This is a genomic window from Streptomyces wuyuanensis (assembly GCF_900103455.1).
In the GTDB taxonomy this organism is placed as follows: Bacteria; Actinomycetota; Actinomycetes; order Streptomycetales; family Streptomycetaceae; genus Streptomyces; species Streptomyces wuyuanensis.
In genome coordinates, this window is the sequence record NZ_FNHI01000008.1 from 166,595 (window position 1) to 279,850 (window position 113,256).

Sequence of the window (113,256 nt, forward strand, 5' to 3'; positions counted from 1 at the left end):
GCCGGCACCACGACCCCGAGGTACGGGGCTTCGCCAGCGACAACTACGCGGGCGCGCACCCGGAGGTCATGGCCGCGCTCGCCCTGGCCAACGGCGGCCACCAGGTCGCCTACGGCGAGGACGACTACACCGACCACCTTCAGCGGATCATGCACAGCCACTTCGGTTCCGGTGCCGAGGCGTTCCCCGTCTTCAACGGCACCGGCGCCAACGTCACCGCGCTGCAGGCGCTCACCGACCGGTGGGGCGCCGTCGTGTGCGCCGAGACCGCCCACATCAACGTGGACGAGGGCGGCGCTCCGGAGCGGATGGGCGGCCTGAAGCTGCTGACGGTGCCGACTCCGGACGGCAAGCTCACCCCGGAGCTGATCGACCGGCAGGCGTGGGGGTGGGAGGACGAGCACCGCGCCATGCCGCAGGTCGTCTCGATCACCCAGAACACCGAGCTGGGCACGGTCTACACGGTGGACGAGATCCGGGCGATCGTCGAGCACGCCCACGGGCTCGGCATGAAGGTCCATCTCGACGGGGCGCGGATAGCCAACGCCGCGGCGTCGCTGGACGTGCCGATGCGCGCGTTCACCAACGCCGTCGGCGTGGACGTCATCTCGTACGGCGGCACCAAGAACGGCATGCTCTTCGGCGAGGCGGTCGTCGTGCTCAACCCCGACGCCGTCAGCCATATGAAGCATCTGCGCAAGATGTCGATGCAGCTCGCCTCCAAGATGCGGTTCGTCTCCGTGCAGTTGGAGGCCCTGCTCGCCAAGGACCTGTGGCTGCGCAACGCCCGGCATTCCAACGCCATGGCGCAGCGGCTCGCCGAGGGCGTCCGGGCCGTGGACGGGGTCGAGATCCTCTACCCGGTGCAGGCGAACGCGGTGTTCGCCAGGCTGCCGCATGAGGTGAGCCGCCGGCTCCAGAAGCGCTTCCGCTTCTACTTCTGGGACGAGGCGGCCGGGGACGTCCGCTGGATGTGCTCGTTCGACACCACCGAGGACGACGTGGACGCCTTCGTCCTGGCGCTGAAGGACGAAATGGCGCACTGACGCCACTGCGGGTGCACCGGCCCCGTCGCCGCATCGCACTCGCTCGCCGCATGGATATGCGACCGGTCGAAAGTTCATTGACTCTCGACCGGTCGCATTCCTATGCTCGCGCGCCATGGAGCTGATCCAGCAGGTCCCCGAGATCTCGGCCTACCTTGCCGCCGACGACGTCGTCGACCATGAGCATCCGGTGGTCCGTGAGGCGTCCGCCCGTCTTCGTGCCGATACCTCAGGCGCACATGAACACGCCAGGGCGGCCTTCGAGTTCGTCCGTGACGCCATCCCGCACTCGTACGACGCGAATGATCCGAGGGTCACCTGGCGGGCGTCCGACGTCATCGAGCAACGCACGGGCGTCTGCTACGCGAAGGCCCACGCCCTGGTCGCGCTGCTGCGGGCCGGATCCGTTCCCGCCGCCCTCTGCTACCAGAAGCTCGACGTCGTCCACGGGCTCGTCGCGGTCCGGATGCCCGACGGGCGGACCTGGCATCGCCAGGACCCCCGCGGCAACAAGCCCGGTGTGGACGCCCGGTTCTCGCTGGGTGCGGAGCGGCTGGCCTTCAGTCCCGACCCGAAGTCCAATGAGATGGACTATCCGGTCCTGTATGCTGAACCGCACCCCAAGGTTCTGAGGGCGCTCCGGTCCGCGCGGGACCGGCTCTCCCTCTGGGAGCACCTCCCCGCATCACTCTGAGGGGCCCCGCACACCACGCCGCAGTACACCCAGGCAAGGACGCCCATGCCTCTATCGCTCACCGTGTCCGACGAGGTCCACGCCCTCGTCCCCGGATTCACCCCGCTCGTCGTCGAGGCCCGCGGCCTGGCCAACGGCCCGAGCAGCGAAGCGAGTTCGGCACTGCTCGACGATGCGGCACGCCGCCTGGCGCAGCGCCTCGGCGGGCGCGCTCCGCACGAGGACCCGCACATGGCGGCCTGGCGTGACGCCTACAGCGCCTTCGGGGCCAAGCCGTCCCGTACCCGCAACTCCGCCGAGGCGCTCGCCAGGCGCGCGCTGACCGGCGCCGGGCTGCCCCGGATCAATCTGCTCGTCGACGCGTACAACGCGCTCAGCGTGGCGCGTCTGATCCCGGTGGGCGGCGAGGACGCGGACCGCATCCGGGGAGGAATGCGTCTCGTGCGTGCCACCGGCCTGGAGCCGTTCGTCACCGCCGCGGCGGGTGAGGAGACCGTCGAGCACCCCGAGCCTGGCGAGATCGTCTGGTGCGACGAGGAAGGCGTCACCTGCCGCCGCTGGAACTGGCGCCAGGGCCCGCGCACCCGGCTCACCGAGGAGTCCGTCAACGCCCTCTTCCTGCTGGAGTCGCTCGCCCCGATGGACGCCGCGGAACTCGAGACGGCGGGGGCGGAGCTCGCCGAGTCGCTGGAGAAGCTCAGCCCAGGAGCCCGGATCACGATCCGCACGACCGGGTGACGCCCACGGGCCGCGGCTTCGCGGCCCCGCGGGACGGGGCAAGCCGGCACGGCCGCCGACGGCAAGCTGACCGTGGAGGAGGGGAGTTGCGGGGAACGCTCAGCGTGCTTCGCGGACTTCCGCGGGCGTCGGGGCCGTACCCCCGAGGTGTGCGGGCACCCACCAGGTGTCGGAGGCGTCCTTGGGGCGCACCGGATAGGCGCGCTGCGCCGACTCCAGCAACTCCTGCACACGCTCCCGCAGCCGGCGGGTGATCGCCCCGGCGTACTGGTCCGTCGGCGCCTCCATGGGCTCCCCGACCCGGATCGTCACCGGGATGTGACTGCGCCGGAGGTTCTTGGGGCGGCCCTTGGTCCACAGCCGCTGCGTGCCCCACAGGGCCATCGGGACGAGCGGCACGCCGGCCTCCTGCGCGAGGCGCGCCGCGCCGGACTTGAAGCCCTTCAGCGTGAACGACTGGGAGATCGTGGCCTCGGGGAAGACGCCGATCACCTCGCCCGCGCGCAGCGACTCCAGCGCGTGGGTGTACGCGGCCTCGCCCTGCTTGCGGTCCACCGGGATGTGCTTCATGCCCCGCATCAGCGGGCCCGAGACCCGGTGCCGGAACACCGAGTCCTTCGCCATGAAGCGCACCAGGCGCTTCTGCGGCAGCGCGGCCAGACCGGAGAAGATGAAGTCCAGGTAGCTGATGTGATTGCTCACCAGCACCGCGCCGCCGGAGCGCGGGATGTTCTCCGAACCCTGGCTGTCGATCTTCAGGTCGAGCGCCTTGAACATCGCGAGTGCGGCGCCGATGACCGGCCGGTAGACGAGCTCTGCCATGTCGGGAGAGGCCCTTCCTTCTGTGTCCCGGGGAGGGTTCTCCCAGCGGAAGTTACGCAGCCGTAGGTTTTCGGCATTGGGCAGATCGTGCCGCATGAGCGGCGCAACGGCCAGTCCTCGGCGCGTCGCACGGCGAGATTCTCGTCACGTCGTGTCACCTGTCACGCCGCCACGGTGTTCGTCCCGCCCTCTCCGGGCGTCCCCCGCTCAGCCGCGGACCGGGACGGAGCGGCGTGCCAGCAGGTACATCTCGCACCCCAGGCAGTACGAGAAGGCCGCATTGAGGAACGCCGCCGCCAGCGCGCAGCCGGTGGCCGCCATGCCCAGCCACTCCGGGCCCCACAGATACCCGGCGAGTCCGACCAGGGCGAAGACGAGCCCCACCCCCTGCGCGAACCGCGGAGGCGCGGGGGACTCGGTCTCCGTGGCCGGGCCGAGCCGGGGCCGTACGAGGGTGCGGAAGACCCAGCCGTACGGTGAGTGCTGGACGCCGGCAGCGGCGCCGACGGCGAAGCACAGTGCCTGCCAGGCCAATAGTGCCCAGCCGGAGGTGACGAGCACGGCGGCGAGTACGGCGGCGGTGACGGCGGCGCCGAAGCGCGGCCCCCTGACGTCGATGGTGTCCATGCCGCCCAGGATCCCCCGGGGAACGCGGAGGCCGGGGGCGGGAATCATTGCGGTCCTGTGAACGCTGGAGGTAGTCGATGACCGGACTCGTGGTGTGCGTGGTCGTCCTCGCGGTGGCGGGGGCGTTCGGGCTGCTGCACCGGCGGACGAGCGGGAGGCTGAAGGTGCGCGGGCGGGACGAGGAGCGCCGGCTCGGCGCGGCCGAACTGGGCGCGGAGCTGGGGGAGAGGGCGACGCTCGTGCAGTTCTCCAGCGCCTTCTGCCAGCCCTGCCGGGCGACGCGGCGCACGCTCGCGGAGGTAGCGGACATGGTCGACGGGGTCGTCCACGTCGAGATCGACGCCGAGGACCGGCTCCCGCTCGTGCGCGACCTGGACATCCTGCGGACGCCCACGGTGCTGGTGCTCGACGCGCGGGGCCGGATCGTGCGGAGGGCGTCGGGGCAGCCGCGCAAGGCGGATGTCATCGCGGCCCTCGGCGAGGCCGTCTGACGGCGCACCCGTCGAGGGCGGTGGCCGGGTCGCGGCCCCGACGGACGGTGACGGCCGTGACACACCTCCCATCTGTCCGGGCCCACTTGACTGCACGCACCGGCAATCGTCAGTCTGACGATGTGCCAACAGAACTCCTTCCCATCGGCCGGAAGCAACACCGGAACGATCCGGCCCACGACGCGAGCGCTCGCTGTCCGGGTGTCTGAGCCGCGACGCCCCCGACCGATCCCCTCGCAGAAGGAACCCTCCATGGCGGCCACACCCGGCCTCGGCACAGCTCGACTGGCCTCCCCCGACCTGCTGCGCTCGGTCTTCCGCCGCCACGCCGCCGGAGTCGCGGTCGTCACCGCGCACGGTGACCGACCCGTCGGGTTCACCGCCACCTCGCTCAGCTCCGTCGCGGCCGAGCCCCCGCTGCTGTCGTTCGGGATCGGGACCGCGTCCTCCAGCTGGCAGGTCATCGCCGAGGCGGGGCACGTCGGGGTGCACATACTCTCCGAGGACCAGCGCGATCTGGCAGCCACCTTCGCCCGCAGGGGCGCCGACAGGTTCGCCCCGCCCACTCGATGGCGTACCGGACCCGAGGGCGTTCCGCTCCTGGACGGCGTGCTGGCGTGGCTGGTCTGCCGGGTGGTGGCCCGAGTTCCCGCGGGGGACCACCGAGTCGTGATCGCCGAGGCGGTCGCGGGCGACCCGGAGGGGAGCGGGCGCCCCTTGCTGTACCACCAAGGCCGCTTCAACGCGTTGAGGGACTGAGAGATCCCGGTTACACAGCGTTGGCAAGGTCACAGTTCCAAGCGCTTGCTCATGGGGTAAGCAGTGGGTGTACTGGCGAGTAATATTTCGTTCGGAGCGCCGGTCGCCCCGACCGGAAACCCCGCCTTCAGGCGCCTATGCTGCCTGCACAAGGCAGCTCAGTAATGACGATGCAGTAGGAGAGCCGGCGTGAGCTTGAGGATCGTTGTCTGTGTGAAGTACGTGCCCGACGCCACCGGCGACCGGCACTTCGCCGATGACCTGACCGTCGACCGCGACGATGTCGACGGCCTGCTGTCGGAGCTCGACGAGTACGCGGTCGAGCAGGCGCTGCAGATCGCCGAAGAGGCGGACGACGCCGAGATCACCGTGCTGACCGTCGGCCCGGAGGACGCCAAGGACGCGCTGCGCAAGGCGCTGTCCATGGGTGCGGACAAGGCCGTCCACGTCGAGGACGACGATCTGCACGGCACCGACGTGATGGGCACGTCGCTGGTCCTGGCCAAGGCGATCGAGAAGACCGGTTACGACCTGGTCGTCTGCGGCATGGCCTCGACGGACGGCACCATGGGTGTGCTCCCGGCCGTCCTGGCCGAGCGGCTCGGCGTTCCGCAGGTGACCCTGCTGTCGGAGGTCTCCGTCGAGGACGGCACCGTCAAGGGCCGCCGTGACGGCGACACCGCTTCGGAGCAGCTGGAGGCGTCCCTGCCGGCGGTCGTGTCCGTGACCGACCAGTCGGGCGAGGCCCGCTACCCGTCCTTCAAGGGCATCATGGCCGCGAAGAAGAAGCCGGTGGAGTCGCTGGACCTGTCCGACCTCGACATCGAGGCGGAGGAGGTCGGCCTGGAGGGTTCCTGGACCGCGGTGGACTCCGCGGCCGAGCGTCCGGCCCGCACCGCGGGCACGATCGTCAAGGACGAGGGCGAGGGCGGCAAGCAGCTCGCGGAGTACCTCGCGAGCCAGAAGTTCATCTGAGCTTCGGTCATCACCCCAACCGCCCCGCACACTTCGCAAGCAGGAGAGAAGAAGTCCCATGGCTGAAGTTCTCGTCTACGTCGACCACGTGGACGGCGCCGTCCGCAAGCCCACCCTGGAGCTGCTGACGCTGGCCCGCCGCATCGGCGAGCCGGTCGCCGTCGCGCTCGGCTCCGGCGCCGAGGCCACCGCCGCCACCCTCGCCGAGCACGGCGCGGTGAAGGTCCTCACCGCCGACGCGCCCGAGTTCGCCGACTACCTGGTCGTACCGAAGGTGGACGCGCTGCAGGCCGCGTACGAGGCCGTATCCGCCGGCGGCTCCCTGGCCGCGGTGCTGGTGCCGTCCTCCGCCGAGGGCAAGGAGATCGCGGCCCGTCTCGCGGTCCGCATCGGCTCCGGCATCATCACCGACGCCGTCGACCTGGAGGCGGGCGACGAGGGCCCGGTGGCAACGCAGTCCGCGTTCGCCGCCGCCTTCACCACCAAGTCCCGTGTCTCCAAGGGCACCCCGGTCATCACGGTGAAGCCGAACTCGGCGCCCGTGGAGGCCGCCCCGGCCGCCGGCGCCGTCGAGGCGCTGAACGTCACCTTCGGTGACAAGGCGACCGGCACCAAGGTCGTCTCCCGCACCCCGCGCGAGTCGACCGGCCGCCCCGAGCTGACCGAGGCCGCGATCGTGGTCTCCGGCGGCCGCGGCGTCAACGGCGCCGAGAACTTCTCGGTGATCGAGGCGCTCGCCGACTCGCTCGGCGCGGCCGTCGGCGCCTCCCGCGCCGCCGTGGACGCCGGCTGGTACCCGCACTCCAACCAGGTCGGCCAGACCGGCAAGAGCGTCTCCCCGCAGCTGTACATCGCCTCCGGCATCTCGGGCGCGATCCAGCACCGAGCCGGTATGCAGACGTCGAAGACGATCGTGGCGGTCAACAAGGACCCCGAGGCCCCGATCTTCGACCTGGTCGACTACGGCGTGGTCGGCGACCTGTTCGAGGTCGTCCCCCAGTTGACCGAGGAGGTCAAGGCCCGCAAGGGCTGAGTCCGGCAGGACACCCGTCCGGGGCCGCGCGGTGAACCCACCGCGCGGCCCCGCGGCGTTCCGGGAGACCATTGACGCAGGTCAGTCACCCGGATAGCTTCACCATACGGATTGTTGATTCCGTCAGACGGAATCATGGGAGTGTGGAGGGTGCCGAGATGGGTCAGCAGGAGAAGGTGTCGACGAGCCTCGCCGGCGCGGTCGCCGAGGACATCAGCGCCTCCCTCGCGCCGGTGGACGCCGAGCTCGCCCGCCGCTATCCGGGAGACCCCGGCACCCGCCAGCCCGTCCACACCGTCTACGTGCCCGGCGACGCCTTCGACGCCGGAACCATCCGCTCCTGGGGAGACCAGGCCCTCGCCGCGCTGGACGAACACGCACCGGACGCCGCGACCCTCGCCCGGGTGCTCGGACTTCCCGGCGACCTCGCGGAGCCCGTGTACACCCGTGTACGGGCGAAGCTGGAACGCGAGCCCGTCGAGGACCTCCGCGTCGACTTCGAGGACGGCTACCACGGCCGCGACGAGGACGCGGACGCGGCCCGCGCGGCCCGGCTGGTCTCCGAGGCGTACGCGGGGGGAACTGCCGCGCCGTACACGGGCATCCGCATGAAGTGCATGGAGGCTGCCGTCCGCGACCGCGGCATCCGCACCACCGACATCTTCCTGACCGGCCTGATGGAACACGGCGGCCTGCCCGGCGGCCTCGTCCTCACGCTGCCGAAGGTCACCTACCCCGAGCAGGTCACGGCCTTCGTCCGGCTCCTCGAAGCCTTCGAGAGGACCCATGGACTCGACGCGGGCCGGATCGGGTTCGAGATCCAGATCGAGACCAGCCAGGCCATTCTCGCGGCGGACGGCACCGCGACCGTCGCCCGCATGATCGACGCCGCCGAGGGCCGCGCCACCGGCCTCCACTACGGCACCTTCGACTACAGCGCCTGCCTCGGAGTCAGCGCCGCCCACCAGGCCAGCGACCATCCGGCCGCCGACCACGCCAAGGCGATCATGCAGGTCGCCGCCGCCGGCACCGGTGTCCGCGTCTCGGACGGCTCCACCAACGTGCTGCCGGTCGGCGGCACCGAACGCGTGCACGAAGCCTGGCGGCTGCACTACGGGCTGACACGACGCGCCCTGGCCCGCGCGTACTACCAGGGCTGGGACATGCACCCCGGCCACCTGCCGACCCGTTACGCCGCCGTGTTCGCGTTCTACCGCGAGGGCGTGGAGGCCGCGGCCGCGCGCCTTGCCGCGTACGTCGCCCGGACCGAGGGCGACATCATGGACGAGCCCGCCACCGCCAAGGCGCTCAGCGGCTATCTGCTGCGCGGACTGGACTGCGGCGCGCTCGACGACGCCGAGGTCGCGGGTCTCGCCGGCCTCACCAGGGCCGAACTCGACGCCTTCGCCCGGCCGCGGCGCGGCGACCTGACGGCCACGGCGCAGTAGCCGCCGAACCCGATCCGATTCACCGCCGCCCGCGGGCGGTTCGCGGCGCACGGCCGGCGGCCGTCCCGGCGGTGGGCTTCCGCCTTCCGGGGCGCCTCGGTCCCGGCCTGCGGGGTCGTCGGGGCCTCGGGCCGCCGCAGGCGTGACGGGTGACGTGGCGGGTGACGCGTGGCGGGCCCGCTGCCGGTGCGGGCCGGTCGGGGACTCTCTCGCCGGTGCCGGTGCCGGTGCCGGGTGCCGGGTGCCGGGGCCGAACGTGCCGGCCGCGTGTTCGTCCCGGCGACGACCGCGGGGCGGCTCTCCGGTACGACTCTTCCCGAGCGGGCGCGGCCGTCCCGGTCGAGGGCGTGGAGCCACGGCGGACCCACCGGGCGCGCCCGGGCCGGGCCGGCGGTCAGGCGCCGGGCGGAGGCACCTCTCCCGAGCCGCGGGCGAGCAGCTTCGTCGTCAGTTCCACCTGCGCCGGCGCCTCGGAGACCCCGTCCAGCCGGCGGAACAGCCGCTCGGCGGCCGTACGGCCGAGCGCGGCGGCGTCCTGTGCGATCACCGTGATGCCCAGCAGGTCGGCGAGCTCGATGTCGTCGAACCCGACGAGGGCGACCGGGACGTCCCGTCCCGCCAGCAGCCGCACCGCCGTCACCGTCACCCGGTTGTTGCCGGCGAACACGGCGGTGACCGGCTCGGGACCGGAGAGCATCTCCTCCGCGGCCGCCGTGACCCGCGCGGGGTCAGTCGAGCCCAGGGACACCCAGCGCTCGTCAACCGGCAGTCCGGCGTCCTCCATCGCAGCCCGGTAGCCCCGCAGCCGCTCCACGGCGGTGTGGATACGCGGCTGGTCGCCGATGAACCCGATCCTCCGGTGCCCGTGCGCGATCAGATGCGCGACGCCCTCCCGCGCGCCGCCGAAGCTGTCGGAGAGCACGACGTCCGCGTCGATCCGGCCCGCCGGACGGTCCACGAACACCGTCGCGACGCCCGCCTTGATCTCGGGCTCCAGATAGCGGTGGTCGTGACCGGCGGGGATCACGATCAGGCCGTCCACCCGTCGGGCGCACAGCGCGAGCACCAGCTCCTGCTCGCGGTCGGGGTCCTCCGCGCTGGAGCCGTTGATCAGCAGGGCGCCGTGCGCCCGGGCGACCTCCTCCACGGCGCGGCTCAGCGGCCCGTAGAACGGGTCGGCCAGATCCTCCAGGACCAGTCCGATCGAGGCGGTACGGCCCTTGCGCAGGACGCGCGCGCTGTCGTTGCGGCGGAACCCCAGCGCCTCGATGGCCTCCTGCACCCGGCGTTCGGTGTCCGGGGTGACCCCGGGCTCGCCGTTCACCACCCGCGAGACCGTCTTCAGCCCGACTCCGGCGCGCGCGGCCACGTCCTTCATGGTGGGCCGGTTGCCGTAGCGGGTGTCGGTGCGGCGGGCGAACTCGGCCACGATGCGCTGTCCTGTCGTCGTCGGGAGTGCCCGTCCGGGCACCTGGCGGATGTTGCGTGCGCACGCTTTGGGGCTGTGCGAGGCTGTGGCGTCGAGCATAGGCCCTGGACAACGTTGTCAGGGGAATGGAGACTGGTGGGAGAAGCCGCTGCTCCAGTCCCCCGGGAGATCGCACACCGATGCATAACGACCTCGTCGCCGCGCTCGACATCGGCGGCACCAAGATCGCCGGTGCGCTGGTGGACGGCAGCGGCAGGATCCTCGTACGCGCGCAGCGGCCGACCCCGGCGCGCGAGGACGGCGAGACGGTGATGCGCGCGGTCGCGTCGGTCCTCGGGGAGCTCTGCGCCTCGCCGTCCTGGCTGCACGTCACCGCGGTGGGCATCGGCAGCGCGGGGCCGGTGGACGCGCACGCCGGTACCGTCAGCCCGGTCAACGTCCCCGGCTGGCGGGGCTATCCGCTGGTGGACCGGGTGCGGGCGGCGACCGGCGGGCTGCCGGTGGAACTGGTCGGCGACGGAGTGGCCATGACCGCGGCCGAGCACTGGCAGGGGGCCGCCCGCGGATACGACGACGCCCTGTGCATGGTCGTGTCCACGGGAGTCGGCGGCGGGCTCGTGCTCGGCGGCAGGCTGCATCCGGGCCCGACCGGGAACGCGGGCCACATCGGCCACATCAGCGTGGACCTCGACGGCGACCTGTGCCCGTGCGGGGCGCGCGGCTGTGTGGAGCGGATCGCGAGCGGCCCGAACATCGCCCGCCGTGCCATCGAAGGGGGCTGGCGCCCCGGCCCCGACGGCGACGGCTCGGCGGCCGCCGTCGCCGCGGCCGCCGCGGCGGGTGATCGGGTCGCCATCGCCTCCTTCGAACGCGCCGCGCAGGCCCTTGCCGCCGGAATCGCCGCCACCGCCACGCTCGTCGAGATCCGCATCGCCGTGATCGGCGGGGGAGTGGCCGGTGCGGGCGAGGTCCTCTTCGCTCCCCTGCGCCGCGCGCTGCGCGACTACGCAACCCTGTCCTTCGTCCGGGACCTCGTCGTGGCGCCGGCGATGACGGGCACCGACGCGGGTCTCCTCGGCGCGGCCGCCGCGGTGTCACGCGGCCCGCGGGGCGAGGCCGCGGCGACGGCCGCGGGCTGAGAACCGGGCGCGCGCCGCCGGTGACGCCGCCGAACGGCGGCCCGCGGCCGGGCAGTTCGCCGCGCCCGCAGGCGACCCCCTCCGCCGGAGGCGAACCGCCGTGCCTCGACGGTGGGGTGACGTTCCCGGGCCGGGCGGGTGTGCGCGGGCCCGGCGGGCACACGGCGGTGCTGTGCCGGAGGAACGCTCCGGCACAGCACCTGCGTCACGCACCCGGGACCGGTCGGATCAGTTTCCGTTGCCGTTCCCCGGCTTGCCGTTGCCGGGACCGTCACCGTTGCCGGGACCGTCGTTGTCGTCGTCATCCTGCCCCTGGACCAGCGGCACCGCGATGTCGACCACCTGGACCGGGAACGCCTGGCCGACCCTCGTGGCCTCACCGGTCAGCAGGTTGACGCGGTAGAAGCCCGTGGTGCCGCCGATGGTCTGGAGCGACGCGAAGCCCTGGTTGGTGGCCTTGGCCGAGGAGTAGATGTCGAAACCGGCCGGAAGCGCGGCGTTAAGCCCCAGGTCGCCCGTGGGCTCGAGGACGCCGGTGTTCGGCGGGGACACGACACCGACCTGGTCGCCGTTCGTGTCGATGACGAACAGCGTGGTGTCCGTGGTCGGGTCCGCGTCGTTGTTGGTGTAGGCCGCGCCGGTCACCCCGAGGATCGTGAGGTCCGTGTCCGTCTCCGTGTCCCCGGTCTCGACGTTGTGGCGGAGGTTCTGCCCCGTGTTGCTGATGATCCGCAGCCGGTTGGCGGAAGCACTGAAGTCCACACCGAACTGGGTGCCTTCCAGAGCGACCTCCAGCCGGTGGAGGAGGGTGGCCGCCGCCGTCTCCGCATTGATGGTGTACACGCCACCGGCGTTGCCGATGCCGTACAGACGGCCGTCCTGCGCCCGGTAGTCGATGCCGACCAGCGTCGTGTCCTCCTGCAGTCCGGTGACCGCGCCGATCTCCTTGACGTCCTGCGGACGGTTGGCGCGGAACTGCACGAGCCTCTGGTCACTGGTCAGACCCGTAACGGTCAGACTGTTGCTGCCGCCGCCGTTCTCGTTGCCTCCATCGTCCATGGCGACGGCGGTTGCCGGCGCGGCCGTGGCGATCGAGGCCGCGAGGGCAAGGGCGATTACTGCTGCACGCATAAGGTCTCCGAGATCTCTTCGGACGCCCCCATCCGATGAGGCGTCAACACGCCGACGATAAGCATGTAAATCACCGGATAGCTCTCTGAATAGACCCATAAGGCGTCGTCCACTGCTCCGACCGAGGGAACGTGATCGTCGGCGTGTCGTGCCGGCGCCGGGCGTGTCGTGCTGCCGCCGGGCGCCGGCGAGGGCCGGGTCGGCGTGACTCCCCACGTCGGGGTCGGCCTGTGTGACGGTCGCGTGTGGCACCGAACGCCCGTGCGGTACTCGATGCTCCGACGGCGTGCGCCGCGAGTCCCCGGCTCGAACACCTGGTCGCGTGCTTGCGGCAGACGCCGTTCCCGGACGCCCGGCGGACCCGGGCATCGGGGCACCCACCTGTGACCGCACGGCCCGGCAGCGATCACCCCGTCAGGAAGCGGATTCCCGCGGGAGATGAGCGGCCGAGCCCCTTGCTATGGTGCGCCGATGCCATCGATCAAGCAGTTCCAAGTCACCTTCGACTGCGCGGAGCCCGAGCGGGTCGCTCGCTTCTGGTGCGAGGTGCTGGGGTACGTCGTGTCGCCGCCGAAGGGGTTCGCCACGTGGGACGAATTCGACCGCACGCGGCCTCCTGAGGACCAGGGGTCGTGGTTCGCCTGCAACGATCCTTCGGGCGTGGGCCCGCGCCTCTTCTTCCAGCGCGTCCCCGAAGGCAAGGTCGTCAAGAACCGGGTGCATCTCGACGTGCGGGTCGGCACCGGGCTCGTGGGAGCAGAGCGCCTGGCCGTGCTCGAGGCCGAATGCACGCGACTGGTCGCGCTCGGCGCGGTGCGCGTGGAGCTCCTGGCGGACGACTACGACGCCTGCATCGTGATGCAGGACATCGAGGGCAACGAGTTCTGTCTCGACTGAGCACTTTCCGAGACGGCGAGGCCGGGGGTCTCCACGCGGACCCGGACCCTGCGGGACAGGCGCTGTTCTCGGCTTCTCAAGCACGTGGCCGGCGGTGCGGCGATCGCCGCACCGAGTCGATTCCGCCGTGCCGGCCGCCGCCCCGTTCGGCGCTTCCCGCGCTCCGGCCGCTTCCCCGTTCCGCATCGAACGAACGTGACGCATCGTGGCACCCCTCCGTGCTCACACGGGGGCGGCGTCACCGGCGTACGCCCTGCCCGGTTGGCGCGCGTTTACGGTAGGGCTTGTTGGAGTCTGTTGGAAGAGAAGCCGTAACGGTTGACCGTTTGTGTGTCAAAACCCTTGACGGGGCCTTGCCTTGAGGGTGGGATCCAATCCTCGCGTTCGTTTGTGTTTGATATCGAGGTTGCGCCCTGGAAGGAGAACGACATGGCACCGTCATCGTTCGCAGGACCGTCCGAGCCGGGGAGCGTGGCGGGTCATCGGATCTCCCGCCGGAACGTGCTGCGGGGCGCGGCCGCCGGTGCGGGCGCGGTCACGCTGCCCGCTCTGCTCGCCGCCTGCGGCGGCGGACCCGGCGGCGACGGGAAGACCGTCACGATGGGCTCCAACGCCTCCGACCCGGTGCCGCGCAAGGCGTTCGCCGAAGCGTTCGGGGCGTACGGCAAGCAGTCCGCCGAAGGCCGCAAGGTCAAGGTCAACACCGTGGACCACAACACGTTCCAGGAGAACATCAACCGCTATCTGCAGGGTCAGCCGGACGACGTGTTCATGTGGTTCGCCGGCTACCGCATGCAGTTCTTCGCCAAGAAGGGCCTGCTGCACGACATATCCGACCTGTGGGCGGGCTACAAGGGCTTCTCGCAGGCCCTCGAGGACCAGTCGACGGGGGAGGACGGCAAGCAGTACCTCACGCCGTACTACTACTACCCGTGGGCGGTCTTCCACCGGAAGAGCCTCTTCCGGGAGCGCGGCTACCAGGCGCCCGGGACCCTCGACGAGTACGTCGCACTGGCCAAACGCATGCAGAAGGACAAGCTCGTCCCGATCGCCTTCTGCGACAAGGACGGCTGGCCGGCCATGGGCACCTTCGACTACATCAACATGCGGACCAACGGCTACGAGTTCCACAAGAACCTGATGGCCGGCGAGGAGGCCTGGAACAGCCGGCAGGTCAAGGAGGTCTTCGACACCTGGCGGCGGCTGCTCCCGTACTGCCAGCCCGACGCCAACGGCCGCACCTGGCAGGAGGCCGCGACCAGCCTCCAGAAGCGCCAGACCGGTATGGCCGTCTTCGGACTCCCGCACCCCGGCCAGCAGTTTCCCGAGAGCGAGCAGCAGGACCTCGACTTCTTCCCGTTCCCCGTCATCAACCCGGAACACGGGCAGGACGCGGTCGAGGCTCCCATCGACGGCTATCTGCTCGCGAAGAAGTCCCGGAACCTCAAGAACGACAAGACCATGGAGAGCGCCAAGGACCTGCTGAAGTGGCTCGCCACGGGTGAGGCAGAGGACATCTACCTGCGGCACGACCCCAACAACATCGCCGTCAGCAGCGAGGCGGACACCTCCGGGTACACGCCGCTGCAGCGCAAGGCCGTCGAACTCGTCTCCGGAGCGAAGCAGATCTCGCAGTTCCTGGACCGCGACACCCGCCCCGACTTCTCGTCCACCGTGATGATCCCGGCCATCCAGCGCTTCATCGGCGACCCGAAGGACGTGGACGGACTCGTCAACGACATCGAACGGCAGAAGAAGACGGTCTTCGCCTCCGGCTGACCGCGACACCCCCCACCGCACGCCCTGGGAGAACCGATTCGTGGCGCTCAACACCGCGCGGCGCACCGGACGGCGAGGCCCGCGGAGATTCACCCCGCGTGACCTCGCCGTCCTCGGCACGCTGCTGGGAATACCCCTCCTGCTCGACATCGTCGTCATCTGGGGGCCGACGCTCGCCTCCGTGGCGCTCTCGTTCACCAGCTGGGACGGCATCGGGGAAATCCGATGGGTCGGAACGGACAACTACGCCAACCTCTTCACCGGCTATCCGCCGTTCTGGCCGGCGGCCCGGCACAATCTGCTGTGGCTGGCGTTCCTCGGCCTGGTGGCCACGCCCTTCGGGCTGCTGCTGGCCGTCCTCGTCGACCGGGGCGTCCGATTCAGCCGCTTCTACCAGTCGACGTTCTACATGCCCGTCGTCCTGTCCCTGGCGGTCGTCGGCTTCATCGCCCAACTGGTCTTCTCCCGCGACCAGGGCGCCCTCAACGCCGTCCTCGGCGACACCGGCGACCCCACCGACTGGCTGGGCGACCCCGATCTGAACATCTGGATGGTCCTGCTGGCCGCTGCCTGGCGCCACACCGGCTACGTGATGATCCTCTACCTGGCGGGGCTGAAGGCCGTCGACCCGTCACTCAAGGAGGCCGCGGCCATCGACGGGGCCGGTGAGACCCAGACCTTCTTCCGGGTCGTCCTCCCGACCCTCCGGCCCGTCAACGTCATCGTCGGCGTCATCACCGTCATCGAGGCCCTGCGCGCCTTCGACATCGTGTACGCCGTCAACAAGGGCCGCAACGGACTGGAACTGCTCTCGGTGCTCGTCACCGACAACATCATCGGCGAGGCCGCGCGGATCGGCTTCGGCTCCGCGATCGCCGTCGTGCTGCTGACCGTCTCCCTGGGATTCGTCGTGACGTATCTCGTCCAGGAGATCCGAGGGGAGAAGACCCGTTGACCAAGCTGCGCCCGACGACCGCCGAAACCACGACCCCGGCCGTCGCGTCGGCCCTGCCCGCCGTTCCCACCGCCCCCGGCGGAGCGCGGCCGGCCGGGCGCCGCCCTCTCCGCCCGGGCCGGCTCGGCGTCCACGCCTTCCTGACCACCGTCTCCCTGGCCTTCCTGGCGCCACTCGCCCTCGCGGTGTACGCGTCGCTCCGGCCTTACGACGAGACGTCCGAGCACGGCTACTTCTCCTTGCCGCGGACGCTGTCCCTCGACTACTACCGGCAGGCCTTCACCGACTCCGGCATGACGAAGTACTTCGTCAACACGCTGATCATCGCCGTGCCGGGAGTCCTGGTGACGCTGTTCCTCGCGTCCTTCGTCGCCTTCGCCGTCGCCCGGCTGAAGCTGCGCGGCTCGATCCTGCTGCTGATGCTCTTCACCGCCGGCAACCTGCTCCCGCAACAGGTCATCGTCACCCCGCTGTACGTACTCTTCAACCGGATCCCGCTGCCCTACAGGATGTCCGAATCGATGACGATGTACGACTCCCACTGGGCCGTCGTCGTCGTCCAGGTCGGCTTCCAGATCGGCTTCTGCGTCTTCGTGCTCGCCAACTTCATGCGCACGCTGCCGCAGGAGATCCTGGAGGCCGCCGTCGTCGACGGCGCGGGCGTGTGGACCCGGTACTGGCGCATCACGCTGCCCCTGTGCCGTCCGGCGCTCGCGGCCCTCGGCACGCTCCAGTTCACCTGGATGTACAACGACTTCCTCTGGGCCCTCGTGTTCATCTCCGACGGCGACAAGCTGCCCGTCACCTCGGCCCTCAACAACCTCAGGGGCCAGTTCTTCACCGATTACAACCTGCTGGCCGCGGGTTCGGTGATCGTGGCCCTCCCGACGATCCTGGTCTTCCTGCTGCTGCAGCGCCACTTCATCGCCGGACTGACGCTCGGTTCGAGCAAGGGGTGAGGCCCCGGCCGCGGGTGAGCGCCCCGGGCCGGTGGGGCCATCGGCCCCGGATCGGCCCAGGGCCGCGGCCGGCGCGGGCGAAAGCCGGGGCCCTGGGGGCCACATGGGCACGGATGCTCCCCCTGCCACGCCGAAAAGCCGCCGCACGTGGTTTCCCGGGGCCCGGCCTGCGGCATCAGGATCATGGGCACGACAGAAGGGGGTGCGCGCATGGCCTGGTACCCGGGTGCCACCAAGTACGAGTTACAGCCCGAGTCGGACGGTCAGCCGGCCATCCGGCCGACCCAGTTCATCATGCACAGCATCGCGGCGCCGTGGACGGCACGGCGGATCTACGAGTACTGGCGGGACAGCTCGAGCTTGGAGTCGCACTTCGGTCTCGGTTACGAGGGAGACCTCGGTCAGTACATCGGCACCGAGACCCGGGCCGACGCCAACTACAAGGCGAACCTGCGCCCGGACGGCACCGGCGCGGTCAGCATCGAGACGGCGTCGAACCTGCAGCACACCGACCCTTGGACGGCGAAGCAGGTCGAGAGGCTGATCGCGCTCGGCGCCTGGCTGCACCAACGGCACGGCATACCGCTGCGGGTCTGCCGCTCGGCCTCCGACCCCGGCTACGGCTACCACCGTCTGCACGCCGACTGGGCGGTGTCCGGCACCGCATGCCCGGGCGACGCCCGGGTGCGCCAGTTCAGGAACGCGGTCTTTCCCGGAATCGTCGCCCGGGCCACCGGACAGAGCCCGCCCCAGGAGGAACCCGACATGCCGTCCATGCTCAATGAATCCAACACCGTCGACGTCGTGCTGCGGTCCGGCGTCTGGACGGGCCTGGCCTTCACGGACGCCGTCCTGCACTCGGGGCCCCGGCGCCATGCGACCGTGGTCCACCTGCTGTTCGCCGACAACACCCACAAGGAGGCGCGCATCGAGGGCCGGTTCTATCTGACCGACACCGCCGGCGGAAACCCCTCCGCGTATCTGACCGTCACCGGGAAGGGGCCCGGCGGCCACCAGTTCCAGTGCGCCGCGGACGTCCCCAAGGGCCGTCATCTGCGGTTCGAGGTCCGTGCGACCACACCGGACGGATCGTCGGTGCGGCTGCTCCACCGTGTCGTCTCGGGACCGTACTGGGCCCTGTGACCGCGGGCGGCGGGTTCAGCGGGACTCGGACCCCTGCCTCGGGATGACGACGAGGAACGCGTCCGTGTCCAGATCCATGACGACCTCCGCGGGGACGCCCTCGTCCCGCCGGGCCCGCGCGAACTCCTCGGCCGGCCAGCTCCCTCGCGGGCCACCTGCGGGAAACCTCTCCAGCACCGTTCGGAACACCTCGCACCCCCTCGCTCACTCCTGATCCCCAACGAAGCTCCGTCCGGATGTGTTACGCCCCGGTCCGCACGGGGGGCGCCACACATCCGGAGTGACGTTTCCGTGGCAGGGTGTTGCGGGCAGCCCACAGGGGGCTACGGAGGAGGGGGAACCGTGATCGTCTGGATCAACGGTGCGTTCAGCGCGGGCAAGACGACCACTGCGCGCGAGCTGATCGATCTGATCCCGAACAGCACGTTGTACGACCCCGAGGTGATCGGCGGAGCGATACGGGCCCTGTTGCCCCAGAAGCGTCTCGCCGAAGTGACGGACCACCAGGACCTGCCGATCTGGCGCCGGCTGGTCGTGGACACCGCGGCCGCGCTGCTGGCCGAGGTCGGCGGGGTGCTGGTGGTCCCGATGACCCTGCTGAGGCAGGAGTACCGCGACGAGATCTTCGGTGGTCTCGCAGCGCGCCGGATCCCGGTCCGGCATGTGCTCCTCCGCCCGGACGAAACGATCCTGCGGATGCGGATCGCCGCCCGCGAGGATCCGGGCGACCCGGGCGGACGCCCCGGGGAGGGCGACGCGTACGACCACATCGAGCGCTACCGCAGCGCCCTCGGCTGGCTGGGCACCGACGCCCATGTCGTCGACAACTCCGCCCTCACTCCGAGGGAGACCGCGGAGACGGTGGCCGGGGCCGTACGCTCCGGCGCGGCCGCGGTCAGCGACATCGTGCAGACGGCGGAACCGACGGCCGAGACGCTCGCCGCCGGGGTGCTGCTGTTCGACGAACGGGATCGGGTACTCCTCGTCGACCCCACCTACAAACCGGGCTGGGAGTTCCCCGGGGGTGTCGTGGAGGCGGGCGAGGCCCCGGCACGCGCGGGGATCCGGGAGGTCGCCGAGGAGATCGGCATCGAACTCGACGCCGTACCGCGGCTGCTCGTCGTCGACTGGGAGCCACCTCGCCCGCCCGGGTACGGGGGTCTCCGGCTGCTCTTCGACGGCGGTCGGCTCACCGGTGACGACGCCGCCGCGCGGGTGAGCCTGCCCGGTGCCGAGCTGCGGGGCTGGCGCTTCGCGTCGGAGGAGGAGGCCGCCGGGATGCTGCCCCCGGTGCGCTACGAGCGGCTGCGCTGGGCCCTGCGGGCCCGGGAACGCGGAACGGTGCTCAATCTCGAAGCCGGTGTGCCCGTCGGCTGAGGGAGCGGCGCGAGCGTCCGGCGTCGCGCCGGGCCGGCGGTCGGTCGGCGTACGCCCCCGGCGGCCGGCTCACCGCAGGCGTGCGCCCGCGGCCGGGCCCCGTGGCTCGTCCCGTGCCCCGCCTCGGTCCGGCTCGCGCCGGGGCCGTCCGCCGCGCCCGGCTCGTGGCGGGCCGCTCGCCGCAACGCGCCGGCCCGCCCTCGCCGCCCGGGGCACGCGGTGCGTGCCGCGCCGGCGTGCCGGCACGCCGCGTCGCTTCAGGGCGTCGCCCCGGCCGCGGCGCGCAGCGCGGCGGCCGCGTCCGCCGTGAGTGGATCGCCGTGCCCGAAGCACACCGTGGACGGCTCCAGGGACGCCGGCCGGCGCACCGACTCCAGCGTCCGCCTCCGGTCCACGTCGAAGACTCCCGGCATCACCCGGCCGACCCCCGCGACCGCGTCCCCGGTGAACAGCACGCCGTGGCGCGGCAGATGGACCGCGATCGAACCTTCGGTGTGGCCGGGGACGTGCACCACCCGGGCCCCGCCGCCGAACCCGAGCTCGTCGCCGTCCTCCAACTCGCGGTCGACGCGCACCGGCGGGGCCTCCGGGACCGTGAGGGCGTGCTCGTACAGGGGGAGTTCCCAGTCCAGCAGCACCGGTTCGGGCACGGGCGCCCGGCCGCCGATGATCGGTGCGTCCAGCCGGTGCGCCAGCACACGGGCGCCGAACCGGCCGGCGAGTTCCCCCGCCGCGCCGGTGTGGTCGCGGTGGCAGTGCGTGAGCACGATCCGGCGCAGCCGGTCCGGATCGGCACCCAGCGAGTGGACCGCCCGCTCGATGTCCGGGCCGGCGTGCGCGTCCCCGGCGTCGATCAGGGTGAGTTCGCCGCCGTCGCGCCAGAGGTGGGCCTGGCCGATACGGAAGCGGAACATGTGCAGCCGCGGCAGTACCTCGATGACGTCCATGCGGCGAACGTATGCGGCCGCCGCCGTCCGCCGCCCGCATCTGCGCTCTCCGCGAGCTTCGCCGAACGCGTGGGGCAGCGGGCGGCGCCCGGAGCAGCGGGGAGCGCCGGACCGGGGCGGCGGCCGGTCTCCGTCAGACCTGCCGGGAGCGCGCGTAGTTGACCAGGAAGTGCGCCTCGGCGACGGAGAGCCGTTCCAGTTCCTCGGGCGAGACGCTCTCGTTGACGGCGTGGATCTGGGCGTCCGGCTCGCTCAGCCCGATCAGCAGGATCTCCGCCGACGGGTAGAGCTCGGCGAGCGTGTTGCACAGCGGGATCGAACCGCCCATGCCGGCGGCCTGCATCTCCTGACCGGGGTAGGCGATCCGCATGGCGTCGGCCATCGCCGTGTACGCCGGGCTGTGCACATCGGCGAGGAACGGCTGGCCCTGGCCGACCTGTTCGATGCGCACCCGCGCGTTCCACGGCGTGTGCTTCTCGATGTGTGCGAACAGCAGCTTCGTCGCCTCGGCGGCGTCCGCGCCGGGCGGCACGCGCAGGCTGATCTGCGCGCGGGCGCTCGCCGGCACGGACGGGGTGGCACCGGCGACGGGGGAGCAGTCGATGCCGATCACCGTGACGGCCGGGCGTGCCCAGATCCGGTCGGCGACCGTGCCGTTGCCGATCAGGTCCACACCGTCCAGGACCTTCGCGTCCCTGCGGAAGTCGGCGTCCGGGTACTGCAGCCCCTCCCAGGCGGTGTCGGCGTCGAGCCCCTCGATCACCGTCGAGCCGTCCTCGGCGCGCAGCGAGTCCAGGACGCGGATCAGCGCCGCCAGTGCGTCGGGGGCGGCGCCACCGAACTGCCCGGAGTGCAGATTGCCCTCCAGGGTGTCGATCGTGACCCGGATCATCGTCATGCCGCGCAGCGTCGCGGTGACGGTGGGCAGGCCCACCCGGAAGTTGCCGGCGTCACCGATGACGATCGTGTCCGCGGCGAGCAGGTCCGGATGCGCCTCGGCGTACCGCTCGAGGCCGCCGGTTCCCTGCTCCTCGGAGCCCTCGACGATCACCTTGACCGAGACGGGCACGCCGCCGTTCGCCTTGAGGGCGCGCAGCGCGAGCAGGTGCAGGATGAAGCCGCCCTTGCAGTCGGCGGCGCCCCGTCCGTACCAGCGGCCGTCGCGCTCCGTCAGCTCGAACGGGGGCGACACCCACGCCGCCTCGTCGAGCTTCGGCTGCACGTCGTAGTGCGCGTACAGCAGCACCGTCGGTGCGCCCTCGGGGCCGGGCAGGAAGCCGTACACCGACTGCGAGCCGTCGGGGGTGTCGAGCAGGGCCACGTCCTGGAAACCCTCGGAGCGCAGCGCGTCCGCGACCCAGTTCGCGGCCGCCTCGCACTCGCTCCTGGGCGCGACCGCCGGGTCCGCCACCGATTCGAACGCCACCAGTTCCGCGAGCTCCGCCTTCGCGCGGGGCATCAGGGACGCGACGGTCTCGGCGATCGGATTCGCGGTCATGGGCACGCTCCTTGTGGGTGCGACGTTGTGTGTAGTGCGAAGGTACGGCGATCCTCCCACAGCGGGACGGGCGGGGGTCGCGCCGTAGGATGCCGTGGAGACCTTGGGCCGAGCGTCGGATCAGGAGCAGAAGCACATCGTGAGCAGCGAGAACGCAGATGCCGTCAACGGGCGGGACGAGCCGGTGTGGGATGTCGTCGTGGTCGGCGCGGGGCCCGCGGGAGCGTCGGCGGCCTACGCGGCCGCGGTGACCGGCCGCCGGGTGCTCCTCCTGGAGAAGGCCGAGCTGCCTCGTTACAAGACCTGCGGCGGCGGGATTATCGGTCCCTCGCGGGACGCGCTGCCGCCCGGTTTCGAACTTCCCCTGAAGGACCGGGTGCACGCGGTCACGTTCTCGATGAACGGGAGACTGGCCCGGACCCGGCGCTCGCGGCGGATGCTGTTCGGGCTCATCAACCGGCCGGAGTTCGACGCGGCGCTGGTGCAGCACGCGGAGAAGGCCGGTGCCGTGCTGCGCACCGGGGTCACCGTGTCCCGGGTCGAGCAGCACGGATCCGCCGTGCCCGACCGCCGCACGGTAGCGGTCGTGCTCGCCGACGGGGAGACCGTGCTCGCCCGCGCCGTGGTCGGGGCCGACGGCAGCGCCGGCCGCATAGGAGCCCACGTCGGCGTGAAGACGGACCAGGTGGACCTGGGCCTGGAGGCCGAGATCCCGGTGCCCGCGACGGTCGCGGAGGACTGGGCGGGCCGGGTCCTCATCGACTGGGGCCCGATGCCGGGGAGTTACGGCTGGGTGTTCCCCAAGGGCGACGTGCTCACCGTCGGGGTGATCTCCGCCCGCGGTGAGGGTGCCGCCACCAAGCGCTATCTCGAGGACTTCATCGCCCGGCTGGGACTGGCCGGATTCGAACCGGCCGTCTCGTCCGGGCATCTGACCCGCTGCCGCAGCGACGACTCGCCGCTGTCGCGTGGACGGGTGCTGGTCTGCGGCGACGCGGCGGGCCTGCTGGAGCCGTGGACCCGGGAGGGCATCTCCTTCGCGCTGCGCTCGGGCCGGCTGGCCGGGGAGTGGGCGGTGCGGATCGCGGAGGCGAACGACGCCGTCGACGCCCGCCGCCAGGCGCTCAACTACGCCTTCGCCATCAAGGCGGGGCTCGGCGTGGAGATGGGGGTCGGTCGGCGGATGCTCTCGGTGTTCGAGCGGCGCCCGGGCCTCCTGCATGCCGTGATCACGGGATTCCGTCCGGCCTGGAAGGCGTTCTCCGACATCACGCGCGGGGCCACGACGCTGGCGGGCATCGTGCGCTCGCACGGGATGGCCCGGCGCGCCCTCGAGGCGATGGACCGCACCCGCCCCGCCCCGGCGGCGCGGGGCGACGCCGCGGATGCCGCGAGCGGACAGGACGGGACGGGCGGACCGGACGGGGCGAGCGGGCAAGACGGGACGGACGGCGCGCGCGCCACGTCCTGATCACCGCCGGTGGGCCGATCGCCGTGCGGTGGTGATCATCGTGCGGTGGTGGTCCTCGTACGTCCCCGCTCGATCACCTCTCGCCCCGGCTCACCCCACCACCGTGATCACTGCACCATCGCGATCCGGAACACCGGATGGTCGGCGGCGGCCGCCAGGATCTCCTCGTCGGAGGACTTGGCGGTCACGCCCTTGAAGTACTGGTTGACCTCCCAGCCCCAGCGCTTCAGATAAGCGCGCAGGATCGGGAGCTTCTCGGCGTCGCCCATGACCTCGGTGGCGGTGAACGTGCGGATCCTGCGGCCGACGCGGAGCTCCCCGCCGCCCGCCGCGCGCATGTTGCGGACCCATTGGGAGTGGCCGCGGGCCGAGACCAGGTACTGCTCGCCGCCGTGGCTGTGCGGATTGACCGGGATGCGCTGCATCCGGCCGCTCTTGCGCCCCCGAACGGACAGTTCGGCGGACCCCAGCAGGCTCACGCCGTGACGTGCCAGCCGGCCGACGAGGTCGTTGAAGCGCCGGGCAACCGGTCCGGCCTTGATGTAGTGCGGCGACGACGACATGACGGCGACCTCCATCGACGGGATCCCGGACCGCCACCGGGCCGGGGAGAGCACTGCTCTCTCTTGTGAGCAGTGTGCACCACGCGGATGTCCGGTGCAAGAGCAGTGCTCTCGTTGTTGGTCGGTGCTCCGAAACATGGAACACTGCTCCGCATGAACAGCGAGCACCGCACCGCCCGGTCCGCCGACAGCACCGGTCCCGCCGTCCGCGGGGCCCGGGAGCGGGCGCGCAGCGAGATCACCGCGGCCATCAAGGACGAGGCGCGCAGACAGCTCGCCGCCGCCGGCGCCGCCAAACTCTCCCTGCGAGCCGTCGCCCGGGAACTCGGCATGGTCTCCTCGGCGCTGTACCGCTACTTCCCCAGCCGGGACGAACTGCTCACCGCGCTGATCGTGGACGCGTACGACTCCGTGGGCGCCGCTGCGGAGACGGCCGCCCGCACCGGCGGGGATCCGCTCGCCCGCTGGGGGGCGGTCTGCGCCGCCGTTCGCGCCTGGGCCCTCGAGCACCCCCATGAGTACGCCCTGATCTACGGCTCGCCCGTGCCCGGTTACGCCGCCCCCCAGGTCACCGTCGAGCCGGCCTCCCGGGTCGGCCTCGCCCTCGTCGGCGTCGCTCGCGACGCTCTCGACGGACCGGGCGCCGCACCGCCCGGACTCCCCGACGGGCTGCGCCCCGAGGCCGAGCGGATGGCAGCGGACCTCGCCCCCGGGCTGCCGCCGGAGCTCGTCGCCTCGCTGGTCGCCGCCTGGTCGCAGCTCTTCGGGCTGATCTCCTTCGAGGTGTTCGGGCAGTTCCACCGGGTCGTCGAGGACAGGGATGCGTTCTTCGCGCACGCCGCGGATCGGCTCGGCCGGGAGGCGGGGATCCTCCCGTCCGCGGTCGGCTCCGGCTCCGTCGCGGGTTCCGGCCGGCCCGTCACCGGTTCCGGCCGGCCCGTCGCGGGCTCCGGCTGACCCGCGGCCGGGACCGGCCGCTCCGTGCGGCCCCGCGGAGTACTCCGCCGGGAGTACGCGTGATCACCGCCCACGGCTGACGCCCCCGCGCGGCGGCCGGGTCTAGCGTGACGGGTATGGACGAGCAGCGCTCCCGCCCCGACGGCGGCCCGCCCTGGAGACACGGCCCGCCGTGGGCGCACGGGGGCGCGCCGTGGTGGCGCCGTCGGCCAGGCTCCCGGGACGGGACGGGGCTGCCGTGGCGGTCCAGCCTGGTCCTGGCCGTGATCGTGTCGGCCGGGACGGGTTTCGCGGCCCGGAACCAGCCCGACCGCGAGTCCCTCGACGTCCTCGGCCGGCTGCTCCTGCTCGCGGGGCCCGCGGTCCTGCTCGTCCGCCGCAGGCACCCGGTCGCCGCCCTCTACGCGGTCGTCGTCGTCACCCTGGTCTATCTGGGCGCCGGATACCCGTACGGACCGGTCTTCCTCACCGTCGCCGTGGCCGTGTTCTCGGCCGTCGTCGCGGGACACCGCCGCCCGGCATGGGGAGCCGTCGGGCTCCTCTGGGCGGGTCATCTCCTCATCGCGCACTGGCTGTTCGCGTATCTGCCGCCGGCCGGCGACCGGGCGGCGGCCTGGGGCCAGGAGCTGGTGGGGGCCGCCTGGATCGCGGCGGTCCTCGCGGCCGCCGAGGCGGTACGCGTACGCCGGGAGCAGTGGGCACGCGAACACGCCGAACGGCAGGCCGCGGAGAAGCGCCGGGTGGACGAGGAACGGCTGCGCATCGCCCGCGAACTCCACGACGTCCTCGCCCACTCCATCTCCGTCATCAACGTCCAGGCTGGGGTCGGGCTCGCTCTGCTCGACTCCGACCCGGAACAGGCCCGTACTGCCCTCACCACCATCAAGGCGGCCAGCAAGGAGGCGCTCGGCGAGGTGAGGCAGGTCCTCGACACGCTCCGGGCGCCGGGCGAGGCACCCCGCGCACCCGCCCCCGGACTCGGCCGGCTGCCCGAACTCGTCGAGCAGGCCGCAGGGGCGGGGCTCAGGGTGGAGGTCGTGACGGAGGGCAAGGAGACCGCCCTCGTGCCCGGCGCCGACCTCGCGGCCTTCCGCATCGTGCAGGAGGCGCTCACGAACGTCGTACGGCACTCCGGCTCCCGCACGGCCCGGGTCGGGATCGCGTACGCGCCCGGCCGTCTCGCCCTCACCGTCGAGGACGAGGGTCCCGCCACGGGAGGAGACCACGGGGGAAGCGGGCGGGGGCTCGTCGGGATGCGGGAACGGGCCGCGGCACTGGGTGGCACGATCGAGGCGGGTCCCCGTGCGGGCGGAGGCTTCCGCGTGCACGCCGAGCTGCCGATCGAGCCGAAGGAGACGCCGTGATCCGGGTGGTGCTCGCCGACGACCAGGCGCTCGTACGCGCCGGCTTCCGGGCGCTGCTCGACGCCCAGCCGGACATCGAGGTCGCCGGGGAGGCGGCGGACGGCGAGGAGGCTCTGGAGAGGGTCGCCGCGCTCCGTCCCGACGTGGTCCTGATGGACATCCGCATGCCGCTGCTCGACGGGCTCGCAGCCACCCGCCGCATCACCGGCGACGCGGGGCTCGACGGGGTCAGGGTGGTCATGCTGACCACCTTCGAGCTGGACGAGTACGTCTTCGAGGCGATCCGCTCCGGCGCCTCCGGGTTCCTCGTGAAGGACACCGAGCCGGAGGAACTGCTGCGCGCGGTGCGGGCGGTGGTGGAAGGAGACGCGCTGCTGTCGCCGGGCGTCACGCGGCGGCTCATCGCCGAGTTCGCCGCCCGCTCCAAGGAACCCGCAGGAGCCGAAGCCCTCGCGGACCTCACCGAACGGGAACGGGAGGTGATGGCCCTCGTCGGCATCGGGCTGTCCAACGAGGAGATCGCCCGCCGGCTCGTCGTCAGCCCGCTCACGGCCAAGACACACGTCAGCCGGACGATGGTCAAACTGGGTGCCCGGGATCGCGCCCAACTCGTCGTCCTCGCCTACGAGTCGGGGCTCGTCCGGCCCGGCTGGCTTGGCTGATCGGGCGGCACGGGCCGACCGGGGGTCACTGTTCGGACCGGCCGGGCCGATCCGGGCGGTCGCGCCGGTCCGCCTCGCGCGAGAACCGCCGCAGCACCGTGACCACGCGCAGCGGGAAGACCAGTGCCGCCACGGACGTGGCGGCGAGCAGCAGCCCGCGCTCGACGGCGTACGGCATGGCGAACATCAGCTTCGGTCCCGCGATCGCCCCGAAGACCACCGCCGCCGCGAAGGCCGCGCTGAAGAGCGCGTAACCGATCTCGACGGTCATCTCGTCCCGCTCCGCCTGTGTACGTTCCCCCATGCCGCGAGTGTCACAGGGCGGCGGTGCGCGGGCAATCCCCCGCACCCGCCGCCCTGTTCGTGTCGCTCCGCGGTCGTCGACGGGCCTGGTGTCAGTCCCGGGCGCCTACGGGTTCCGTCGCGGCCGGGAGGGTCGCGTCCCGCAGGTCCGGGTCCTCGCCGGACCGCGCGACCACGACGGTCCGCCGCTCGGCGCGCCGGCGGCGCAGCCCGGTGAGCGTGACCAGCAGACCCGCCGCCGCGATCACGGTGACCACCACGAGGCCGGGCCGGAAGCTGTCCAGTACGTCCTGCGGAGTGCCGCCCGTCCCGCCGCCGGCGGTGATCACCGCCGTGACGACGGCGAGGAAGACCGCCCCGCCGACCTGGATCGAGGTGTTCAGCAGCCCCGAGACCATGCCCTGCTCGTGGTCCTCGACGCCGTTGGTGGCCTGGATGTTGAGCGAGGGGAAGACCAGGGCGCACGCCGCGCCCAGCAGCAGCATCGAGGGGAGGACCACCGCGGCGTAGCGTGGCACGAGGTCGATCCGGAGGAACAGCGCGTAGCCGAGCACCAGGAGCGTGAACCCGGTCGCGATCACCCGGGGTGTGCCGAAGCGGTCGACGAGCCCGCCGATCTTCGTGGAGGAGAGCGCCACCAGCGCGCCGGCGGGCAGGAAGGCCAGTGCCGTCTGCAGCGCCGACCAGCCGAGCAGCGACTGCATGTACTGGGTGACGAGGAACTGGAAGCCGACGTAGGAGCCGAAGAAGAACGCGGCGCCGAGATTGGCCCGGATCTGACTGCCCGAACGCAGCACGCCCAGCCGGATCAGCGGGTGGGGGCTCCGCCGTTCGATCCCGGCGAAGAGCGTGAGCAGCCCCGCCGCGGCCAGGAAGGACAGCAGCGTACGGGCCGAGGTCCAGCCCGCCTCGGGTGCCTGGACGACGGTGAAGACCAGCAGCAGCATCGCGGCGGTCCCGGTGACGGCGCCCGGTACGTCGTAGCCCTTGCCGGAGTCCTCCCTGCGGCTGTGCGGGATCAGCCGCATGCCCGCGAGCAGCGCCATCAGGGCGATCGGAGCGGGCAGCAGCATCGTCAGCCGCCAACTCACCTCGGTCAGCAGGCCGGACAGCACCAGGCCCATGGAGAAGCCGGTGGCCGCGCAGGTGGTGTAGATGGCGAGGGCCCGGTTGCGCTGCGGGCCCTCCTTGAAGGTCGTGGTGATGATGGACAGTCCGGCGGGCGCGGTGAACGCGGCGCTCAGGCCCTTGACGAACCGGCTGGCGATGAGCAGCGGTCCGGAGTCCACCAGCCCGCCGAGCAGCGAGGCCAGCGCGAACACGGCGAGCGCGATCAGGAATACCCTGCGCCGGCCCAGCAGGTCGGCCGCGCGGCCGCCGAGCAGCAGCAGTCCGCCGTAGCCGAGGATGTAGCCGCTGACGATCCATTGGAGCGTCGCGGTGGACAGGCCCAGGTCGGTGGCGATGGACGGCAGGGCGACGCCCACCATCGAGACGTCGAGGGCGTCGAGGAACATCGCGGCGCAGAGCACGAGGAGAGTGCCCCACAGCCGGGGGGTCCAGCGCTCCCGTGACGTGGGGACGTCGGTCTGAGAGGTCATGGAAGGCGACACTACATGCACGTGCATTGAATGCAAGCGCATTTAATTCCGTTGCAATGAAGTGGCCGGCTTCTGCTAACGTGCGGGCCATGGCCGCGAAGAAGTCCGAGCGTGCGCTCGTGAACGAATGGCGTGATGTACTCGCGCTGCACGCGCGGACGATGTGCGAGCTCGACCGTGAACTCCACCGGCACGGACTCGGCGCCAGCGACTTCGAGGTCCTGGACGTGCTCGCCGAAGGGGCCGCCGAGGACGGGGGCTGTTCGTACCGGGTGCAGGAGCTCGCCTCCCGCGTGCATCTCAGCCAGAGCGCGCTGTCCCGGCTGATCGCCCGGCTGGAGAAGGAAGGCCTGGTGTCCCGCGGGATGTGCAGCGAGGACCGGCGCGGAGTTCGGGTGGTGCTCACCGACAAGGGCCGCGAGCGCCATGCCGAGGTGCAGCCGCTCCAGCGGGCCGTGCTGTCCCGGATGCTGACGGACCGGGCGGCCCACTGAGGGCGACCACCCGGGGGCCGAGGATCCCGCGGTCCGGTGCCCAGGGGCCGCAGGGCCTCAGCTCCAGGTGATCGCGGAATTCTCCCGCCAGAGCCGTGCGAGTTCCCCGTCGCCGTCCAGCGTCACGTCCGTGACCGGAAGCCGGTTCCACAGCACGAGGTGGAGCCTCCCCGCGGGACCGCTCAGCTCGCAGTCCGCCGGTCCCTCCGCCGAGCGGTAGGTGCGCGGCGCTTCGGCCGACAGCCTTACCGTCCAGACGTCGCCCGTGTCCGTGGTCCGTACCCGCAGGACTCTCGGCACCCCGGTCCTCACCCGGCTCCGGCGGCGGCCGTGGAACGCGCGGAGCAACTCGTCGATGCCGTCGGCGGCCGGCCGCTGCGGTACCGGACCCGGCTCGCCGAGCGCCGACTCGGCGTCCGCACGGTGCACGGCCGTCTCATGGGCCTGGCGGCGCGCCCAGAAGGCGAGTGGTGAAGGCGCCGGCAGAAAGGTCCAGCAGTCCAGATCGGCCGGGGCCTCGGAGAGCGCCCGCACAAGCAGACCGTGTCCCTCGCGGAACCACTCCAGCAGCGCCTTTCCGTCCAGGTCCGGCTCACCGGCGTCCGGGCGGTACTCCGTGTACCCCTCGGTCACGAACGCCGTCGCCCAGCGGTGCACCGTGCCGGTGTGCCTCAGCAGGTCCCTGATCCGCCACCCGGGACAGGTCGGCACGGCCGCGTCCGGCCCCGCCGCCTCGGCGGCACCGGCGAGCGAGCGGCCCTCCGCACGCAGGTGCTCGATCAGCTCGCCCGTCTCCATGGTGGCCATTGTGCCCGCGGCACCGGACCGGCGGGATGCGTTGGGGAGTTCGGCCTGGTTACGGCGGTCCGGGACGCGGGAGTCCGGGACAGGGCGGGAGTCGGGGAGAGCGGGACGTGTACCTCAGGCGCCGTGGGGCCGGGGCGAGTGGCGCTCGGCCCGCAGCAGGCGCACGAACAGACCGAGCGCGACCGCCTGCACGAGTACCGAGACCACCAGCGAGGGGTAGAGGAACCAGGCGGAGCCGGCCGTGGCGTCGCCCAGCAGCGAGCCCGCGATCATGAAGACGAAGATGGCCGGTGCGGCGAGCAGGAACAGCCAGACCCCGGCGAGCGAGGCGTCCGCCTGGTGCACGAACAGGCTGTCGACGGCGACGAAGAGGGCCGTGGCGGCGACGACGCCGAGATAGGCGAGCGATGCGGGACTGACGACGGCCGACCGGACGAGGCCCGGCAGGCGCCGTGCGTTGCTGAACCGGATTGTCATGGCGGATGCCCCCTGAGGTCGATGCGTCCATGGTGCGCGCGACAGGCGGCGCTGTGCCTGAGTACGGGTACTCAGGGAGTCCGTACTCAACCCGAGCCGCTACTCAGCCCTCAGCGCGGCGGGGTTGGGCCGGGGCCTGACGGGAGACGGGCGTACGGGATCCCCGCGAACGCGGCGTGGTCCGGCTGCACCGGCGGGCATCCCCCCTCCAGGGGCCGGCGCGTCGGTGTCAGGGGGTACGGGTCAGGGGCGGCGTCGGCGCGGGGCCGCGGCGCAGCGAACGCAGGTGGTCGCCGCCGGACGTGCTTCCAGCCGCTCGGCCGGTATCGGCTCGCCGCACTTCTCGCACCGTCCGTACGCGCCCCGCTCCAGGCGTTCCAGCGCCCGATCCAGATCGGCCATGTGGTCGCGCGCCTGGGCGAGCAGCGCGGCGACGTGCGCACGCTCGAAGGCCGTGCTCGATCCCTCGGGGTCGTGTTCGTCGTCCACCGCCACCAGGGCGTTCGCCTCGACGATTCCCTCGTACTCGCGGCTCAGGGCCGCGATCAGCTCGCGCGTGCCCGTACGGTCGGCCGCGAGCCGCTCGCGGGCGGCCTGCCGCTCGGCCGAGAGGGGCGATTCCTCGGGAGAGAGCTGACTCATCGCCTTCTCAACGCCCCCACGCCGTGTGCCATTCCGGACGAGCGGGTCGGTGCGGCGGTCGTGCGCGCTCGGCGTCGCGGCCGACGCACGCCGCGAGTGCACGCGCCGGCGTGTTCGGAGCGCGAGCCTTCCGAGCCGCCGGGGCGCATGCCCGGTGGCGTCGTGATCGCCTGGGCGCGCGCTGGGCCGGGTCGGGCCGGGGCGGTTCGCCCCGGCCCGCGCACGGACGCGTCAGCGAGGCTGGGCCCGTCCCGCCATCGGCTGCCGTCAGCGGGCCGGCCCGTCCCGCCACCCGCTGCCGTCAGCGAGGTCCGGTCGGGCATGCCTCCCGGCGGGCAGGCGCAGTGGCGGCCGGCGATCTCCGGTCCTCGCCCCGCGCCTCCGGGGCCGGCCCGGCCGGGGCCCGGCGGGCGGCGTAGCCGATCACCGCGGCCACGGCGGCGAGCGCGGCCACCGTCGTCAGGGCCACCGGCAGCGAGAACCAGTCGGCGAGGAAGCCGATGGCCGGGGGGCCGAGCAGCATGCCGCCGTAGCCCAGCGTGGAGGCCGTGGCCACACCGCTGGGTCCGGCGAGTGCCCCCGCACGCGCCACCGCCACGGGGAAGATGTTCGCCAGTCCGAGCCCGGTCACGGCGAAGCCCAGCAGGGCGAGCCAGACCGTCGGCGCCAGGGAACCGAGCAGCATGCCGACGGCGGCGGTCGCCCCGCCCGCGACCAGCGTCCGGGTCTGGCCGAGCCGTTCCAGGAGCGTCGTGCCGGTGAGCCGTCCCGCGGTCATCGCCAGGGCGAACAGCGAGTACCCGGCGGCCGCGATGCCCGCGTGGGCGCCGAGGTCCTGCTCCAGATGGAGCGCTCCCCAGTCGGCCAGGGCTCCTTCGCCGTACGCGGTGCACAGGGCGATGACGCCGAACACGGCGACGAGCCGGCGCGTACGGCGGTCGGGGCGCGGGGCCCGTTCGTCCCGTGCGCCGGAGGAGGCGGCCCGGACCCTGCTCGAGGGCACCGAGGGCGAGGGGTACCGCAGCAGTACCGGTCCGGCCACGGCGGTGACGGCGAGGCCGGTCACGGTGAGGACGAGCAGGTGTGCGGCGGGGGAGAGGCCCGCGGCCACCAGCCCGCCGAGGCCGGCGCCGATCATGCCGCCCAGGCTGAAGGCCGCGTGGAAGCTGGGCATGACGGGCCGTCGCAGCGCGGCGACCAGGTCGACGGCGGCGCTGTTCATGGCCACGTTGATCCCGCCGTAGGCGGCGCCGAACACCAGCAGCACCAGGCCCAGGGCGAGTGTGGAGTGCGTCTGCGCGGGCAGCGCGATGCCGAGGGAGAGCAGGACCGCGGCCGCGACGGTCATCGGATGGCTTCCGAAGCGCCTGCACAGGCGCCCGGTGAGCGTCATCGTCACCACGGCCCCGGCGGAGACGCCGAGGAGGGCGAGGCCCAGATCGCTCGCCGAGGCTCCGGTCTGCTCCTTGATGGCGGGGATGCGGACGACCCAGCCCGCGAAGAGGAAGCCGTCGAGGCCGAAGAAGACGGTGAGGGCGGTCCGGAGCCGGGTGAGGGAATGGGTGGAGGAGGGTTTGTTTAGTAGCGGCACAAAATCAGCATAGGGGCCGTCGCCGCTCCCGCACAACACGGCCGACCGCCCGCGCCCGCCGTCCGAAGCGGCGTTCCCGGGCCGGGCCGTGCGCGGGGCCCGGGTGCACGCAGCCCGCGCCCGGCCGTACCGGGAACAGCCCCGCACCGCCGTCCCGCCGCCCCCGTGCGGGCGCCCCCCGAAGCGTCCCCCGGCCTGCGGGATCATGGGAGACTTCGCCCATGAACGGCAAGGCGACGAGCACCCGGACGCGGCTGGAGAGAGGCCGCAGCGCCCTGGGCCCCGCACTGGAACTGGTCCACACGGGCCGTGCCCCCACCCGGGCCGTGCTGACCGCCGAGTTGGGCGTGACCAGGGCCACGGCCGGTGCGGTCGCCGCCGAACTCGAGGCGCTCGGCCTGATCCGGGTGGACTCCCGTCCCGGGGCGGCCGCCGGCTCCCAGGGCCGTCCGTCCCACCGCCTCGCCGTGGACGAGAGCGGCCCCGTCGCCCTCGCGGCCCAGGTGCACGCCGACGGGTTCCGAGCCGCACTGGTCGGACTCGGCGGCACGATCGTGGCGACCGCGCCCGGCTGCGTCACGGTTTCCGCCGACCCGGCGCAGGTGCTCGGCGAAGTCGTGGAGGCGGGCGCCGAACTGCTGGAGGAGTCCGGCCGCCGCTGCGTCGGCGCCGGGCTCGCCGTGCCCTCCGCCGTCGCCGAGCCGGAGGGCACCGCCCTCAATCCGCTGCACCTCGCCTGGCCGGCGGGCGCTCCCGTCCGCGACATCTTCGCCGATCGCGTACGAGCGGCCGGCATCACGGGACCCGCCTTCACCGGCAACGACGTGAACCTCGCGGCCCTCGCCGAGCACCGGCACGGTGCGGGCCGCGGAGCCCAGCACCTCCTCTGTGTCGCCACCGGCCACCGTGGCGTCGGCGGCGCGCTCGTCCTCGACGGCAGACTGCACACCGGAAGTTCCGGTCTCGCCCTGGAGGTGGGCCACCTCACCGTCAACCCCGAAGGACGCGCCTGCCACTGCGGCAGCCGCGGCTGCCTCGACGTGGAGGCCGACCCGCTCGCGTTCCTCACGGCGGCCGGCCGTGACCCGGGCCCCGAGGTCTCCCTGCTCCAGCAGGCCAGGGACCTGCTGCGCAAGGAGTACGACGACCCGACGGTGCGGGCGGCGGGCGAGGAGATCGTCGACCGACTGGGCCTCGGGCTCGCGGGGCTCGTCAACATCCTCAACCCGGACCGCATCATCCTCGGCGGTCTCCACCGGGAACTGCTCGACGCCGATCCCGAGCGGCTGCGGGCCGTGGTCGCCGACCGCAGCCTGTGGGGCCGCAGCGGCAGTGTGCCCATCCTGCCGTGCACCCTCGACCACAACAGCCTGGTGGGCGCGGCGGAACTGGCCTGGCAGCCGGTGCTCGACGATCCGCTGAGCGTGCTGGCGCAGCGCGTCTCCTGAGCCCCCAGCGACGACCGGCCGCCTCCGCCGATGCGCTGCCGGAGCGCGGGAATTCGGATGCGTCCGAGGGGCGGTGGCCGTACGGTCCACGGCATGGCCGACACCGATCTCCCGCCCCGCCTGACCCGACTCACCTTCCACGGGCCGCTCTCCGAGGAGCGCGCAGCCCGGCTCGTCGCACGTCTCGCCGGCCGGGAGCCGGCCACCGTGCTCGACATCGGCTGCGGCTGGGGCGAGTTGATGCTGCGGCTGCTGGAGGCGTCGCCCGGTGCCAAGGGCGTGGGCATCGACCTGAACGGGGAGGATCTGGCCCGCGGACGCCGCAACGCGGTCGGGCGAGGGCTCCTGGAACGCGTCCGGTTCCTCGAGGAGTCGGCCACCGGCACTCCGCACGGGCCGGCCGACGTCGTGCTGTGCGTGGGCTCCGGCCAGGCGCTGCTCGACCCCGATGGCACCGCCGCGGGCGGCGGTGCCGAGGACCGCGGCCCGGCCGCCGGTGGCGAGGCCGGTACGTCCGGGACGCTTTCGGCGACCACCGAGGCGCTCCGCGCGCTGCGTTCACTCGTCACCCCCGGCGGGCGCGTGCTCTTCGGCGAGGGCTTCTGGCAGCGCGTTCCCACGCCGGAGGAACTGGCCGCGATGTGGCCGGACGCGCGAGCCGACGACCACCTTCTGCTGGCCGACGTCGCCGAGGCCGCCACCGCGGCCGGGTTCCGTGTCGAGGCGATCGAGACCGCGAGTGAATCGGAGTGGGAGGACTTCGAGTCGGGCTATCTGGCCGACGTCGAGGAATGGCTCGCCACCCATGAGGGGCACCCCCTCGCCGACAGCACCCGCGAGCGGGTGGACCGTCACCGGGCGAGCTGGCTGCGCGGCTACCGGAGCGTGCTCGGACTCGCCTACCTCACACTGATCCCGGTCGTCTGATCCGCCGGCTCGATCACGGCCGCCTGATTCGAGGCTCGGCCGTACGGCCGGTCCCGGTCGCCCCGCCCTTGGGCCGGCCTCGGTCACCTGTTCCCGGTCGACCGGTCCTTCCCCCGGTTCGCTTCGCCCTCGGCCCGGTGCTCCCCGGGCCGTCGGACGCCTCCGTCCGTTCGCTCCCGCGGCCGGCCTCGGAGTCGCAGCCGTTCGGTCGGGCCGAGCGCGGAGTTCATCCGCGACCGCACGTACTCGTACTCCCGGCGCGGTACCCGCACTGCCGCCGGCCGTACGACGACCCGGACGCCCTTGCGGGGTGACGCTCGTATGGCACGGGACATCACCACCGGAACACGAGGAGCCGACCGGAAATGAACTCGCTCACCCACGACGGGCCCGGCCCGTGGATCCTGCTCTTCCCGCTCGTCTGGGCGGCCGTGATCCTGGGCGGCATCACGCTGCTGAGGCGCACCGCCCGGCGCGGCCGTTCCGGGCCGTGGGGCCGGCCGCACGCGACGGACGGGGAGCCGTCGCCGATCGCGCTGCTCGGGCGGCGGTTCGCCGCCGGTGAGATCGACGAGGACGAGTACTGGCGCCGGCTGTCGGTGCTGGACGAGCAGTTCGGGCCGCATGCGAAGGGCGGCCCGGCCTGACGCCCGCACCGCGAGCGGCCGTCCCGGAGTCCGGGACGGCCGCTCGGGGCCTGGCCGATGACGTGTTGTTCAGGTCGCCACGGCCGCCCGCACCGGGGCACGCTCCCGCGGCTCGGCCTCGACGACGGGGAAGGGGGTGGCGGCCGTACCGAAGACCGCGGTGACCGCGTACGGCGACGGTGCCGCCGGGGCCGGGAGGGTCGTGGGGAGCGTGAACCAGACGACCTTTCCCGCGTCGCCCTTGGGCAGCACTCCCCAGCTCTCGCTCACGGCCTCGATCAGCGCGAGACCACGGCCGGTGGTCTCGAGCGGTCCCGCGGATCCGAGCGTCGGTATCCGGGGGTCGTGGTCGTGCACCCGTACGGTGAGCCGGTCGAAGAGCAGCTCCATCTCCACGGTGCACAGCTTGTCGGGCTGTGCGTGCCGGTGGACGTTGGTCAGGAGCTCGGTGACGCCGAGAGCCGCCTGGTCGATCAAGCGATCGAGCTGCCAGTAGCGCAATTGCGCCGACACGATTCTGCGGACCTGACCGATCCGCGACGGGAGAGCCTGGAGCTCCACCGTGCAATGCCTGCTTGCCTCGCTGATCACGGCTGCGACTCCCCGAAATAGGTCCGGAAGAAGACGAAGGATCGGATCCAGCAGTTGGCTGCTGCCTGCTGTTTGTGCCGGCGGGGGCTGGGTCACAGTGTCACCGCCGGTGAACCCTGAGTGATGAATCAAGAGTGAACCCGGCGTGACGCCTCCGCAACTCCGCGCACATGCGGCCAGGTGGGGGACGGTTCGCCGGATCAGCCGGGACCGCCCCCGGCCTTGCGGAGCACCTCCAGGAGGCGGCCGGTCAGCGCCCCGTCGCCGAGGTCCTGGCGGGCGCCGCTGAGTGTCAGCCGGTAGCGGGTGCCGTTGACGGTCGCGACGGCGCTGTCGCCGCCCGCGAACCAGGGCTTGCCCACCCGGACCGCCTGCACGGGCGCGCTGTCGATGACCCGTCCGTAACTGGTCAGCAGGGCGAGCCTGCCGCCCTCGACCAGGACCTGACCGGCCGTCGTGAGCGAGCGGGGCCACCGCTCGATCCGCACGCCCGTGGCGCTGAACTCCGGTTCCGGCATGGCTGCCGTGAACTCCGCCTCCGACATGGCCGCCCCCTTCGCGCCCGCTCCTGCACCTCAGTCTGCACAGGCATCCGCACGGGCACCAGAGCGCGTCCCCGCCGCTTCCACAAGCAACCCCTATGGAACCCCAAAGTCAACGTTTGTGCAGGTGAGGGGCTTATTGTGGGCAGTGGGGAGCGTCGGCCTGAGAGAGAGGAGCGGGGCGCATGACCACCTATGAGGCAATGGCCACCGTCGATGTGGACCGCAGCGACACCGAGTACCGGGCATGGCTCAAAGAAGCCGTGCGGAAAGTCCAGGCCGACGCCAACCGCTCGGCCGACACCCATCTGCTGCGGTTCCCGCTGCCCGAGTCGTGGGGTATCGACCTCTACCTCAAGGACGAGTCCACCCACCCGACGGGCAGCCTCAAGCACCGGCTGGCGCGTTCGCTGTTCCTGTACGGGCTGTGCAACGGCTGGATCCGGCCCGGCAAGCCGGTCATCGAGGCCTCCAGCGGCTCGACCGCCGTCTCCGAGGCGTACTTCGCCAAGCTCATCGGCGTGCCGTTCATCGCCGTGATGCCGCGCACCACCAGCGGGGAGAAGTGCCGCCTCATCGAATTCCACGGCGGCCGGTGCCACTTCGTGGACGACTCGCGGAAGATGTACGAGGAGTCCGCGACGCTCGCCGCCCGGACCGGCGGGCACTACATGGACCAGTTCACCTACGCCGAGCGGGCCACCGACTGGCGCGGCAACAACAACATCGCCGAATCGATCTACCAGCAGCTGAAGTTGGAGCGCTACCCCGAGCCCGCCTGGATCGTGGCCACCGCCGGTACGGGCGGCACCTCGGCGACCATCGCCCGCTACGTCCACTACATGCAGTACGACACCAGGGTCTGCGTCCCTGACCCCGAGAACTCCTGCTTCTTCGAGGGCTGGACCCGGGGCGACGCGCTGGCCACGAGCGACTGCGGCTCCCGCATCGAGGGCATCGGACGGCCGCGCATGGAGCCGAGCTTCGTGCCCGGAGCCATCGACCGGATGATGAAGGTGCCCGACGCGGCGACCGTCGCGGCCGTACGTGCCCTGGAGAAGGCGATCGGCCGCAAGGCCGGCGGCTCCACCGGCACGGGTCTGTGGAGCGCGCTGAAGATCGTCGCCGAGATGGTGGCGGCGGGGGAGCAGGGCAGTGTCGTGACCCTGATCTGCGACCCGGGCGACCGTTACCTGGACAAGTACTACTCCGACGACTGGCTGGCGGGACAGGGGCTCGACATCGCCCCGTACACCGCCGCCGTCGAGGAGTTCCTGGACACCGGGGTCTGGCCCGGCTGACCGGGGTCGTCCGCCGAACCGGACCGGCGGCCGGCCAGCGGTCCGCCCACGGCCGGTGGCGGATCCGGCGCCGCTCCCACGCGGTCCGCTCGCCGCACGGCCGGGGAGCCGGCTGCGGCAACCGGCTACGCCGCCGCGGAGGTGAGCCGGCGGTCCAGATTGCGCACCGCGTCGCGGAAGGCCCGGCCCATCGCGGGCTTGGCGAGACCCATGAGGAGGCGCAACGGAGCCGAGCCGTCGACCGCCATAGTCCACCGCACCCGGGTGCCTGAGCCCGCGGCCGTCAGCCGCCACTCCTCCAGCATCGCCCGCATGCCCGGGGCGTTGGTCTCGTCGATGCGGTATGCGTAGCGTTCGCCGGGCTCCGTGCTCATGATCGTCTCCTGGAAGCGCGTGCCGCCGCGCAGCCGGACCTCCCGGCCCGCGCCGTTCCGGGTCGGCCGCGCGGACGTGATGGCCGTGAACCAGCCGGGCCAGCCCTCGACGTCCTCCGCGAGCGCGCGGTACACGGCCGCGGGGTCGGCCCGCACCTCCGCCGTGAACACGAGCCGGACCGGCGCGGACAGGGTGAAGTCCAGTTCCACGGGCCTGAGTCGGTGAGCCATGAACCGTACCTCCGGGGCAGTCGGACAAGCGGCGGATGACGAGCGGGTGATGGCGGAAAGGGGGCGGACGACGAGCGGGTGGCGGGTGGCCGAGGCTCCGGCGAAGGCCGGGCGGGGAGTTGGATCGAACCGGGTTGCGGACGAAGGACGGGCACGGGTCGGGCGAGGGCCCGCACACCATAGCTGACAAGCCGTCAGGAGGTCATCACGCCGCCGGTCCCGGGGTGCGGCCCAGCAGACCGTCCACCGCGCGGCCGAAGACCCTCCGGCCCGCCCGCGCCAGCACCGGCCCCGCCGCGTCCGGCAGACCCCGCACACGAAGGTCCTCCGTCCAGGTGACCACCGTCCCGGCCGGCGACTCCCGCACCTCGATCTCGGCCCAGCCCAGCACGACCCGGCCGCGCTTCTCCAGCCGGCAGTGCCCGGGGCGCCCGGCCGCGGGCGGCTCCCAGCGCACGATCTCCATCGGATCGTCGAAGTGTGCCGGCCCGACGCCCGTACGGGCGACGAACAGGGTGCCCTCGCCGCCGGGGCCGTCCGTCACCACCGAGATCCGGGTCAGGGGCACCTGCGCGGCATGGGCGGGCCAGTCGGTGAGCCGTCGCCAGGCCTCCCCGGCGGGCAGCGGTGTCGTCCGTACGACCCGGAAGACGGTCATGACGTCGGCTCCGCCGGTTCCGGGGACGGCTCGGCGGCCTCACCGGCGACCACCAGGTTGGGCAGATGCTCCGCGATCTCCACACGTGCCCGGTCCGGCAGCCCCGAGTCCGTCACCAGCGTGTCCACCTCGTCCAGCCGGGCGAACGAACTCAGCCCGACCGTGCCCCACTTGGTGTGGTCCGCCACGACGACCACCCTGCGCGCCGAGCGGACCAGCCGCCGGTTGGTCTCGGCCTCCGCGAGATTGGGCGTCGACAGACCCGCCTCCACGGAGACGCCGTGGACCCCCAGGAACAGCACGTCGAAGTGGAGGGAGCGGATCGCCTGATCGGCGACCGGGCCCACGAGCGAGTCCGAGGGAGTGCGTACTCCGCCGGTGAGGACCACCGTCGGGGCGCCCGGTCGCCGCCCGCCCGTTCCGCCGGCCCGTTGCGCCGTGTGGAACACGTCGGCGACCCGCACCGAATTGGTCACCACCGTCAGATCGGCCACGTCGAGGAGATGGTGGGCCAGCGCGTACGTCGTCGTGCCGCCCGACAGGGCGATGGCGCTGCCCGGGACGACCATCGTGGCCGCAGCCCGGGCGATGTCCTCCTTGGCGCTCAGCTCCAGCGACGACTTGGCCTCGAAACCGGGCTCGTGCGTGCTCGCCTCGGCCACCGGAACCGCGCCGCCGTGCACCTTCTCCAGGACGCCCTGCCGGGCGAGGGCGTCCAGGTCGCGGCGCACGGTCATGTCGGAGACGTTCAGCCGGCGGGTGAGTTCGTTGACCCGCACACCGCCGCGCCGCCGCACCTCGTCGAGGATCAGAGCACGCCGCTGCTCCGCGAGGAGGTTCTGATTGTCGCTCACCGCCGGGGCCGGTCCTTCCGTTTCGCTGTCGGGTTCGCTGCCGGGCTCGGTGGTGGGTCACCGCTGCTCACCGAGGACTCCCATCCTCCCACGGTGGCTTCGCCCCGGTGGCGGGGAGATTCCGTGGAGGGGCATGCGGCGGCGCGCCGTGTTCCGGGATCCTGGTCGTGCCGCAGATCCTCCCACCGCCGTGATCCCGCCGGCAGAGAGCGAGCCGCAGAAGTGTCCCCTCCCACACCGGACGCCGTGCCGCAGCCCGGCGGAGCGGCACTGGAGCTGCTGGTCCACGGCGTCGGCGGAGCCACCCCGCAGGACATGCTCGGCGATCCCCGTACGGTCCGGATCACCGGCGACGCGACCGCCGCCGTGTACCGGCGCACCGACGACGCCGACGCCGAGCACCGCCCCTACTGCGACGGCGACCGGGAAGGGCCGATCCCCGAGGCGTACTGCTGGTCCAACCTCACCTCCGGCAACGGTGCCAGGGCGCTGTGGCTGCTCCTCCTGCCGTTCATGGTCGTCAACCTGGCCCACTGGATGCGGCCCGCCACCACGGGCAGGCCCCGGACCTTACGGTTGTACGGGACGCTCGTCCGGCTCGTCGCCCTCAGCCTGACGGTGCTGTTCACGGCAGCCGCCTGCGAGGTCGCCCTCGACCTGACGGCCTGGCAGTGCGCGGGGTCCGCCCGCTGCTCCCGGGACAGCTCCTGGATCGGCTTCCTCTCCGCCGCGAACGGCGGCTGGTGGTCCCAGCCCGGTCGCCGGCTCTCCCTGGCCGCCCTGCTGCCCGCCGCGCTGGTGGGCCTGCTCTGGTACCTGTCCAACCGCACCTGGAGCGCGTACGAGGCCCAGCGCCCGCCGAGCGTCACGACCATGCCACCCGGGCGCCCCGGCCTCGCGCAGAGCGAGGACCCCGAAGGCGGGGGGAACGGCGACGGCTACCTCACCGCCGGGAACGGGGAAGGCCCCGCCGCCACCGGGAACACCGTCCGGCCCGCGCTCGGGCGGCCCGGGTTCTGGTACGGCCGCCGGCTGGTCGCGCGGCTGCGCGCGGCCCACACCGCAGCGGGGTTCCTGGTCATCGCCGCCGCCGTGACCGGCGCCGCCGCGCGCCACGACCGGAGCGCCGGCGTGCGCGGGCTCGAAGCCGCGGGCTGGGCCATGGAGGCGGTACTGGTCCTCGCGGGCGTCTTCGTCGTCGCCGTCGTCTTCCGCCGCGGGCGCAGCGAGAACGTCCTCGACAACCGGATCGACCGCGCCGTGGTGCGCTGGCTGCCCTGCGCCTCCCTCGTCCTGCTCGCCGTCGCGATGGTGTACGCGTCCTGGTCCCGCCCCGGCTGGGCTTCCCAGGGAACGCTCCCCGGCGAGGTCGCCTTCCGTGTCATCGCCCTCGCCCAGGGGGCCCTCGTCGTCGTCCTCGCCGTCGCCGCGCAACTGCTGCACCTCCGCGTCCGGCACGGCCGTACCGCCATGCGGGGTCTGGGCGGTCCCGCGGTCGCCCTGCTCGCGTGCGCGCTCGGAGGGGTCATGACCGGCGGCGTCGCACAGCGGGTTGCCGACTGGCTCGACGGGTCGGGCACCCCCGGGGAGGGGGAGGGAGCGATCCCCGGTCCGCCGGTGCTGCTCAGCTGGCAGGCGTCCGTCATCCCCGTCCTCCTGCTCCTGCTCCTGGTGCCCCTCTGCGTCCTCGGCGTACGGACCTGGCGCACCGCGCGGGCCCTCGGCGACCGGGTCGAGCAGGACTATCCGGGGGAGCGGCCCGACGAGGTGCGCACCCGCCGGATCGCGGGCACCCGCGCCCGGGCGGATCTCACCGACGCCGCACCCGCCCTGCTCGGCATCCTGTGCTTCGCCACGCTGCTGCTCGGCGCGGGCGCGGTCGCCGGGGCGTGGGTGAGCGCGGAGGTGCCCGGTGAGGCCTTCGACAGGGCCCACCCGGTCGTCGAGGCCGCCGCCGACGTGGCGCAGGCCCTCGGCTCCTGGCTGATCGGACTGGGCTTCGTCCTCTTCGTCACCTGGGGCCGGCGCGCCTATCGGGACGCCTCGGCCCGCCGCACCATCGGCATCCTCTGGGACGTCGGCACGTTCTGGCCGCGCGCCGCCCACCCCTTCGCGCCTCCCTGCTACGCCGAACGCGCCGTCCCCGACCTCACCTGGCGCATGGCGTCCTGGACGTCTGCCACCGGCGGACGGCTCGTGATCTCCGGTCACTCGCAGGGCAGTGTGCTGGCCGCCGCCGCGGTCTGGCAGCTCCCCTCGGCCACCCGCCGGCGCGTCGCCCTGCTCACCTACGGCTCACCGCTGGAGCGGCTCTACGCCCGCTGGTTCCCCGCCTACTTCGGAGCGGCGCAGTTGCGCGGCCTGCACCGGGACCTGCACTGCTGGCGCAACCTGTGGCGGCACACCGATCCGATCGGCGGGCCGGTCCGGCTCCCGGCCGAGGACGGCAAGCCCGAAGTCGACCGGGAAGCACTCAAGGACCCCGTGGTGTACGGACGCACGGACACCCATCCCCTGCCGGAGCCCGTCCTCGGGCACTCCGACTACCAGGCCGACCCCGCGTTCGCCGAGGAGCGCCGGGCACTCCTGGAACGGCTGCCGCCCGCGCTGCCCCGCCAGCGCGACGACACCGCGCCGGTTCAGGGCAGTTCGGGAAGGTCCTCCGGGTAGAGCAGCGAAAGATCGTCCGTGCTCGGCTCGGCGAGCTCGGCGACCCGGCCCGCGTGCCGCTCGACCATCGACTCGAAGGTCTGGCGCGCGGTCCGGCCGTTGCCGAACGCAGGGCCCTTCGGCAGTGCCGTGAAGTACTTCCCCAGTGCCTCGGCCGTGCCGTCGGCCAGCCGGTACTCGTGCTCCTCCGCCTGCTGCTCGACGATGTGCAGCAACTCCTCGGGGACGTAGTCGCTGAAGGTGATGGTCCGTGAGAAGCGGGACGCGACACCGGGGTTGACCGAGAGGAAGCGCTCCATCTCGGCGGTGTATCCGGCGACGATCACGACCACGGCGTCCCGGTGGTCCTCCATCAGCTTGACCAGCGTGTCGATGGCCTCCCGGCCGAAGTCCCGACCGGAGTCCTCCGGTGAGAGGGCGTAGGCCTCGTCGATGAACAGCACGCCGCCGCGGGCCCGTTCGAACGCCTCCTGGGTGCGGATCGCGGTCGATCCGATGTGCTCGCCGACCAGGTCGACCCGGGACACCTCGACCAGATGGCCGCGCTCCAGCACCCCCAGGGACGCCAGGATCTCGCCGTACAGCCGGGCCACCGTCGTCTTGCCGGTGCCGGGCGAGCCGGTGAAGACCAGATGGCGACGGACCGACGCGGCCTTCAGGCCGGCCTCCTGCCGGCGCCTTCCCACCTCGATCATGTTCGTGAGCGTGCGGACCTCGCGCTTGACGCTCTCCAGGCCCACCAGCGCGTCCAGTTCACCGAGGACCGCGTCGGACGTCCTGGCCGCGGGCCCCGGCCCGGGCGCGGACGCCGGCGCGGCGGCGGGCTCGGGCCCGGCGGTGCGCTGGCCGGGGATCATCGACAGCAGCCCGGGGGACTGGGTGGCGGTGGCCACCACCGGAGCCGTCACGGGCGGCGTCGCGCGCACACCGCTCTCGTCGCTGGTGCAGTCCTCGACGGCCGTCCCCTCCTCGGGGTACTCGTAGCCGCCGCGTGCGCACCGCTCCGTGCGGCAGCGCGTCAGCGTCGTACGGCAGCCGTCCATCACATGGAAGCCGTAGCCTCCGCTGCCCGAGACCCGGCAGCCGTGGAAGGTGCCGCGGCCCTCGGCGGAGACGTAGAACCCGGCCTCGGCCGGGTTGGTCACCGTGCACCGCTCGATCGACGGATCCGCGCCCTTGGTGACGATGACGCCCGTCTGGGCACCGTCGATGGTGCAGTTGCTCAGCGTGCCGCCGCTGCCGTGGTCGCGGAACCAGGCGCCGGTGGAGGCCTCCCGGATGCGGCAGTCGTCGAGTTGGGCGGTGGCCCCGTCGCTGACGGACACGGCCGTGTTCCGCACCTGGGTGAGATCGCTGTCGACCACGTCGGCACGCGAACCGCGGTCCAGGACGAACAGGGCGTCCGGGACGTCGTGCACCCGGCAGGAGTCGAGCACCGCGGTCGCGCCGTCGCTGACCCAGACCGCCGGGTAGTCGCCCGTGCTGTCGTGGATCTCGCACTGGTTGGCGTCCACCCGTGTCCCGGGGTCCCACACGGAGAGACCGTTGCGGCCGAACCGCCGCACTGTGGAGCGGGTGAGCGTCAGTACCGAACGCGACCGGAGGTCCACCGCGTTCTCCGGGACGTCGTGGATGTCGCAGTCGGCGAGGGTGAGCACCGCGTCCGTGTCGAGCGTGATGCCGTCGGACGAGGTGCGGTGCACCCGCGAGTCCGTCAGATGGGCCGTCGCCCGCGAGGCGACCTGCATGCCCGCGCCCTTGATCTCGTACACCTCGCAGCCGAGCGCCTCCAGGGAGCTGCCCTCGCCCGTGACGCTCAGCCCGGAACCGGAGGCGTGGTGCACCCGGCAGCGCTCCAGCCTCGGGTGGGCGCCGCCGCGGACCGACACCCCGGACTGTCCGGCGGCGACGACCTCGCACTCCTCGAACACCCCGCCGGCGCCGTCCAGTACGCCGATCCCGACGCCGGCCGGATTGTCCACCGTGCAGCGGCGCACCGTCGGACGGGCCTCACCGCGGACCTCGATGCCCGCCGCCGAGCGCGTCACGATCCGCAGATCCGTCAGCTCAGGCGCGCCGTCCTCGACGAGCAGCGCCGGCGCCGTGGCGTCCTGCCCCTCGACGTGGAGGTCCTGCACGGTCGCCGACGCGCGGACCGTCAGCGGAACCCCGTCGGCGGGGGCGATGCGCACGGAGCCGGCCGAGCCTTCCGCCCCGCGCAGGGTGACGGCACGCCGCAGTACGAGGTTCTCCCGGTAGGTCCCGGGCGAGACGGTGAGGATGTCGCCGTCGGCCGCCGCCTCCAGGGCCGCGGCGAGGGAGGCGTACTCACCCGTGCGGCGCCGCCACCGCGATGTGCCGGTGTGCGTCACCTGGACCGTGCCCTGTGCCATGGTGCTGATCTGCCCCCACCTCGTGCGTCGGTCGCGACCGTGCCGCGCGTCGCACCACCGTAGCGTGCGTGGGAAGCGGGGGTTGACCGGTCAGCTGCCCGTGCCCGTGCGGCCCCAGTCGGGACCGGCTTTCGCCCACTCGCGGTCGAGTTCCTCGTACCGCCGCTGCATCAGGCGCCGTACGACCGTCCGCCGGGCGGCCTCCACGAGTCCCGCCGCCGCGCTCGCCGCGCCGGCGCCCGCGAGCACGGCGTGGGCGCGTGCGGTGTCCGGGTCCATCGGGCGGGCCACCGGGTCGCCCGACCCGTCCGTCCAGATCCGGAACGTGTCGCCGGGACCGGCCGTGGGGACCGCGGTGGTCACCGTGCCGCTGCGCCGGGTGCCGTCCGGTGCCGTCCACTCGGCCACGACCGGCCTGCGTATCCGTTGGTCCACCGCCGAGTCGGGATCGGACGCCGTGCGCCCGGGCGATGGCGCGGCGCGCAGCACGCGGGCCACCGCGGGACGGCGCTCCGCGGACTGCTCCCGCACCGACTCCGCCATCGCCTCGTCGGCGAGCCCGCCGAGCCCCCATCCGGCCGCGGGCACCGCGAGGACGAGCAACAGGGCGGCGGCACACGCCACCCATGCCTCCACGAGATCGGTCGTGCGGCGCAGCGGATTGTGCCGCCAGCGCCAGAGTCCCGAGACCGCTCGCACCGTTCCGCACCCCCTTCCGCGTCAGTCGTAACCTCCCGGGGCACGGCTCGCCCGCGACTCGGGCGAAGAGAGAGCAATCACACGTCGTCGCTCTCCCAACGAGCGTGCCTCTGCGGCGGGTTCCCCCGGAAAGGGGGATTGATGCGGATTCGGCCGGGGCGGGTCAGGCGAGGACGCGCACCTGGTCGCCGACTCGGACGGTGCCGGTGTGCTCGGGCACCAGGTTCTGGCCGAAGACCAGCCGGTCCCCGAAGCGGCGGTGCCGGGCGAGGGTGCGCAGGGGCTCCTTGCCGCGCTCGGCAGTGGTCTGGTCGGTGGTCGTGACGACACAGCGGCCGCAGGGTTTGGCGACGCGGAAGGACACCTCGCCGACCGCGATGCGCTTCCAGCCGTCCTCGGCCCACGGGGCCGTGCCGTCCACGACGAGATTGGGGCGGAAGCGGTTCATGGGCAGCGGGCCCTCGTCGGCGTGGTCGCCCTGGGCGATCAGCGAGTTGAGCGCGTCGAGCGAGGAGACGGAGGCGAGGAGCAGCGGGAAGCCGTCGGCGAACGAAACCGTCTCGCCCGGCAGCGCGTAGTCCGCGTCGATGGGGCGGCGGTAGGCGGGGTCGTCGAGGTGCACCAGCCGGACCGGCAGGCCGAGGTACGCGCTGAACCACCCGTCGGGGGCGGCACCCGCGGGCACCGCCTCCACCTTCTCCCCGAAGAGCTCCACGGCGGCGGTGGCGGACGGCTCGGGCACCGCCACGGTCAGCGGTGCTGCGCCGGGTGCGGTCAGCCGGACGGCGCCGTCCGCGAGCGGCGCCGCGGCGGCCAATGCCAGGCGCGGCTGCTGGCGTTGGGTGACGGCCCGGCCCGCCGCGTCGACCAGCATCCACCGGCGGTCGCCCGCCAGCCCCCAGGGTTCCACGGCGGCCTCGGCCGGCGCGTGGCCGGCGACGGACTTGACCGGGTGGATGTGGAGGGAGCGGAGCACGGGAGTCGCCATACGGCCATCCTGCCAGGTGCTCCGCACCTTCCGCCGGTCACACCGGTCGGGCCGGCCTCAGTAGCCACCGCCCTGGTACGGCCGGTTGTACGGGTCGTCGTACGGGGCCGGTGCGGACATGGGCCGCGGTGCCGCGGCCGGACGCATCGCCTCGTACCCGCCCGCCATCGGGCGGGCCATGGGCTGCGGCTGGCCGCCCGGGTAGCCGCGCGGGCCGGCGGGCTGCTGGGGGATGTACGGGGCCGCCGCCTGCTGCAGCGGGACCGGTTGCGGCACGGGCTGGGGGTAGCCGTATGCCGGACCGGGCTGGGAGGGGCCCGCCGGGAGGGCGGGGAGGGCCGCGGGCAACGCCGGCAGGTAGCTGTTGCCGGTGTCGTACGCGGAAGGCACTCGGATCGGCGCGATCTGAGGCGTGCCCCGCTCAGCGACCAGGGAGTCGTAGATCGGGGTGTCGGGGAAAGACGGCGCGGAGTAGTAACCGCCACCGTAGGTGGAGCGGGGGGAGGTCATGGCACATAAGTTAAGCCCACGATGTGCTGGTTGGGGAGCCCGATAAGAGGGTTGTTTGACGTGTTACTTGTGACCGGGATTCCCCAATCCGAGCGAACCCGGGAAAAACGGTCGTCCCACAGCGTCTAGATCGTGTAAAGGGCAAGCTGGGAAGGGGTTACCCACGGGTCGCGGGGGGTGCCCGGGCGGCACCGCGGCTACTTTGTCCGCACACACTTCTCCGGGCACGAGGAACCGCGATGGGGGCGAGGATGTCCATGCTCAAAGGAGCCAATGTTCCGGTAGCCGCACTGAGCGTCCAGATCGAGTTGGGCTGGAGTTCGGGAACCGGGGTCCCGGACGTGGACGCGTCGGCACTTCTGCTCGACTCGGGATCGGGAAAGGTCCGCTCCGACGCGGACTTCGTCTTCTACAACCAGCCGGCGCACGCCTCGGGCGCGGTGCGCCACGAGGGCAAGCACGCCGCGGGCGGCGCCACGACCGACCGGCTCGCGGTCGACCTGGGGCGCGTCGAGCCCGCCGTCGAGCGGATCGTGCTCGCCGCCTCCGCCGACGGAGGCAGCTTCGGTCAGGTGCCGGGACTGTACGTACGGGTCCTGGACGCCGCGGCCGGCACCGAGATCGCGCGCTACGAGAGCCAGGACGCGACGGTCGAGACGGCCTTCATCCTCGGCGAGCTCTACCGGCGCCAGGGCGCCTGGAAGTTCCGGGCGGTGGGGCAGGGGTACGACAGCGGACTGGAGGGACTCGCCACCGACTTCGGCATCTCGGTCGACGAACCCCAGCAGGCGGCGCCCCCGGCTCCGCCCGCGGCACCCCGGCCCACGGCCCCGGCGGCACCCCCCACGCCGATGGCGACGGCGCACACCCCGGCGCCCACGGCACCCGTCGCCGCGCCGGCGCCCGTGCCGCCGCCCGCGCCCCCCACCGCGCCCGTACGCCTGACCAAGGTCACGCTGACCAAGGAGTCGCCGACCGTCTCGCTCAGCAAGCAGGGCGGCACGTCCGGCGCCCTGAGGGTCAACCTCAACTGGGAGGTGCGCAAGCAGTTCAAGGGCTGGGGCGCCAAGCTCGGCCGGGCCGTGGCCATGCACTCGGATCTCGACCTCGACCTGTGCGCGCTCTTCGAACTCACCGACGGCCGCAAGGGAGTCGTCCAGGCGCTCGGCAACGCCTTCGGCGCCCTGAACCAGCCCCCCTACATCCACCTCGACGGCGACGACCGCACCGGCGCGGTGACCACAGGCGAGAACCTCACCGTCAATCTCGACCACCGGGACAAGCTCCGCCGCGTGGTCATCTTCGTCACCATCTACGAGGGCGCCCGCAGCTTCGCCGATCTGCACGCCACCGTGACCCTCCAGCCGCAGCACGGCGCACCCGTCGAGTTCTCCCTGGACGAGTGCACCGTCCCGTCGACCGTCTGCGCCCTCGCCCTGATCACCAACCAGGGCGGTGACCTCGTCGTCCAGCGCGAGGCCCGCTATCTGGTGCCGGAACGCGGAGTGAGCCCCCAGCGCACCATCGATTACGCCTACGGCTGGGGTATGAACTGGACACCCGGCAGGAAGTGACCTACGCCGGACGTCAGCGGTCGGGTGCGGCCTCGGGACGGGAGTACGTACGCCCCTTCCAGGCCGCGCCCCGCCCCCGGTAGTGCTGCACGGCCGAGTCGACCGTCATCAGCAGGTAGAGGAGCGCCGTGAACGGCAGGGTGGGGGCGAGCCACAGCGTCTGCCGGTAGTAGCGGAGCACCGGGACGTACGTCGCCGTCATCACCGCCCACGCCACGAGCCCCGCCCAGCCGGCCACGGCGGCCCCCGGAACCCCCGGTACCGTCGCGGCGTACACCGCGACGGGCGGCGCCAGGTAGACGACCGCGAGTCCGGCGACCGTCCCTGCGAGCAGCAGCGGACTGTGCCGCAGCTGGGCGTAGGCGCTCCGGGACACCATCCGCCACAGGTCCGCGAGCCGGGGATAGGGGCGGATGCTGTCCACCCGCTCGGCCAGCCCCAGCCAGACCCGTCCGCCTGCCCGGCGCACCGCCCGTGCCACGGCGACGTCGTCGATCACCGCCTGCCGCACCGACTCGGGGATTCGGGCCCGCTCGGCCGTCTCCGTGCGCAGCAGGACGCATCCGCCCGCCGCCGCCGTGGCCCGCGCCGGCTCCCGGTTGATCCAGCGGAACGGATAGAGCTGGGCGAAGAAGTAGACGAAGGCGGGCACGACCAGGCGCTCCCAGCCGGTCGACACCCGCAGCCGCGCCATCTGCGACACCAGGTCAAGATCGTTCGACCGCGCTGCCGCGACCAGCTCGCCCAGGCTGTCCGGCTCGTGCGCGATGTCCGCGTCGGTGAGGAGCAGATAGTCGGGCCGGAGGGTGCGGGCCATGGCGATGCCGTGCCGCAGCGCCCACAGCTTGCCCGTCCACCCCGGATCCGGATCGCCCGGCGAGGTCACGGTCAGCGGCAGCCCGTCGCACTGCTCGCCCAACTTGCGGGCCAGTTCGCCCGTGCCGTCCGTACTGCCGTCGTCGACCAGCACCACCGCGGCCCTGCCCGGGTAGGTCTGCCGCAGCAGCGACGGCAGACTCTCGGGCAGCACGGCGGCCTCGTCCCTGGCCGGCACGACGATCACCACCGACGGCCAGTCCGCCGGCGCCGTCCGCCGCGGCAGCCGCTGGTCCGTCCGCCAGAAGAAGCCCTGCCCGAGCAGCAGCCACAGCCACGCGGCCAGGGAAGTCAGGGCGATCCACGCAAGGGGGCTCATTCGCCGCAGTGTGCACCACATCGAGGGGACCGCAAGGGCGGTCGGCTAGGGTGACCGGGTGAAGATCGCGCTCATGGACTCCGGAATCGGCCTCCTCGCGGCGGCCGCCGCGGTGCGCCGGTTGCGGCCCGATGCCGATCTCGTCCTCTCCTCCGACCCCGACGGCATGCCGTGGGGCCCGCGAACTCCGGATGACGTCACCGAGCGCGCCCTCACCGTCGCCAGGGCGGCGGCCGCACACCGTCCCGACGCGCTGATCGTCGCCTGCAACACCGCCTCCGTCCACGCCCTCCCCGCGCTGCGCGCCGCACTGGAGCCCGGCCTGCCCGTCGTCGGGACGGTACCCGCGATCAAGCCCGCGGCCGCCGGTGGCGGCCGCGTCGCCATCTGGGCCACCCCGGCCACCACCGGCAGCCCCTACCAGCGCAGGCTGATAGCGGACTTCGCGGACGGAGCCCGGGTCACCGAGGTGCCGTGCCCCGGTCTCGCCGACGCGGTCCAGTGGGCGGACGAGGCCGCCGTGGCCCGCGCGGTGGCCGCCGCGGCCGCACTCACCCCTTCGGACGTATGCGCGGTGGTCCTCGGCTGCACCCACTACGAACTCGTCGCCGAGCACATCCGCGCCGCCGTGGCGCAGGGCCGTCCGGAAGGGCTTCCGCCGGTCGTCCTGCACGGCTCGGCCGGAGCCGTCGCCGCCCAGGCGCTGCGTCGCGTCGGTGCAGGTCCCGCGCCCGCGGCGGCACCGGACGGCGGTCTGACGGTGCTGCTCAGCGGCCGTGAGTCGGAGCTTCCCGCAGCGGCCCGTACGTACGCCGAGGGCAGGCTCCTCGAAGCGGTGAATCCGGTCACGCCCGCGCACTGAGCGCCCCGGCGCCCGATGCCCGATTCGCCCGCGACGACCTGGGCAGAAGCGGGACAGAGGAACCGTTTCCCCGGCTGCGGGCACATCGGTACGAGGCAGTGCTCCCGAACCGGAAGGTGAGTACTGTGCGAGGCATGACGGACCACCCCCGTGACAAGGGGCAGGCCGGAGAGCCACCCCCCGCCCTCTGGACCGGTCGCGCGACCAACCGCCTCCAGTGGGTGCTCGCCGCTGCCGGAGCAGCTTGCATGGCCCTCGGAATCGAACTCGCCGTCGACGCGCCGTGGACGTCGGGCCTCGTCCCGCTGCTGATGTCGGTCATCGGCTGTGTCGCCGCCGGGTTGCTGATGCTCTTCGGGACCCTCGCCTTCGTCCATGTGGCGGTGAAGGTCGACCGGGACGCCATGGAAGTGCGCTGCGGCCACATGGGAGTACCCCGGCGCAGAATTCCGCTCGAACAGGTCGTCGGCGCCGAATTCGTCCCCAAGGTCACGCCCTGCCACTGGGGCGGCTGGGGTTGCCGCTGGCGTCCGGAGCAGGGCACCGCCGTCATCGTCCGCCGGGGCGAGGGCATCGCGCTCACCCTCGGCGACGGCCGCACGTTCACCGTCACCGTGGACGACGCCGAAACGGCGGTACGCGTGATCCGCGACCACCTCCGGCCGGGAGCCTCCACGGGAACGACGACCGCCGCCTGACCGACGGCGGGACCCCGCCTGCCCGTCGGGGCCGGAACGCCCCTTCGGCTCCCGCGGCGAGCCGGGGCCGGGACCGTCCCCGCTGGGCCGCGCCGACGTGGGCGGGCCGCACCGCCGTAGACTCCGGCACGTGAGCGCCACCATCACCCCCGCCGGTACCCGGCAGCCCGTGCCGGCCTCCTCCGACCGGGCCGGCCGGCTGCTGCGGCGGTCCGCCAGGCCCGCCGCAGCCGCGCTGTCCGGAGCCATGCTGTTCCTGAGCTTCCCGCCGCGCCCCCTGTGGTGGCTGGCGCTCCCCGCCTTCGCGCTGCTCGGCTGGAGCCTGTACGGACGGCGGCCGCGGGCCGCGTTCGGGCTCGGCTACCTCGCCGGCCTCGGTTTCCTGCTGCCGCTCCTCGTCTGGACGGGAGAGGAGGTCGGCGCCGTCCCGTGGCTGGCACTGGCCGCCGTCGAGGCGCTGTTCGTCGCAGCGGCCGGCGTCGGCATCGCCGTCGTGACCCGGCTGCCGCTGTGGCCGGTGTGGGCAGCGGCCGTGTGGATCCTCGGCGAGGGCGTGCGCGCCCGGGTGCCGTTCGGCGGATTCCCCTGGGGCAAGATCGCCTTCGGGCAGGCGGACGGCGTCTTCCTGCCGCTCGCCGCGGTCGGCGGCACCCCGGTCCTGGGCTTCGCGGTCGCGCTCTGCGGCTTCGGGCTCTACGAGACGGCCCGCCGGGTCCATGACCACCGGAGGACCGGCGAGCTCCCGCGCGGGCCGCTGGCCGCCGCCGCGCTCGCCGTCCTCGTCCCCGTCACCGCCGCCCTCGCCGCGCTGCCCCTCCTCGACGACTCCGCCGAGGACGGCACGGCGACCGTCGCGGCCGTCCAGGGCAACGTGCCGCGACTCGGCCTCGACTTCAACGCACAGCGCCGGGCCGTCCTCGACAACCACGCGAAGCGCACCGAGCAGCTCGCCCGGGACGTCGCCGCGGGCAAGGTGCCCCAGCCGGACTTCGTGCTGTGGCCCGAGAACTCCTCGGACCTCGACCCCTACCGCAACGGCGACGCACGGCTCGTGATCGACCGGGCCGTCAGGGCCATCGGGGCGCCGACGGTGATCGGGGCCGTGCTCACCCCCGAGACCGGGCCGCTGCGCAACACCCTGATCGCCTGGGAGCCCGAGAAGGGGCCGGTGGCCACCTACGACAAGCGGCACGTCCAGCCGTTCGGCGAGTACATCCCCATGCGGCCGTTCGTCCGTCTCTTCAGCTCCGACGTGGACCGGGTCCGGCGCGACTTCGGCCCCGGCGGCAAGGTGGGCGTCTTCGATCTGTCCGGTACCAAGGTCGGCCTCGCCACCTGCTACGAGGCGGCCTTCGACTGGGCGGTGCGGGACACCGTCACGCACGGAGGCCGGCTCATCTCCGTACCCAGCAACAACGCCACCTTCGGCCGCAGCGAGATGACCTACCAGCAGCTGGCGATGTCCCGGGTACGGGCGGTCGAGCACAGCAGGGCCGTCGTCGTGCCCGTGACCAGCGGTGTCAGCGCGATCATCCGGCCCGACGGGACGATCGTGAAGCAGACCCGGATGTTCACCCCGGACGCCCTGGTCGCCGAGGTGCCGCTGCGCTCCTCCCTGACCCCCGCGACCCGCATGGGCACACTGCCCGAGGGCGCGCTGGCGGCACTCGCGCTCGGCGCCCTGGGATGGGCGGTCCGCACCCGTGCGAAGGAGCGTCGGGCCACCGCCCGTTAGGGTCGGTTCATGGGCATCCCCGATTTCATTCGCGAGATCCGGACCACCGCCGGTCACCAGCTCCTCTTCCTGCCGGGGGTCAGCGCCGTGGTCTTCGACGACGACGGGCGGGTGCTCCTGGGAAGACGCGCCGACACCGGCAGGTGGTCGATCATCGGCGGCATCCCCGAGCCGGGGGAGCAGCCGGCGGCGGCAGCGGTGCGGGAGGTGTACGAGGAGACCGCCGTGCACTGCGTCCCCGAGCGTGTCGTGCTCGTCCAGACGCTCGCGCGGCCGGTGACCTACCCCAACGGCGACAAGTGCCAGTTCATGGACGTGTGCCTGCGCTGCCGGGCCGTCGGCGGAGAGGCGCGCGTCAACGACGAGGAGTCGCTGGAGGTGGGATGGTTCCCCGTCGACGCGCTGCCGGAGCTCCAGGAGTTCGCCCTCTTCCGGATCAAGCAGGCACTCACCGATGGCCAGACGTGGTTCGACTCCACGGTGGCCGGGTGAACTATGGGCGCTGACCACATCGGTCGCTGACTTCACTGTCCCTAGGGTGCGGAACATGACCATGAACCCGGGTCCCGCCCCTCACTCCGTGACCTCCACCGGAAAGCCGTCCGTCTCCCTCGACCTCGGCGGCCGCACCGCCCTCGTCACCGGGGCAGCGGGCGGCATCGGGCGCGCCTGCGCACTGCGGCTCGCGGCGGCCGGAGCCAAGGTCAGGGCCGTCGACCGGGACGCGGCCGGCCTCGACGGGCTCGTCGGGCAGGCCCGTGGCCTCGGCCTCGCGGGCGTCGTGGAGCCCTTCGTCCTGGACCTGACCGACCTCGACGCCGCGGAGGACGCGGCCGCGGGCGCCGACGTGCTCGTGAACAACGCGGGCCTGCAGCTCGTCCGCCCCCTCGAGGAGTTCCCGCCGGACGTCTTCCACACCGTGCTCACCGTCATGCTCGAGGCTCCGTTCCGGCTGATCAGAGGCGCGCTCCCGCAGATGTACGCCAAGGGATGGGGGCGCGTCGTCAACCTGTCATCCGTCCACGGGCTGCGCGCCTCGCCGTTCAAGTCCGCCTATGTGGCCGCCAAACACGGTCTGGAAGGACTCTCCAAGACCGCGGCGCTGGAGGGCGCGGCCCATGGTGTCACCTCCAACTGTGTGAACCCGGGCTATGTGCGCACCCCCCTCGTCGAGAAGCAGATCGAGGACCAGGCCGCCGCCCACGGCATCCCCGCGGAGCGCGTGCTCACCGAGGTCCTGCTGAAGGACTCGGCCCTGAAGCGGCTCATCGAACCGGAGGAGGTCGCGGAGGCGGTCGCTTACCTGTGCACCCCGCAGGCGTCCTTCGTCACCGGTGCCTCGCTCGTCCTGGACGGCGGCTGGACCGCGCACTGAACGGGCCGCGGTGAATCCGCGGGCAGCGGGTGACGGAGTTGTCCACACGGGCCCCGTCGTCCACAGGGCTGGCGGGACCCCCGGCACGGCAGGTATCCCTGTGTCCATGTCCCACGATCAGGCCTCCTACCTGGAGCTCCTCGCACGCGGCGCGGCCGCGGAGGCGTACGACCGGCCGGCGCTCCTCGCCCGCGCGGGCGGCGCCGGCCCCGAGACGCTCTCGGCTCTGGAGCACGCCAAGCAGCTCGCCCTGCGCGTCCGCGCCGAGCTGGAGGGCAGACGCCGCCGTGAGGCGGAGCTGTCCGCGCTCTTCGAGACCGCGCACGACCTGGCGGGGCTGCGCGACCTCGACGCGGTGCTCCGGGCCATCGTCCAGCGCGCCCGGTCCCTCCTCGGCACGGAGGTCGCCTACCTCAGCCTCAACGACCCGGCGGCCGGGGACACCTACATGCGGGTCACCGAGGGCTCGGTGTCGGCCCGCTTCCAGCAGCTCCGGCTCGGCATGGGGGAGGGGCTCGGCGGACTCGTCGCCCAGACCGCCCGGCCGTACGTGACCGACAGCTACTTCGACGACGAGCGCTTCCAGCACACCCGCGCCATCGACTCGGGCGTCCGCGACGAAGGGCTCGTGGCGATCCTCGGCGTCCCGCTGATGCTGGGCAGCCAGGTCATCGGCGTGCTCTTCGCCGCCGACCGGCGCGCCCGGGTCTTCGAGCGGGAGCAGGTCGCGCTGCTCGGTTCCTTCGCCGCCCACGCCGCGGTCGCCATCGACACCGCGAACCTGCTGGCCGAGACGCGGAGCGCACTGGCGGAACTGGAGCGGGCCAACGCGATCATCCGGGACCACAGCGCCGTCATCGAGCGGGCGTCCGACGTCCACGACCGTCTCACCGAACTGGTCCTGCACGGCGGCGGGGTGCACGACGTCGCCGGAGCGGTGTCCGAAGTGCTCGACGGGGCGGTGGAGTTCGCCGAACCGGGCGCGTCCACGCTGGCCGGCGTGGAGTTCACCGGCGCCGACGGCCACGCCGTACGGCACGGGGACGACTGGGTAGTCGCCGTCTCGGCGGGCGGGGAACTCCTCGGAGCGCTCGTGCTGCGCGGCCAGCCCGCCCTCGACCCCGTCGACCGGCGCACTCTCGAACGGGCCGCGATGGTCACGTCTCTGCTGCTGCTGGCCCGCCGCTCCGCCGGCGAGGCCGAGCAACGGGTCCGCGGGGAACTGCTCGACGACCTGCTGGACGCGTCCGGTCGCGACCCCCGCATGCTGCGCGAGCGCGCCGCCCGGCTCCGGGCCGATCTGGACGCCCCGCACGTGGTGCTCGCCGCCCGGATCGACGCCCCGCCGGGCCCGGGGGGCGGCGACCGGGCCACCGCGGACCGCCAGCGCCTGCGGTCCGCGGCCTCGCACCTGGCGGCCACCCGCCACGGGCTGGCGGCGACCCGCGACGGCGGCACGGTGCTCCTGCTGCCGCTGGGCCCGGGTGACAGCGCGCCCGAGCTGGCGCGTCAGACCGCCAAGCACCTGGGAGGCACCCTGCGCGAGCCCGTCACCGTCGGTGCCTCGGCGCCGGTCGAGGCACCCGCCGGCACCCCCGCCTCGGTCCAGGCGGCCTACGCGGAGGCCCGGCGCTGTGTGGAGGCCCTGCGGCTGCTGGGCCGCTCCGGAGAAGGGGCCGCGGCACCGGACCTGGGATTCCTCGGTCTGCTGCTCGCCGACACCGGTGACATCGAGGGCTTCGTCCACCGCACCATCGGTCCGGTCGCCGATTACGACGAGCGCCGTGGCACCGACCTGGTGCGCACCCTCGACGCCTACTTCGCCGGCGGCATGAGTCCGGCCCGCACCAAGGACGAACTGCACGTCCATGTGAACACGGTGGCCCAGCGGCTGGAACGCATAGGCAGGCTCCTCGGCGAGGACTGGCAGTCGCCTGCCCGCGCGCTGGAGATCCAGCTGGCGCTGCGGCTGCACGCGATATCGGGGGCAGTGGCGCGCTGACGGGGCATGCTCCGCGGCAGTGGTGCGCCGAGGGAGCGGCCGCCGCCCGTCCGCATCGCCCGCGCGGCCCGCGGCCGCCCGTGCAAAAGGCCGCGTGGACCGTTGCGCACGGTCCACGCGGCCCTGGGGACCGCGGCGGGATCAAGCGGACGCCGGAGCGTCCGCGGCACTCGATTCCCGGGCGTCCCGGGCGGAGTCCTCGCCCTGGCGGCCCGCCTCCACGGAGGCCAGGTCGCGGTCACGGGTCTCACGGGCGCACGCGACGGCCACGACCGTGAGCAGCGCGGCGGCGATGACGTACAGCGCGATCGGTGTGGAGCTGCCGTAGTCGGCGAGCAGCGCCGTGGCGATCAGCGGCGCCGGCGCCCCGGCGGCCACCGAGGAGAACTGTGCGCCGATGGAAGCGCCCGAGTACCGCATGCGCGTCGCGAACATCTCCGAGAAGAACGCTGCCTGCGGGGCGTACATCGCACCGTGCAGCACGAGCCCGACGGTGACGGCGAGCAGCAGGCTGCCGAACGACTTGGCGTCGATGAGCGCGAAGAACGGGAACATCCACGCGCCCACGCCGACCGCACCGATCAGATAGACCGGCCGGCGTCCGATCCGGTCGGACAGCGCGCCCCAGAACGGGATCACCGCGAAGTGCACGGCCGACGCGAGCAGTACGGCGTTGAGCGCGGTCTGCTTGCTCAGACCGGCCGAGGTGGTGGCGTAGACGAGGATGAAGGCGGTGATCACGTAGTAGCTGATGTTCTCCGCCATCCTGGCGCCCATGGCGATCAGAACGTCCCGCCAGTGGTGGCGCAGTACCGCGACGAGCGGCATCTTCTCGACCTCGTCGGTCGTCGCCTTGCGCTGCTCGGCCTGCGCCAGCGCGGCCTTGAACACCGGCGACTCGTCGACGGAGAGCCGGATCCAGAGGCCGACGATGACCAGCACACCCGACAGCAGGAACGGTATGCGCCAGCCCCATGAGGTGAAGGCGGCATCCGACAGCAGCGCGGTCAGCGCGGACAGCACACCCGTGGCCAGCAACTGCCCTGCCGGCGCCCCGGTCTGCGGCCACGAGGCCCAGAAGCCGCGCCGGCGCGCGTCGCCGTGCTCCGACACCAGCAGTACGGCTCCGCCCCACTCACCGCCGAGTGCGAATCCCTGCACCAGCCGCAGGACCGTCAGCAGCACGGGAGCGGCGCTCCCGATGGTGGCGTGCGTCGGCAGCAGACCGATCGCGAACGTCGCCCCGCCCATCAGCAGCAGGCTCAGCACCAGCAGCTTCTTGCGCCCGAGGCGGTCCCCGTAGTGCCCGAACACCAGCGCCCCGAGCGGTCGCGCGGCGAACCCGACGGCGTACGTCAGGAACGACAGCAGGGTTCCCACGAGGGGATCGGACTCGGGGAAGAACAGCTTGTTGAAGACCAGCGCCGCGGCTGATCCGTAGAGGAAGAAGTCGTACCACTCGATCGTCGTGCCGATGAGGCTCGCGGCGACGATGCGACGGAGTTTCGAGGACTCGGGTGGAGCGGTTGCCGAGGCGGCCATGAACACCACTTCCAGGCGTTGGCGGGGACGTATTCGTGTCGGCACAACGTAGAAAGCGGCACGTCACCGTCACATGTGGTGGGACACCATAGTTCTGTCCTCAGCTGTGCGCGAGACCACCATGAGCACGATGAATGGCATGTGCACGATCTTCACTCGGGCGTCCACGGGCGCGAGCGACGAGCCGCCGTTCCGGGTGGCAGCGGCACCCGCCCGGGTGCCAGGCATGGGCGCGAAGACCTCCCGCCCGCCGCGTTCGCGGAATCGGCGGCAACCGGCCGCCGGCGCTCCCGTGGCAGCGGAGCCGGATGCCGGTCACACCCGTACGCGCGGACCCGGTTCCGTTCGCAGGGCGTTCGGGAAGCTGAGCGTGCGGTAGACCGCCACGCCCCCCGTCAGCTCCGTGCACGCTTTCGCCGCGGCGGTGGCACGGTGCGGGCAGGCGGGGTCCGTGGCGTCCAGCAGCACCCCCAGGGTCGTGCCGCTGTGGCCCACGGCGACGCCCAGCCCGCCGACCTCGCGGCAGATCTCCCGCATGCGGTCCAAGGACCATTTGTGCCGCAGGGGTTGGTTCATCAGCGCGCTGCGCGTCGCGATCCTGCCCACCTCCGCGAGGTCGCGGGACCGCACGGCGCCGGCGAGCCGGTCCAGCAGGCGCGCGTACTCGTGCCGGTCGGCCACGGTGAACGGCTTGGGGATGCGGTTGAAGTCGACCGTGTCGACCGCCCCGCCCTCGTCCACGCCGACCACCGTCATGGCCGGCAGCGAACCCAGGACCGCGCGCAGGCGGACGCTGCGGTGGTGGAAGGCGACGATGCCCGGATAGAGCACGCCGTCGGTGGGTTCGATGCGCGCCAGCAGCCGCTCGATCCGGGAGGCGGGCATCGGGAGGCCGAGCGCCTGCCCCACCGCCCGCGCGGTCGCGACCAGGTCGGCCGAGGAACTGGCCAGCCCCTTGCCCTCCGGAATGACGCTGTTGAGGGTCAGCACCCCGCCGGTCGGCTCGGGCGCCTCGCCGACGATCATGCGTGCCAGCCGCAGGGCCTTCTGCTTCCGACGCGGCCGGACCACCAGCTCGCCGATGTCCGGGTCCGGACGGAACGTCGCCCTCGTCCACCGGGCGACGGGCAGGGTGACCAGGAAGTCCCCGTTCTCCTCCGGCAGTACGCCCTGGAGCAGTTCGCCGAAGGTCCCGAAGGCGGTGCCCACTCCCGTTCCCGCCGGTGCCCCCGGTGGCAGACCTCGTCGAGGCGCGGCCTGCTGGGACAGCTTCACGGAACTCCTTCCCGTCGACCATCAGATGAAAGCGATAATCGTTTTTATATGAGACCGGCCCGCGAGGGCAAGCCGCGATCGCGAGTCGGTGACGAGTGCTCAGTCGGAGTTGACAATCATTTTCATCTAGGTGATGCTCTCGGCTCGATCCCGTCGGTACCCAGCACGAGGAGGGCGCATGGACGAGCGGAACGAGCACCGGACGACCGCCGGTTCGGGCATTCCGAGGGGGTGGTCGAAGGGGCGACCGGCCGGGGCCCCGGGGGCCCGGACACCCCGCCGGCCGGCCGGACCGGGCCGGGCCGCAGTGCGGCCTTCTGACAGGAAGACGGCATGTACACGCACATAGCGGAAGCGGTCAAGAGACCCGATCTCATATCCCTGCAGCCGGACGTGGTCTGTCTGCGGTTCGAGACGATGAAGATCTACTCGGCCCTGGGGGCGGTCCGCCACCTTCTCGAGTCGGGCACCGTCAAGCCCGGTGACACGCTCGTGGACAGCTCCAGCGGCATCTACGCGCACGCCCTGGCGCTGGCCTGCCACCGCTACGGAATGAAGTGCCACATCGTGGGTTCCACGACCGTGGACCGGACGCTCCGCGCCCAGTTGGAGATCCTCGGCGTCACGCTGGAGCAGGTCCGGCCGTCGCAGAACCTGCGCCTCGACCAGGAGCTCCGGGTACGGCGCATCGCCGAGATCCTGGAGGAGAACCCCTCGTACCACTGGATGCGGCAATACCACGACGGCATCCACTACCACGGCTACCGCGACGTGGCCGGCGCGATCGCCCGGGAACTGCCCGACGGGCCCCTGGCGCTGGTGGGAGGAGTGGGCTCGGGCGCCTCCACCGGTGCCATCGCCACCTATCTGCGCGACGCGGGCCGGGACGTGTCGCTCGTCGGGGTGCAGCCCTTCGGCAGCGTCACCTTCGGTTCGGAGCACGTCCCCGACCCCGACATGATCATCGCGGGGATCGGCAGCGCCATCGAGTTCCGGAACGTCCGGCACGACCTCTACGACAGGATCCACTGGGTCAACTTCGACTGCGCCCTGTCCGGCGCGGTCGAACTCCTGCGGAGCAGCGGCATCTTCGCCGGTCTGTCGACCGGCGCCGCCTATCTGGCCACTCAGTGGGAACGCCGGAGGGACGCTTCGCGCACATACGTCTTCATCGCGGCCGACACGGGCCACCGCTACGTCGAGAGCGCCTACGCCAGGCACGCCGAGGCCGAGCACATCGACGCCCTGAAGCCGCACGAGATCACGTCCCTCGACGAGCTGAGACACCCCTGGTCCACGACTTCCTGGTCCGGCCTCCGCGCTCCGGCGCCGAGAACCGCGGACGACTCCGTCACCCGTGCCGGCGGTTGACCGAAGCCCCGGCAGCAGCACACGACCCCGATGAGAGAAGCCGAAATGCCCCACCCCCAGCCGCAGACGGTCGCGGAACTGACCGACGCCGTGATGTCGGGAGCCTACGGACCGGATCCGAAGGACCTGTCCGTCACCAGCGCGTTCTGGCTCTACCACACCACCCGGCTCGCCGGGAGCGAGGTGACGTACCACAACCACTACCTCGTGCTGCGGGTCGGGCGGTCCTTCGGCGCCTGCTCCTTCGAGGCCGGCGAACTCCCTCCCGGATTCTGCGAGAACGCCTCCGGCCACACCCTGGACACGCTGCTGCGCGACGAGTCGACACCGGTCCGCGTCGCCGCCCTCGACGCCTACCTCTCCCAGGTGCAGCCGCACCGGGACGCGGTCGACGCCGAGCCGGTCGCACTGCCCGCCGGAACGCCGGAGGCCCGTGCCCGTGCGCGTGACGCGTCCATCGCGGGCCTCCTCGGCATCGAGCCGGGGACGAAGGTCGCACTCATCGGCGTGGTCAACCCGCTGGTGGCGGCGATACGCGACCGGGGCGGCGTGTGCCTCCCCTGCGACCTGAACCTGCGCACCACGCAGTGGGGCGAGCAGATAGCCGACGACATGACCGAGGTCCTCAAGGAAGCCGACGCGGTCGTGGCCACCGGCATGACCTTGAGCAACGGCACGTTCGACCTCATCCTCGAGCACTGCCGGGACCAGGGCGTTCCGCTGGTCGTCTACGCACAGACCGGCAGCGCGGTCGCCCGTGCGTTCCTGCCCGGCGGAGTCACCGCGCTGAACGCCGAGCCGTTCCCCTTCTCGCAGTTCAGCGCCGATGCGACGGTCATGTACCGCTACCGCGCCGCCGAGCCGGTGTCCGCGCGTGAGGACGGCTCGTGAGCGCCGACGCCCGGAACCCCACGGACGGCCGGGAGGCGGCCGGCCGCCGGGCCGCCGGCGAGGCCGCACTTCGCGACGGGGCGGACCGCGCGGCGGCGGAGCCGGACGAAGCGCTGCCGAGCGACCTGAGGATGGCCCGTGCCCTGTGGCCGGTCCTGCTCGCCTCCGCGGTGGGGCTGCTGCCGTTCACCATCTTCAGCACCTACCTGGTGCCGATCGCCGACGAGGCCGGAAGCGGTGTCGCCGCGACGGGCGGTCTGCGCGGACTGGGCGGTCTGGCCGCCCTGCTGGTGGGCACGGCCCTCGCTCCCTTCATCGACCGGGTGCGCAAGGAATGGGCCGCCGCGGGCGGGCTCGCCGCTCTCGGCCTCTCGGCGGCACTGGGTGCGAGCGGGGACTTCGTCCTGCTGGCGGTGTTCTGCCTGCTGGTCGGCGCGAGTACGTCCGTCCTGAACCCGGCCCTCACCGCCGCGGCGGCCGACCGCTACGGCACGGGGAAGGCGGCCGGCCGGGCCGCGACCCTGGTCACGGCCACGCAGTCGATGACGGCGATGCTCGCGGCGCCGGTCGTGGCCCTGCCCGCGGTCCTCTGGGGATGGCAGGGAGACCTCGTCGCCGTGACCGCGGCCTCGCTGCTCCTCGCCCTGGTCTTCCTGGCACGGGGCCGCAGGGCGGCGGCCGAGGGCCCCGGAAGGGAGCAACGCCTCGGCTACATCGCGTCGTTCAGGGCTCTGGGGGCGGTCCGCGGGGCGGTGCCACTGCTCCTGGTCTCCTTCCTCCGCACCGCGGTCTTCATGGGCTACCTCGCGTACCTCGCCGCCTACTACGACGACCGATTCCGACTCGACCCCGGACTCTTCGCCTTCGTCTGGACGCTGAGCGGCGCGTCGTACTTCGTGAGCAACCTGCTCACCGGCCGGGTCACGAACTCCGCCGGCACCCGGATCGGCACCGAGCGCCTGCTGGTCGTCGGCCTGGTCGTGGCGCTGGTCTCGGTCGTGGGCTTCTACTTCACCCACCGGCTGCCGTTCGCCCTCGCGCTGACGGCGCTCCACGCGGCCGGTCACGCGATCGTGGCCGCGTGCGCGGTCAGCCTCCTCGTGCGGCGCTGCGGCCCGCTGCGCGGCTCGGCCCTGGGCGTCAACGCCGCCGGACAGAGCCTCGGGGTCTTCGTCGGTGCGGCCCTGGGCGGTGCCGGTCTCGGCCTGGCCGGCTACCCGGGGATCGCCGCCGTCTTCGGCGCTCTCGTCCTCGTGGCGCTCGCCGCCGCCCTCCTGGTGGCGCGTCACGGCGCCGGAGCACAGGAGCAGGAGGCGAAAGCGGTGTAGCGGACCGGAGGCGTGCCGTCCGGCCGACTCCGCGGCGTCCGGACGGCACGCAGACCCAGAACCCCACTCGACGCACATGGTTCCCCATGACCGAAGCGAAAGGCCGGCTCCATGCCCCCGCCCACGATGTCCACACCGACGGCCGGAACCGGGCCGGCCGCGCCCCCGACCGCCGGCCCCGCCGCGGGCGCGAAGGAGCGGATCACCACCCGCAGGGGCCTGGTGACGACGTGCGCCGTGCTGCTCGCCGTTCTCGTCTCCTCCGTCGTCGTGGCCATCGGCCTGGGGTCCGCCGTGATCGCACCGGGAGAGACCGCCCGGTACCTGTGGGCCGCTCTGAGCGGCGGGATCATCGCGGTGGACGAGGTGACCACATATCAGATCATCTGGCAGATCCGCACGCCGAGGGTGCTGCTGGCGGCGCTGGTGGGCGCCGGGCTGAGCGCCGTCGGCGTCGCCATCCAGGCCATGGTGCGCAACGCCCTCGCCGACCCCTTCGTCCTCGGCGTCTCGTCCGGGGCGTCCGTCGGCGCCGTCGGCGTCACGGTCACCGGGGGCCTCGCGGCGCTCGGCATCCACGCGGTCTCCGCCGGCGCCTTCATCGGCGCCCTGGCCGCGTCGCTCCTGGTGTACGCGGCCTCCACCCGCCGGGGCTCGCTCTCGCCGCTGCGCCTCGTCCTCACGGGCGTCGCCATGTCCCTCGGGTTCCAGGCGGTGATGAGCGTGATCGTCTACTTCGCCCCGGACAGCGAGGCGACCGGCATGGTCCTGTACTGGACGATGGGCAGCTTCGGCGCCGCGAGCTGGGGCGCGCTTCCGGTCGTGTCCGCCGTCGTGCTGCTCGGGCTGGCCGTGCTGTACCGGTACGGCCGGGCGCTGGACGTCCTGGCCCTGGGCGACGAGACCGCCGCGAGCCTGGGGATCGGCCCGGACCGGCACCGCAAGGGCATGCTCGTGCTCGTCTCGCTGGTGACGGGCGTGATGGTCGCCGTCAGCGGTGCCATCGCCTTCGTCGGCCTCGTCGTGCCCCACGTGGTGCGCATGGCCGTCGGGGCCGCCCACGCCCGCGTACTGGCCGTGGCGCCCCTTGCCGGGGCGGTCTTCATGGTGTGGGTCGACCTGGTGTCCCGGACGCTGGTGGCGCCGCGCGAGCTGCCGCTCGGAGCCATCACCGCACTCGTCGGCGTGCCGGTGTTCATCGCCCTGATGCGCCGCAAGGGCTATCTGTTCGGAGGCCGTTGAGATGGATCTGACGCTGGACGGGCTCACCGTCGTGACCGACGGCAGGAGCCTGGTGCGCGACCTGTCCCTGGAGGTGGCGAGCGGCCGGGTGGTGGGCCTCGTCGGCCCGAACGGAAGCGGGAAGTCCACCGCCCTGCGCTGCGTGTACCGGGCGCTGAAGCCCACGTCCGGCACGGTCCGGGTGGGCGAGGACGACCTCTCCGGCCTGACGATGCGGCGCAGCGCGCAGCTCGTCGCGGCCATGACCCAGGACGGCACCGTCGACCTGGACTTCACGGTCGAGGAGGTCGTCGCGCTCGGACGCACACCGCACCTCCATGGCGTCCAGGGCCTCGGCCGGCGGGAACTGGCCCTGTGCGAGCGCGCGATGGAACGGCTGGACATCCGTCATCTCGCCCGCCGCGGTGTGCCGACCCTGTCGGGCGGAGAGCGCCAGCGCGTCCTGCTGGCCCGGGCGCTCGTCCAGGAGCCGGAGATCCTGGTGCTGGACGAGCCCACCAACCACCTCGACGTCCGCCACCAGGTCGAGTTGCTCTCGCTCCTGCGCGGCACCGGACTCACCGTCCTGGTCGTGCTCCACGACCTCAACCTCGCCGCGGCCGCCTGCGACCGCATCGGCGTGCTGTCCCGGGGGCGCCTGGTGGCCGCCGGTTCGCCCGCGGTCGTCCTGACCGCCGGACTGGTCGAAGAGGTCTTCGGCGTCAGGGCCGACGTCGTCCCCCATCCGCGCACGGGCCGTCCCCAACTGCTGTATTCGCTCGACCCCACTCCCTGAAAGGCACCTCAACGACATGCGCACAACACGATCTCCCCGCCCGGTGCGGCGCCGTACCGCCCTGGCGTCCGCGGTGGCGGCCGCCCTGTTGCTCGGCGGCTGCGGAGCCGAGGTCGAATCGGACACCAGGACGTCCGGCAAGGTCACCGTGAAGCGCTGCGGCGAGCCGGTCGCCTACACGACCCCGAAGCGAGCCGTCGCGTACGAGGGCGGAAGCGCCGACAAGCTGTTCAGCCTCGGCCTCACCGAGCAGGTGCACGGCTATGTGATGCCGCCCGCGAACCCGCCCGTGAGCGAGTCCCCCTGGGCGTCCGAGTACGCCAAGGTGAAGATGCTGAGCGACGACCTCCTCAACAAGGAGGTCGTGGTGGAAGCCAAGGCCGACTTCGTCGTGGCGGGCTGGAACTCCGGCTTCAAGGACGAGCGGGGCATCACACCGGAGATCCTGGACAAGCTCGGCATCCAGAGCTTCATGCACACGGAGAGCTGCTTCAACTACCCCGGGTACCCGGAGAAGGTCACCCCGTTCGAAGCCCTGTACACCGACCTCCGCCGGCTCGGCACGATCTTCCGGGTCGAGGACCGGGCGGACAAGGTCGTCGACGGCCTGAGGAAGCGCGTGGAGGCGGTCAGGTCGCAGGCGCCGAAGGGCGATCCGGCACCGGTCTTCCTCTACGACTCGGGCACCGACCAGCCCTTCACCGCGGGTAGCCAGGTGCCGCCCAACGACATCATCGCGGCCGCGGGCGGCAGGAACGTCTTCGACGGTCTCGACCAGCGGTGGACCCAGGTGAACTGGGAGGCGGTGGCCGAGGCCGAGCCCGAAGTGATCATGATTCTCGACTACGGGGACCTGCCCGCCCAGAAGAAGATCGACTTTCTGAGGAAGTCCCCCCACACGAAGGAACTCCCGGCGGTGAAGAAGAACAACTTCTTCGTCCTCGACTACAACGAGGGCATCAGCGGGCCGCGGAACATCGACGGTCTGGAGAAGTTCGCGAAGTACCTGCGAAGCCTCGGCGACTGACCGCGCGAACCCCGGCGGGTCCGGTCTCGCCCTGCCGAGGCGCCGGAGAGCGAACAGCGCGTACCGCGCCGGGGAGACCGCCGCATCCGGCCGGGGGAGGTGTCCCGTCCCCGGTACGCGCCGTCCCTCGTCCGAACGTCCTGCCGGCGAGCGGTTGCCCGCCGGCAGGACGCCTACGCGGGACGCCCTCAGCGGCCGCTGGGCATGCCCGCCGCTCAGCCTGACGGTGCGGCCGCCTCCGCTGGCGCCGTCACCGCCGGAGCCTGCCGCTTCCCCCGCTGGAAGTGGCTCACGGCCGGGGCGGTGACCGCCGTGGTGATCAGTGCCACCAGCACCAGCATGGTGAAGAGATCCGGCCCGATGACACCGAGTTCGAGACCGATGGTCAGCACCACGAGCTCCGTCAGACCCCGGCAGTTCATCAGCGCCCCGATCGACATGGCCTCCCGCCACGGCTGCCCGCACACGCGGGCCGCGCCGGCCGCTCCGCCCCATTTTCCGAGCACCGCCACCGCGAGCAGCGCTCCGGTCCACAGCCACTGCGCCGGCTCCGCCGCCAGGGCGCCGATCTCCGTGCTCAGCCCGGTGTGCACGAAGAACAGCGGCAGCAGCAGCGGCACCACCACGGCACGCAGCCGGGCGGCGGACGCCTCGACGCGGCGGTGCCCCCTGGGCGTGGCCACACCGAAGAGGAACGCGCCGAACAGCGTGTGGACCCCGATCAGGTCCGTCGCCAGCGCGGACAGGCTCAGCCCGCTGAACAGCAGGACCATGACCACCCCGTCGTTGGCCCGGTCCGCGCGCCCCCGCGCCGACCACCTGACGAGCAGGGGACGGACCACCAGCAGCATCGCCGCACCGAAGGCGACCGTCAGCCCGGCCGCCGACAGGGCGTCGAACGGCGACCCGGCAGCGGTGAGCGCGACCACCAGCGCCAACAGGCACCAGGCCGCAACGTCGTCCACCGCCGCGCACGCCATCGCCAGCGCGCCGAGCGGCGTCCCGTACAGCCCCCGGTCCACCAGGATCCGGGCCAGCACCGGGAAGGCCGTGACACTCATGGCCACCGCCATGAACAGGGTGAAGGGCACGAACCCCACCCCGTCCGGGGCCAGTCGGCCGTACAAGGGGAGGGCCAGCAGCGCGCCCAGGCCCAGGGGCACGAGCATGCCCGCCTGGCTGACGGCCATCGCCGTCCGTGAACTGCCGCGCAGCGCGCCGAGGTCCAGCTCCAGCCCGACGAGGAACATGAAGCCCAGCAGGCCGATCTGCCCCAGCACCGAGGTGTACGGCAGGACCGATTGCGGGAACAGCCAGGCCTGCGCCTCCGGCCACAGCCACCCGAGCAGCGAGGGGCCGAGGACGATGCCCATGGCGATCTCGCCGATCACGGGGGGCTGGCCGAACCTCCGCAGGAGCGCGGCCCCGGCCTGGCACGCGAGGATCGCCGCCGGTACGGCGACGAGCACCGCCGGCATGATCTCAGCCGCGGACACGGGCGGCTCCTTCGGGGGACGCGGCCGGCGGCGGCGTCGCCGCGGCGGCGGACCACTCGGCGTAGCGGCGCAGCCCGTACAGCAGCGGCTGCGCCGCCGGGCGCACGGTGACCCGGTGCGCCTCGGCGAAGACCGCCGTGTGGTCCCCGAAGGCCGCGGTCTTCACGACCGAGCAGTCGGCGACGGCGTGGGCGGAGGCGGTCAGGTGGGGGCCGCTCGCCCCCAGCGGCAGCCGCCACTCGGTGCGTTCGAAGCGGGCCGGATCCCCGGAGGCGAACAGGTCCGACGTGCCGCGGGCCCGTTCGTGCAGCAGGTTGAGCGCGAACTGGCCCTGTGCGAGCAGCGCTTGAAGGGTCGGGCTGGCCGTCCGGATGCACACCACCAGGGTGGGCGGGGTCAGGGCGACGCTCGCCAGCGAGCTGCACGTCAGTCCGCGGGGCAGGCCGCCGGCGTCGATCGTGGTGACGACGGAGACCCCCGAGGGGAAGGCGGCCATGAACGGGCGGAGGTCCGCCTCGCGGAGGACGACGGGTTCCTCCGTCTCCGATGGCCCCTCGGCTGCGTCTCGATCCGGTATGTCCGGATGGGTGGAGAAGGTGGGCATGTCTGACTCCCTGTGGATGACGAAGCAGTACGGCCCGGCGTCCGGCGGACTGTGCCGGGGCGCCGGGCCGTGGGGGCGGCGGTGGAAGGGGCCCTGTACCGGACCCGGATCCGCACCGGAGCGCTTGCGGAGCCTGGGAGGTGTCGGGGGGCGGGGACCGGGGGAGTGGAGCCCCCGCCCCCGGTCGGCCTACGAGTGCAGCCGCTTCAGGTACTCGTAGGCGCTCGGCAGCGTCTCCAGCAGGTTCTGCTGCTGGCGCTTGACCGTCTCGAACAGCGGCTCCGCGCCGGCCACCGACTCCGGCTTGTAGGCCAGCGCGGGCAGCGGCGCGTCCGGCTCCAGGCCCATGCCGGCGAAGATGCAGTAGTAGCTGCCGTTGGTCCAGAAGTTGCGGAACTCGGCCTCGAAGTTGCCGTAGTACGTCGACTCGTCGGTGATGGGGGAGTTGATGGGCAGACCGGCGCGGTACGCCGCGATCTTCTGCTGGATGTTGTCGGGGAGGGTCAGCTTCTTGTTCGCCTGCCAGAAGGGCGTGTCGTTGCGCGGGGCGTAGAAGAAGTGCGCCTGGATGAAGTCGCGGGTGTCGTCGAACATCACCTCGATCTCACGGTTGAAGGAGTCGATCAGACCCTCGTTGAAGGTCGTGTCGGGGAAGTGCTTGGCGAGCTGGTAGATGGCCGCGGTGATGAAGTAGATGCCGGTGGACTCCAGCGGCTCCAGGAAGCACGACGACAGCCCGATGCTGACGACGTTCTTCACCCAGGCCCGGCGGTTGCGCCCCACCCGGAAACGGATGTGGTTGAACGCCGTCTTCTCCGGGTCCAGCCCCCACATCGCGGCGAACTCGGCCGTCGCCTCGTCCTGTTCGGTGAACTTGGAGGAGTACACGTAGCCGGTGCCGAAGCGGCCCAGCATCGGGATCTTCCAGGCCCAGCCCGAGGACATCGCGATCGCCGAGGTGTACGGCTCCACGCCGCCGGCCTCGTCGTCGTGCGGCACGGCGGTGGCGACCGCGCTGTCGCACAGCAGGTGGTCGCTCATGTCGACGAACGGCTCGGCCATCGCCTTGTTGATCAGCAGCCCGCGGAAGCCGGAGCAGTCGACGAAGAGGTCGGCGTCCAGGTCCTTGCCGCCCCTCGTCCGCAGCGAGGTGACGAAGCCCCGCTCGTCCTGGACCACCTCGGTCATCTCGTCCTCGACGTGGCGGACGCTCTGCTTCTCGATGGCGAAGCGGCGCAGGAAGTCGGCCACGAGCTGGGCGTCGAAGTGCCATGCGTAGCGGGTGGCCGAGCGCCCGTCGAGCCAGCGGGGCGCCTTCATCGCGTCCATGATCGGGGGCTCGCGGAAGCACGCGTAGTCGAACGGCTCCGTGGTGCGGCCCTCGTACTTGCGCTTGAACCAGTAGTGCGACAGCGGCGTTTGGTCGTAGTCGGGCAGCAGCCCGAACGGGTGGTAGAAGTGGTCGGGCCGGCCGTCGTCCAGCGTCCTGGCCGTCGCCTCGCCCCGGCCCTCCGTCCGCCAGTTCACGAAGCGCACGGCCATCTTGAAGCTCGCGTTGCACTCCCGCATCCACTCGTCCTCGGGGATGCCGAGGTAGTCGAAGAACGCGCGCTGAAGGTTGGGCACGGTCGCCTCGCCGACCCCGATCCGCGGAATCGTCGGCGCCTCCAGCACCGTGATGTCGACCGTTCCCTGGAGAGCCTTGCCCAGATACGCGGCGGTCATCCAGCCGGCCGTGCCGCCGCCCAGGATGACGACCTTCTTCAGTCGGGTGTCGGTGCTGGTCATGGAGCAGCCCTCATTTCGGAGTCGGGAATCGCGGTCGGGCGCCCTGGAGCCGGCGGGGAGGCGGGCCGGACGCGGCACGACCGACCGGGCAGGACCTGAACTCCGGCGCCGGCCGGGACCGTCGGAGCCTCAGTGTGCGAGGCGGCTCTATGACGGAACTACAGAGGCGCTATCCGGCCGGTATAGGCCGGATGTAGACCCCGGGAACAGAATCGCCGCAGGCAGAACGGCATGCGGCGGACCCCAGGAGGAAGCGATGACCACCGCGGTGACCGGAATTGCACGGCATGCGGTACGCATCCGCTTCCTGGGTGACTTCGAGTTGACCGTGAACGGCGCCCCGGTGCGGCGCTGGCGCGCCGGAAAGGCCCGGGGACTCTTCCAGTACCTCGTGATCCACCGCGGTCAGACACTGACCAGGGACCGGCTGTACGAGGCACTGTGGCCCGGTTCGGACGGAGCCGCCGGCGACAGCTCGCTGAAGGTCGCGGCGCACGCACTGCGCCGCGTCCTCGACGCCCATCCCGACGGCCCCGGCGAGTCCGGGATCCGGCTCCACTACCGCGACTTCGGCTACGCCCTCGACATCGCCGACCTCTGGTCGGACGTGGACCGCTTCCAGGAGCTCGCCCACACGGGTCTGCGTGCCGCCGCGTCCGGCGACCGGCCCCTCGCCCGCGAACGGCTGCGGTCCGCCGTCGCGCTGTACCACGGCGAGTTCCTCCGCGGCGAGCGTGCCGACTGGGTCGCAGAACACCGCGAGTACCTGCGGTCGCTGGCCCTGCGAGCCCTGGACGTGCTGCGTGCCGACGCCGCCGAGCGCGAGGACTTCCCGGACCTCATCGAGGTCTGCCGCCGCACGCTCGGCATCGACCGGCACCACGAGGAGACCTACCGGGCGCTCATGACGGCGCACGGCGTGCGCGGCGAACACGCCTGCGTGCGCCGCTGGTACGAGCTGTGCGCGCGCCGGCTGCGGGACGACCTCGCGGTGGCGCCGTCGCGGGAGACCGACCGGCTGCTGCACGCGATGCTGCCCGCGCGGACCGCAGCCGTCCCACAGCGCACCGTACCGGTGACCGCCGCCGCGCTCCCCGGGCTCCGCCCACGTGCCGTACGGCGGGCCCGGCCCGACGGCCGGGCGGTCGCCCTTGGCCTCGTCGCCCCCACGGCCCGGCTCCGGGCCGGGCCCCCGCCCCCCACGGCTGCCCCGGGACTCGTACCGCCCGCACGAACCCAGTGACCGAGCCATCCCAGTGAGGAATCCACCGTGACCGTGCTGCCGCAGGACCTCGCCATACCGCCGGCCGAGCCGTACGCACCAGCCCTGCCGCCCCGCTACGACGACCAGTGGATCGGGGGCCGCTGGACGGCGTCCGACGCCGACAGCCGCCTCGTCGTCACCGACCCCGCCACCGAGCAGACGCTCGCCACCGTGCCCGCCGGCACCCCGCGCGACGCCGACCTCGCCGTGCGCGCAGCCGCCGCGGCCTTCCCCGGATGGGCCGCCACACCCGTGCGTGAACGGGCCGGACTGCTGCGCCGCGTGGTGGAGGGACTGGAGCGCCGCGCAGGAGAGTTCGCCCGCACCATCACCTCCGAGGTGGGCGCTCCCACCCGCATGGCACTGCAGACCCAGGTCGGGCTCGCCGTCGGCATGGCCGCGCACTGCGTGGAGACCGCGGCCTCCCACACCTTCGAGGAGCGGGTCGGCCACTCGCTGGTGGTGCGCGAGGCCGCCGGTGTCGCCGCCTGCATCACCCCGTGGAACGTGCCGCTGCTGCTCACGGTGCAGAAACTGCTCCCCGCCCTCGCGGCGGGCTGCACCGTCGTGCACAAGCCCAGCGAACTCACACCGCTGCACGCCCGGCTGCTCGCCGAGGTGTTCGCCGAGGCCGATCTGCCGCCGGGCGTGGTGAACATGGCGGTCGGCACCGGCGACACCCTAGGCACCGCGCTCGTCGCCCATCCGCTCGTCGACGTGGTGTCACTGACCGGGTCGACCCGTGCCGGACGCCGGGTGTCCGCGCTGGGCGCCGACGGTGTCAAGCGGATCCACCTGGAGCTCGGCGGCAAGAACGCGAGTCTCGTCCTGGACGACGCCGATCTCCGGGCCGCCGTCGGCGCCACGGTCGACCAGGTGCTCTTCAACACCGGCCAGACGTGCCTCCAGTGGAGCCGGCTGCTGGTGCCCCGGGAGCGCCAGGACGAAGCCGTGGAAATCGCCGGCCGGATCATGGACGGCTATGTGACCGGAGACCCCCGCGACCCCGCGACGGACCTCGGACCGCTGGTGTCCGCCGCCGCGCACGCGCGGGTGGGCGAGTACGTCCGCCGCGGCGAGACGGAGGGCGGCGCCCGGCTCGTCCGGGGCGGCGCCGGCCGGCCCGACGGCCTCGACACCGGCTACTACGTCCGTCCCACGATCTTCGCCGACGTCGACCCCCTGACCACCATCGGGCAGGAGGAGATCTTCGGGCCGGTGCTGTGCGTCATCCCGTACGACGACGAGGACCAGGCCGTGCGGATCGTCAACGGGACGCGCTACGGGCTGCACGGCGCGGTCTGGTCGGGCGAAGACGCCCGGGCCGAGCGCGTGGCACGGCGGTTCCGTACCGGCCTCGTCGACGTCAACGGCGGCTCGTTCAACCCGGCCGCGCCGTTCGGCGGGTTCAAGCAGTCCGGCATCGGCCGCGAGTGCGGCGCCGCCGGACTGGAGGCCTTCCTCGAGACCAAGTCGATGCAGCTGCCCCAGGCGTCCGGCGGCCGGGTGGTCGGTCCGCGTCTGCGCGCCACCGTGCCGGCCGGCGACCCCGGCCAGGAGAGGAACGACGCATGAGCGCCCACCCCGCCCCCGCGCGGCCGGCCACCGCCCTCCCGCCCGTGTTCGCCGCACTGGAGCGCTGGACCCGCGAACGCCCCGACGACCCGGCGGTCAGCGCCGGGGACGGCACGCTGAGCCATGCCGGACTCACCGCACGCACCGCGGCGATCGCCGCCGGACTGTCCGCCGCCGGTGCCGGGCCCGAGACCGCCGTCGGCCTGCTCCTCGGACGGTCCCGCGACAGCGTGCCCGCGCTGCTCGCCGTGTGGAGCCTGGGCGCCGCGGCCGTGCCGCTCGACCCCGGGCACCCCGTCGAACGGCTCTCGTCCGTGCTGGGCGATGCCGGGGTGTCCGTCCTGGTCACCCCGGAGGTGCCCGCCGGGCTGGACGTGACCGGCGTCCGCACCCTGGACCCGGCCGGCCCGGACTGCCGGGCAGGCGCCGCCCACCCGCTCGACGTGGCGACTCCCGGGCCGGACACCTGCGCGTACGTCATCTACACCTCGGGAACCACGGGCCGTCCCAAGGGCGTCGAGGTCACCTACCGCGGCCTCGACACCTTCGTGCGCGCGCTCGCCGGACTCGGCCTGCCTCCCGGGGGACTCGGCCTGAACGCCGTCTCGCCCGCCTTCGACGGCTGGCTCTGGTGCACGCTGCTCTATCTGGTCCACGGCCAGGGCGTCGCCCTGGTCGACCTGTCCCTGGACGGGCTGCGCCGGGCCGCCGACGCCGGCCGTGAACCGGTCCCCGCGGGACTGCGCACCGCCTCCCTCACCCCGTCGCTCCTCGCCGCCCACGGCGGCGCGCTGGCCGGTGCCGAGACCGTCGTCGTCGCCGGCGAGCAGTGCCCGGCCGCACTCGCCGAGCGCTTCTCGCGCGGCCGGCGGCTGCTCAACGTGTACGGGCCGACGGAGGTGACCATCGCGGCCACCTGGGCCGACAGCGAGCGGGGTGACGACGTGAGCGCCATCGGACGGCCACTGCCCGACTACCGCGCCTACGTGCTCGACGACGAGCTGGTCCCCGTCGCCGAGGGCACCGAGGGCGAGCTCTACCTGGGCGGGCCCGCCGTGGCCCGCGGCTACCGGAACCGGCCGGGGCTCACCGCCGCCCGGTTCCTGCCCGACCCGTTCCAGGGCGGCGGCGCCCGGATGTACCGCACCGGGGACGTCGTGGTCCGCCGACCCGGCGGCGAACTGGAGTACCGCGGCCGGCGCGACGACCAGGTGAAGGTGCGCGGCCACCGCATCGAACTGGGCGAGGTCGAGCGGGTCGCCGCCGAACTGCCAGAAGTCGTGGCAGCCGCCGCCTGCCTCCTCGGCTCCGGCGGGACGCTGGGGCTCGCGCTCGTCGCCGCACCCGGCGCCGGAGAGGGCCTGGCGGACTCCGTGACCGGGCACTGCGCCAAGCTGCTGCCGGAGGCCGCGGTGCCCACGACGGTCCGGGTAGTCGACCGGATCCCCACCCTCACCACGGGCAAGGCCGACCGCGACGAACTCGCCCGGCTGCTCGCCGCGCCCGCCAGGGAGGAGGCGAGGAGCACCGCCACCGCCCGGGAGCGCGACGTCATGGCGGTCTGGGCCGAGGCCCTGGAGCGCGAGATCCCCGGACCGGACGCCGACTTCTTCGAACTGGGCGGACACTCGCTCGCCGCGGCCCGCGTCGTCGCGGACCTGCGGCGGACCACCGGACTGCGCCTCACGCTCGGATCGCTGCTCTCCCGGCCCACCGTCGCGGACGTCGCCGCCGAACTCGACCGCCTCGCCGCCGAGTCAGCGGTACCCGACACCGGACTGCGCACCGCCGAGGGGGCCTGAGCCATGGGTAGCTGGATCTCCACCTGGCCCAACGGCCCGGGCGACGCGGGCCTCCCCGCACTGCTCTGCCTGCCCCAGGCCGGCGCGGGCTGTCAGCAGTTCCGGGCCTGGGCCAAGGCCCTGGCCGGCGTCGCCCAGGTCCACGGCGTCCAACTGCCCGGCCGGGAGAACCGCTGGCGCGAGCCGATGCCGGAGACCTTCGGCGAGGCCGTCGACGCGATCACCGGCGAGTTGCGCCCGATCGTCGCGGGAGGCCGCCGCCTCGTCGTCTTCGGCCACAGCTTCGGCGGGCTCCTCGGCTACGAGATCGCCCGCCGGGTGACGCCCGACGTCCTCGTGGTCAGCGCCTGCCGCGCGCCCGGGCACTGGGACGGCGCCGGGCGGGGCATCGTCGAGGACGACGAGGAACTGGACAAGCTCTTCGACACGGCCGGGCTCGATCCGGCGTTCCTCGACGAGGACACGCGGGCCCTGATGGTCGCGATGCTCCGCAAGGACGCCGTGCTGTCGCTGAGTTACACCCACACGCCCGGCGAGCCGCTGCGCGTGCCGGTGCACGCCTGGAGCGCGGCCGGCGACGAGACCGTCACCGTCGGGGACCTGGCCGGCTGGGCCGCCGTCACCGCGGCGGGCTTCCGCGTGCACCGCGTCGAGGGCGGCCACCACGCCGTGCTGCGCCGCCCCGCGGCGGTCCTGGAACACCTCGCCTCACTGCTGCGGGACGACGAGACCGCGGCCGTCACCACCGCCTGACCGGCGGGTGATCCGCCGACAGGGCAGCCACCCTTTCCGCAGCACCGCCCCGAGCCCGGAGGACGCAGTGCCCACGACCCATCAGGTTCTCGTCAACGACGAGGAGCAGTACGCCCTTTACCCCGCGGCGCGCGGGGTGCCCGACGGCTGGACGCCGGCCGGGTTCAGCGGCAGCGAGGACGAATGCGTGGCCCATGTGGACGCGCACTGGACCGACACCCGCCCCCGCAGCGTGCGCGACGCGACCGCCGCACCCCGCGCCGCCGCGGGCGCCGGCGAAGGAGCCTGAGATGCACATCGACCTGCTCGACCCGGGGCCCTTCGGACGCAACGACTTCTGGGCCGCCCTCACTTGGCTGCGCGCCAACGACCCCGTCCACTGGCACCCCGAACCCGGCGCCGGGGACAAGGGCTTCTGGGTGCTCGGCAAGCACCGCGACGTCGTGCGGGTGTACGCCGACAGCGACACGTTCAGCTCCGCACAGGGCATGCGGCTCGGCAGCGACCCCGCCGCCGTCTCCGCCGTCGCCCAGCGCATGCTGATCGTCTCCGACGCGCCCCACCACACCCGGCTCAAGCGCGCCCTCCACCAGGCGTTCGGCCCCCAGCAGATGCCCCGGCTGGAAGGCCTCGTCACCCGCGTCGTCGGCGAACTGGTCGCCGAGGCCGCCGAAGTGGAGGAGCTGGACTTCATCGACCTGGCCAAGCAGCTCCCCAACAGGGTGGTCTGCGCCATGATGGGCATCCCCCGCGCCGACTGGGCCTGGATCGGGGCGCTCACCACCGACGCGTTCGACTCCCCGGACGAGACCGTGCGCAGCAACGCCCACTCGGAGATCTTCCTCTACTTCATGGAACTGCTCGCCGAGCGGCGGGCCCGCCCCGGCGACGACCTGGTCAGCCAGATCGCCCACGACACCCTCGTCGACGAGGGCGACGGCACCGAACGGCCCCTCAGCGACGAGGAGATCGTCTTCAACTGCAACGGCGTGCTCTCCGGCGCCAACGAGACCACCCGCTACTCGGCCGCCGGCGCTGTGCACATGTTCGCCGAGTTGCCCGGGCAGTGGGAGCTGCTGCGCAGCCTCGGACCCGCCGGGATCGCCCCCGCCGTCGAGGAGATCCTGCGCTGGACCACGCCGGGTGTGCACGCCCTGCGCACCGCCGTGCGCGACACGGAGGTCAACGGGACGCGCATCGCCGCCGGCGACCGGGTCACGCTCTGGAACGCCTCCGCCAACCGCGACGAGGACGTCTTCACCGACCCGCACGCCTTCCGCGTCGACCGGCGGCCCAACCGGCACGTCGCCTTCGGCCACGGACGACACCTCTGCCTCGGGGCCCGCCTCGCCCGCTTCGAACTCGGCGCCCTGCTCACCGAGATGCTCGGCAGCCTCGACGGGTTCGAGCTGACCGGGCCCGCGCTCTTCAACTCGTCCAACTTCACCTGGGGCATCAGAAGCCTCCCGGTGCGGCTGCTGCGCAGCCGAGTCTCCGCACCCCGAGAAAGGGCCGCGCTGTGACCACCGCACTGACCGACTTCAACCGCACCGACACCGACTTCCCCCGCACCGGCTATCCGGAGCTCCTCGCCGCGCAGGCCGCGCGTACTCCGGCGGCCCCCGCCCTCGTGCACGGCGGCCGGGTCTGGACGTTCGAGGAGCTGGAGGCCGCCACCAACCGGCTCGCGCACGCCCTGATCGCGCGGGGCGCCGGACCCGGTGAGCGGATCGGCCTGTGCTATCCGCGCGGCGCCGACTACGTCATCGGTTCCCTCGGGATCCTGAAGACGGGCTCCGCGATCGTGGCGCTCGATCCGGTCAACCCCGACGAGCGCCTCACCGCCATGATCGCCGACGCCGGGCCCCTGCTCGTGCTCACGCCCCCCGAGACGGCCGCACGCCTGCCCGAGGACGTGTCCCGCGCCGAGGTCGCCACCGCCGGCCTCGACCTGCCCGGCACCCCGGTCGGGGTGGCCACCGGCCCCGACACCATCAGCCACCTCATCTACACGTCCGGGTCCACCGGCACGCCCAAGGCCGTCCTGGAGCGGCACGGCGCACTCACCAACCTGGTGCACTGGACCGCCCGCGCGTACGGGGTGCGCCCCGGAGACCGGGCGTCCTGGATGTCGACACCGGGCTTCGCCGTGCAGATCATGGAGTGGCTGCCCTATCTGCCCCTCGGCGCCGCCGTCCACATTCCCGAGGCGGGCCGCGCGCAGACACCGGAGCAGATCCGCGACTGGCTCGTCGCCGAGCGCATCACCCACACCATGCTGGTCGCCGCTCTCGCCGAGCCCGTCTGGGCTCTCGACTGGCCGGCGGACACGGCGCTGCGCGTCCTGGTGACGACGGCCGAGCGCGTGCACTCCTGGCCGCCGACCGACACACCGTTCCGGGTCGTGATGACGTACGGGACGACCGAGACGACCAACGTCCTGACCTGCCTCGACCTCGGCGCGGGCGTCGACTTCACCAGCCAGGCCACCCCCGAGGCGGTCCGTGCCACCCGTCAGGTCCCCGTCGGCGTGCCCATCGCCAACATGCGGGTGCACCTGCTGGACGGGGAGGACCGGCCGGTCGCCGAGGGCGAGGTGGGACGGCTCCACGTCTCCGGCGCCGGCGTGGCCGCCGGCTACCACGGCCTCCCCGAGCTCACCGCGGCGAAGTTCCGCACCGGTGTCGTCGTCGACGGCGATCCGCACCCGGTGCTGTACGACACCGGGGACCTGGCACGGCGCCGCGAGGACGGCGCCGTCGAACTGCTCGGCCGCTCGGACGCCCAGGTGAAGATCCGCGGCTTCCGGGTGGAACTCGGCGAGGTCGAGACCCACGTGGCCCGTGTCGACGGCGTCACCGAGGCCGTCGTGGTCGTCCAGGAGCGTGCCGCCGACGACCGGCGCCTGGTGGCGTACGTCGCAGCGGAACCCGGCACGGACCCCGGTCCCGCCGAGATCCGGGCCGCCGTGGCCCGCACGCTGCCCTACTACATGGTGCCGTCCGGCGTCGTCGTCCTGTCCGCCCTGCCCCGCCTCGCCAACGGCAAGGTCGACCGGCGCGCCCTTCCCGAGCCGCCCGAGCCCCACGACGGCGTAGGCACCGGCTACGAGCCCCCGCGCAACGAGATCGAGGACGGGCTGGTCCGGCTGTGGGCCGGGGCGTTCCGCACCGAGGTCGTCGGCATCCACGACAACTTCTTCGACCTCGGCGGCCATTCGCTGCTCGCCTTCCAGCTGATCGACGAGATCCGCCGACGCTACGGCGTCGAACTGAGCCTGTCCGACCTGTCCTCCCGCCCGACCGTCGCCGAACTGGGCGAGATCGTCGTGACCCGGCGCGAGGGCGGACGGGACGGCTTCGGCGGACTCGCCGCCATCGTGCCCGACCCGGCCGCCCGCTTCGCGCCCTTCCCGCTGACCGAGAGCCAGCAGGCCCTGTGGATCGGCCGCGGCGGACTCGTCGACCTCGGCAACGTCGGCTGCCACGGCTACTTCGAGTGGGAGAGCGAGAGCCTCGACGTACCCCGCTTCGAGACCGCCTGGCGCCGCCTCGTCGAGCGCCACGACGCCCTGCGCACCCGGATCCTCCCCGACGGCACCCAGCAGGTGTACGCGGAGGTCCCGCACTACGACATCCCCGTCACCGACCTCGGCGCGCTGGGACCCGACGCCCGCGAGGCGGAACTCGCCGCGCTGCGGGACCGGCTGTCCCACCAGGTCCTCGACGCCGACAGCTGGCCCCTGTTCGACGTGCGGATCAGCCTGCTCGGCGACGGTCGCGCCCGGATCCACCTCTGCCTCGACTTCCTGGTCGCCGACGCCTGGAGCTACTTCCAGGTCCTCGTGCCGGACCTCGTCGCCTACTACGCCGACCCGTCGGCCCAACTCCCTCCGCTGGAGCTGACGTTCCGCGACTACGTGCTGGCCGTCGGGAACTCCCTGCGGGACAGCGAGCTCTACCGTCGCTCGGAGTGGTACTGGCGGGACCGCCTCGCCGGGCTGCCGCCCGCGCCGGAGCTCCCCGAGCGCCCGGCCGACGCCCCGGAGCTCCCGGTACGCTTCGAGCGGCTCAGCCACGTCGTCCCCACCGACCTGTGGAACCGCATCCAGGAGCGGGCCGGTGACCGCAAGGTCACCCCGTCCGGTGTGCTCGCGGCCGCCTATGCCGAGATCCTCGGCAGGGCCGCCGGGCAGGCCAGGTTCACCATAAACTTCCCCCTCTTCAACCGGCTTCCGCTGCACCCGCAGGTCAACTCGCTTCTCGCGGACACCACGACGACCCTGCTGCTCGCCGTCGAACACCGGGCCTCGACCTTCGCCGGCCGCGCCCGGGACCTCCAGCGGCGCCTGTGGGCCGACCTGGAGCACCGCTACTTCAGCGGCGTCCAGGTCCTCCGGGAACTGACGAAACTGCGCGGCACCCTCGCCCCCGCGATGCCCGTCGTGATGACCAGCCTCGCCGGCCACCCGCCCAACCACGAGCAGAACGAACTCGGCGTGCCCGTCTACGGCATCTCCCAGACCCCGCAGGTCTCGCTGGACTTCCAGGTGTTCGAGAAGGCGGGCGGCCTCACTTTCAACTGGGACCACCTCCCCGCGGTGTACCCGGACGGCCTGATCGAGGGCATGTTCGAGGACTTCGTCGCGCTCATCGAGTCACTGGCCGAGGAGGACGCCTGGGAGCGCCACTCGCCGCCGCCCGGCGAGGAGGGGACGACTGAGGCTGCCGAGGCCGCCGGGGAACGGGACACCGGAGACGCCTGGGAACGCTACTGGGCGGGCATCGAGCGCACGGGCCGCGGCGGGGACGTCATCTGGGACGCCGACAGCGGCGAGGAGTTCTCCTGGCTGCTCGACCAGGCCAAGCGGCACTTCCGGGACGACATGCCGGTCGTCGACCTCGGCTGCGGCAACGGCCGCTACAGCCGTGAACTCGCCGCGCACTACCCGCGCGTCGTCGGTGTGGACGTGTCCACCAGCGCGATCGAGCACGCCGTCCGGGAGGCACGCGAGGAAGGGGTGGCCAACGTCGACCACCTCGCCGTCGACATGACCGACGCGGCCCAGGCCGCCGCCCTGGGCGAAGGCCCGTACAACATCTTCGTCCGCGGTGTCTTCCACGTCCTCGACGACGCGGCCCGGGCACGGCTCGCGTCCGTCGCGGGCCGGTTGCTCGGCCGCGACGGGGTGCTGATCGTCCACGAACCCGACTACTCCAGCAACTCCTTCGGCTACCTCGGCTTCGTCGGCGGCAAGCGCGGCCGGGCCGAGGACCTGGTGGGCCCGCTCGAGGCGGCCGGCGTACGGCACTCCCACCGCTTCACCCGCCCCGAACTCACGGCCGCCTTCCCGGCGGACGACTGGGAGGTCGTGCACGACCAGGCGGTGCGGCTGCACGCGGTCGATCCCGAGTCGGACTCGGAGGCGCTGCTGCTCCCCGGCTATTACGCGGTGCTCCGCCGCAGGCACTGACGACCGCTGTGGCGCTGGTCGCGCGGGCCGGGGACGTGCCGCCGGAACCGGTGACGCACGGGGGCTGCCGACCCGTACGGAACGGGACCGGGCGGCCGCCCTGCGGTCCGCCGCCGACCGCGACGACCTCGTCGCCGCACACGCACTCGTCAGGCTCTGCGCCGCCGAGCTCCTCGGGCTCCCGGCGCGGAGCCTGACGGTCGTGCAGAGGTGCGGGTGGTGCCAGCGCCCGCACGGCCGCCGGACTCGCGGGCGTGGGGCTGAGCCTCGCCCCCCGAGGGGCTGGGGCGCGGCCGCGGCGCTCACGGGCCGGTGGGCATCGACATCGAGGCCGGCGACGGAGGCGATGGCTGGATCCGGCCCTGGCGGAACGCGCCTGCGGGCCGGGCGAGAGGCGGAACTGCCCGTGCGCGGCGGCTCCCCGGCCCGCGGTGCACCTTCCTGCGCCGGTGGGTCCGCAAGGAGCCACCGGTCAAGGTCGGTACGGCCGCGCTCGACGAGCCGGGCCGCACCGACCTGCCCGTGCGCGGCGGCTCCCCGGCCCGCCGGCGGGCCGGTGGCTCACCGACAGGTGGGCGCCGGGGGCGGTCGCCTGCGTGGCGGCCCGTGAACAGGTGCCGCCGCGGACGGTGTCCGACGGCGCGCACGGACCATTCCGGTGAAAGACTGAGGAACCGTGGAACGACGAACTGCCGACCGGCTGCTGAGAGCACACGCACAGGCGATCGGGGGCCGGGCCCGTGAGAAGACGGTCGCCGGTGCCCTGGAGCGGGTCGTCGCCGTCCAGGCGCAGGACCTCGGCGCCGCCGCCCTCGGTCTGCGTGCCCGCGTCGACGGGCTGACCGCGGAGGACGTACGGCGTGCCACCGACTCCGAGCGGACCGCCGTACGGGGCTGGTTCATGCGCGGCACGCTCCAGCTCGTCCCGGCCGCCGATGCCCGCTGGCTGCTCGGTCTCCTCGGGCCCGTCCAGCTGGCCCTCGGTGCCCGCCGGCTGAGGGAACTCGGTCTGGACGAGGCCCTGTGCGACCGCGCCTCCCGGCTGATCGTGAAGGCCGTCGACGGCGAGGGCCCGCTCACCCGGTCCGAACTCACCGAACGCCTCACCACCCTGGGCGTCGAGTCCACGGGCCAGTCCGCGTTCCACCTCATCCGGCGCGCGGCGCTGTCCGGGCTGATCTGCCACGGGGCCCAGCGCGACGGAGAGGCCACCTTCGTCCTCCTCGACGACTGGCTGCCGGCCGCCGCCCCGCCGCCCTTCTCCGGGGAGGCCGCGGAGGTCGAACTGGCCCGCCGCTACCGGAGCGCACACGGACCCTCGGACGCGGCCGACTTCGCACACTGGTCCGGGCTGCGCGCCACCGTCTGCAAAAGGGCCTGGGCGGCCGCGGGAGAACCGCGGTGGGAAAACGCGGAGGAAATTCCCCGGGGCGATGTGCGGTTGCTGCCCGCCTTCGACAACTACCTCGTCGGATACCGGCGCAGGGAACTGTCCGTGCCGGCGGTCCACGAGCGCCGCGTCTGGCCGGGCGGCGGGATCATCCGGGCGACCGTCATGGTCGACGGCCGGGCGGTGGGCACCTGGTCGGGGGGCAGGAACGGCAGCGGACCGGTCGTCGAGCCGTTCGCCGGCGAGGAGCCGCCCGAGGCGGTTTCCACGGAGCAGATCGAAGCAGGGATCGCCCGTGAGAGCGCCGATCTCGCACGGTTCTACAACGCTTCTCATACCGTCTCTACGCCCGGTCTCCAACCGCCCGGATTCGTAACCGGGCACTAACCGCCGGTCCGTACGTTCAGTGCCGTCCGACAATTCCGTCCCCGATCAGAAAAGGGCGTCGACATGGCACTCGGTCGGCATTCCGATTTCAACCGCCTGTGGTTCGGGCAGACCGTCAGCAACTTCGGTGACAAGATCTCGCTGCTCGCGCTGCCGACCCTCGCGGTCGTCTTTCTCGACGGGGGAGCGTTCGAGGTCGGCGTGCTCGGCGCGCTGCGCTTCCTCCCGTTCCTCCTGCTCGCCCCGGTCGCCGGGCTCGTCGCCGACCGGGTCTCGCGCCGCACCGTCATGATCGCGGCCGACCTGGGCCGCTTCCTGGCGCTGGGCACCATCCCGCTGGCCTTCGCACTCGACTCCGTCTCGATGACGCACGTCTACATCGTGGCCGGCGTCACCGGCATCCTGACCACCTTCTTCGAGGTCTCCTACCAGTCCTGGCTGCCGCAGCTCATCGGCACCGAGAACCTGGTCGAGGGCAACACCAAGCTCCAGATCAGCCGAAGCGTCGCCGAGGCCGTCGGTGCCGGTGCCGGTGGTGCGCTGATCCAGTTCCTCGGCGCCGCCCGCGCGATCACGGCGGACGCGCTGACCTTCCTCGTCTCGCTGGTCGCCCTGCTCCTGATCCGGCACCGCGACACCCGCGCCAGGGTGGAGGAGACGAAGGCCTCGGCCAAGGCCGAGATGAAGGAGGGCCTGAAGACCCTCTTCGGAACCCCCGTCCTGCGCAGCCTGTTCACCGCCAACGTCGTGGTCAATCTGGGTGCCGCGATGGGTGACGCGCTGCTGATCGTGTACGCGTACAAGGTCCTCGACCTGAGCCCCGGCCAGGTGGGCGCGGCCTTCGCCGTGATGTCGGTCTTCGTGATCGTCGGCGCGGTGCTGTCCGAGCAGGTCTCCAAGGCGCTCACCCTGGGCCGCACCCTTGTCCTGACGGCGGTCGTCCTGGGCGCCGGCTACGTCCTGGTCCCGACCGGCGGCGCCGTCGCCGGCTTCGTCGGACTGATCGTGGTCCAGGCCGTCATCGGCTTCGTGTCCCCGATGTTCGACATCCACGTCCTCAGCCTGGTCCAGGGCGTCACCCCCAACGAGCAGATGGGCCGCGTCAGCGGCACCGCCCTCTCGGCGGTCTACGGCGCCCTGTCCCTCGGCTACCTGGTGGGCGGCGCGCTGGGCGAGGCGCTCGGCCTCACCGGTGCCCTGGCCATCGCCGGAGCGATCACCGCCATCGGCGGTCTGACGCTGCTCGGCGGCCCGGTCGCGGCCATCAAGGAGATGCCCGGCGGCGACGACCCCGAGGCGCAGGACTCCACGGGCGCAGAGCCCGCGGGATCCGCCGGGGACGACGTGAAGTTGCGCGCGTAGGACTCCTCGCGCACCGGAGCGGGCGCCGGCCCCGGCAGGCACCCGCTCCGCAGCCGCGCACCACGCCGCCGGCCGCACCGTCGGCGCGTATCCGTACCCCCGCACCCCGCACCACCGCGCCCCCCGCCGTCTTCCTCTCGACCACACGCACGGAGGCACAAGGTGAGCGAGTCCCTCGCCGAACGAATAGCCGCACTGCCGAAGTCCCGCCGGGCACTGTTCCAGGCCCTCGCCGGCCGCAACGGGGGACGTGCCGCCGTACGGGAGGACCCGGAGCCCGCACCTCGGGACCCGGCCGAGCCGCCGGTGCTCTCGTTCGCCCAGCGCCGGCTGTGGTTCGTCGACCAGCTCCAGCCCGGCAGCCCGGCCTACAACGTGCCGGTCGCCACCCGCATCCGCGGCCCCCTCGACGTCCCCGCCCTCCACGGCGCGCTGCAGGACCTCGTGGACCGGCACGAGATCCTGCGCACCGTCCACGAGGACGTCCCGGGCGCGGGCGAGGCCGTGCCCCGGGTGCTGGAAGGCCACCGGCTGCCGCTGCCGGTGACCGAACTGCCCGGCGAGGACGCCGTCCGCGCCTTCTACGACGCGGACGCCTCCGCCCCCTTCGACCTCGCGGGGGACATCCCGCTGCGCGCCTCGCTCGCCCGGATCACCTCCGACGACCACGTGCTCGTACTCAACCTGCACCACATCGTCACCGACGGCTGGTCCATGCGGCTGCTCACCACCGAACTGGAGCGCGCCTACGCGGCCAGGACCGGGGCGGACGCCGCCCCCCTGCCCCCGCTCGCCCTCCAGTACGCGGACTTCGCCGCCTGGCAGCGCCGCCGCATCAGCGGCGAGCGGCTGGAGCGCCTCACCGGCTTCTGGCGCGAGGAACTCGCCGGCGCGAGCCCCGTTGACCTGCCCACCGACCGTCCCCGGCCTCCCGTGTTCGGCCACGCCGGAGCGTCCCGGTACATCGAACTGCCCCCGCGGCTCATCGCCCGGCTGAGGGAGTTCGGCAAGTCCGAGGGCGCCACCCTGTACATGACGCTACTGGCGGGGTTCGCCGCCACCCTGCGCCGCTGGACCGGCCAGGACGACCTCGTCGTCGGCACCTCCGTGTCCGGCCGCGACCACCCCGCCTTCAGCGACCTCATCGGCTTCTTCGTCAACACCCTGCCGTTGCGGATCGGCGCGCCCGGAGACCTCTCGTTCGCCGGCCTCGTCCGCGCCACCCGGCAGACCACCCTGCAGGCGTACGCCCACCAGGAGCTGCCCTTCGACCTGATCGTGGACACGGCCGGTCTGCCGCGCGACCCCAGCCGGCCGCCGCTCACCTCCGTGATGTTCCTGCTCGACGAGACCCCCGACACCGCGCCCGGACTCGCCGGACTCGGCACCGAGCCCCTCGACTTCGCCTCCCGCGCCACCAAGTACGACCTGATGATCAGCGTCCACGACACCGGCAGCACCGTCCGCGCCCTCGTGGAGTACCCCACCGACCTCTTCGACTCCACGACCGTCGACCGGCTCCTCGGCCACTTCCTCACCACCCTCGAAGGTGGCGCCGACCGCCCGGAGACGCCGCTCCGCGACCTCCCACTGCTCACCGGTGCTGAGCGCCGCGCCGCCCTGGACGACTGGAACGCCACCCGGGCCCCCTTCCCCCAGGACGCCTGCCTCCACCAGCTGTTCGAGGAGCACGCCGACCGCCGGCCGGACGCCGCGGCGGTCGTCTGCGGCGGCCTGGGCGGCTGGACCGTCACCTACCGGGAGCTGGAGGAGCGCGCGAACCGGCTCGCCCACCGCCTCATCGAGGAGGGCGCGGGCCCCGACCGCACCGTCGCCCTGTGCCTGCGCCGTGGCCCCGGGCTGATCACCGCGGTCCTCGCCGTCCTCAAGGCGGGCGCCGCCTACGTCCCGCTCGACCCCGAGTACCCGCAGGAGCGCCTGCGCCTGCTGCTCGAGGACGCGGCGCCGCCGATCGTGGTCTCCGACGCGGAGCTCACGGACCGGCTGCCGCTGCGCCCCGGCACCGCCCGGATCCTGCTGGACGCCGATCGGCGCCTCGTGGAGACGTTCCCCGCGACCCGGCCCGCCGTCCCCGTCACCTCCCGCGACCTCGCCTACGTCATCTTCACCTCGGGCTCCACCGGGACGCCCAAGGGCATCGCCCTGGAGCACCGCGGAGTCGTCAACAACCTGCTCGACCTCAACCGGTCCTACGGCATCGGCCCCGGCGACGCCGTCCTCGCCCTGTCCTCGCCCAGCTTCGACATGAGCGTGTACGAGACGCTCGGCATGCTCGCGGCCGGCGGCACGGTCGTCCTGCCGGACCCCGCCGCCGCCAAGGACCCGGCCCACTGGGCCGAGCTGATCGAGCGTCACGGCGTGACCGTGTGGAACTCCGCGCCCGCCCTGCTCGGGCTGCTCCTCGACCAGCTGGAGCACGCCTCCGGCCCCGCGCTGCCCGGCCTGCGCACCGCCTTCCTCGGCGGCGACTGGATCCCCGTCACCCAGCCCGACCGGATCCGGGCCTTCGCTCCCGGGCTGCGGTTCGCCGCGCTCGGCGGCGCGACCGAGGCGTCCATCCACTCCGTCGAGTACCGGGTGGACCGCGTCGAGCCCGGCTGGACGAAGCTTCCGTACGGCCGGCCGATGGCCAACCAGCTCACCTACATCCTCGACCCCGAGGACCGGCTGGTTCCGGTCGGCGTGCCCGGCCAACTCCACCTCGGCGGCGCCGGACTGGCCCGCGGATACCTCAACCGGCCGGAGCTGACCGCGGAGAAGTTCGTCCACGTCGAGCTCGAACCCGGGCGCACCGAACGGCTCTACCGCACCGGGGACCTCGCCCGCTACCTGCCCGACGGCACCGTCGAACTGCTCGGGCGCACCGACTTCCGGATCAAGCTCAACGGGCTGCGCATCGAACCGGGCGAGGTGGAGGGCGCCCTGCGCGACCTGCCCGGCGTCCGCGAGGCCGTCGTCGTCGCCCGGCAGGCCGCCGGCTCGGCACGCCTGGTGGGCTACCTCGTGCCCGAGGACGGCGCGGTCCCGGACACCGCCGCCCTGCGCGCCTCCCTCGGCACGGTGCTGCCTCCGCACTGCGTGCCCGCCGAACTCGTCGTCCTGGACCGGCTGCCGCTCAGCCCCAACGGCAAGGTCGACCGCAACGCCCTGCCCGATCCGCGTGCCGCCGCTCCCTCGGCCGGACCCGCCGCCGAGACCGGGGGTGCCCGGGGAACGCCCGCGGCCCGCCGGATCGCGGCCGTCTGGGCGGAGGTCCTCGGACTCACGGACGTCGCCGTCGACGACGACTTCTTCGCCCTGGGCGGCGACTCGTTCGCCGCCGTGCGCGCGGTCCGGGCCGTCGCCGAGGCCCTGCCGGAGGCGCACGCACTGCGCGTGGTCGACCTGTTCGGCAACCCGACACCGGCCGGCCTCGCCGCCCGCGCCGCCGAAGCGGGCGGCAGCGGCGGCGACGGGACCGAACCGCACCGGCTGCTGCACCGGCTGTCCTCCCGGACCGAGGGCGACAGGGCCGCCCTGACCCTCGTGTGCTTCCCCCACGGCGGCGGCGACGCCATCGCCTACCGGCCGCTGGCCGCCGAACTGCCCCCGCACATCGAGCTGGTGGCCGTCTCCCCGCCCGGCCACGACCCGCTCGCGCCGGGCCCGATGCTCCCGGTCGCCGAGTTCGCCGAACTCGCCGCCCGCGAGATCGCCCGCACCGTCACCGGACCGTTCGCGGTCTACGGCCACTGCGCCGGCGTCGTCGCCGCCCTGGAGACCACACAGGTGCTGGAACGCGACGGGCTGCGGCCCGTGGCGCTCCACCTGGCCGCGGCACTCCCGGAGGACGACCCCGACTTCGCCCTGGAGATGGAACGCACCTCCAGCGACGACGACCTCGTCGCCTACCTCACCGCCATGGACGGCTTCGACGGCGTCCTCGACGACAGCGACCTGACCGCCGTCATGCGGATGGTCCGGCACGACATGACCGAGGCCGCCCGGTTCTTCGCCCGCACTCCCCAGGGCTACGAACGACCCCTCGCCACCCCGCTCACCTGCGTCGTCGGCGACGCCGACGACGCCACCCAGGGATACGAACAGGGCCATCTCGCGTGGGGCCGGTACGCCCGTGACCTGCGGCTCGCCGTGATCCCCGGCGGCCGCCACTACTTCGCCAAGCATCTGCCCGACCGGCTCGCCGCGCTGCTGGCCGATCTGCACCGCAACGGAGGAACCCATGTCTGACCTCGCCGAACGGCTCGGCCGGCTGCCCCAGGGGCAGCGCTCCCGGCTGCTGGGCCGGATGCGCAACCAGATGACCGCGGGGGTCGGCCACCGCGTCGAGCTCAAGCGTGCCGACCACGGACCGCGCTCCCGTGCCTCCTTCCAGCAGGAGCAGATGTGGTTCGTCGACCGGCTGGGCGCGGGCAAGGCGCGCAACAACATAGCCCTCGCCGTCCGGCTGGACGGGCCGCTCGACCGGGCCGCGCTGCACGAGGCGGTCAACGCCGTCGTCGCCGGCCATCAGGTCCTGCACAGCAGGCTCGTCGAGGTCGACGGGGTGCCTTGGCAGGAACCCGTGCCCGCCTTCGTCCTCGGCGTCCGGACCAGCGACCTCGCCGCGAGCGACGACCAGGACCGGGAGCTCGCCGAACTCACCGCCTCCTGCGCGTCGGCTCCCTTCGACCTGGCCGCCGCCCCTCCCGTACGGGCCCACCTGGTGCGGCTCGCCGAGGAACGGCACGTACTGCTGTGGGTCGTCCACCACGTCGTCTGGGACCCGGGTTCCACCCGCATCTTCACCGAGGAGCTCACTTCCTGCTACGCCCAGGCGGCCCGCGGCCGGCGCCCTGAGGCGGCCGCAGCGCCCGTCGAGTACGCCGACTTCGCCGCCTGGCAACGCGCCAAGCTCGACAACGCCGAGCACCGCAGTGCGCTCGCCGACAAGTGGCGGCAGCTGCTCGCCGGCGCCGAGGCCACCGAGGTCATGCCCGACCATCCGCGCAGCCCCGAGACCCGCGGCGACGGCCGCGGACTGAGCCTCCGGCTGGATCAGGACCTGCTGGACCGTCTCAAGGCGGTCGCCGAGAGTTCCGACACCACCGTTTTCACCACCCTGCTCGCCGCCTTCAACGCCCTGCTGCGCCACTGGACCCACACCGAGGACGTCGTCGTCGGCACGGCCAGCGCCTCCCGCCCGCACCCGGACCTGGAGCGGGTCATCGGCTGCTTCGTCCAGATGATCACCCTGCGCACGGAGGTCGGGGACGGCCTCACCTTCCGCGAGCTCGTCTCGCGCACGGCGGGCACCGTCATGGACGCCTTCACCAACAGCGAGCTCCCCTTCGAACAGGTCGTCGACGCCGTACGCCCGGTCCGCGACCCGTTGCGGCACCCCCTGTTCCAGATCGAGTTCACCTCGCTCGGCCACTGGGGCGCCCACTCCACCCGCTCCGTCGATGTCGACTTCGCCGTGGAGCAACTGCACGACGGGGCGGCCAAGTTCGACATGAGCTTCCTCGTCGGCGAGAACGACGGGCTGGAGCTGTCCCTGGAGTACAACACCTCGCTCTACCGGCACGGCACCGCCTCCGCGCTGCTCACCGCCTTCCGCCGGGTCATCGAGCAGGTCGCCGCCGACCCCGACCTCCCCGTAGGCGAGATCAGCCTCGTGGAGGAGCCCGCAGCGTCCCGGCACGCCCGGGAGCTGTCCCGCGGCGGACCCGTCGACGAGGCCGCCTGGACCACCACGCTCGACCGGGCCTTCCGCGAACGGGCCACCATCCAGCCCGACGCCGTCGCCGTCCGGCACGGCGCCACGACACTGGACTACGCGGCCCTGGACCGCTGGTCCGAGGCCATCGCCCACCGGCTGCGCGACCGGGGCGTACGGCACGGCGACCCGGTCGCCGTCTGCCTCGGACGCGGCCCGGCAGCCGTCGCCGCACTGCTGGGCACCCTCAAGGCCGGTGCGCACTACATACCCGTCGACCCGGCCGCCCCGGCCGAGCGCACCAGGACCGTGCTGGCCGACGCCGGCGTCCGGCACGCCCTCGTCGACGATGCGGCCGATCTGCCCGTACCGCTGGAACTCGTCACGGCGGGCACCACGGCCCCGGTGCGCGAAGTGCCGTCCCTGGCGCCGACGTCGAGCCCCGCCGACCTCGCCTACGTGCTCTACACCTCCGGCAGCAGCGGCACCCCGAAGGGCGTCATGATCGAGCACCGCTCGGTCGCCCACTTCTCCCGCACCATCGCCCGGGCGTACGAGATCGGCACCGGCGACCGCGTCCTGCACTTCGCGCCGCTCACCTTCGACGTCTCCGTCTTCGAGGTCTTCACCACCCTGCTGGCAGGCGGAGAGCTCGTCATCGCCACCGACGACGAGCGCCGCGACCCGGCACTCCTCGAGGTCCGGATGCGCGACGACGCGGTGACCGTGGCCGAGCTGCCGCCCGCCCTGCTGCCCCTGCTCGACCAGTCCCGCCTGCCCGCCCTGCGGCTGGTCTCCGTCGGCGGCGAGGCGTTCCCCGGCAAGCTGGTCGCCGAATGGACGGCGGGGGAGCGGCGGTTCGTCAACGGCTACGGCCCGACCGAGGCCACCGTCGCCGTCACCCTCATGGACTGCACCGGCAGCTACGACCGCAATCCGCCGATCGGCCGCCCGATGCCGGGGCACCAGGCGTTCGTCCTCGACGAGCGGCTGCGTCCCGTGCCGCCCGGCGTCCCGGCCGAACTGTGCGTCGCCGGCCCCGGCGTCGCACGCGGCTACCTCGGGCGGCCCGAACTGACGGCGGAACGGTTCGTCACCAATCCCTGGGCCGACGGTCCCGAGACCGAGCGGCTCTACCGCACCGGTGACCTCGTGCGCTGGCTCCCCGGCGGGAACCTGGAGTTCCTCGGCCGCACCGACCGGCAGCTGAAGCTGCGCGGCCACCGCATCGAGCCGGGCGAGGTCGAGGCGGTGCTCCTCGGCCACCCCTCCGTCCAGCAGGCCGTCGCCGTCGCCCGGCCCGGCGCCGGGGGCGAGCCGGTCCTCGCCGCGTACGTCACCGTCGAGCAGGCCGGCGGGTACGCCTCCGAGGTCGCCGACGCCGAGGGACTGCGGGCCTACGCCGCCTCCCGGCTGCCCGGCTACATGGTGCCGGTGGTGGTCGTCCTGGACGACCTGCCCCTCACCCCGCACGGCAAGGTCGACGTCGCCGCGCTTCCGCTGCCCGTGGACCAGGCCGCCGGCGGCACCGCGCCGCGCGACGCCGTCGAGGAGCAGATCTGCCGTGACATCCTCACCCCGCTGCTGGAGTGGACGAGCCCCGACGTCGAGGGCGACTTCTTCGCCCTCGGCGGCAGTTCGCTCCAGGCGACCATCGTCGTCTCACGGGTCCGTGCCGTCTTCGGCATCGACATCGCGCTGGCCGACTTCTTCAGCCGTCCGACCGTCGCCGGACTCGCCGACCTCGTCCGCACCGCCCGGGCCGAGGCGGCCGGCGAACAGGACCGGCTGCTGGCGGTCTTCGACCAGATCGAGAACATGAGCGACGAGGAGGCCGCGGCGCTGCTCGACTCGCTGCAGACCCCGGACGGCGGGCGATGACCGCCCCCACCGGGACCGGGGTCGACCGGGCCCTCGCCGCGCTGCCGGAGGCCAAGCGGGAGCTCGCCCGGATGCTGCTCGCCGCCCGGAGCCCCGTCCCCGCCCGGCCGGCCCCGCGCTCCGGCGCGGGGCCGGTCCCGGCCACCGCACTCCAGGCCCGGCTCCTGAGGCGTGAACGGCTCGGCACCTCCGGCAGCAGCGGCACGGGCTCGCACGCCGTACGGCTCACGGGACGACTGGACACGGGACGGCTGCGCGAGGCGCTCACCGGTGTACTGGCCCGCCACGAGGCGCTGCGCTGCCGAATCGGGGAACCCCCGGACGGCGGGGGACCGCTGCTCACGGTGGACGAGGAGCCGTGCCTGCGGCTGACCTGCACGGACCTGGCGCACCTCACGCCCGCGGCGCGGCGGGAGGCCGTGGGCGCCCAGCTCGCCGAGAGCGCCGCGACACCACTGTCCCTGGAGAGCGGCCGCACCAGTGCCTTCCGGCTGCTGACGCTCGGCCCGGACGACCACGTCCTCGTCCTCGCCTCGCACCTGGGCGTCTTCGACGGCTGGTCGTCGGGGGTCTTCCTCACCGATCTCGCCACCGGCTACCGGGAGGGCTCCGGGAGGCTCGCCCCGCCGGATCTGCAGCTCCCCGATCACGCGGACTGGCAGCGGCGCTGGCTCGCCTCCCCGGACGGCACCGCCGAACTGGCGGACCGGCGCGGCGCGTTCGCCGGGATCCCGCCGGTGCCGCGGGCACCCGGCGGCTTCGAGCGGGGCCATGTACCGGTGCGGATGGACCGCGGGCCGGGCAGCCCGCTCGACGAGGGGCTCGCCCTCGGCGCCGCGGCCGGCGCCACCCCGTTCATGACGCTCGTCGCGGCACTGGCGGTCGTCCTGGCCCGCCGCGACGGGACCACCGGCGCAGTCGTCGGCACGCCGGCCGCGGGCCGCTTCGCCGGGCCGCTCGAAGGGGCCGTGGGACAGTTCACCACCGTCGTGCCGATCCGGGTCGACCTGTCCGGCCGCCCGTCGTTCGTGGAGATCCTGCACCGCACCCGCACGGCGGTCGCCGACGCGCTGAGTCACCAGCGGCTTCCCGTGGACGAGCTGTTCACCGCCGGGACCCAGCCCTACGACGTCCTCTTCGCCCTTCACAACTACCCGGCCGTGTCGCTCGGCCTGCCGGGCATCGAGGTGGGCCAGCTTCCCGGACCGCCCGCGCACCACCTGGAGCTGTACAGCACCGACCCCGCCGTCACCGTGGCCTGCTTCGGCCTGGTCGAACGCGACGGCGAGATCGGCGGAACGGCCGAGTTCAATCGCAGGGCCGCCGGTCCCGGGGACGTGACCGCGCTGCTCGGCGGAGTCGAGGACGTCCTCGCCCGTGCCGCCGCGTCCCCCGGGACCACCCCTTGACGACCGGCCCTAGCCCCTGGGAGTAACCGTTGCTCACCACCGAGTTCTACCGGGCCCCCGCCGACTGCGGCCTCGTCCGCTCCGGTGAGGGTGAGCCCCGCACGCCCATGCGAGCCCTCCGTGAGGAGATCCACGACGTCCTGGTGTCCGCACCCGTCGCCGCCGCCCGGCGCAGCAGGGACCCCCGCCCCGTGCACCGGGCGCTCGGCGAAGCGGGGCTGCTCGCCCCGCAGTGGCCCGAGGAGTTCGGCGGCCGTGGCGTCAGCCAGGTCGCCTCCGCCGTGCTCGTCGAGGAACTGGCGATGCACGACGTACCCGACCTGCTGCACACCCTGACCGTGCAGATCGTGGGCTCCACCCTCCTCAACGTCGCGAGCCCCGCCATGAAGGCCCGCCATCTGCCGGGCTTCGCCGCCGGAACCGCCTTCGGCTGCGTGCTCTTCAGCGAGCCGCAGGCCGGCTCCGACCTGAACATCCTGTCCACCCGCGCCGTCTCCGACGGCAACGGCGGCTACAAGCTCTACGGCACCAAGGTCCACTCGCTGTTCGCCGGCCTCGCCGACTACGGACTGTGCCTCGCGCGCGCCGAGAACGACGCCTTCACCCTGTTCCTGGTGCCCCTGGCCCAGCAGGGAGTGACGATCACCGCTGTCCCCGGCATCGGGGACGACGCCTTCCACGAGGTCACCCTGGACGGGGTGGCCGTGACCGCCGACGACGTGGTCGGCAGGCCCGGCCAGGGCTGGGCGATCGTCGTCAAGACGCTCGCCTTCGAACGCACCGGACTCGACTACTACGTCAAGGCCCTGCGCTGGTACCGCGCCGCCGTGGAGCGGCTCGAAGCCCACACCGAACGGCTGCAGTCCGGCCAGCACGACCAGATCGGCCTCGCCAAGCTCAACGCCCGCCTGCTGGCCGCGGGCACGCTCGTACGGCGCGTGCTGACCCGGCTGGACCGGGGAGAGCTCAACGAGGACGAGGCGGCGGCGGCCAAGTGGTACACCACCGAACTCGCCGCCGAGGTCGCCTGGTGGGCCGCCGAACTGGACGGCGACCACAGCATGACCCTCGACGACCCCGGTACCGACGGGGTGGCACATCCACTGGACTCGGCGCTGCGGGAAGCCCCCGGGATGCGGATATCGGGCGGCACCGCCGAGATGATGCTCGAGACGCTGGCCCGGCTGCGCCTCGACTCTGGGGCGGAGGTACGGCCTTGACAAGCGCAGCACAACGGACAGGGGACGGGAGGCCACCCGTGGAACGGTGGCGGGAGCGCGAGGACGAGGACTCCCTCTTCCGCCAGCTCCGGCTCACCGTCCGTCAGGGCCTGGAGATCGACGCCGGCACGCCGGTCAGCGCATGGGAGGCGTTGACGGGCGTGGGGGCCTGGGAGTTCGCCCTGCCCATCGGCATGGACGGCCTCGACCTCGGCCAGGCCGTCATCGCCATGGTCTGCGAGGAGGGCGGCAACGCGATGCAGCCGGTGCCGCTCACCGACACGTTCCTCGCGCTGGACCTGATGTCCGGGCTCGGGCCGCTCGCTCCGGAGGGACTCGACGGCCTGCTCGACCGGGTTCGGGACGGAGCGCACCCCGTCGCCGTACCGGGCCGGCTTCCCGACCCGCGTGGGGCCGTTCCGCCCGGCGTCACCTGGAAGCCCGACGGCGACGACGGCGGTGTCGTGCTGACCGGTTCCGGAGGGCCCTTCGCAGCGGGTGTGGAGCCGGGCTCGCTGCTCGTCCTGGCATCCGGGCCCGACGGGCCCTGCGTCGCCCTCGTCGATCCTCGGGCCCCCGGGGTCGAACTGCGTGCGCTGCGCGACCACGGAGGCGGCGCGGTCTCGGGCGCCTTCCTCGACGGAGCCCGGATACCTGCGGAATCCGTGGTCCTGCGCGGGCTCGCCGCCGAGCAGGCGCTGGCGCGAGCGGGACTGCGCGCCGCCGTCCACCAGGCGTCGCTGCTCGCCGGGATCACCGCGGCGGCACTGACGGCCGTCGTCTCCCGCATCAGGAGCCGCCGGCAGTTCGGGCAGGCGCTGGTGAAGCACCAGGGGCCGCGGCTCAGGGTCGCCGGTCTGCTGGCCCGTCTCGACGCGGTGCGCTGGGCGGTCGGCGACGCCGCCAGGGACCTCGACGAGAACCGGCTCGGCCCCGGTGACGCCGCCGGGCTGATCGCGCTGACCGCGGAGACCGCGCTGGACGTCACCCGTGACGCGGTCCATCTGCATGGCGCCTCCGGGCTGGTCAGGGACGGGCTGGTGGCAGGGTGCTACCGGCGGGCCGCCTGGGAGGCGCTGCGCTGCGGCCGCCCCACCCAGCTGTGGGACATCGCCGCGCACACCGCCTGAGGAGGGCGGGGAGAAGGGGCTCCCGCAGCGCGGGAGCCCCTTCTACGGACCGCCCTCGAGCCGTCCCGGAACCTGCCCTGCCGGCCGGCCCGCCGGTGGGGCGCTCAGTCCAGGTCGCGGCGCATCACCCAGCGGTGGCGCTTGTCGCTCTTGGCCTCGGTCCTGCGGACCCGGCGGAAGCCGGACCGCTCGAACATCTCCATCGTGCCGACGTACGCGAGGGTGGGGTTCACCCGGCCGCCCTCCGGGTCCACGGGGTAACCCTCCACCGCCGGGGCGCCGTTGACCCGGGCGTGCTCCACCGCGCCCTCCAGCAGACCGGACGCGACGCCCTTGCCGCGGAACTCCTTGCGCACCACGAAGCACGTCACGGACCACACCGGCAGGTCGTCCACGGGGAGGATCGTCTTCGACGAGGTGAGCCGGTCGAGGTGCTTGCGCGGTGCCACGTTGCACCAGCCGGCCACCTCACCGTCGAGATAGCCGAGCACCCCGGGCGCCGGGTTCCCCGCCTCGACGAGGGAGCGCAGGTGCGCGCCCCGCTCGTCGGCGGTCATCCGCCCGTAGTCGCCGGTGGTCAGCCGCCAGGCCATGCACCAGCAGGTGTGCGCGCTCTTGCGGGGCTGCAGGACCGCTCGCGCGTCGTCCCATCGTTCGGCGGTCGCCGGCAGAACTTCCAAATTCATCAGGCTACTTCGCTCTCTTTCCATTGCTGTGCGCGTTCCGCGGCCGCGGAACCGCCCCCCGTCCGGCGACCCTCGCCCATGAGGGCCGCCAGGACCCCCGCGGCACGACGGCACGCCTGCCGTCCGACACCCAGATGTGTGACGATCCGGACCACTCCGGGACCGGGCGCGGTCACCAGGACCCCCTCCCGGGCCGCACCGGCCACGACCTCCTCGGCGCCGGGGGCGTCGACGAGGACGACATTGGTCTCCTGCGGCCGCACGGCGCATCCGGCGTCCCGCAGCTCGGCCGCGAGCAGGGCCGCGTGGGCGTGGTCGTCGGCCATGCGTTCCAGGTGGTGGTCCAGCGCGTGGAGGCCCGCGGCGGCCAGGATTCCCGACTGCCGCATGCCTCCTCCCAGACCGTGCCGCAACGAACGCGCCCTGGGAAGGTGCTCGGCGGCCGTGAGGAGAACGGAACCGACCGGGGCGCCGAGGCCCTTCGACAGGCACACCGACAGGGTGTCGGCCACCGGGGACCCGTACTCCCGGAGCGGTGTGCCGGTCGCGGTGTGCGCGTTCCAGACCCGGGCGCCGTCGATGTGCACGGAGATCCCGGCGCGGTCCGTCAGCCGCCGGACCGCGCGCAGGGTCTCCAGGGGGTACACGGTGCCGCCCGCGCGGGTGTGGGTCTGCTCGAGCGCCACGGCGCGGGTGCCGACCGTGTAGGCGTTGCCGGGTCGCAGCGCGCCCTCCAGCGCCTCGACCCCGAGCAGGCCCCGCTCGCCGCGGACGGTGCGCGTCTGGATCCCCCCGTACCGGGCCGGCGAGCCCTCCTCGTGGGCCAGGATGTGGGCGTCGGCGTCACAGACGATCTCCTGGCCCGGCGCCACGAGCAGTCTCAGCGCGATCTGATTGGCCATCACGCCCGACGGGACGAACAGGGCCGCGCCGAAGCCGAACAGCCCGGCCAGGCGGTCCTCGAGGGCGCGGACGGTGGGGTCCTCCCCGAACAGGTCGTCGCCGACCTCCGCGACTGCCATCGCGCGGCGCATCGCGGGCGTCGGACGGGTCACGGTGTCGCTGCGCAGATCGACGGTCTCCATGGTCATGACGGTGTCTCAGCTCCTCGGTCGCCTCGCGGTCGCGGTGTCAGCCCGCGGACCGCGGCCCAGTCCAGCAGCGGCCGCACCAGCTCCCAGGTCTCCCGGACGAAGGCGCCGGCCGCGGCCGAACCGAGCACGGAGCCCGGTCCGAGCCGCCGTCCGGCGTCGATCTTGCGGTGCCGCAGCAGCTCCAGCCGGGGGTGGCCGGCCGGCACGCCCCGCGGCCGGGTCGCGAGCCTGTCGCCGCCGATCGCGAACCCCAGGGCGGTCAGCCGGGCGGTGATCGCGGCCAGCTCCGCTCCGCCGTCCTCCTCCTCGACGGCGGCGCGGTAGCGGACGACCTCGGCACCGCCGTACGGGTACCAGCGCCCCGAGGCGTACAGCCCGTCCCGGTCCAGGTGCATCCAGAAGCCCAGCGCGGGCAGCACGTCCAGGTACGCGCCCTGGTACGTCTTGTACGGGGACTTGTCGTGGGACATCCGGGTGTCCCGCACCGGGCCGAGCACCTGCACCCCGCCCGCGTACTCCGCGAAGTGAGCCGACAGTTCTCCGGCGAGCTCCTCCATGGGCGCGCGGACGTCCCTCTCGTACACCGCGCGATGACGCCCCCGCCACGACTCCTTGGAGTTCTCGGCGGCGAGGTCCTCGTACAGGCGCGGTGCCGAGGGCGGGAAACCGCTGAACGTCACGACAGGTACCCCGGCAGCGGGTGGCGGGCGCACAGCCCGTCGACCCGGGCCCGCGCCGCCGCGCGCGCCTCGGCCGGAAGCACCCCCGAGCCGGCCCGCAGCGCGTCGAGGACGTCCGCGACCAGGTCCGCGCACTCGCCGGCCGCGTTGCGGTCCATGCCGCGGGCCGCCAGGGTGTTGCTGCCCAGCCGCAGCCCGGCGGTGGTCCGCACGGGGGTGGTGTCGCCGGGGACGCGGTTGCGGTTGACGACGATGCCGCACGACTCCAGGGCCTGCTCGGCGACGTCCCCGGTCAGTCCGGCCGGGCGCAGGTCGATGAGCACCATGTGGGTGTCCGTGCCGCCGGTGACCAGGCGCAGGCCGCGTTCGGACAGCCGCTCGGCGATCGCCTGGGCGCCGTCCGCCAGCCGCTTGGCCAGTTCGGCGAACTCGGGCCCCGCCACGAAGTCCAGGGCCCGCGCCTTGGCCGCGACCGACGCGAGGTCGGGGGTGCCCTGGGTGAACGGGAACACGGCGCGGCGCATGGTCGAGGCGAGGGTCCCGCGCTCGGGTCCGGACTTGCGGGCGTCGCGGCCGAGCAGGATCAGCCCGCCCCGAGGCCCGTACAGCTGCTTGTAGGTGCTCGTGGTGGTGATGTGGGCGTGGTCGACGGGACTCGGGTGCAGTCCCGCCGCGACGAGGCCCGCGATGTGGGAGATGTCGGCGAGCAGATAGGCGTTCGTCTCGTCGGCGATCTCCCGGAAACGGGCGAAGTCGATGCTGCGCGGGTAGGCGCTCGCGCCGCAGACGATCAGCTTGGGCCGGTGGGCGAGGGCGAGATCGCGGATCCGGTCGTAGTCCAGCAGCCCTTCGGGGGTGAGCCGGTAACCCACCGCGTTGTAGTAGCGGCCGCTGACGGAGGCGGGCGAGCCGTGGGTGAGATGGCCGCCGCAGTCGAGGTCCAGGCCGAGCAGGGTGTCTCCGGGTGCGAGCAGGGCGGTGAGCACCGCCAGGTTCGCGGACGACCCCGAGTGCGGCTGGACGATGGCGTCCTGGGCCGAGAACGCCGCACAGGCCCGCTCGATCGCCAGACGCTCGATCTCGTCGGCGACGGAGCAGCCGGCGTGGTAGCGCCCGCCCGGATAGCCCTCGGCGGTGAGATTCCCGAGCGTGCTTCCGCCGCAGGCCAGCACGGACGGGTCGGCGACGCTCGAGGCGGCGACCATCATCAGGGTGCTGTTCTGCCGGGCCGCCTCCCGGTTGAGCAGTTCGTACAGTACGGCGTCGGTCCGGCGCAGCCGGGCGGCGGCGTGTCCGGCAAAGGTGATCATGTCCGGTGCTTGCGGCCGCACCCCGGCGGCCGGTGGAGCACCGTCCTCGACCGGGGCGCCCAGCGGCGCGGGCAGGGTGAAGGTCATGGCTGTCCCCTCGTGGAGTTCCTGTGGTCGTCGGTCAGGCGCCGGCCGCGGCCCCGGGCAGGTCCGATACCCCGGCGGGAAGGTCAGCGCCGTCCTCGTCCGGAAGCGCGCCGAGTGCCTCCGCGGCGGCCAGTGCCTCCGCGCCGTGCTTCTCGTCGGCGGCGATCCGCGCGGCCAGTTCCGCCAGGACCGGGGTGCGGAACACGGTCTTGACGGGCACCGGCACCCCCAGCAGGTCCTGGAGGAGGCCGGCCAGCCGGGTTCCGCTGAGCGAATCGCCGCCCAGCCTGAAGAAGTTGTCGCCGGGGCCGACGCGGTCGAGGCCGAGGATGTCGGCAACGGCCGCGCACAGCACCAGCTCCAGTGCGTCGCCCGGCTCCGTGGCCGCGTCCGCCGCCGCGGAGTCGTCGGCGGCCTGGCGGCTTCCGGCGGTGGAGGCGAGCAGCAGGCGGTCCACCTTGCCGTTGCGGGTGAGCGGCAGCTCCTCCAGCACGGTCAGCGCGGAGGGGACCATGTACGCGGGCAGCTGCTCCGAGAGCCGGGCGAGGATCTGCTCGCCCGTGCCCCCGGGGCCGGCGACGACGTAGGCGTGCAGCCGCCGGACGCCGTGGGCACTGGCGGGGGCGACCACGACGGCCGCCGCGACGCGCTCGTCCTGCCGCAGTGCCGCCTCGATCTCGCCGAGTTCGATCCGGTGCCCCTGGATCTTCACCTGGAAGTCGCCCCGGCCCAGGATCTCGATGCTTCCGTCCGGGAGGTAACGCCCCAGGTCCCCGGTGAGATAGGCCCGTTCACCGGTGTCCGGCAGGGCCACGAAGCGGCTGCGGGTCAGTTCCTCGTCGTTCAGGTAGCCGAGCGCCAGCCCGACGTCGCTCGCGACGGCCATCTCGCCGACCACGCCCAGCGGGCGCTCCCGGGCGGAGCCGTCCACGACGTAGTACCGCTGGTTGGTGATGGGTTTGCCGTACGGGATGCTGGTCCAGGCCGGGTCGACCTCGCCGATCGGCTGGAACAGCGACCAGCAGATCGTCTCCGTCGGGCCGCCCGAGCCCACCACCTCGATGCGGGGGCACTGGGCGCGCAGCCGGTCGGGCAGCGTCAGCGGGATCCAGTCGCCGGAGAGCACCGACAGGCGCAGCGACTCCAGCGGCCGTCCGCCGCCGCGCCGTTCGCGCACCTCCGCCTCGCCGACGAGGAGTTCCATCAGCACCGGCACGGAGTTCCACAGCGTGACGCGTTCCGCGGACACCAGGTCGGCCCACACGTCGGGCTCGGCGTGCTCGAACGGTGGCGGGACGACGACCGTGCCACCCTGCGTCAGCACGCCGAACACGTCGTAGATCGACGCGTCGAAGTGCAGTCCGGAGACGGCCAGCAGCCGGTCGGAGGCGTCCACCCCGAACCGCCGGGCCACGTCGCGGATCAGGTTGACGACACCGATGTGGTCGACCATCACGCCTTTGGGCTCGCCCGTCGAACCCGAGGTGAAGATGGTGTACGCCATGTCCGCCGGGGTCTGCGCGATCCCGGGCCGGGTGGCGTCGCCGAGTTCGAAGTCCTCGTCCACGCGGTAGCGGTGGACGTGCGGCGGCCAGCCGATCCGGGACTCCAGCCGGGACTGGGTGAGGACCTTGTCCACCCCGGCGTGTGCCAGGAGCCTGCGCAGCCGCTCGGGCGGCAGGGAGGCGTCGAGCGGCAGATACGCCGCCCCGGAGGCCAGGATCCCGTAGACCGCGGCGTACTGCTCCCAGCCCTTCTCCATCACGATGGCGACCAGTTCGCCCGGCTTCGCCCCGTGCTGCCGCAGCCGGCGGCCGATCCGCCAGGCGTAGGCGGCGAGTTCCGCGTACGTGAGACGGCGTCCGGCGTCCACGACGGCCTCGGCGTCCGGTGTGCGGGCGGCCTGCTCGGCGAACAGCTCGTGCAGGGTGGTGTACGGAATCTGCCCCGCGGTGTCGTTGACGCGGCGGCGCAGCTCGCGCTCGGCCGGGGGGATCAGGTCGAAGCGCCGGCTGTGCAGGCTCTGCGGGTCGTCCACCAGGCGCCGGACGAGGGAGACGTACGCCCCGAACGCGGCCTCGGTGAACCCCGGCGCGAAGGCGCCGTCGACGTAGTCCCAGATGATCCGCAGTTCCCCGCCGAGCTCGCGCAACTGGACGTCGAGGGAGACCTGCGGGGTCTGCGAGATCGAGTGGACCTCGTGCCCCAGATCGGTGACCGGGCGGCGGGCCGGGTAGTCCAGCAGGCTGGTGACGACCACCGGCATGCCGGCCTGCGCGCCGGCACCGTGCAGCCGGGTCAGCTCGCGCAGCACCCGCACGCCGTTGAACGAACCGTGCTCCATGTCCCGGCGGAGCTGGTCGCGCAGGGCGTGCGCCCGGTCGAGGAACGTCGCGCCCGAACCGTCGGCGGCGAGCAGCACGGCGTTGGTGAAGTCCCCCAGCACCGAACCGATGTCCTCGTGCACCCGGGGGCGCTCGAAGACCGGGTAGTTCAGGGTGAAGTCGGTCTCTTCCGCCCAGCAGCGGACCACCTCGGCGAACGCCGCGGTGAGCAGCACCGACGGGGTCACTTCCGCCTCTCGCGCCACCTTCCTGAGGCGGTCCCAGTCCGCGGGCGCCAGCCGGTGCTCGTGCCGTTCGAAGCGCACGTCGCCCCCACCGCCCCCGCCCTTCGGCAGCGAGGGCGCCGGCGGGAGCTGCGGCACCCGCTCCAGCCAGTAGTCGCGGGCCGCGCGGAACGCCTCGGTGCCCGGCAAGACGTCGGCGCGCCAGTGCGCGTACTCGGCGAACGTGAGCCCCGGCTCGGGCAGTTCGGCCCCCGGGTCCTCGTACAGGTCGATCAGGTCCGGGAAGAGCACCTGGAACGCGCTGGAGGCGTCCAGCACCTGCAGATCGATGCCCAGATGGACCCGGCCCCGGTTCCCCTCGCCCGGCAGCAGCACGAACCTGAGGTCGAACAGCGGCCAGCTGCCCACCGGGAACACCCGGTGGCTCATCTCCTCGCGCAGTCCGGCGAGCCGCTGCTCGACGTCGTCGGCGGCGAGCCCGCGCAGGTCCAGCACCGGTGTGTCGTACGGGGGAGGTTCGGCGAGCACGTGCTGCGTGCCGTCGGAGCGGCCGACGGCGCGCAGCATGTCGTGGCGGGCGACGACCCGGCGCCAGGCGGTGGCGAACCGCTCCGGATCCAGGTCCTGGCGCTCCCATTCGAAGTAGCCGTAGCAGCCGATGCTGCCCAGCTCGACTCCCTCTCCCCGTCCGATCATCAGCGCCTGCTGCGTCTCGGTCATGGGGAAGGGGGCGGCGCTGTCGGCGGGGCCGTGCAAGAGCTCGGTCATGGTCCAACTCCACTCGCGGTAACGGGAATTCAACTGGCCGGGACTGCGGAGGCGTCGCTGCTCCGCCGGGCGGAGCGAGGGTAGGGCGCGCCGGTTAGCCACCGGTTACGCCCCACGGAAGCGTCCGGCCGGTTCGCCCCTCGCCCGGCCGTCGGGAAGGGAGAGGGCGAAGAGCCGCACCAGCGGGTGGAACACGTAGCAGGGCCGGCCCCACTCGTCGGCGCCGCTCACCTCCAGCAGCGCCTCGTCCGCCATGGCCTCCAGCAGCAGCTCGGCGTCCCCCTCGGGCAGCCCCAGCAGCCCGGCGGCCCGCACCGCGGGGAACGGCTCGGGGCCGAGACCGCCGAGGGCCGGGAACGCCCGGCGGGCGTCGGGCCGCAGCGCCCGCCACGAGGCGAGGAGCGCGCCCTGCACGTCCAGGTCGCCCGAGTGGAGCTCGCGCAGCCGGCTGTCGGGGTCCGCCAGCCGCCGGGCGAACCGGTCCGGCGCGTAGTGCGGCCGGGCCGCTATCCGCGTGCCCGCGATCCGCAGGGCCAGCGGCAGCCCGGCGCAGTGCTCCACGATGACCGCCGCCGCTCCCGGGGCGGCGGCGATCCGGTCCGGGCCCGCCGCGGCGGCCAGCACCTGGAGCGCCGGTCCGTCCTCCAGCGGATCGAGGGCCACGGTGTGCGCACCGGTGACGGTGGGCAGCGCGGTGCGTCCCGTGACGAGGACGGCCGGTTCGGGGGTGTTGGGGAGCAGCGGTCCGAGCTGCGCCGCGCTCGCGGCGTTGTCCAGCAGGATGAGCAGCCGCCTGCCGCCGATGCGCTCCCGGTAGAGCCGGACGAGTTCGTCGGTGTCGTCGGCCAGGCCGGAGCCGACGGCGAGCCCCAGTGCCCGCAGCAGGTGCAGCAGCACCCCTCCGGCCGGCCGCGCGGTGCCGTCCGGAGCGCGCAGGTCGGCATACAGCTGCCCGTCGGGGAAGTGCCGCTTGCAGCGGTGCGCCGCGTGCACGGCGAGCGCGGTCTTGCCGACGCCGGCCATCCCCGTCACCAGCACCCTGCGGGGCCGGTCGGCGGCGGCGACGTCCGGGGCGAGCGCGCGGGACAGCAGTTCCAGTTCGCGCTCGCGCCCGGTGAAGTCCACCGTGTCCGGCGGCAGGGTGGCGGGCACGCCGTGGTCGTCCTGGTCGTCCTGGCGCCGGCCGGCGGGCTTCGGCGCCGCCGCCCCGGTCCGCTGCGGATGCCGCACGAGCGAGCCGTCCAGCAGCGCCCGGTAGGTGGCCTGCAGTTCCTCCCCCGGGTCGACGCCGAGTTCCTCCGCCAGCACCGCGCGGCCGTGGTGGTACAGGTGGATCGCGTCGGCCTGCCGCCCGCAGCGGCACAACGCCGTCATCAGCTGGCAGCGGATGCGTTCACGGAGGGGGAATTCCGCCACCAGGCCGGTGAGTTCGACGGTGATCTCCTCGTGCCGGCCGAGTGCCAGGTCGGCGGTGATCCGGTGCTCCAGGGTGACGGCGCGCGCCTCCGTCAGGCAGGGGGCCTCGGCGGCCGCGAGATGGTCCGTGGTGTTGGCCAGAGGCGGGCCGTTCCAGCGCGCGAGAGCGCCTCGCAGAAGATCTCCCGCCTTTTCGTGGTCCTGTGCGGAGAGCGCTTCCCGGCCCTCGCGGTCGAGTTCCTGGAATTCGATCAGATCGAGCGAGGAATTGCCTATGGCCATGGCATATCCGGGTGGCCTGCGGTCGATGAGTATGTCGTCGCCCAGGATTTTCCGCAGTCGCGACACGTAGGTGTACAGCTGGGCGCTCGCGGTGGCGGGCGGCGCCCAGCCCCAGAGCAGCCGGCTCAGCCGGTCGTCGGAGACGACCTCCTCACGGGCCAGCAGCAGCGCTGCCAGCACGGTGTGCAGCTTGGTGCCGGAGAGCGGCACTCTGCCCCCGTGCCGGCGGACCTCGACCGGCCCGAGCACTCGGAATTCCATGAGCAGCCCCGTTCGTGATACCCGCGAAGAATCTCCGGACGACGCTAGAGGGGCGCGTTATTTTCTCGATATCGTGTCGGTTTCACGGGGGTCCCGGCGCGCGAAATCGGTGGGACAAAGGATCGAAAGGAGGCGTCCCTACTGTCCGTTCGTACCGCAGCAAGCGGCAATGACGGTCCACCGATGAGGGGGAATCGCAATGCGCAGCACTCGGACGGCGAAGCGGGCGACGATGGCCGGTCTGTTCGTACTGGCAGGAATCATCACGGGCGCCGGCGCCGGACTGGGCTCCACCGCGCACTCCACGACGGTCACGCACGCCGACGACATGCCCTGGGGCATCGTCAAGCCCGTGGGACCGGCCATGGCCTACGACGACGACATGCCCTGGGGCTGACGCCCGGAACCCTCCGGGACCGGCTCAGTCGGACCGGTCCGCAAGGAGCAGCCGCAACGCCTGGGGCGTGAAGCAACGTTCCGCCCGGTCTTCCGCGGCCGTACCCGCCCCGCCCGGCCCGCCGCGCAGTGCGGCGAGCAGCCTCAGCACCCTTTCCCGCCAGGGCTGGGCTCCGACTTCGCCTAGCGCCGCATGGGCCCGCTCGAACCTCTCCGCCGCCGCCGAGTGCCGGCCGCCCAGCGCCTCCACACAGCCGAGGTCGGTCTCCACACGGGCGTACAGGAAGCGGTCGGACAACTCCTCAGTGATCTCCAGGGCCTGCCTCAGCGTGCTTTCGGCCGCCGGGAGCAGGCCCTGGCTCCACTGTGTCTCGCCGAGTCCGCGCAGCGCGTGGGCCTCGCCGACCCGGTCGCCCTCCTTGCGGGACAGCTGCAGCACCTCGTGGAAGGAATGGGCCGCGTCGTCCAGTTCCCCCGCGCACAGCCGCACCTCCGCGAGCCGGTAGAGGCTCTGCGTCTCCGCCCGCACGGACCCGGACCGCCGGCTGAGCGCCACCGCCTCCACGGCCAGCGGGAGCGCCTGCTCGACCTGGCCCCGGTCCAGCTCGATCTGCGCCAGATAGCCGAGCAGATGGGCCTGGTTGCGGGTGTCGTGCACCTCGGAGAACCCTTCGAGCGCCGCCCGGCAGAACTCGAGAGCCCGGTCCCAGTCCCCCTGCAGACGGGCGCACATCGCCAGGTTCCGCTGGGCGAGCGCCGCCCCGTGGACGTCCTCGCTGCCCCGCAGCAGCCGCAGGGCGGCCATGTTCCACCCCTCGGCCTGTTCGTAGCGCCGCTGGTAGATGGCGAGCGAGCCCAGCAGCCGCAGCATGGTGGCCTCGCCCACGCGATCGCCGACGCGCCGGGCGGACGACAGGGCGGCGTCGGCGCAACGCTGCCAGTCCTCCAGGTAGTTGCGCGTCTCGAAGTGGGGCACGGCGCTCTCGGTCAGGGCCCACGCGTACCGCGCCCGGCCCGTCTCGGCCGCGTGCGCCACCACGTCGGCGACCGCGGTCCGCTCCGAGTCGAACCAGTCCAGCGGCGCGGCCAGCAGCTCGTCCGCCGCTCCGAGCAGGAAGGCCGGCGCCGGCTCCGCCGGACGGCCCACCGGGAAGTCCCGGCCGTCCAGCCGCCGGTGCGCCTCCTCCGCGAGCCAGAGCCAGGCGGCGAACGCCCGCTCCAGGGCGGCGTCGCACTCCTCCTCCGACTCGTCGGCCTCGGCTCGTTCACGGGCGAAGAGCTGGAGCAGGTCCTGGAACCGGTACCGGGCAGGCCTGCCCGGTACCGGTTCCAGGACCTCCAGCAACTGGGCGTCGACGAGCTGGTCGAGCAGTTCCTCGGCGCGCCGCAGGCTGGTGTCCACCGTCGCGGCCGCGGCCCACGGCGCGAAGTCCGGCGTGCGCAGCAGGCCGAGTCGGCGGTACATCCGGGCGGCCTCCGGCGCCAGGTCCCGGTAGGTGAGCCGGAAGCCGGCCCGGACCCCGCCCTCCTCGGGGCTCAGCTCGTCCAGCCGCCGCCGCTGGTCGCGCAGTCTCTCCACCAGCCCGCGCACCGTGAGTCCGGGCTTGGCGGCCAGGCGTGCCCCGGCGATCCGCAGGGCCAGCGGCAGGCAGTCGCACAGTGCGCTGAGCTGCTCGAGCCCCACGGGGTCGCTGCCGAAGCGGTCGGCTCCGGCGATCTTGGTCAGCAGGGTGGTCGCCTCGGCGGGCGGGAGGACGCGCAGTCTGATCCGCAGTGCGGTGTAGTCGCCCGTCACGTCGTCCAGTGCCTCGCGCCCGGTGGCCAGGACGACGCTGCGGCCGCCGCCCGGGAGCAGCGGTCTCAACTGGGCGAAGGACCGCACGTTGTCGAGGAGGATCAGCGTCCGCCGGGTGCTGAGGAGACTGCGGAAGAGCGCCGCGCGCTCGTCGGGGTCCTCCGGGATCTGCGGCGCGGGAGTCCCGAGCGCACGGAGGAAGCGGTCGAGCACCGCGGCCGGGGAGACCGGCGGATTCTCCTCGTCGTAGCCGCGCAGGTCGGCGAAGAGCTGACCGTCGGGGAAGCGGTCCGCGGCCTGGCTCGCCCAGTGGACGGCCAGCGCCGTCTTGCCCACACCGCCCACACCGGCGATCGTCGCCAGGACGGGGGCGTGCGACTGGTACGGCTCCTTCAGCAGCCGGTCGAGGGCGGCCAGCTCCTGCTGCCGTCCGGTGAACCGCATGACGTCCGCCGGAAGCTGGGCGGGCACCGTCTGCACGGTGACCGAGGCGGACGGAGCCGCCGCGGGAGGCCGCGACAGCTCGGGGGAGTCGTGCAGGATCAGGTCGTGCAACTGCTGGAGCGGCGGCCCCGGTTCGATGCCCAGTTCCTCGTTGAGCAGTCTGCGGCCCAGCCGGAAGACCTCCAGTGCCTCGGCGCGCTGCCCGGAGCGGTAGAGCGCCAGCATCAGATGCTCGCGTGACTGCTCCCGCAACGGATGACGGGCGACCAGCTCGCCGAGTTCGCCGGTCAGCACCCGGTGCCGGCCGAGTTCGAGCATCAGCCCCGCGCGCTCCTCGACGAGGTCGAGCCGCAGCTGTTCCAGCCGGGCGGCCTCGGCCTCGATCCGCTCGCCCGAGAGCTTGTCGAGCGCCGCCCCGCGCCACTTGCTGAGGGCCTCCTCCAGCAGGGCGCAGGCCTCCTCGGCCCGACCGTGCCGTGCGGCGTCCCGTCCGCGTTCGGCGAGCTGGAGGAACTCCACGACGTCGATGCGGTGTTCGCCACGCGCGAGGACGTACCCGGGCGGAGACGTCAGCAGGAGCTCGCTCTCACCCGCCTCCTTGAAGGTCTTGCGCAGCGTCGCGACGCAGATGGCGATCTGGTTGCGCGCGGTCGCCGGGGGGCACTCCGGCCACACCGCGTCCACGAGCGTGTCGACGGACACGATCCGGTCGGCCGAGAGCAGCAGCATGGCGAGGACGGTGGACTGCCGTCTGCCCTTGATCCGGACCGGTAACCCGTCCGCCTGAACCAGCAGGGGGCCGAGCATTCTGAAGACCAACTGGTTCAAAGGTTCCCCCGATGTGACCCGGTTCGGGCCGGTAGCCGTACGACAAGGAAAGTAGCTCGGTATCAGACACCAAGCTCCCCGGGTTCACGGCGACTTCCGGCCGTGTGCGCGGAGGGTGCGGCCTGGGGAGGGACGGCCCGCGCCGGCCCGTCCCGCGGGCTCAGGGCCGCGCATGCGGGGCTACGGCGCAAAGGGCCCGGGACAGTTCCCCCAGCACCTCGGTGATCCTGCGGAGGTCGTCCTCACCACCCAGCTCCCCGCACAGCCGGCGGGCCAGATCGGCATGACCGGGCTCGACACCGTGCAGCACGGCCCTGCCGTTGTCGGTCGCCTCCAGCAGTTTGGCGCGCCGGTGCGCGGGATTGTCGCGGTAGCCCGCCAACTCCTGACCCACCAGCAGATCGGCGGTGCGCTGCACGCTCTGCCGCGTGACGCCCAGCAGGCGCGCCACCTCGGAGACGGACCGGGGCTCGGCCCGGATCGTGTCGAGGATCAGCCACTGGGCCGCACTGAGCCCGTACACCAGCGTCAGACTGTTGAACATGGCCGTGAATTTGCCGTTCAGATGGAGCACCGCTAGTGCGGAGCGGCTCAGGGCGTCGACGGCGGCCACGCCGCCGCAGTCGTGCTCACCGGATGTCGCGACATGCAACACGGCCACCCCCGCTGGAAGTCGACACACTCGGCGCCCGTCGGTCCGCGGCCCGCGATGGTTCCGGCCACATGCTGCCGCACCGTACCTGTGGCCGAACGCAGTGTCCATGATGTGTTCGATTACCGGAATCCCAGGTGCCGCTTTGCGCGAATCCTTTCCCCTTGGGGCCGCGAAGCGGGATCCCGGATTCCTGCCGGAATGTGGCTGCCCGCATGCGTGTTGGGAGAGGCGGCCGTGGAGACCGCCGCGTTGGCGGAACGGTCGGGTTCCGTGCCACCCGAAGCGGTGTCCACGGGCCGGCGCGCACCTCGTTCGCCCCGGGCGGGGCCGTGATGACGCCGGATGGGAGCGCACGGGCGCCGACCGGTCCGGCGCCGGCCGGGTAGTGGAAGAGGTGGCGGGTGTCTCCTCGACGAGTGGGAGGTCGTCGTACCGTCTGCGGCGCAGCGGGATGCCGGGGCGTAGACGCCTGGGACCATGCCGAATCCCCGGTGGGGACGGACGGTGTGCCGCCTGACGCCGTGGGACCGCCCCCGCGCACCGACGCGGGGACCGGACGGCGGACCGCAGGTGTGCCGCCGGGCCGGCGGGGCATCGGAACGCGGTACGCGGCAAGTGGAGTCCGCGGCCGGCGGCGCGCGGCGCACCGTGCGGAAAGGGCGGGGCGCGGAGTGCGGAGGGCCCGTTCGGCGGACTCCGTTCCGTGCGGGACGGCCTTACGGCCTCATATGGCGAGCCGCCATTCGGTGATCGCTGCGGAAACGGGGCGGCCCGGTATCCGTCTCGCGGATACCGGGCCCCGGGGCGGAAAGCGCGACCTCAGCGGTGAAAGGCGTCCTTGGTCTTCTCCTTGGCCTCGCGCATGTCGCCCTTGGACTGCTCGGCGCGCCCCTCGGCGGTCATCCGCTCGTTGCCGACGGCACGTCCGACGGTCTCCTTCACCTTGCCCTTGGCCTGCTCCATCTTGGCCCGGGTCTTCTCGTCTGCAGCCACGACGCTCACTTCCCAGAAGTCGACAACAGGTGTGGTTCGTCGAGTAACCGGATCCCGCTCCGGCAAACCCCCTGCGCGCAGGAGAAAAGACGAAGGAGCAATCGGAATCCCGCGTGTGTGAATTCGCGGGGCCGGGGCAACCGTGGCTTCGGAGGTTGATAAACATGGTCCCGTTGCTGCTGGTTCTCATACTCGCCGTACTGCTTTTCGGTGCCGGATTCGCTCTCGAAGCGCTCTGGTGGATCGCCGCCATCGTCCTCGTCGTCTGGCTGCTCGGTTTCGTCATCCGGCCGGCCGGCGCGGGTGGTGGCCGGGGACGCTGGTACCGCTGGTAGAGCGGCCACCGCCGCCGACCGCCGGAAAGTCGGGTGCCCCAGGAGTTCCTCCTGGGGCACCCGCTTTCCTGTGTCCGGAGAGGCGACCGCCGGACGGCGTGGATCAGGACCGGCGGCGCGGCCTGCCGGGGCGGGCGCCCCTGCGCCCGGCGGAGGCACCGCGCCGGCCGCCGGCCGCCGACTTGCCGCCCGCCGCCTCGCCCGCCGGGCGGCCCGAGCGACGGGGCTTGTCCTTCGGCTGCTCGGCGGGGGAGGGACGGCGGCCCCGGGTGCTGTTGACCGTCCTCCCGCGGACGATCCCGATGAAGTCGTCCACCAGATCGGTGGTCCGGTCCTCCGGCCAGGACAGGGCGACGCTCGACTGAGGAGCGTCGACGACCGTGCGGTACGTGAGGTCCCTGCGGTGGTGCAGGCGGGCGAGCGACTGGGGCACGACCAGCACACCCACCCCCGCGGCCACGAGCTCGACCGCGTCCGCCGTGGTCGCCGGCCGCTCGATCGCGGGACGCCCGGGGAGGTCCTGCCACTCGAGCGTGTCGTCCAGCGGGTGGAACACGACGTCCTCGGCCAGGTCCTCCAGGGACACCTCGTCGACGGCCGCGACGGCGTGGTCCTTCGGTACGACGACCACCGTCGTCTCCGTGTAGAGCGGGATGGCGCTGAAGACGGCGCGGTCGACGGGCAGACGCACCACGCCCGCGTCGACGCCGCCGTCGCGCAGCAGCCCGGGCGCCTCGGCGGCCGGCACCGGGACGAGCTCCAGCGGCACGTCGGGCAGCCGCTCCTGCCAGATCCGCACCCATTTGCCAGGGGTCACACCGGGTACGTAGGCGAGCCTGAAGGAGGGGGAAGCTTCCGAGCCTGTCACCGCACCAGGTTATCCGCCCTGGTCGGACCTCGTGCACACGCTCGATATCCTTGACCCATGACGTCGCACCACGGAACCCAGACCATGAAGCCCGCCACGGCGGCGAAGAAGCTGGGTGTGTACCTCGAAGCCACCCCTGCGGAGTTCCGGGAGGGCGTCGTGACGCGCGAAGAGTTCAACGCGCTCCAGGCCGACCCGCCCGAGTGGCTCCGCGAGCTGCGGCGCGACGGTCCCCACCCGCGTCCCGTGGTCGCGGCGAAGCTGGGCGTCTCCATTTCGGGCCTGGCCCGCGGCGGTGTCACGGATGCGCTGACCACGGAGCAGATCGAAGCGCTGAAGCAGGAGAGCCCCGAGTGGCTCCGGCGGGAGCGTGCGACCCAGGCCGAGGTGCGCAAGGAGGCCGTGCGCCTCAAGGAGAAGCGCGCGGAGAAGGTGGAGAAGGCCGAAGAGCGCTCCTGACCCCCCGCTGCGGGCGCCGGGTCTCCGCCCTGGCCCGGTTCCGCCCCGCACCGTGCGAGCTGACCGACGAGATCGCACCCGGGACAGCCGTCGAGGCAGTCAGGCTCGCATTGCCGGGCGAAGGGCGGAGCGGTGCTGTCCCTGGCGCGATGGGCGGGCGCCTTGTGCGCGGGGCACCCAGGACCCGCCCCGGCCGCGGCCGGGGCAGGTGGTCGTTCACCTGGGGGCGGGCCGGTGCTCGGTGATCCAGCGGGCGGCGAGGAGTCCGGAGGCGGCGGTGAGGACGGCGGCGGCGATGACGGTGGCGTCGAGGCCGAGCCAGTCGGCGAGGATGCCGGCGACCAGGGCTCCGGCGGCGTAGCCGATGTCCCTCCAGAACCGGTAGGTACCGAGGGCGTTGGCCCGCCAGGCGGGGTGGGCGTGGTCGGAGACGGACGCGATGAGGGCCGGGTAGACCATGGCCGTGCCCAGACCGAGGAAGACCGCGGAGAGGACGCCCGCGAGCAGCGGGCGGTCGAGCAGGGCCAGGGCGAGGACGAAACCGATGGCCTGGACGAGCATGCCGTAGACGATCAGGGGCTTGCGCCCGACGCGGTCGGCGAGGTGACCGGTGGGAATCTGTCCGAGCCCCCACAGGATCGGGTAGAGGCCCTTGATCAGGCCGACGGCGGCAAGCCCCAGGCCGTGGTCGGTGAACAGCAGGGGGAAGACGCCCCAGGTGAGCCCGTCGTTGAGGTTGTTGATCAGCCCGGCCTGGCTCGCGCCGCGCAGGGAGCGGTTGTTCCAGGAGGTGCGGATGAACGTGGGCTTGAGGCCGGAGTCCTCGTCGGTGGGCAGCGGCTTGGTGCAGTCGGCGAGTTCGAGCGCGACGTGGGCGGCGGTGTCGCGGACGGCGAGGGCCAGCGCGAGGCCGGCGACGACGAAGACGATGCCGATGAGCTCGGGGACGGGGCGCAGGCCGTAGCTGGTGGCGAGGTAGCCGGTGAGCAGGGCGGTGACGCCGACCGCGGTATAGCCGGCGGCTTCGTTCAGGCCGGTGGCGAGCCCGCGGCGGGAGGGGCCGACGAGGTCGATCTTCATGTTGACGGTCATCGACCAGGTCAGGCCCTGGTTGAGGCCGAGGAGGACGTTGGCGGCGACGATCCACCCCCAGGACGGTGCGTAGGCGAGCGCGAAGGGGACGGGGATGCCGAGCAGCCAGCCGGCCACCAGCAGTTGCTTGCGGCGGAAGCGGGCGGCGAGGGCGCCGGCGGCGAGGTTGGTGAACGCCTTGGTGAGGCCGAAGGCGATGATGAAGGAGAAGACAGCCAGGTCGCTGGTCAGGCCGAACGTTTCGGAGCCGATGAGCGGAACGGTGGTGCGCTCGAGACCGACCAGCCCGCCGACGCAGACGTTGACAATGACCAGCAGGGTGAACTGCAGCCGGTTCTCTCGGAGCCCTAGCTGTTCTGTCCCGGGAGGTTGTGGACGGGTGATGCAGGTCTCGGCTGAGGGATCTTGAAATGGGTGAGGGCCTTCTGGCCTGGTGTGGAT

The 113,256-nt window shown here is 72.9% G+C and carries 95 protein-coding genes (1 of these 95 running past the window's edge); 55 read left to right on the forward strand and 40 right to left on the reverse strand.

What is annotated here, in order from left to right; translation table 11 throughout:
• The 3 genes from BLT82_RS14180 to BLT82_RS14190 all read left to right on the forward strand — a co-directional run.
• On the forward strand, positions 1 to 1,046 hold the 3' portion of the coding sequence (locus tag BLT82_RS14180) for a threonine aldolase family protein (protein WP_093654578.1). It extends 25 nt beyond the left edge of the window; the window shows 1,046 of its 1,071 coding nt (coding positions 26-1,071); the start codon falls outside the window, past its left edge; the stop codon is at positions 1,044 to 1,046.
• A 115-nt stretch (positions 1,047 to 1,161) separates the two neighbouring features.
• Positions 1,162 to 1,740, forward strand: a complete 579-nt coding sequence (locus tag BLT82_RS14185; protein WP_093654580.1) for a transglutaminase-like domain-containing protein — start codon at positions 1,162 to 1,164, stop codon at positions 1,738 to 1,740.
• Between the two features lie 45 nt (positions 1,741 to 1,785).
• Positions 1,786 to 2,478: a B3/B4 domain-containing protein gene (locus BLT82_RS14190; RefSeq protein WP_093654582.1), complete on the forward strand. Its 693-nt coding sequence runs from the start codon at positions 1,786 to 1,788 to the stop codon at positions 2,476 to 2,478.
• A gap of 99 nt (positions 2,479 to 2,577) precedes the next feature.
• Here the strand turns inward: BLT82_RS14190 and BLT82_RS14195 are convergent, their stop codons facing one another.
• Complete coding sequence (locus BLT82_RS14195; protein ID WP_093654584.1) at positions 2,578 to 3,300, reverse strand: lysophospholipid acyltransferase family protein; 723 nt, start codon at positions 3,298 to 3,300, stop codon at positions 2,578 to 2,580.
• Positions 3,301 to 3,507: 207 nt separating this feature from the next.
• A complete protein-coding gene (locus BLT82_RS14200; RefSeq protein ID WP_093654767.1) occupies positions 3,508 to 3,927 on the reverse strand; it encodes a DUF4395 domain-containing protein in 420 nt (139 codons plus the stop codon).
• 77 nt (positions 3,928 to 4,004) lie between these two features.
• Here BLT82_RS14200 and BLT82_RS14205 point away from each other — a divergent pair, with 77 nt between their 5' ends.
• The 5 genes from BLT82_RS14205 to BLT82_RS14225 all read left to right on the forward strand — a co-directional run bounded on the left by BLT82_RS14205 (position 4,005) and on the right by BLT82_RS14225 (position 8,633).
• Entirely contained in the window at positions 4,005 to 4,418 is a 414-nt protein-coding gene (locus tag BLT82_RS14205) for a TlpA family protein disulfide reductase (RefSeq protein WP_093654586.1), read from the forward strand.
• 252 nt (positions 4,419 to 4,670) lie between these two features.
• Positions 4,671 to 5,177 carry a flavin reductase family protein gene (locus BLT82_RS14210; protein ID WP_093654588.1) on the forward strand — a complete coding sequence of 169 codons (507 nt, stop codon included), beginning with the start codon at positions 4,671 to 4,673 and terminating at the stop codon, positions 5,175 to 5,177.
• 189 nt (positions 5,178 to 5,366) lie between these two features.
• The gene (locus tag BLT82_RS14215) at positions 5,367 to 6,152 is read left to right on the forward strand and encodes an electron transfer flavoprotein subunit beta/FixA family protein (RefSeq protein WP_093654590.1); all 786 of its coding nucleotides are present in this window, start codon (positions 5,367 to 5,369) and stop codon (positions 6,150 to 6,152) included.
• 58 nt (positions 6,153 to 6,210) lie between these two features.
• Complete coding sequence (locus tag BLT82_RS14220; RefSeq protein ID WP_093654592.1) at positions 6,211 to 7,185, forward strand: electron transfer flavoprotein subunit alpha/FixB family protein; 975 nt, start codon at positions 6,211 to 6,213, stop codon at positions 7,183 to 7,185.
• A gap of 158 nt (positions 7,186 to 7,343) precedes the next feature.
• Positions 7,344 to 8,633 carry a DUF6986 family protein gene (locus BLT82_RS14225; protein ID WP_093654769.1) on the forward strand — a complete coding sequence of 430 codons (1,290 nt, stop codon included), beginning with the start codon at positions 7,344 to 7,346 and terminating at the stop codon, positions 8,631 to 8,633.
• A gap of 394 nt (positions 8,634 to 9,027) precedes the next feature.
• Here the strand turns inward: BLT82_RS14225 and BLT82_RS14230 are convergent, their stop codons facing one another.
• Positions 9,028 to 10,011, reverse strand: coding sequence for a LacI family DNA-binding transcriptional regulator (locus BLT82_RS14230; RefSeq protein WP_208867900.1), 984 nt, complete (start codon positions 10,009 to 10,011; stop codon positions 9,028 to 9,030).
• A gap of 230 nt (positions 10,012 to 10,241) precedes the next feature.
• Between BLT82_RS14230 and BLT82_RS14235 the strand changes: the two genes are divergently transcribed.
• Positions 10,242 to 11,201, forward strand: a complete 960-nt coding sequence (locus BLT82_RS14235; protein ID WP_093654596.1) for an ROK family protein — start codon at positions 10,242 to 10,244, stop codon at positions 11,199 to 11,201.
• A 228-nt stretch (positions 11,202 to 11,429) separates the two neighbouring features.
• Here BLT82_RS14235 and BLT82_RS14240 read toward each other — a convergent pair whose 3' ends face one another.
• On the reverse strand, positions 11,430 to 12,332 hold the full coding sequence (locus BLT82_RS14240; protein ID WP_093654598.1) for a DUF4394 domain-containing protein: 903 nt from the start codon (positions 12,330 to 12,332) through the stop codon (positions 11,430 to 11,432).
• A gap of 471 nt (positions 12,333 to 12,803) precedes the next feature.
• On the opposite strand from BLT82_RS14240, the gene BLT82_RS14245 reads away from it, so the two are divergent.
• The 5 genes from BLT82_RS14245 (at position 12,804) to BLT82_RS14265 (ending at position 18,065) form a co-directional block, all read left to right on the forward strand.
• The gene (locus BLT82_RS14245) at positions 12,804 to 13,229 is read left to right on the forward strand and encodes a VOC family protein (RefSeq protein WP_093654600.1); all 426 of its coding nucleotides are present in this window, start codon (positions 12,804 to 12,806) and stop codon (positions 13,227 to 13,229) included.
• A 429-nt stretch (positions 13,230 to 13,658) separates the two neighbouring features.
• Positions 13,659 to 15,008, forward strand: coding sequence for an ABC transporter substrate-binding protein (locus BLT82_RS14250; protein ID WP_208867896.1), 1,350 nt, complete (start codon positions 13,659 to 13,661; stop codon positions 15,006 to 15,008).
• Positions 15,009 to 15,048: 40 nt separating this feature from the next.
• Positions 15,049 to 15,963, forward strand: coding sequence for a carbohydrate ABC transporter permease (locus tag BLT82_RS14255; RefSeq protein WP_093654602.1), 915 nt, complete (start codon positions 15,049 to 15,051; stop codon positions 15,961 to 15,963).
• A 53-nt stretch (positions 15,964 to 16,016) separates the two neighbouring features.
• Positions 16,017 to 16,922, forward strand: coding sequence for a carbohydrate ABC transporter permease (locus BLT82_RS14260; protein WP_093654773.1), 906 nt, complete (start codon positions 16,017 to 16,019; stop codon positions 16,920 to 16,922).
• 210 nt (positions 16,923 to 17,132) lie between these two features.
• Complete coding sequence (locus BLT82_RS14265) at positions 17,133 to 18,065, forward strand: peptidoglycan recognition protein family protein (RefSeq protein WP_093654604.1); 933 nt, start codon at positions 17,133 to 17,135, stop codon at positions 18,063 to 18,065.
• A gap of 15 nt (positions 18,066 to 18,080) precedes the next feature.
• On the opposite strand, the gene BLT82_RS36335 is transcribed toward BLT82_RS14265, so the two are convergent.
• Complete coding sequence (locus BLT82_RS36335; protein WP_107490250.1) at positions 18,081 to 18,254, reverse strand: hypothetical protein; 174 nt, start codon at positions 18,252 to 18,254, stop codon at positions 18,081 to 18,083.
• A gap of 153 nt (positions 18,255 to 18,407) precedes the next feature.
• Here BLT82_RS36335 and BLT82_RS14270 point away from each other — a divergent pair, with 153 nt between their 5' ends.
• Complete coding sequence (locus tag BLT82_RS14270) at positions 18,408 to 19,442, forward strand: NUDIX hydrolase (protein ID WP_093654606.1); 1,035 nt, start codon at positions 18,408 to 18,410, stop codon at positions 19,440 to 19,442.
• Between the two features lie 257 nt (positions 19,443 to 19,699).
• On the opposite strand, the gene BLT82_RS14275 is transcribed toward BLT82_RS14270, so the two are convergent.
• Positions 19,700 to 20,389, reverse strand: a complete 690-nt coding sequence (locus BLT82_RS14275; protein ID WP_093654608.1) for an MBL fold metallo-hydrolase — start codon at positions 20,387 to 20,389, stop codon at positions 19,700 to 19,702.
• A gap of 133 nt (positions 20,390 to 20,522) precedes the next feature.
• Positions 20,523 to 21,887 (reverse strand): dipeptidase, encoded by a 1,365-nt coding sequence (locus BLT82_RS14280; RefSeq protein ID WP_093654610.1) that lies wholly within the window; start codon positions 21,885 to 21,887, stop codon positions 20,523 to 20,525.
• Positions 21,888 to 22,026: 139 nt separating this feature from the next.
• On the opposite strand from BLT82_RS14280, the gene BLT82_RS14285 reads away from it, so the two are divergent.
• A complete protein-coding gene (locus BLT82_RS14285; RefSeq protein ID WP_244291960.1) occupies positions 22,027 to 23,358 on the forward strand; it encodes a geranylgeranyl reductase family protein in 1,332 nt (443 codons plus the stop codon).
• A 107-nt stretch (positions 23,359 to 23,465) separates the two neighbouring features.
• Here BLT82_RS14285 and BLT82_RS14290 read toward each other — a convergent pair whose 3' ends face one another.
• Positions 23,466 to 23,921: a nitroreductase family deazaflavin-dependent oxidoreductase gene (locus tag BLT82_RS14290; RefSeq protein ID WP_093654775.1), complete on the reverse strand. Its 456-nt coding sequence runs from the start codon at positions 23,919 to 23,921 to the stop codon at positions 23,466 to 23,468.
• A gap of 153 nt (positions 23,922 to 24,074) precedes the next feature.
• Here BLT82_RS14290 and BLT82_RS14295 point away from each other — a divergent pair, with 153 nt between their 5' ends.
• The 3 genes from BLT82_RS14295 (at position 24,075) to BLT82_RS14305 (ending at position 26,904) form a co-directional block, all read left to right on the forward strand.
• On the forward strand, positions 24,075 to 24,878 hold the full coding sequence (locus tag BLT82_RS14295; protein ID WP_093654614.1) for a TetR/AcrR family transcriptional regulator: 804 nt from the start codon (positions 24,075 to 24,077) through the stop codon (positions 24,876 to 24,878).
• Positions 24,879 to 24,994: 116 nt separating this feature from the next.
• Positions 24,995 to 26,242 carry a sensor histidine kinase gene (locus BLT82_RS14300; protein WP_093654616.1) on the forward strand — a complete coding sequence of 416 codons (1,248 nt, stop codon included), beginning with the start codon at positions 24,995 to 24,997 and terminating at the stop codon, positions 26,240 to 26,242.
• Positions 26,239 to 26,904: a response regulator gene (locus BLT82_RS14305; protein ID WP_093654618.1), complete on the forward strand. Its 666-nt coding sequence runs from the start codon at positions 26,239 to 26,241 to the stop codon at positions 26,902 to 26,904. Before BLT82_RS14300 ends, BLT82_RS14305 begins: the two co-directional genes overlap by 4 nt.
• A 25-nt stretch (positions 26,905 to 26,929) precedes the next feature.
• On the opposite strand, the gene BLT82_RS14310 is transcribed toward BLT82_RS14305, so the two are convergent.
• Positions 26,930 to 27,208, reverse strand: coding sequence for a DUF6332 family protein (locus BLT82_RS14310; RefSeq protein ID WP_093654620.1), 279 nt, complete (start codon positions 27,206 to 27,208; stop codon positions 26,930 to 26,932).
• 91 nt (positions 27,209 to 27,299) lie between these two features.
• The gene (locus BLT82_RS14315) at positions 27,300 to 28,808 is read right to left on the reverse strand and encodes an MFS transporter (RefSeq protein WP_093654622.1); all 1,509 of its coding nucleotides are present in this window, start codon (positions 28,806 to 28,808) and stop codon (positions 27,300 to 27,302) included.
• Between the two features lie 89 nt (positions 28,809 to 28,897).
• Here BLT82_RS14315 and BLT82_RS14320 point away from each other — a divergent pair, with 89 nt between their 5' ends.
• Positions 28,898 to 29,302, forward strand: coding sequence for a MarR family winged helix-turn-helix transcriptional regulator (locus tag BLT82_RS14320; protein WP_093654624.1), 405 nt, complete (start codon positions 28,898 to 28,900; stop codon positions 29,300 to 29,302).
• 57 nt (positions 29,303 to 29,359) lie between these two features.
• Here the strand turns inward: BLT82_RS14320 and BLT82_RS14325 are convergent, their stop codons facing one another.
• The 4 genes from BLT82_RS14325 to BLT82_RS14340 form a co-directional block, all read right to left on the reverse strand.
• A complete protein-coding gene (locus tag BLT82_RS14325; protein WP_093654777.1) occupies positions 29,360 to 30,100 on the reverse strand; it encodes a maleylpyruvate isomerase family mycothiol-dependent enzyme in 741 nt (246 codons plus the stop codon).
• Positions 30,101 to 30,223: 123 nt separating this feature from the next.
• On the reverse strand, positions 30,224 to 30,586 hold the full coding sequence (locus tag BLT82_RS14330) for an SCO4225 family membrane protein (RefSeq protein ID WP_093654626.1): 363 nt from the start codon (positions 30,584 to 30,586) through the stop codon (positions 30,224 to 30,226).
• Between the two features lie 243 nt (positions 30,587 to 30,829).
• Positions 30,830 to 31,228: a TraR/DksA family transcriptional regulator gene (locus BLT82_RS14335; protein ID WP_093654628.1), complete on the reverse strand. Its 399-nt coding sequence runs from the start codon at positions 31,226 to 31,228 to the stop codon at positions 30,830 to 30,832.
• A 301-nt stretch (positions 31,229 to 31,529) separates the two neighbouring features.
• On the reverse strand, positions 31,530 to 32,819 hold the full coding sequence (locus BLT82_RS14340; protein WP_093654630.1) for an MFS transporter: 1,290 nt from the start codon (positions 32,817 to 32,819) through the stop codon (positions 31,530 to 31,532).
• Between the two features lie 221 nt (positions 32,820 to 33,040).
• On the opposite strand from BLT82_RS14340, the gene BLT82_RS14345 reads away from it, so the two are divergent.
• The 3 genes from BLT82_RS14345 (at position 33,041) to BLT82_RS14355 (ending at position 35,841) form a co-directional block, all read left to right on the forward strand.
• Entirely contained in the window at positions 33,041 to 34,267 is a 1,227-nt protein-coding gene (locus tag BLT82_RS14345) for an ROK family protein (RefSeq protein ID WP_093654632.1), read from the forward strand.
• A gap of 93 nt (positions 34,268 to 34,360) precedes the next feature.
• Positions 34,361 to 35,194 (forward strand): SAM-dependent methyltransferase, encoded by an 834-nt coding sequence (locus tag BLT82_RS14350; protein ID WP_404204050.1) that lies wholly within the window; start codon positions 34,361 to 34,363, stop codon positions 35,192 to 35,194.
• Between the two features lie 365 nt (positions 35,195 to 35,559).
• On the forward strand, positions 35,560 to 35,841 hold the full coding sequence (locus BLT82_RS14355) for an SHOCT domain-containing protein (protein ID WP_093654636.1): 282 nt from the start codon (positions 35,560 to 35,562) through the stop codon (positions 35,839 to 35,841).
• 69 nt (positions 35,842 to 35,910) lie between these two features.
• Here the strand turns inward: BLT82_RS14355 and BLT82_RS14360 are convergent, their stop codons facing one another.
• The gene (locus tag BLT82_RS14360) at positions 35,911 to 36,432 is read right to left on the reverse strand and encodes an ATP-binding protein (RefSeq protein ID WP_093654638.1); all 522 of its coding nucleotides are present in this window, start codon (positions 36,430 to 36,432) and stop codon (positions 35,911 to 35,913) included.
• A gap of 200 nt (positions 36,433 to 36,632) precedes the next feature.
• On the reverse strand, positions 36,633 to 36,977 hold the full coding sequence (locus tag BLT82_RS14365; RefSeq protein ID WP_093654640.1) for a hypothetical protein: 345 nt from the start codon (positions 36,975 to 36,977) through the stop codon (positions 36,633 to 36,635).
• A 182-nt stretch (positions 36,978 to 37,159) separates the two neighbouring features.
• Between BLT82_RS14365 and BLT82_RS14370 the strand changes: the two genes are divergently transcribed.
• Complete coding sequence (locus tag BLT82_RS14370) at positions 37,160 to 38,275, forward strand: PLP-dependent cysteine synthase family protein (RefSeq protein ID WP_093654642.1); 1,116 nt, start codon at positions 37,160 to 37,162, stop codon at positions 38,273 to 38,275.
• A 125-nt stretch (positions 38,276 to 38,400) separates the two neighbouring features.
• On the opposite strand, the gene BLT82_RS14375 is transcribed toward BLT82_RS14370, so the two are convergent.
• The 3 genes from BLT82_RS14375 to BLT82_RS14385 all read right to left on the reverse strand — a co-directional run bounded on the left by BLT82_RS14375 (position 38,401) and on the right by BLT82_RS14385 (position 40,392).
• Complete coding sequence (locus BLT82_RS14375) at positions 38,401 to 38,880, reverse strand: SRPBCC family protein (RefSeq protein WP_093654644.1); 480 nt, start codon at positions 38,878 to 38,880, stop codon at positions 38,401 to 38,403.
• A gap of 205 nt (positions 38,881 to 39,085) precedes the next feature.
• Positions 39,086 to 39,538: an SRPBCC family protein gene (locus tag BLT82_RS14380; RefSeq protein ID WP_093654646.1), complete on the reverse strand. Its 453-nt coding sequence runs from the start codon at positions 39,536 to 39,538 to the stop codon at positions 39,086 to 39,088.
• Positions 39,535 to 40,392 (reverse strand): DeoR/GlpR family DNA-binding transcription regulator, encoded by an 858-nt coding sequence (locus BLT82_RS14385; protein WP_093654648.1) that lies wholly within the window; start codon positions 40,390 to 40,392, stop codon positions 39,535 to 39,537. The genes BLT82_RS14380 and BLT82_RS14385 overlap by 4 nt, the downstream gene beginning before the upstream one ends.
• Before the next feature lie 222 nt (positions 40,393 to 40,614).
• Here BLT82_RS14385 and BLT82_RS14390 point away from each other — a divergent pair, with 222 nt between their 5' ends.
• Positions 40,615 to 43,062, forward strand: a complete 2,448-nt coding sequence (locus BLT82_RS14390; protein WP_093654650.1) for a hypothetical protein — start codon at positions 40,615 to 40,617, stop codon at positions 43,060 to 43,062.
• Here BLT82_RS14390 and BLT82_RS14395 read toward each other — a convergent pair.
• The 4 genes from BLT82_RS14395 to BLT82_RS14410 all read right to left on the reverse strand — a co-directional run bounded on the left by BLT82_RS14395 (position 43,032) and on the right by BLT82_RS14410 (position 47,652).
• Positions 43,032 to 45,455, reverse strand: coding sequence for a right-handed parallel beta-helix repeat-containing protein (locus tag BLT82_RS14395; protein WP_093654653.1), 2,424 nt, complete (start codon positions 45,453 to 45,455; stop codon positions 43,032 to 43,034). The two genes, BLT82_RS14390 and BLT82_RS14395, sit on opposite strands and share 31 nt — an antisense overlap.
• Positions 45,456 to 45,545: 90 nt before the next feature.
• The gene (locus BLT82_RS14400; protein ID WP_093654655.1) at positions 45,546 to 46,154 is read right to left on the reverse strand and encodes an Rv1733c family protein; all 609 of its coding nucleotides are present in this window, start codon (positions 46,152 to 46,154) and stop codon (positions 45,546 to 45,548) included.
• A gap of 163 nt (positions 46,155 to 46,317) precedes the next feature.
• Positions 46,318 to 47,142, reverse strand: coding sequence for an MOSC domain-containing protein (locus BLT82_RS14405; RefSeq protein WP_093654657.1), 825 nt, complete (start codon positions 47,140 to 47,142; stop codon positions 46,318 to 46,320).
• A 57-nt stretch (positions 47,143 to 47,199) separates the two neighbouring features.
• Complete coding sequence (locus tag BLT82_RS14410; RefSeq protein ID WP_093654659.1) at positions 47,200 to 47,652, reverse strand: DUF6643 family protein; 453 nt, start codon at positions 47,650 to 47,652, stop codon at positions 47,200 to 47,202.
• A 239-nt stretch (positions 47,653 to 47,891) separates the two neighbouring features.
• Between BLT82_RS14410 and BLT82_RS14415 the strand changes: the two genes are divergently transcribed.
• The gene (locus BLT82_RS14415) at positions 47,892 to 49,226 is read left to right on the forward strand and encodes a TerD family protein (protein WP_093654661.1); all 1,335 of its coding nucleotides are present in this window, start codon (positions 47,892 to 47,894) and stop codon (positions 49,224 to 49,226) included.
• 13 nt (positions 49,227 to 49,239) lie between these two features.
• Here BLT82_RS14415 and BLT82_RS14420 read toward each other — a convergent pair whose 3' ends face one another.
• Positions 49,240 to 50,421 carry a glycosyltransferase gene (locus tag BLT82_RS14420; protein WP_093654663.1) on the reverse strand — a complete coding sequence of 394 codons (1,182 nt, stop codon included), beginning with the start codon at positions 50,419 to 50,421 and terminating at the stop codon, positions 49,240 to 49,242.
• A 58-nt stretch (positions 50,422 to 50,479) separates the two neighbouring features.
• On the opposite strand from BLT82_RS14420, the gene BLT82_RS14425 reads away from it, so the two are divergent.
• From BLT82_RS14425 to BLT82_RS14450, 6 genes are all read left to right on the forward strand, one after another.
• A complete protein-coding gene (locus BLT82_RS14425) occupies positions 50,480 to 51,283 on the forward strand; it encodes a glutamate racemase (protein WP_093654665.1) in 804 nt (267 codons plus the stop codon).
• 134 nt (positions 51,284 to 51,417) lie between these two features.
• Positions 51,418 to 51,981, forward strand: coding sequence for a hypothetical protein (locus BLT82_RS14430; RefSeq protein WP_093654667.1), 564 nt, complete (start codon positions 51,418 to 51,420; stop codon positions 51,979 to 51,981).
• A gap of 130 nt (positions 51,982 to 52,111) precedes the next feature.
• Entirely contained in the window at positions 52,112 to 53,716 is a 1,605-nt protein-coding gene (gene lnt, locus BLT82_RS14435) for an apolipoprotein N-acyltransferase (protein WP_093654669.1), read from the forward strand.
• A gap of 9 nt (positions 53,717 to 53,725) precedes the next feature.
• Positions 53,726 to 54,208: an NUDIX hydrolase gene (locus BLT82_RS14440; RefSeq protein ID WP_093654671.1), complete on the forward strand. Its 483-nt coding sequence runs from the start codon at positions 53,726 to 53,728 to the stop codon at positions 54,206 to 54,208.
• Between the two features lie 55 nt (positions 54,209 to 54,263).
• On the forward strand, positions 54,264 to 55,091 hold the full coding sequence (locus BLT82_RS14445; protein ID WP_093654673.1) for a 3-hydroxybutyrate dehydrogenase: 828 nt from the start codon (positions 54,264 to 54,266) through the stop codon (positions 55,089 to 55,091).
• A 106-nt stretch (positions 55,092 to 55,197) separates the two neighbouring features.
• Positions 55,198 to 57,093, forward strand: coding sequence for a helix-turn-helix domain-containing protein (locus BLT82_RS14450; protein ID WP_093654779.1), 1,896 nt, complete (start codon positions 55,198 to 55,200; stop codon positions 57,091 to 57,093).
• Between the two features lie 141 nt (positions 57,094 to 57,234).
• Here BLT82_RS14450 and BLT82_RS14455 read toward each other — a convergent pair whose 3' ends face one another.
• The gene (locus BLT82_RS14455; RefSeq protein ID WP_093654781.1) at positions 57,235 to 58,635 is read right to left on the reverse strand and encodes an MFS transporter; all 1,401 of its coding nucleotides are present in this window, start codon (positions 58,633 to 58,635) and stop codon (positions 57,235 to 57,237) included.
• Positions 58,636 to 58,950: 315 nt separating this feature from the next.
• Positions 58,951 to 59,904, reverse strand: coding sequence for a GHMP family kinase ATP-binding protein (locus tag BLT82_RS14460; protein WP_244291973.1), 954 nt, complete (start codon positions 59,902 to 59,904; stop codon positions 58,951 to 58,953).
• A gap of 339 nt (positions 59,905 to 60,243) precedes the next feature.
• On the opposite strand from BLT82_RS14460, the gene BLT82_RS14465 reads away from it, so the two are divergent.
• The 6 genes from BLT82_RS14465 to BLT82_RS14490 all read left to right on the forward strand — a co-directional run bounded on the left by BLT82_RS14465 (position 60,244) and on the right by BLT82_RS14490 (position 66,544).
• Entirely contained in the window at positions 60,244 to 61,281 is a 1,038-nt protein-coding gene (locus tag BLT82_RS14465) for a pyridoxal-phosphate dependent enzyme (RefSeq protein WP_093654677.1), read from the forward strand.
• A gap of 45 nt (positions 61,282 to 61,326) precedes the next feature.
• A complete protein-coding gene (locus BLT82_RS14470) occupies positions 61,327 to 62,172 on the forward strand; it encodes a Rossmann-like domain-containing protein (RefSeq protein WP_093654679.1) in 846 nt (281 codons plus the stop codon).
• A complete protein-coding gene (locus tag BLT82_RS14475) occupies positions 62,169 to 63,500 on the forward strand; it encodes an MFS transporter (protein WP_244291961.1) in 1,332 nt (443 codons plus the stop codon). Before BLT82_RS14470 ends, BLT82_RS14475 begins: the two co-directional genes overlap by 4 nt.
• Before the next feature lie 111 nt (positions 63,501 to 63,611).
• Positions 63,612 to 64,742 carry a FecCD family ABC transporter permease gene (locus tag BLT82_RS14480; protein WP_244291962.1) on the forward strand — a complete coding sequence of 377 codons (1,131 nt, stop codon included), beginning with the start codon at positions 63,612 to 63,614 and terminating at the stop codon, positions 64,740 to 64,742.
• Between the two features lies 1 nt (position 64,743).
• Positions 64,744 to 65,517: an ABC transporter ATP-binding protein gene (locus tag BLT82_RS14485; protein WP_093654681.1), complete on the forward strand. Its 774-nt coding sequence runs from the start codon at positions 64,744 to 64,746 to the stop codon at positions 65,515 to 65,517.
• 16 nt (positions 65,518 to 65,533) lie between these two features.
• On the forward strand, positions 65,534 to 66,544 hold the full coding sequence (locus BLT82_RS14490) for an ABC transporter substrate-binding protein (protein WP_093654683.1): 1,011 nt from the start codon (positions 65,534 to 65,536) through the stop codon (positions 66,542 to 66,544).
• A gap of 215 nt (positions 66,545 to 66,759) precedes the next feature.
• On the opposite strand, the gene BLT82_RS14495 is transcribed toward BLT82_RS14490, so the two are convergent.
• From BLT82_RS14495 to BLT82_RS14505, 3 genes are all read right to left on the reverse strand, one after another.
• Complete coding sequence (locus BLT82_RS14495; protein ID WP_244291963.1) at positions 66,760 to 68,040, reverse strand: cation:proton antiporter domain-containing protein; 1,281 nt, start codon at positions 68,038 to 68,040, stop codon at positions 66,760 to 66,762.
• The gene (locus BLT82_RS14500) at positions 68,027 to 68,644 is read right to left on the reverse strand and encodes a flavin reductase family protein (protein WP_093654685.1); all 618 of its coding nucleotides are present in this window, start codon (positions 68,642 to 68,644) and stop codon (positions 68,027 to 68,029) included. Before BLT82_RS14500 ends, BLT82_RS14495 begins: the two co-directional genes overlap by 14 nt.
• Positions 68,645 to 68,833: 189 nt before the next feature.
• A complete protein-coding gene (locus BLT82_RS14505; RefSeq protein ID WP_093654687.1) occupies positions 68,834 to 70,432 on the reverse strand; it encodes a tryptophan halogenase family protein in 1,599 nt (532 codons plus the stop codon).
• Between the two features lie 256 nt (positions 70,433 to 70,688).
• On the opposite strand from BLT82_RS14505, the gene BLT82_RS36805 reads away from it, so the two are divergent.
• The 14 genes from BLT82_RS36805 to BLT82_RS14575 all read left to right on the forward strand — a co-directional run bounded on the left by BLT82_RS36805 (position 70,689) and on the right by BLT82_RS14575 (position 95,797).
• Entirely contained in the window at positions 70,689 to 71,675 is a 987-nt protein-coding gene (locus BLT82_RS36805; protein WP_167746009.1) for an AfsR/SARP family transcriptional regulator, read from the forward strand.
• Between the two features lie 36 nt (positions 71,676 to 71,711).
• A complete protein-coding gene (locus BLT82_RS14515; protein ID WP_404204100.1) occupies positions 71,712 to 73,271 on the forward strand; it encodes an aldehyde dehydrogenase family protein in 1,560 nt (519 codons plus the stop codon).
• Positions 73,268 to 75,073, forward strand: coding sequence for a non-ribosomal peptide synthetase (locus BLT82_RS14520; RefSeq protein ID WP_093654689.1), 1,806 nt, complete (start codon positions 73,268 to 73,270; stop codon positions 75,071 to 75,073). Before BLT82_RS14515 ends, BLT82_RS14520 begins: the two co-directional genes overlap by 4 nt.
• Before the next feature lie 3 nt (positions 75,074 to 75,076).
• Positions 75,077 to 75,826, forward strand: coding sequence for a thioesterase II family protein (locus tag BLT82_RS14525; protein ID WP_093654691.1), 750 nt, complete (start codon positions 75,077 to 75,079; stop codon positions 75,824 to 75,826).
• Positions 75,827 to 75,833: 7 nt separating this feature from the next.
• Positions 75,834 to 76,115: an MbtH family protein gene (locus BLT82_RS14530; RefSeq protein WP_280142479.1), complete on the forward strand. Its 282-nt coding sequence runs from the start codon at positions 75,834 to 75,836 to the stop codon at positions 76,113 to 76,115.
• Position 76,116: 1 nt separating this feature from the next.
• Positions 76,117 to 77,349, forward strand: coding sequence for a cytochrome P450 (locus BLT82_RS14535; protein ID WP_093654696.1), 1,233 nt, complete (start codon positions 76,117 to 76,119; stop codon positions 77,347 to 77,349).
• Positions 77,346 to 81,299, forward strand: a complete 3,954-nt coding sequence (locus tag BLT82_RS14540) for a non-ribosomal peptide synthetase (RefSeq protein WP_167746010.1) — start codon at positions 77,346 to 77,348, stop codon at positions 81,297 to 81,299. Before BLT82_RS14535 ends, BLT82_RS14540 begins: the two co-directional genes overlap by 4 nt.
• 676 nt (positions 81,300 to 81,975) lie before the next feature.
• Positions 81,976 to 83,076 carry a winged helix DNA-binding domain-containing protein gene (locus BLT82_RS14545; protein ID WP_093654700.1) on the forward strand — a complete coding sequence of 367 codons (1,101 nt, stop codon included), beginning with the start codon at positions 81,976 to 81,978 and terminating at the stop codon, positions 83,074 to 83,076.
• Positions 83,077 to 83,139: 63 nt separating this feature from the next.
• The gene (locus tag BLT82_RS14550; protein WP_093654702.1) at positions 83,140 to 84,438 is read left to right on the forward strand and encodes an MFS transporter; all 1,299 of its coding nucleotides are present in this window, start codon (positions 83,140 to 83,142) and stop codon (positions 84,436 to 84,438) included.
• A gap of 162 nt (positions 84,439 to 84,600) precedes the next feature.
• On the forward strand, positions 84,601 to 88,689 hold the full coding sequence (locus tag BLT82_RS14555; protein WP_093654704.1) for a non-ribosomal peptide synthetase: 4,089 nt from the start codon (positions 84,601 to 84,603) through the stop codon (positions 88,687 to 88,689).
• Entirely contained in the window at positions 88,682 to 92,038 is a 3,357-nt protein-coding gene (locus BLT82_RS14560; RefSeq protein ID WP_093654706.1) for a non-ribosomal peptide synthetase, read from the forward strand. The genes BLT82_RS14555 and BLT82_RS14560 overlap by 8 nt, the downstream gene beginning before the upstream one ends.
• Positions 92,035 to 93,447, forward strand: a complete 1,413-nt coding sequence (locus BLT82_RS14565; protein ID WP_093654708.1) for a condensation domain-containing protein — start codon at positions 92,035 to 92,037, stop codon at positions 93,445 to 93,447. Before BLT82_RS14560 ends, BLT82_RS14565 begins: the two co-directional genes overlap by 4 nt.
• Positions 93,448 to 93,476: 29 nt before the next feature.
• Positions 93,477 to 94,667, forward strand: coding sequence for an acyl-CoA dehydrogenase family protein (locus tag BLT82_RS14570; RefSeq protein WP_093654710.1), 1,191 nt, complete (start codon positions 93,477 to 93,479; stop codon positions 94,665 to 94,667).
• Between the two features lie 38 nt (positions 94,668 to 94,705).
• Positions 94,706 to 95,797: an acyl-CoA dehydrogenase family protein gene (locus BLT82_RS14575; protein WP_093654712.1), complete on the forward strand. Its 1,092-nt coding sequence runs from the start codon at positions 94,706 to 94,708 to the stop codon at positions 95,795 to 95,797.
• A 104-nt stretch (positions 95,798 to 95,901) separates the two neighbouring features.
• Here the strand turns inward: BLT82_RS14575 and BLT82_RS14580 are convergent, their stop codons facing one another.
• The 6 genes from BLT82_RS14580 to BLT82_RS14605 all read right to left on the reverse strand — a co-directional run bounded on the left by BLT82_RS14580 (position 95,902) and on the right by BLT82_RS14605 (position 104,950).
• A complete protein-coding gene (locus BLT82_RS14580; RefSeq protein WP_093654714.1) occupies positions 95,902 to 96,483 on the reverse strand; it encodes a GNAT family N-acetyltransferase in 582 nt (193 codons plus the stop codon).
• Positions 96,483 to 97,574 (reverse strand): threonine aldolase family protein, encoded by a 1,092-nt coding sequence (locus tag BLT82_RS14585; protein ID WP_244291965.1) that lies wholly within the window; start codon positions 97,572 to 97,574, stop codon positions 96,483 to 96,485. The genes BLT82_RS14580 and BLT82_RS14585 overlap by 1 nt, the downstream gene beginning before the upstream one ends.
• The gene (locus tag BLT82_RS14590; protein WP_167746011.1) at positions 97,571 to 98,257 is read right to left on the reverse strand and encodes a DUF2461 domain-containing protein; all 687 of its coding nucleotides are present in this window, start codon (positions 98,255 to 98,257) and stop codon (positions 97,571 to 97,573) included. The genes BLT82_RS14585 and BLT82_RS14590 overlap by 4 nt, the downstream gene beginning before the upstream one ends.
• Positions 98,254 to 99,654: a serine hydroxymethyltransferase gene (locus BLT82_RS14595; RefSeq protein ID WP_244291966.1), complete on the reverse strand. Its 1,401-nt coding sequence runs from the start codon at positions 99,652 to 99,654 to the stop codon at positions 98,254 to 98,256. The genes BLT82_RS14590 and BLT82_RS14595 overlap by 4 nt, the downstream gene beginning before the upstream one ends.
• A 34-nt stretch (positions 99,655 to 99,688) precedes the next feature.
• On the reverse strand, positions 99,689 to 102,991 hold the full coding sequence (locus BLT82_RS14600; protein WP_093654720.1) for a non-ribosomal peptide synthetase: 3,303 nt from the start codon (positions 102,989 to 102,991) through the stop codon (positions 99,689 to 99,691).
• Between the two features lie 105 nt (positions 102,992 to 103,096).
• Positions 103,097 to 104,950 (reverse strand): AfsR/SARP family transcriptional regulator, encoded by a 1,854-nt coding sequence (locus BLT82_RS14605; RefSeq protein WP_093654723.1) that lies wholly within the window; start codon positions 104,948 to 104,950, stop codon positions 103,097 to 103,099.
• A gap of 199 nt (positions 104,951 to 105,149) precedes the next feature.
• On the opposite strand from BLT82_RS14605, the gene BLT82_RS14610 reads away from it, so the two are divergent.
• Positions 105,150 to 105,347, forward strand: coding sequence for a hypothetical protein (locus BLT82_RS14610; protein WP_093654725.1), 198 nt, complete (start codon positions 105,150 to 105,152; stop codon positions 105,345 to 105,347).
• A 24-nt stretch (positions 105,348 to 105,371) separates the two neighbouring features.
• Here BLT82_RS14610 and BLT82_RS14615 read toward each other — a convergent pair whose 3' ends face one another.
• The 3 genes from BLT82_RS14615 to BLT82_RS14625 all read right to left on the reverse strand — a co-directional run bounded on the left by BLT82_RS14615 (position 105,372) and on the right by BLT82_RS14625 (position 110,061).
• On the reverse strand, positions 105,372 to 108,392 hold the full coding sequence (locus tag BLT82_RS14615; RefSeq protein ID WP_244291967.1) for an AfsR/SARP family transcriptional regulator: 3,021 nt from the start codon (positions 108,390 to 108,392) through the stop codon (positions 105,372 to 105,374).
• Positions 108,393 to 108,573: 181 nt separating this feature from the next.
• Positions 108,574 to 109,065 carry a MarR family winged helix-turn-helix transcriptional regulator gene (locus BLT82_RS14620; RefSeq protein WP_244291968.1) on the reverse strand — a complete coding sequence of 164 codons (492 nt, stop codon included), beginning with the start codon at positions 109,063 to 109,065 and terminating at the stop codon, positions 108,574 to 108,576.
• Between the two features lie 822 nt (positions 109,066 to 109,887).
• Entirely contained in the window at positions 109,888 to 110,061 is a 174-nt protein-coding gene (locus BLT82_RS14625; protein WP_093654796.1) for a CsbD family protein, read from the reverse strand.
• Between the two features lie 164 nt (positions 110,062 to 110,225).
• On the opposite strand from BLT82_RS14625, the gene BLT82_RS14630 reads away from it, so the two are divergent.
• On the forward strand, positions 110,226 to 110,396 hold the full coding sequence (locus BLT82_RS14630; protein WP_093654731.1) for a hydrophobic protein: 171 nt from the start codon (positions 110,226 to 110,228) through the stop codon (positions 110,394 to 110,396).
• 103 nt (positions 110,397 to 110,499) lie between these two features.
• Here the strand turns inward: BLT82_RS14630 and BLT82_RS14635 are convergent, their stop codons facing one another.
• Positions 110,500 to 111,264: a LysR substrate-binding domain-containing protein gene (locus BLT82_RS14635; RefSeq protein ID WP_093654733.1), complete on the reverse strand. Its 765-nt coding sequence runs from the start codon at positions 111,262 to 111,264 to the stop codon at positions 110,500 to 110,502.
• 57 nt (positions 111,265 to 111,321) lie between these two features.
• Between BLT82_RS14635 and BLT82_RS14640 the strand changes: the two genes are divergently transcribed.
• On the forward strand, positions 111,322 to 111,723 hold the full coding sequence (locus tag BLT82_RS14640) for a DUF5997 family protein (RefSeq protein ID WP_093654735.1): 402 nt from the start codon (positions 111,322 to 111,324) through the stop codon (positions 111,721 to 111,723).
• A 216-nt stretch (positions 111,724 to 111,939) separates the two neighbouring features.
• On the opposite strand, the gene BLT82_RS14645 is transcribed toward BLT82_RS14640, so the two are convergent.
• Positions 111,940 to 113,256: MFS transporter (locus tag BLT82_RS14645; protein ID WP_404204090.1), on the reverse strand; the 1,317-nt coding region annotated here is incomplete at its 5' end.

Bases quoted from the DNA above. Each gene is read 5' to 3' on its own strand.
- BLT82_RS14185 (WP_093654580.1), top strand. From the start codon at position 1,162: ATGGAGCTGATCCAGCAGGTCCCCGAGATCTCGGCCTACCTTGCCGCC.
- BLT82_RS14190 (WP_093654582.1), top strand. From the start codon at position 1,786: ATGCCTCTATCGCTCACCGTGTCCGACGAGGTCCACGCCCTCGTCCCC.
- BLT82_RS14195 (WP_093654584.1), bottom strand. From the start codon at position 3,300: ATGGCAGAGCTCGTCTACCGGCCGGTCATCGGCGCCGCACTCGCGATG.
- BLT82_RS14200 (WP_093654767.1), bottom strand. From the start codon at position 3,927: ATGGACACCATCGACGTCAGGGGGCCGCGCTTCGGCGCCGCCGTCACC.
- BLT82_RS14205 (WP_093654586.1), top strand. From the start codon at position 4,005: ATGACCGGACTCGTGGTGTGCGTGGTCGTCCTCGCGGTGGCGGGGGCG.
- BLT82_RS14210 (WP_093654588.1), top strand. From the start codon at position 4,671: ATGGCGGCCACACCCGGCCTCGGCACAGCTCGACTGGCCTCCCCCGAC.
- BLT82_RS14220 (WP_093654592.1), top strand. From the start codon at position 6,211: ATGGCTGAAGTTCTCGTCTACGTCGACCACGTGGACGGCGCCGTCCGC.
- BLT82_RS14225 (WP_093654769.1), top strand. From the start codon at position 7,344: ATGGGTCAGCAGGAGAAGGTGTCGACGAGCCTCGCCGGCGCGGTCGCC.
- BLT82_RS14230 (WP_208867900.1), bottom strand. From the start codon at position 10,011: ATGAAGGACGTGGCCGCGCGCGCCGGAGTCGGGCTGAAGACGGTCTCG.
- BLT82_RS14235 (WP_093654596.1), top strand. From the start codon at position 10,242: ATGCATAACGACCTCGTCGCCGCGCTCGACATCGGCGGCACCAAGATC.
- BLT82_RS14240 (WP_093654598.1), bottom strand. From the start codon at position 12,332: ATGCGTGCAGCAGTAATCGCCCTTGCCCTCGCGGCCTCGATCGCCACG.
- BLT82_RS14245 (WP_093654600.1), top strand. From the start codon at position 12,804: ATGCCATCGATCAAGCAGTTCCAAGTCACCTTCGACTGCGCGGAGCCC.
- BLT82_RS14250 (WP_208867896.1), top strand. From the start codon at position 13,659: ATGGCACCGTCATCGTTCGCAGGACCGTCCGAGCCGGGGAGCGTGGCG.
- BLT82_RS14265 (WP_093654604.1), top strand. From the start codon at position 17,133: ATGGCCTGGTACCCGGGTGCCACCAAGTACGAGTTACAGCCCGAGTCG.
- BLT82_RS14275 (WP_093654608.1), bottom strand. From the start codon at position 20,389: ATGGACGTCATCGAGGTACTGCCGCGGCTGCACATGTTCCGCTTCCGT.
- BLT82_RS14280 (WP_093654610.1), bottom strand. From the start codon at position 21,887: ATGACCGCGAATCCGATCGCCGAGACCGTCGCGTCCCTGATGCCCCGC.
- BLT82_RS14290 (WP_093654775.1), bottom strand. From the start codon at position 23,921: ATGTCGTCGTCGCCGCACTACATCAAGGCCGGACCGGTTGCCCGGCGC.
- BLT82_RS14295 (WP_093654614.1), top strand. From the start codon at position 24,075: ATGAACAGCGAGCACCGCACCGCCCGGTCCGCCGACAGCACCGGTCCC.
- BLT82_RS14300 (WP_093654616.1), top strand. From the start codon at position 24,995: ATGGACGAGCAGCGCTCCCGCCCCGACGGCGGCCCGCCCTGGAGACAC.
- BLT82_RS14310 (WP_093654620.1), bottom strand. From the start codon at position 27,208: ATGGGGGAACGTACACAGGCGGAGCGGGACGAGATGACCGTCGAGATC.
- BLT82_RS14315 (WP_093654622.1), bottom strand. From the start codon at position 28,808: ATGACCTCTCAGACCGACGTCCCCACGTCACGGGAGCGCTGGACCCCC.
- BLT82_RS14320 (WP_093654624.1), top strand. From the start codon at position 28,898: ATGGCCGCGAAGAAGTCCGAGCGTGCGCTCGTGAACGAATGGCGTGAT.
- BLT82_RS14325 (WP_093654777.1), bottom strand. From the start codon at position 30,100: ATGGAGACGGGCGAGCTGATCGAGCACCTGCGTGCGGAGGGCCGCTCG.
- BLT82_RS14330 (WP_093654626.1), bottom strand. From the start codon at position 30,586: ATGACAATCCGGTTCAGCAACGCACGGCGCCTGCCGGGCCTCGTCCGG.
- BLT82_RS14335 (WP_093654628.1), bottom strand. From the start codon at position 31,228: ATGAGTCAGCTCTCTCCCGAGGAATCGCCCCTCTCGGCCGAGCGGCAG.
- BLT82_RS14345 (WP_093654632.1), top strand. From the start codon at position 33,041: ATGAACGGCAAGGCGACGAGCACCCGGACGCGGCTGGAGAGAGGCCGC.
- BLT82_RS14350 (WP_404204050.1), top strand. From the start codon at position 34,361: ATGGCCGACACCGATCTCCCGCCCCGCCTGACCCGACTCACCTTCCAC.
- BLT82_RS14355 (WP_093654636.1), top strand. From the start codon at position 35,560: ATGAACTCGCTCACCCACGACGGGCCCGGCCCGTGGATCCTGCTCTTC.
- BLT82_RS14365 (WP_093654640.1), bottom strand. From the start codon at position 36,977: ATGTCGGAGGCGGAGTTCACGGCAGCCATGCCGGAACCGGAGTTCAGC.
- BLT82_RS14370 (WP_093654642.1), top strand. From the start codon at position 37,160: ATGACCACCTATGAGGCAATGGCCACCGTCGATGTGGACCGCAGCGAC.
- BLT82_RS14375 (WP_093654644.1), bottom strand. From the start codon at position 38,880: ATGGCTCACCGACTCAGGCCCGTGGAACTGGACTTCACCCTGTCCGCG.
- BLT82_RS14380 (WP_093654646.1), bottom strand. From the start codon at position 39,538: ATGACCGTCTTCCGGGTCGTACGGACGACACCGCTGCCCGCCGGGGAG.
- BLT82_RS14395 (WP_093654653.1), bottom strand. From the start codon at position 45,455: ATGGCACAGGGCACGGTCCAGGTGACGCACACCGGCACATCGCGGTGG.
- BLT82_RS14405 (WP_093654657.1), bottom strand. From the start codon at position 47,142: ATGGCGACTCCCGTGCTCCGCTCCCTCCACATCCACCCGGTCAAGTCC.
- BLT82_RS14410 (WP_093654659.1), bottom strand. From the start codon at position 47,652: ATGACCTCCCCCCGCTCCACCTACGGTGGCGGTTACTACTCCGCGCCG.
- BLT82_RS14415 (WP_093654661.1), top strand. From the start codon at position 47,892: ATGGGGGCGAGGATGTCCATGCTCAAAGGAGCCAATGTTCCGGTAGCC.
- BLT82_RS14420 (WP_093654663.1), bottom strand. From the start codon at position 50,421: ATGAGCCCCCTTGCGTGGATCGCCCTGACTTCCCTGGCCGCGTGGCTG.
- BLT82_RS14430 (WP_093654667.1), top strand. From the start codon at position 51,418: ATGACGGACCACCCCCGTGACAAGGGGCAGGCCGGAGAGCCACCCCCC.
- BLT82_RS14440 (WP_093654671.1), top strand. From the start codon at position 53,726: ATGGGCATCCCCGATTTCATTCGCGAGATCCGGACCACCGCCGGTCAC.
- BLT82_RS14445 (WP_093654673.1), top strand. From the start codon at position 54,264: ATGACCATGAACCCGGGTCCCGCCCCTCACTCCGTGACCTCCACCGGA.
- BLT82_RS14450 (WP_093654779.1), top strand. From the start codon at position 55,198: ATGTCCCACGATCAGGCCTCCTACCTGGAGCTCCTCGCACGCGGCGCG.
- BLT82_RS14455 (WP_093654781.1), bottom strand. From the start codon at position 58,635: ATGGCCGCCTCGGCAACCGCTCCACCCGAGTCCTCGAAACTCCGTCGC.
- BLT82_RS14465 (WP_093654677.1), top strand. From the start codon at position 60,244: ATGTACACGCACATAGCGGAAGCGGTCAAGAGACCCGATCTCATATCC.
- BLT82_RS14470 (WP_093654679.1), top strand. From the start codon at position 61,327: ATGCCCCACCCCCAGCCGCAGACGGTCGCGGAACTGACCGACGCCGTG.
- BLT82_RS14480 (WP_244291962.1), top strand. From the start codon at position 63,612: ATGCCCCCGCCCACGATGTCCACACCGACGGCCGGAACCGGGCCGGCC.
- BLT82_RS14485 (WP_093654681.1), top strand. From the start codon at position 64,744: ATGGATCTGACGCTGGACGGGCTCACCGTCGTGACCGACGGCAGGAGC.
- BLT82_RS14490 (WP_093654683.1), top strand. From the start codon at position 65,534: ATGCGCACAACACGATCTCCCCGCCCGGTGCGGCGCCGTACCGCCCTG.
- BLT82_RS14500 (WP_093654685.1), bottom strand. From the start codon at position 68,644: ATGCCCACCTTCTCCACCCATCCGGACATACCGGATCGAGACGCAGCC.
- BLT82_RS14505 (WP_093654687.1), bottom strand. From the start codon at position 70,432: ATGACCAGCACCGACACCCGACTGAAGAAGGTCGTCATCCTGGGCGGC.
- BLT82_RS36805 (WP_167746009.1), top strand. From the start codon at position 70,689: ATGACCACCGCGGTGACCGGAATTGCACGGCATGCGGTACGCATCCGC.
- BLT82_RS14520 (WP_093654689.1), top strand. From the start codon at position 73,268: ATGAGCGCCCACCCCGCCCCCGCGCGGCCGGCCACCGCCCTCCCGCCC.
- BLT82_RS14525 (WP_093654691.1), top strand. From the start codon at position 75,077: ATGGGTAGCTGGATCTCCACCTGGCCCAACGGCCCGGGCGACGCGGGC.
- BLT82_RS14535 (WP_093654696.1), top strand. From the start codon at position 76,117: ATGCACATCGACCTGCTCGACCCGGGGCCCTTCGGACGCAACGACTTC.
- BLT82_RS14550 (WP_093654702.1), top strand. From the start codon at position 83,140: ATGGCACTCGGTCGGCATTCCGATTTCAACCGCCTGTGGTTCGGGCAG.
- BLT82_RS14560 (WP_093654706.1), top strand. From the start codon at position 88,682: ATGTCTGACCTCGCCGAACGGCTCGGCCGGCTGCCCCAGGGGCAGCGC.
- BLT82_RS14565 (WP_093654708.1), top strand. From the start codon at position 92,035: ATGACCGCCCCCACCGGGACCGGGGTCGACCGGGCCCTCGCCGCGCTG.
- BLT82_RS14580 (WP_093654714.1), bottom strand. From the start codon at position 96,483: ATGAATTTGGAAGTTCTGCCGGCGACCGCCGAACGATGGGACGACGCG.
- BLT82_RS14585 (WP_244291965.1), bottom strand. From the start codon at position 97,574: ATGACCATGGAGACCGTCGATCTGCGCAGCGACACCGTGACCCGTCCG.
- BLT82_RS14595 (WP_244291966.1), bottom strand. From the start codon at position 99,654: ATGACCTTCACCCTGCCCGCGCCGCTGGGCGCCCCGGTCGAGGACGGT.
- BLT82_RS14600 (WP_093654720.1), bottom strand. From the start codon at position 102,991: ATGACCGAGCTCTTGCACGGCCCCGCCGACAGCGCCGCCCCCTTCCCC.
- BLT82_RS14605 (WP_093654723.1), bottom strand. From the start codon at position 104,950: ATGGAATTCCGAGTGCTCGGGCCGGTCGAGGTCCGCCGGCACGGGGGC.
- BLT82_RS14610 (WP_093654725.1), top strand. From the start codon at position 105,150: ATGCGCAGCACTCGGACGGCGAAGCGGGCGACGATGGCCGGTCTGTTC.
- BLT82_RS14615 (WP_244291967.1), bottom strand. From the start codon at position 108,392: ATGCTCGGCCCCCTGCTGGTTCAGGCGGACGGGTTACCGGTCCGGATC.
- BLT82_RS14630 (WP_093654731.1), top strand. From the start codon at position 110,226: ATGGTCCCGTTGCTGCTGGTTCTCATACTCGCCGTACTGCTTTTCGGT.
- BLT82_RS14640 (WP_093654735.1), top strand. From the start codon at position 111,322: ATGACGTCGCACCACGGAACCCAGACCATGAAGCCCGCCACGGCGGCG.